This window comes from Pedomonas mirosovicensis, from assembly GCF_022569295.1.
GTDB classification, from domain to species: domain Bacteria; phylum Pseudomonadota; class Alphaproteobacteria; order Sphingomonadales; family Sphingomonadaceae; genus Pedomonas; species Pedomonas mirosovicensis.
The window spans coordinates 570,001-685,343 of the sequence record NZ_JAKFIA010000002.1 but is presented as its reverse complement, the minus strand read 5'-3'; the positions used below and the strand labels follow the sequence as shown (position 1 = coordinate 685,343).

General features: G+C 60.3%; 63 protein-coding genes, 7 pseudogenes and 2 CRISPR repeat arrays (2 of these 72 only partly in view). Of the genes and pseudogenes, 24 read left to right on the top strand and 46 right to left on the bottom strand.

Going from position 1 to position 115,343, the window contains the following annotated elements; genetic code table 11:
- A protein-coding gene (gene hemN, locus L0C21_RS15785; RefSeq protein ID WP_259279368.1) for an oxygen-independent coproporphyrinogen III oxidase crosses the window boundary here: on the top strand, positions 1 to 886 show its 3' portion. 470 nt of this gene lie to the left of the window's left edge; the window shows 886 of its 1,356 coding nt (coding positions 471-1,356); its start codon lies off the left edge, out of view; the stop codon is at positions 884 to 886.
- Between the two features lie 36 nt (positions 887 to 922).
- Here hemN and L0C21_RS17065 read toward each other — a convergent pair.
- Positions 923 to 1,090: pseudogene (locus L0C21_RS17065) on the bottom strand (PEP/pyruvate-binding domain-containing protein); the annotation flags it as partial.
- A 47-nt stretch (positions 1,091 to 1,137) separates the two neighbouring features.
- Here L0C21_RS17065 and L0C21_RS15775 point away from each other — a divergent pair.
- Positions 1,138 to 2,169, top strand: a complete 1,032-nt coding sequence (locus L0C21_RS15775) for a 2-hydroxyacid dehydrogenase (protein WP_259279367.1) — start codon at positions 1,138 to 1,140, stop codon at positions 2,167 to 2,169.
- On the opposite strand, the gene L0C21_RS15770 is transcribed toward L0C21_RS15775, so the two are convergent.
- On the bottom strand, positions 2,166 to 2,972 hold the full coding sequence (locus tag L0C21_RS15770; protein ID WP_259279366.1) for a universal stress protein: 807 nt from the start codon (positions 2,970 to 2,972) through the stop codon (positions 2,166 to 2,168). The two genes, L0C21_RS15775 and L0C21_RS15770, sit on opposite strands and share 4 nt — an antisense overlap.
- A 548-nt stretch (positions 2,973 to 3,520) precedes the next feature.
- On the opposite strand from L0C21_RS15770, the gene aqpZ reads away from it, so the two are divergent.
- Positions 3,521 to 4,264 carry an aquaporin Z gene (gene aqpZ, locus L0C21_RS15765; RefSeq protein ID WP_259279365.1) on the top strand — a complete coding sequence of 248 codons (744 nt, stop codon included), beginning with the start codon at positions 3,521 to 3,523 and terminating at the stop codon, positions 4,262 to 4,264.
- Positions 4,265 to 4,438: 174 nt separating this feature from the next.
- On the opposite strand, the gene L0C21_RS15760 is transcribed toward aqpZ, so the two are convergent.
- The 6 genes from L0C21_RS15760 to L0C21_RS15735 all read right to left on the bottom strand — a co-directional run bounded on the left by L0C21_RS15760 (position 4,439) and on the right by L0C21_RS15735 (position 13,806).
- On the bottom strand, positions 4,439 to 5,401 hold the full coding sequence (locus L0C21_RS15760) for a dihydrodipicolinate synthase family protein (RefSeq protein ID WP_259279364.1): 963 nt from the start codon (positions 5,399 to 5,401) through the stop codon (positions 4,439 to 4,441).
- A gap of 215 nt (positions 5,402 to 5,616) precedes the next feature.
- Positions 5,617 to 6,612, bottom strand: a complete 996-nt coding sequence (locus L0C21_RS15755) for a glycoside hydrolase (protein WP_259279363.1) — start codon at positions 6,610 to 6,612, stop codon at positions 5,617 to 5,619.
- A gap of 24 nt (positions 6,613 to 6,636) precedes the next feature.
- Positions 6,637 to 7,788, bottom strand: a complete 1,152-nt coding sequence (locus L0C21_RS15750; RefSeq protein ID WP_259279362.1) for a TonB-dependent receptor domain-containing protein — start codon at positions 7,786 to 7,788, stop codon at positions 6,637 to 6,639.
- Positions 7,730 to 9,577, bottom strand: a complete 1,848-nt coding sequence (locus L0C21_RS15745) for a TonB-dependent receptor plug domain-containing protein (protein WP_259279361.1) — start codon at positions 9,575 to 9,577, stop codon at positions 7,730 to 7,732. Before L0C21_RS15745 ends, L0C21_RS15750 begins: the two co-directional genes overlap by 59 nt.
- A 212-nt stretch (positions 9,578 to 9,789) precedes the next feature.
- A complete protein-coding gene (locus tag L0C21_RS15740; RefSeq protein ID WP_259279360.1) occupies positions 9,790 to 11,358 on the bottom strand; it encodes a family 43 glycosylhydrolase in 1,569 nt (522 codons plus the stop codon).
- Between the two features lie 69 nt (positions 11,359 to 11,427).
- Positions 11,428 to 13,806 (bottom strand): glycoside hydrolase family 127 protein, encoded by a 2,379-nt coding sequence (locus L0C21_RS15735; RefSeq protein WP_259279359.1) that lies wholly within the window; start codon positions 13,804 to 13,806, stop codon positions 11,428 to 11,430.
- Positions 13,807 to 14,099: 293 nt separating this feature from the next.
- Here L0C21_RS15735 and L0C21_RS15730 point away from each other — a divergent pair, with 293 nt between their 5' ends.
- Complete coding sequence (locus tag L0C21_RS15730) at positions 14,100 to 16,517, top strand: S9 family peptidase (RefSeq protein ID WP_259279358.1); 2,418 nt, start codon at positions 14,100 to 14,102, stop codon at positions 16,515 to 16,517.
- A gap of 119 nt (positions 16,518 to 16,636) precedes the next feature.
- On the opposite strand, the gene L0C21_RS15725 is transcribed toward L0C21_RS15730, so the two are convergent.
- Positions 16,637 to 28,177, bottom strand: coding sequence for an autotransporter-associated beta strand repeat-containing protein (locus tag L0C21_RS15725; protein WP_374940287.1), 11,541 nt, complete (start codon positions 28,175 to 28,177; stop codon positions 16,637 to 16,639).
- Between L0C21_RS15725 and L0C21_RS15720 the strand changes: the two genes are divergently transcribed.
- Entirely contained in the window at positions 28,143 to 28,313 is a 171-nt protein-coding gene (locus tag L0C21_RS15720; protein ID WP_259279356.1) for a hypothetical protein, read from the top strand. The two genes, L0C21_RS15725 and L0C21_RS15720, sit on opposite strands and share 35 nt — an antisense overlap.
- Positions 28,314 to 29,147: 834 nt before the next feature.
- Entirely contained in the window at positions 29,148 to 29,387 is a 240-nt protein-coding gene (locus L0C21_RS15715) for a hypothetical protein (RefSeq protein WP_259279355.1), read from the top strand.
- Here L0C21_RS15715 and L0C21_RS16980 read toward each other — a convergent pair.
- The 16 genes and pseudogenes from L0C21_RS16980 to cyoA form a co-directional block, all read right to left on the bottom strand.
- A complete protein-coding gene (locus L0C21_RS16980) occupies positions 29,356 to 29,454 on the bottom strand; it encodes a helix-turn-helix transcriptional regulator (protein WP_374940275.1) in 99 nt (32 codons plus the stop codon). The two genes, L0C21_RS15715 and L0C21_RS16980, sit on opposite strands and share 32 nt — an antisense overlap.
- Complete coding sequence (locus L0C21_RS15710) at positions 29,415 to 30,074, bottom strand: AraC family transcriptional regulator (protein ID WP_259279354.1); 660 nt, start codon at positions 30,072 to 30,074, stop codon at positions 29,415 to 29,417. Before L0C21_RS15710 ends, L0C21_RS16980 begins: the two co-directional genes overlap by 40 nt.
- A 412-nt stretch (positions 30,075 to 30,486) precedes the next feature.
- Positions 30,487 to 31,491, bottom strand: coding sequence for a phospholipase C/P1 nuclease family protein (locus tag L0C21_RS15705; protein WP_259279353.1), 1,005 nt, complete (start codon positions 31,489 to 31,491; stop codon positions 30,487 to 30,489).
- 92 nt (positions 31,492 to 31,583) lie between these two features.
- A pseudogene (locus L0C21_RS15700) lies at positions 31,584 to 34,080 on the bottom strand (TonB-dependent receptor).
- Between the two features lie 78 nt (positions 34,081 to 34,158).
- Complete coding sequence (cobA, locus tag L0C21_RS15695) at positions 34,159 to 34,980, bottom strand: uroporphyrinogen-III C-methyltransferase (RefSeq protein ID WP_259279352.1); 822 nt, start codon at positions 34,978 to 34,980, stop codon at positions 34,159 to 34,161.
- Positions 34,970 to 37,609, bottom strand: a complete 2,640-nt coding sequence (locus L0C21_RS15690; protein ID WP_259279351.1) for a nitrate reductase — start codon at positions 37,607 to 37,609, stop codon at positions 34,970 to 34,972. The genes cobA and L0C21_RS15690 overlap by 11 nt, the downstream gene beginning before the upstream one ends.
- A 3-nt stretch (positions 37,610 to 37,612) precedes the next feature.
- Positions 37,613 to 37,942, bottom strand: coding sequence for a nitrite reductase small subunit NirD (gene nirD, locus L0C21_RS15685; RefSeq protein WP_259279350.1), 330 nt, complete (start codon positions 37,940 to 37,942; stop codon positions 37,613 to 37,615).
- A gap of 15 nt (positions 37,943 to 37,957) precedes the next feature.
- Positions 37,958 to 40,423, bottom strand: coding sequence for a nitrite reductase large subunit NirB (nirB, locus tag L0C21_RS15680; protein WP_310593413.1), 2,466 nt, complete (start codon positions 40,421 to 40,423; stop codon positions 37,958 to 37,960).
- Between the two features lie 27 nt (positions 40,424 to 40,450).
- Positions 40,451 to 41,626: pseudogene (locus L0C21_RS15675) on the bottom strand (nitrate/nitrite transporter); the annotation flags it as partial.
- A 281-nt stretch (positions 41,627 to 41,907) separates the two neighbouring features.
- A complete protein-coding gene (locus L0C21_RS15670; protein WP_259279349.1) occupies positions 41,908 to 43,152 on the bottom strand; it encodes a CmpA/NrtA family ABC transporter substrate-binding protein in 1,245 nt (414 codons plus the stop codon).
- Positions 43,149 to 43,736 carry an ANTAR domain-containing response regulator gene (locus tag L0C21_RS15665; protein ID WP_259279537.1) on the bottom strand — a complete coding sequence of 196 codons (588 nt, stop codon included), beginning with the start codon at positions 43,734 to 43,736 and terminating at the stop codon, positions 43,149 to 43,151. Before L0C21_RS15665 ends, L0C21_RS15670 begins: the two co-directional genes overlap by 4 nt.
- 107 nt (positions 43,737 to 43,843) lie before the next feature.
- Positions 43,844 to 44,839 carry a bile acid:sodium symporter family protein gene (locus tag L0C21_RS15660; RefSeq protein WP_259279348.1) on the bottom strand — a complete coding sequence of 332 codons (996 nt, stop codon included), beginning with the start codon at positions 44,837 to 44,839 and terminating at the stop codon, positions 43,844 to 43,846.
- 200 nt (positions 44,840 to 45,039) lie between these two features.
- Positions 45,040 to 45,414, bottom strand: coding sequence for a cytochrome o ubiquinol oxidase subunit IV (gene cyoD, locus L0C21_RS15655; RefSeq protein ID WP_259279347.1), 375 nt, complete (start codon positions 45,412 to 45,414; stop codon positions 45,040 to 45,042).
- Positions 45,414 to 46,049: a cytochrome o ubiquinol oxidase subunit III gene (gene cyoC / locus L0C21_RS15650; RefSeq protein ID WP_374940274.1), complete on the bottom strand. Its 636-nt coding sequence runs from the start codon at positions 46,047 to 46,049 to the stop codon at positions 45,414 to 45,416. Before cyoC ends, cyoD begins: the two co-directional genes overlap by 1 nt.
- A complete protein-coding gene (gene cyoB, locus L0C21_RS15645; protein WP_259279346.1) occupies positions 46,046 to 48,028 on the bottom strand; it encodes a cytochrome o ubiquinol oxidase subunit I in 1,983 nt (660 codons plus the stop codon). Before cyoB ends, cyoC begins: the two co-directional genes overlap by 4 nt.
- Complete coding sequence (gene cyoA / locus L0C21_RS15640; protein ID WP_259279345.1) at positions 48,028 to 48,993, bottom strand: ubiquinol oxidase subunit II; 966 nt, start codon at positions 48,991 to 48,993, stop codon at positions 48,028 to 48,030. Before cyoA ends, cyoB begins: the two co-directional genes overlap by 1 nt.
- A 1,049-nt stretch (positions 48,994 to 50,042) precedes the next feature.
- Between cyoA and L0C21_RS15635 the strand changes: the two genes are divergently transcribed.
- The 3 genes from L0C21_RS15635 to L0C21_RS15625 all read left to right on the top strand — a co-directional run bounded on the left by L0C21_RS15635 (position 50,043) and on the right by L0C21_RS15625 (position 57,538).
- Positions 50,043 to 52,892, top strand: a complete 2,850-nt coding sequence (locus L0C21_RS15635) for a TonB-dependent receptor (RefSeq protein WP_259279344.1) — start codon at positions 50,043 to 50,045, stop codon at positions 52,890 to 52,892.
- 72 nt (positions 52,893 to 52,964) lie between these two features.
- Entirely contained in the window at positions 52,965 to 54,620 is a 1,656-nt protein-coding gene (locus L0C21_RS15630) for a DUF5597 domain-containing protein (protein ID WP_259279343.1), read from the top strand.
- A gap of 32 nt (positions 54,621 to 54,652) precedes the next feature.
- Positions 54,653 to 57,538 (top strand): TIM-barrel domain-containing protein, encoded by a 2,886-nt coding sequence (locus tag L0C21_RS15625; RefSeq protein WP_259279342.1) that lies wholly within the window; start codon positions 54,653 to 54,655, stop codon positions 57,536 to 57,538.
- Between the two features lie 60 nt (positions 57,539 to 57,598).
- Here L0C21_RS15625 and L0C21_RS15620 read toward each other — a convergent pair whose 3' ends face one another.
- From L0C21_RS15620 to L0C21_RS15610, 4 genes and pseudogenes are all read right to left on the bottom strand, one after another.
- Positions 57,599 to 59,185, bottom strand: coding sequence for an alpha-L-fucosidase (locus L0C21_RS15620; RefSeq protein WP_259279341.1), 1,587 nt, complete (start codon positions 59,183 to 59,185; stop codon positions 57,599 to 57,601).
- Positions 59,186 to 59,422: 237 nt separating this feature from the next.
- On the bottom strand, positions 59,423 to 61,183 hold the full coding sequence (locus tag L0C21_RS15615) for a hybrid sensor histidine kinase/response regulator (RefSeq protein WP_259279340.1): 1,761 nt from the start codon (positions 61,181 to 61,183) through the stop codon (positions 59,423 to 59,425).
- 200 nt (positions 61,184 to 61,383) lie between these two features.
- Positions 61,384 to 61,734 (bottom strand): annotated as a pseudogene (locus L0C21_RS16975) (PAS domain-containing protein); the annotation flags it as partial.
- A 719-nt stretch (positions 61,735 to 62,453) separates the two neighbouring features.
- Positions 62,454 to 63,164 (bottom strand): hypothetical protein, encoded by a 711-nt coding sequence (locus L0C21_RS15610; RefSeq protein WP_259279339.1) that lies wholly within the window; start codon positions 63,162 to 63,164, stop codon positions 62,454 to 62,456.
- A 487-nt stretch (positions 63,165 to 63,651) separates the two neighbouring features.
- On the opposite strand from L0C21_RS15610, the gene L0C21_RS15605 reads away from it, so the two are divergent.
- The 3 genes from L0C21_RS15605 (at position 63,652) to L0C21_RS15595 (ending at position 69,622) form a co-directional block, all read left to right on the top strand.
- On the top strand, positions 63,652 to 65,835 hold the full coding sequence (locus tag L0C21_RS15605; RefSeq protein ID WP_259279338.1) for a TonB-dependent receptor: 2,184 nt from the start codon (positions 63,652 to 63,654) through the stop codon (positions 65,833 to 65,835).
- Positions 65,836 to 65,850: 15 nt separating this feature from the next.
- Positions 65,851 to 68,364 carry a penicillin acylase family protein gene (locus tag L0C21_RS15600; protein WP_259279337.1) on the top strand — a complete coding sequence of 838 codons (2,514 nt, stop codon included), beginning with the start codon at positions 65,851 to 65,853 and terminating at the stop codon, positions 68,362 to 68,364.
- A 151-nt stretch (positions 68,365 to 68,515) separates the two neighbouring features.
- The gene (locus L0C21_RS15595) at positions 68,516 to 69,622 is read left to right on the top strand and encodes a helix-turn-helix transcriptional regulator (protein WP_259279336.1); all 1,107 of its coding nucleotides are present in this window, start codon (positions 68,516 to 68,518) and stop codon (positions 69,620 to 69,622) included.
- A gap of 698 nt (positions 69,623 to 70,320) precedes the next feature.
- On the opposite strand, the gene L0C21_RS15590 is transcribed toward L0C21_RS15595, so the two are convergent.
- Positions 70,321 to 70,731: a hypothetical protein gene (locus L0C21_RS15590; protein ID WP_259279335.1), complete on the bottom strand. Its 411-nt coding sequence runs from the start codon at positions 70,729 to 70,731 to the stop codon at positions 70,321 to 70,323.
- A 1,508-nt stretch (positions 70,732 to 72,239) separates the two neighbouring features.
- Between L0C21_RS15590 and L0C21_RS15585 the strand changes: the two genes are divergently transcribed.
- From L0C21_RS15585 to L0C21_RS15540, 10 genes and pseudogenes are all read left to right on the top strand, one after another.
- Positions 72,240 to 72,794, top strand: coding sequence for an RNA polymerase sigma factor (locus tag L0C21_RS15585; RefSeq protein WP_259279334.1), 555 nt, complete (start codon positions 72,240 to 72,242; stop codon positions 72,792 to 72,794).
- Between the two features lie 735 nt (positions 72,795 to 73,529).
- The gene (locus tag L0C21_RS15580; RefSeq protein ID WP_259279333.1) at positions 73,530 to 74,246 is read left to right on the top strand and encodes a lasso peptide biosynthesis B2 protein; all 717 of its coding nucleotides are present in this window, start codon (positions 73,530 to 73,532) and stop codon (positions 74,244 to 74,246) included.
- 13 nt (positions 74,247 to 74,259) lie between these two features.
- Positions 74,260 to 76,101, top strand: coding sequence for an asparagine synthase-related protein (locus tag L0C21_RS15575; RefSeq protein ID WP_259279332.1), 1,842 nt, complete (start codon positions 74,260 to 74,262; stop codon positions 76,099 to 76,101).
- 372 nt (positions 76,102 to 76,473) lie between these two features.
- The gene (locus tag L0C21_RS15570) at positions 76,474 to 77,133 is read left to right on the top strand and encodes a hydrolase (protein WP_259279331.1); all 660 of its coding nucleotides are present in this window, start codon (positions 76,474 to 76,476) and stop codon (positions 77,131 to 77,133) included.
- A 76-nt stretch (positions 77,134 to 77,209) separates the two neighbouring features.
- Entirely contained in the window at positions 77,210 to 77,446 is a 237-nt protein-coding gene (locus L0C21_RS15565) for an alpha/beta fold hydrolase (protein WP_259279330.1), read from the top strand.
- 23 nt (positions 77,447 to 77,469) lie between these two features.
- Positions 77,470 to 77,717: pseudogene (locus L0C21_RS15560) on the top strand (XapX domain-containing protein).
- Positions 77,714 to 79,642 carry an amidohydrolase gene (locus L0C21_RS15555; RefSeq protein WP_259279329.1) on the top strand — a complete coding sequence of 643 codons (1,929 nt, stop codon included), beginning with the start codon at positions 77,714 to 77,716 and terminating at the stop codon, positions 79,640 to 79,642. The pseudogene L0C21_RS15560 and the gene L0C21_RS15555 overlap by 4 nt, the downstream one beginning before the upstream one ends.
- Positions 79,643 to 79,645: 3 nt before the next feature.
- Entirely contained in the window at positions 79,646 to 80,053 is a 408-nt protein-coding gene (locus L0C21_RS15550; RefSeq protein ID WP_259279328.1) for a DoxX family protein, read from the top strand.
- Entirely contained in the window at positions 80,050 to 81,627 is a 1,578-nt protein-coding gene (locus L0C21_RS15545; protein WP_259279327.1) for an MFS transporter, read from the top strand. The genes L0C21_RS15550 and L0C21_RS15545 overlap by 4 nt, the downstream gene beginning before the upstream one ends.
- Positions 81,624 to 83,006 (top strand): alginate export family protein, encoded by a 1,383-nt coding sequence (locus L0C21_RS15540; protein WP_259279326.1) that lies wholly within the window; start codon positions 81,624 to 81,626, stop codon positions 83,004 to 83,006. Before L0C21_RS15545 ends, L0C21_RS15540 begins: the two co-directional genes overlap by 4 nt.
- On the opposite strand, the gene L0C21_RS15535 is transcribed toward L0C21_RS15540, so the two are convergent.
- Positions 83,003 to 83,932, bottom strand: a complete 930-nt coding sequence (locus L0C21_RS15535) for a LysR family transcriptional regulator (RefSeq protein WP_259279325.1) — start codon at positions 83,930 to 83,932, stop codon at positions 83,003 to 83,005. The genes L0C21_RS15540 and L0C21_RS15535 overlap by 4 nt on opposite strands.
- Positions 83,933 to 84,048: 116 nt before the next feature.
- Between L0C21_RS15535 and L0C21_RS15530 the strand changes: the two genes are divergently transcribed.
- Positions 84,049 to 84,747: a pirin family protein gene (locus tag L0C21_RS15530; protein WP_259279324.1), complete on the top strand. Its 699-nt coding sequence runs from the start codon at positions 84,049 to 84,051 to the stop codon at positions 84,745 to 84,747.
- Positions 84,748 to 85,107: 360 nt separating this feature from the next.
- On the opposite strand, the gene L0C21_RS15525 is transcribed toward L0C21_RS15530, so the two are convergent.
- The 6 genes from L0C21_RS15525 to L0C21_RS16755 form a co-directional block, all read right to left on the bottom strand.
- Entirely contained in the window at positions 85,108 to 85,677 is a 570-nt protein-coding gene (locus tag L0C21_RS15525; protein ID WP_259279323.1) for a toxin-activating lysine-acyltransferase, read from the bottom strand.
- Positions 85,678 to 85,690: 13 nt separating this feature from the next.
- Positions 85,691 to 98,446 (bottom strand): SPM autocatalytic domain-containing protein, encoded by a 12,756-nt coding sequence (locus L0C21_RS15520; RefSeq protein WP_259279322.1) that lies wholly within the window; start codon positions 98,444 to 98,446, stop codon positions 85,691 to 85,693.
- Positions 98,443 to 99,474 (bottom strand): hypothetical protein, encoded by a 1,032-nt coding sequence (locus L0C21_RS15515; RefSeq protein ID WP_259279321.1) that lies wholly within the window; start codon positions 99,472 to 99,474, stop codon positions 98,443 to 98,445. The genes L0C21_RS15520 and L0C21_RS15515 overlap by 4 nt, the downstream gene beginning before the upstream one ends.
- Before the next feature lie 260 nt (positions 99,475 to 99,734).
- Complete coding sequence (locus L0C21_RS15510) at positions 99,735 to 101,177, bottom strand: HlyD family type I secretion periplasmic adaptor subunit (protein WP_259279320.1); 1,443 nt, start codon at positions 101,175 to 101,177, stop codon at positions 99,735 to 99,737.
- The gene (locus tag L0C21_RS16760) at positions 101,174 to 102,235 is read right to left on the bottom strand and encodes an ATP-binding cassette domain-containing protein (protein WP_310593405.1); all 1,062 of its coding nucleotides are present in this window, start codon (positions 102,233 to 102,235) and stop codon (positions 101,174 to 101,176) included. The genes L0C21_RS15510 and L0C21_RS16760 overlap by 4 nt, the downstream gene beginning before the upstream one ends.
- Positions 102,236 to 102,300: 65 nt before the next feature.
- Complete coding sequence (locus L0C21_RS16755) at positions 102,301 to 103,395, bottom strand: ABC transporter transmembrane domain-containing protein (RefSeq protein ID WP_310593404.1); 1,095 nt, start codon at positions 103,393 to 103,395, stop codon at positions 102,301 to 102,303.
- Between the two features lie 438 nt (positions 103,396 to 103,833).
- On the opposite strand from L0C21_RS16755, the gene L0C21_RS15500 reads away from it, so the two are divergent.
- Positions 103,834 to 104,055 (top strand): transposase, encoded by a 222-nt coding sequence (locus L0C21_RS15500; protein ID WP_259279319.1) that lies wholly within the window; start codon positions 103,834 to 103,836, stop codon positions 104,053 to 104,055.
- Positions 104,056 to 104,669: 614 nt separating this feature from the next.
- Positions 104,670 to 105,031: a CRISPR direct-repeat array (repeat unit 32 nt; unit sequence GTTTCGATCCACGCCTCCGCGCGGGAGGCGAC).
- A gap of 80 nt (positions 105,032 to 105,111) precedes the next feature.
- Positions 105,112 to 106,474: a CRISPR direct-repeat array (repeat unit 32 nt; unit sequence GTTTCGATCCACGCCTCCGCGCGGGAGGCGAC).
- 198 nt (positions 106,475 to 106,672) lie between these two features.
- Here the strand turns inward: L0C21_RS15500 and cas2 are convergent.
- From cas2 to L0C21_RS15455, 9 genes and pseudogenes are all read right to left on the bottom strand, one after another.
- Positions 106,673 to 106,957 (bottom strand): CRISPR-associated endonuclease Cas2, encoded by a 285-nt coding sequence (gene cas2, locus L0C21_RS15495; RefSeq protein ID WP_445557831.1) that lies wholly within the window; start codon positions 106,955 to 106,957, stop codon positions 106,673 to 106,675.
- A gap of 9 nt (positions 106,958 to 106,966) precedes the next feature.
- Positions 106,967 to 108,007 (bottom strand): type I-C CRISPR-associated endonuclease Cas1c, encoded by a 1,041-nt coding sequence (gene cas1c / locus L0C21_RS15490; protein ID WP_259279317.1) that lies wholly within the window; start codon positions 108,005 to 108,007, stop codon positions 106,967 to 106,969.
- A gap of 25 nt (positions 108,008 to 108,032) precedes the next feature.
- A complete protein-coding gene (gene cas4, locus L0C21_RS15485; RefSeq protein WP_259279316.1) occupies positions 108,033 to 108,680 on the bottom strand; it encodes a CRISPR-associated protein Cas4 in 648 nt (215 codons plus the stop codon).
- Between the two features lie 3 nt (positions 108,681 to 108,683).
- Complete coding sequence (locus L0C21_RS17060) at positions 108,684 to 109,088, bottom strand: type I CRISPR-associated protein Cas7 (RefSeq protein ID WP_259279315.1); 405 nt, start codon at positions 109,086 to 109,088, stop codon at positions 108,684 to 108,686.
- A gap of 68 nt (positions 109,089 to 109,156) precedes the next feature.
- Positions 109,157 to 109,618: pseudogene (gene cas7c / locus L0C21_RS17055) on the bottom strand (type I-C CRISPR-associated protein Cas7/Csd2); the annotation flags it as partial.
- The gene (gene cas8c, locus L0C21_RS15470; protein ID WP_259279314.1) at positions 109,615 to 111,453 is read right to left on the bottom strand and encodes a type I-C CRISPR-associated protein Cas8c/Csd1; all 1,839 of its coding nucleotides are present in this window, start codon (positions 111,451 to 111,453) and stop codon (positions 109,615 to 109,617) included. The pseudogene cas7c and the gene cas8c, both read right to left, overlap by 4 nt.
- Positions 111,398 to 112,066, bottom strand: a complete 669-nt coding sequence (cas5c, locus tag L0C21_RS15465; RefSeq protein WP_259279313.1) for a type I-C CRISPR-associated protein Cas5c — start codon at positions 112,064 to 112,066, stop codon at positions 111,398 to 111,400. The genes cas8c and cas5c overlap by 56 nt, the downstream gene beginning before the upstream one ends.
- 213 nt (positions 112,067 to 112,279) lie before the next feature.
- Positions 112,280 to 114,622 carry a CRISPR-associated endonuclease Cas3'' gene (locus tag L0C21_RS15460; protein ID WP_259279312.1) on the bottom strand — a complete coding sequence of 781 codons (2,343 nt, stop codon included), beginning with the start codon at positions 114,620 to 114,622 and terminating at the stop codon, positions 112,280 to 112,282.
- Between the two features lie 158 nt (positions 114,623 to 114,780).
- Positions 114,781 to 115,343 (bottom strand): annotated as a pseudogene (locus tag L0C21_RS15455) (IS3 family transposase) (its annotated part continues 25 nt past the right edge of the window); the annotation flags it as partial.

The following is a 115,343-nucleotide window of genomic DNA, read 5'->3' as shown; positions in this document are numbered from 1 at the left end:
TGGCGGCGTGACCCGCGCCAGCCTCGGCGTGCAGAGTTTCGATGAAAAGGTTCAGCGCACCATCAATCGGGTGCAAACCTTTGGGCAGACAGCGTGGGCGGCCGAGAGCTTGCGTCTTGCCGGCATTCGCGTCCTTAACCTGGACCTACTCTATGGTCTGCCGGAGCAAACCGTCTCCTCCTGCCGACAGACAGCCGAACAGGCGCTGGCGCTTATGCCAGATCGGTTGGCAGTCTTCGGCTATGCCCATGTGCCCAGCTTCAAGCCGCACCAGCGCAAGTTCATGACCGCAATCCTGCCCGATGGCCCGGAACGTCATGCCCAGGCCGAGGAGATCGCCGCAACGCTTGAAGCAGCGGGCTACGAGCGCATTGGCCTAGACCACTATGCTCGCCCCCAGGACCCGCTGGCTGTGGCCGCAAAGGCTGGCACCCTGCGCCGCAATTTTCAGGGCTATACTACGGACAGCGCTGAGGTGCTGATTGGTTTTGGCGCCTCCTCCATCGGCCGTCTGCCCACGGGGTTTGTACAAAATGCAGTCACAACAAGCGACTATCTGCGTGCAATAAAGGCAGGCGCGCTGGCAACGGGGAAAGGTTACCGCTTTACGGCGGAAGACAGGCTGCGGGCTGCTGTGATCGAGCGGGTGATGTGCGACTATGCCGTAGATCTGGATGCGATGTGCCAGGCGTACGATGCCGATCCGGACGCGCTGCTCGCCACCGCCGCCCCGATGATCGATATGCTGGTTGCTGACGGCATTGCGGAGCGGCAGTTTCGCACGATCCGCGTGCGCCATGAAGCCCGGCCACTGGTGCGAGCCGTGGCAGCGGCATTCGACCAGTTTCTCGGACAGGGCTCGGCTCGCCATGCCCGTGCCGTGTAATCCGAAATTGGGAGTGGATAGCCGCGCTCCACGCGCATTGAGAAACGTTTGCTGCTGTCCCGCAAAGCTGGCGCCCGGCAGATCCTCGGCACTTGCGCTGCTACGCATCGCGAGGGCCAGTTCATGGTAGGAAGAGCAAATGACATCCGCCAGGAAGGTGTCCTCAAGGCTCAAGGAACCGGACGATCCAGCGGCTGGGAACATGGAATAAGGACCTTGCGTTCGGCCCTGCGGCAGGAACGGAGGACGCCATGGATGTCGCGATATTCAGCGCTAAGCAGTATGACAGGCGTTTCCTAACCGCGGCCAACCAGAGCAGTTTTCACAAGCTCGCCTTCCTCGAGCCCCGTCTTTCTCAGGAAACCGTCAATTTAGCTGCCGGCAGCAAGGCGGCCTGCGCCTTCGTCAATGACGATATAAGCGCCCCTGTGCTGCAGGTGCTTTCAGACCTTGGCGTGCGTCTGGTTGCCCTGCGCTGCGCCGGTTTTAACAATGTGGATCTGAACGCCGCAGCCCGGCTCGGCATCGTGATCGCCCGCGTTCCCGCCTATTCTCCCAACGCAGTGGCTGAGCATGCAGTTGCTCTGATGCTCACGCTCAATCGCAAAACTCACAGGGCCTTCAATCGCATACGGGAAGGAAACTTTGCCCTTGATGGCCTGCTCGGCTACAATATGGCTGGTAAAACCGTCGGGGTCATCGGCACAGGCCGGATCGGCCTTACTGCCGCCCGCATCCTCACCGGTTTCGGCTGTCGGGTCATTGCCAGCGACCCGGCACCAAATACGGACTGTGTCAAACTTGGCGTGCATTACCTGCCGCTCGATGAGGTGATTGGTCAGGCGGACATCATCACGCTTCACTGTCCGCTGACGCCTGAGACCCGTCATCTTATCAATGCCGGTACGATTGCGCGGATGAAACCGGGCATAATGCTGATTAATACGAGCCGGGGGGCTGTCATTGACACCCAGGCGATCATCCAGGGGCTGAAAACGGGGCAGATCGGCCAGCTGGGCCTGGACGTCTATGAGGAGGAAGCGGATCTGTTCTTTGAGGATCTGTCGGAACGGGCCATCCGCGATGATTTGTTCGCCCGCCTGATTACCTTTCCCAATGTATTGATCACCGGCCACCAGGGCTTCTTCACCGCTGAGGCCATGTCGGCCATCGCCGCGACTACGATCGGAAACATTACCGCTTTTGAAACAGACGGCCGCCCTCTGCATCCGGTCTCGGTGGAACGGTTAGCAAGCCACAGCGGAACTGCCAGCGCCACCTAGTGCGCTATCAAAATGGGAACAGGGCTGTTGGCCAGCATTTCGCGCGTTACGCCGCCGAGAAGGAGTTCCCGCGCCCGACTGTGTCCATATGCTCCCATGACGACGTAGCCTGCTTGAAAGGTACCAAGCGCCTCTAAGAGGGAGGCGCTGATCGGCTGGCCGATGTCGGGCAGATTGACCACCTGCGATTGCAACCGATGATGCGCCAAATACTCCTGGGCATGCTCTGCTTTCGCGTCCGTTTTCTCTTGGCCAACCGTTACGATGGCAATCATGGTTGCAGCTCTCAGCAGTTCCAAGGCGCCCCGGATGGCATGACTGCACTGAGCGCTGCCATCCCAAGCGATGAGCGCCGGCCCTGCGGCATTGAACGTGGCGTCGGTGGCGGGAATGGCAAGCACAGGCACCTGCATACGTGACACCACTTCTCCTGCCGAGGGCGTCGCGCCATTCAGCACCGATGGCTGACGGGTGGCACTCAGCAACACAAGATCGACAAGACGGGCCCGATCGACAAGCGTGCGAACCGGGTCGCCATCGAGGGCACGGTAGCGCCAGCTGACGCCTGTAGCCCCAAGCCGCGCCTCCACAGCGGCCCTTAGCGTGCCTTTGTGCCGCTGCGCTTCTGTCGCCTTGCTGGCCAGCAGATCCGCCGCTCCGAACGGCTCGTTCGACATCAACGGCAGATTTGCCGTCACCTGCAGACACTCAATATGGCCGCCACAAACGCGCGCCAATTCCAGCGCAACCCGGCAACGCAACTCCGTCGTCGCATCCGTGTCAACATACAGGAGAGTGTCCATGGATTTGGCTCCCGCTGGGCGCCTCCCACAGGCACCGTGGAGGCCACCATCTCAGACGAACAGACACCGCCACTCCTGCGAAGAGAAGTAACGTAATCCCTGCCGGTTCCCGCATCTTGGCTGAATATCTTGGCCCTCGCATCGCATTCCATGGCGTGGCGAAGATTCCATTAAGGTTGTACCAGCTACCATGTGCGAAAGCTGGATTTGTTAGAAAAAGACACACCTAGCAGTAGAACAGGCACTGAGCGAGGCGATCCGCTCTTCGACTGTATTCTTCTTGACCCCAAACCAATCTGGATCAGTATTTCGTACTGTATCGGTCGCGTCGCTTCCTTCTAACAGGAGGCTGCGATGATTTTTCAAATACTTCGTTCTGTCCCTGTCTTTCCGGAGCCGGTGCCACGCGAGGCAAGCTGGTCGCAGCGGTCTGCCTGGCCTTGTACACAGCAAATGTTCGGCTGGCCACTGTCGATGACCAGCCAGCGATACGGTCTTCTTTAGCCTGTGTGCCTGGATTCTTCTTCCAGAGAGAAAAGGAGAGAGCAATGCATATCGGCAGGCGCATGGCAGCAGAAGCGATTGGCACCTTCTGGCTGGTTTTGGGAGGGTGCGGCAGCGCGGTATTGGCCGCCGCCTTTCCGGAGGTCGGCATCGGCCTCCTCGGCGTCTCGCTGGCCTTCGGACTGACCGTGCTAACGATGGCCTATTCGATTGGCCACATCTCCGGCTGCCATCTCAATCCCGCGGTCACGCTCGGCCTGTGGGCAGGTGGCCGTTTTCCCGTGCGCGACGTCCTGCCCTATATGATTGCTCAGGTCATCGGAGCGATTGTAGCGGCAGCCTTTTTGCTCACCATCGCCACAGGCAACCCTACATTCGATCTCACTGTATCGGGCCTTGCTCAGAACGGCTATGGCGACGCTTCGCCCGGCAACTACGGGCTACTCTCGGCTCTGTTGATCGAGTTGGTGCTGACGGCTGGCTTTCTGATCGTAATTCTCGGCTCGACGGACGACCGCGCACCCCATGGATTCGCGCCAATCGCTATCGGCCTTGCCTTAACGCTCATCCACCTCATCAGCATTCCGGTGACCAATACTTCGGTCAATCCGGCGCGCAGCACCGGCCCGGCTCTGATGGTCGGCGGTGTTGCTCTGCAGCAGCTTTGGCTATTCTGGGCCGCACCACTGGTCGGCGGCAGCATCGGTGGGTTGCTCTACCGGACTTTATTCATCCAGGCGCCCATCAAACCCGACATCGTTGGCACAGCCGGGGATACGCCTCGCTAATCTCCGGCGTTGACCCTGCTCCCGTCATCGGCCAGTGCGGTTGCCCGCACAATCCGAGGAGCCCGCCTGTGACCCGAGATCAGCCGGCATGGTCCTCTGCCTTCTTTTTACTATGAATATAAAGAAAGGGCCCTCCCGATAGGAGGGCCCTTCTTGTCTCCGGTCAGCTTACGCTTAGGGCTTGCACTTCTGCACAGCACCCGGAAGCTTGCTCCACTCGGCGTACCAGGTGCCGAAGAGCTTGAGCTGCGCCTCGACATAACCGCGCTGGCTTTCCGTCAGCGCATCGGTTTCGTTGAAGTGGAGCGCGTACTCCTTGTCTCCCTTCAGCACCATCATGTGCTTGAAGTAGAGGACCAGGTCCGGACCTTCATCGAAGGAGGACAGCACGGCCAGGGCCTGCTCCAGTTCCAGTGCGCGCTGGCGGGCATCCACATCGCCGGCAGCAGCAGCCTGCGACAGGTTGCACAGGTGGATAACTTCCTTCGGCAGCACATTGCCGATACCGGTGATGGCACCGGTTGCACCACAGTTCACGAAACCATGGAACACTGTCGTGTCGACGCCGATCATCAGCGACACGTCGTCGTCGCGGCTGGTGATGTTCTCAGCGGCATAGCGCATGTCGGCGGCGCCACCGAACTCCTTGAAGCCGATCAGGTTCGGATGCTCGGCGCGCAGCGCGAAGAACAGGTCAGCGCGCGTGGCAAAACCATAATAGGGGCTGTTGTAGATGACCGCCGGCAGGTCAGGCGCCGCAGACAGGATCGCCTTGAAGTGGGCTTTCTGGGCGATGATCGACGGGCCCCGCGACAGAACCCGCGGGATGACCATCAGGCCCTGAGCGCCAACCTTCTGTGCATGCGCGGCGTGGGCAACGGCCGAAGCGGTGTTCACGGCGCCCGTACCGACGATCACCGGAATGCCGGCCTTCACCAGGCGCTCGACGCCTTCCATGCGCTGCGCGTCCGTCAGGAGCGGCCAGTCACCCATCGAACCGCAGTAGACGACGGCCGACATCCCCTGAGCGATCAGCTCCTTGCCCTTGCGGACAAGAGCATCGAAGTCGGGAGTGCGATCCTCCTTGCAAGGAGTCATGAGCGCTGGAATAACACCGGAGAAAATCTTGGCTTTCATTTCTGACCGTCCTGTTGGCCTGGCAAGTCGCAGGCTTCAAAACCATATCGTGAGCGCACCAATCGTGCTCTCGAAGCGGACAATAGTATTTCGTATACGATCTGTCGACAGGAATTTGACGGTGTTTTGCATAATGTGCGCGCTCCCATCAAACCGCCTGTCGGCCTCCGCCAGCCGACTGTTGTAATTCAACAACACTCTGTGCCCTTACGTGCTCAACCTGATACACGCATCCGAAGAGCGTCCACAGCACCAAACATGCTTCTGCACTCGCCATTCTTCGGGATGGAGGGCACATTGAACCGCGCCGGATGGAGATAAAAGACGTCCGCCTTTATGTGGTGGCGATCGCCGTAAACCTCTCCCAGCACCGCGTAGAGCGCCGGATCATAGCGCCTCAGATCTTCATCCGAGGCCACCGTCACCCCGTTAGACTTGAAAACCTTGTTGGAGTTGAACCAGTACTGCGTACCTTCGGCCCAGTATTCTTGGATAGTCACCGCCGAGTAGCTGTACTTCCACAGCCCCTTTTCCATGGCTGCATCATAAGCCTTCTGGACACGCTGGTAGAGTTCCGGGTCAGCCGTTTTGACTGCCGACAGGATATTATGCGAGAATTCATGCAGCAGGATGTTCTCGCCAAAATATTTGGTGCCCGGAGTGCCGAGAATGTTCTCTGCAGCGCCTGTTGTGAAGGTGCCGCCCATGCCCCGTGCGCGCCCGTTCCAGTATTCGCGGTCGGTCATCGCCGCTATCTGGCTGTAGAATTGCTTTTCGCAGCGCGTGAGCCGGGGATCGTCGGGCGCAGGCTTCTTCCAGTCACGCATCTCGGGCAGATCCATCGTCCCTTCGTCGATCGCCATAATACCGACGCGTGCGCCTTTGCGGACCAACTCGCGGCGGACATCAGGGCGCTCGATCAAGGCCGCATTGACGATATCACGCGCGATCAACAACGCGGCATCGGGCACCTTGGATGATGAAACAATAGGGATGCCCTCTGCATCGACGTACTTTTGATAAAACGGATCGAGGCCGAGCGTCGATGGCGGCGTTTGAATAAGGAAGCGCTCATAGGTCAACACCAGCGCCGGCCCTGTCGGCACATTGCGTGACCTCCAGGCTTCCACCTGGGCCTGTTCTGCAGCGGCGGCGCCCGCAGCGGTGCCAAGAAGCACCGCTGCGGCCAGCAACATAGGACACTTGGGCATGAACGCCTCCCCTTTATCCACAGATTATCGGATGACGCGCAGGCCGACGAAGAACGTCCGCCCGATGGAGTCATAGACACCCGCCTGGTATCCGAGCTCAAAGTTCGCGCCGCCAGCTTCTGCGCCTGGAATACGCGGCGGATCCCTGTCGAACAGGTTCCGCAGACCGCCGTAGAGCTCAACATTGTCCGTCAGATTCACCCGGCCCGACAGGTCATGGTAGAATACGTTGGGTGTTTTCAGCGGGTGGTAGAGCTCGGCGGTTGCCGTCGATGTCGGCTTCATCGGACCGAAGTGGCGCACCGCCCACGTGATCGAGAAATCATCGTGGCTGTAAGTGGTGCGGACAACGCCCTTCCACTTGGGCGAGCCGAACACACCAGCCGACTTGGTGACGTTGGTGGGATCCGCCGGATCAAGCGTGAAATCGCGCTTCAAGAGCCGGCCATAGGCGGCATCAATAGAGATGCTGCCGCTGTTGCCGCCAAGTCCCAGGTCCGAAAGCTCGACCTGATAATTCAGGGCAAAATCGATACCACGCGTCAGGAACCGCGACAGATTCATCTTCTGGGTGACAACCGATTCCAGATTGCCGTCCGCGTCCCGACTGATCAGCGGACAGAACGGATTGTCGAGCGTCGGCATGTCGACACACTTCTCGATCAAGGTCTGCGCCCCGAATTCGGCAATCGCCCCGCGCAGGTCGATGTTGTAATAGTCGACGGTCAGGGTGAGGCCCGGCACAAAGCGCGGCTGGATAACGGCGCCAATCGTCAGAGTCTTGGCCGTCTCGACGCCAAGATCGAGATTACCCTTGCTGATGATGTCGCGATACAACCAGTAGGTGTCTTTGTCGCTGGGGTTCAGCAGCGCGCAGTTGGCAGCGGTGTATTCGGTACGCGTCGCGCGATTTTCCAGATTCCAGGTGTTGCAGGGATCGGTAACCCACAACCCTGAAATACTGCTGGTCGTGAACAGCTCGCCGATGTTGGGCGCGCGCACCGCCTGGCCATAGGTGGTGCGGAAGCGAATGTCTCGCACGGGAGCCCATTCCGCGCCAAGCTTGTACGTCGTTGTCGTGCCTGCTGTGGTATAATCCGACAGACGCACCGCACCGTCAATCGAGAGCGTCTCGGCGAAAGGCACATCCGAGAGAGATCGGTATGTGGAGCTCACCGAAGACCTCCTTGACGCTATAGCCGCCGACCAGCGGGGTCGCCGTCGAGCCGATGGTCGGATCGAACGCCGGATTGGTCGGGTCAAGCTCCGGAGCAACGCCGATGTCATTGCGCTCCTTTCGGTATTCAGCGCCGAGCACGAGCTGGACCGCACCACCGGGCAGATCGAAAAGCCCGCCGCTGACATAGCCCGAGACCACGTGCTGCGTGAGGGTCGAAATCGCAGGACCAGCATCGTACTGGATGTAGTCGATCATCTCCTGCGTGAGCGGCTTGAACGGATTGAGGGCAACGCAGCCGTTGCTCGGGTCCGTCAGGGTGCTGCGGCAGATGGCGTTGCCCGCGGCATCGCTCGTAGAATCGATCGCGTCGTAGAAACGGTTCATGGCCGTACCGTTGACGCTCATCTCCTTCTGACGGCTCCTGCCGTAGGAGTAGTAGGACGAATAATTCCAGTCGTGATTAAAGAGGCTGAAATCGCCCTCCAGGCTCGTAACGAGCTGGTAGAGCTTCCGGTCATAACGATTTCGCGCAGTGCCAAGCTCATCGAAGCGGCGCGAGAAATTCACAGGAGCATCAATGGCGCCGCCATTGGCCGCGCGCATCTCGTCGGTGATAAAGGGACTGTCGGCCGGTATGGTATCGGTGCCAAAGGCCGTCAACGGCGCATAGGCGGCCTCAGCCTTGTTGTGCGAATATTCGCCGCTGATCGAGAGCTTCAGCGCCTTGTCGAATTCGTAGTTCACGGCAAGGCGAGTCGAGAGCCGGTCGGACGGCACCGTGAGATAGTAGGCGTCATAACGCCCACCGTATTCACCGCCATCCGTCAACAGTGTTCCGATGCTCGCGGGGTCGGAGAGATCCACTTCCCCACGGTTCACGAAGCCGCCCGGGCCCAACTGGGGGGCACGCAACACGCCTTCATCGGTGAAGGTGTAGAGCTTGCCGCCCAGGATCACATGCGCGTACCGCGAATTGTTAACGTTGCGAACGCCGTCCTGGATCGTATAGGGCTCCGATGTGCTCGAACGCGAATAGATGGGATATCCGCCTGCAGTCCAGGGGCGATCCTCGCCGGATACGGTGTTCGGTGACGTCTCGTAGAAGCCGTAAACAGTCACATTGCCGCGGCCATCCGCGAAGTTTTTACCAGCCAGAAAATCGAAGCTGTATTCGTCCAGGTCACCGCGGGTTGAATTGCTGTACTGCCCGCCGGCATCGATGCCTTCGAAATCCTTTTTCAAGATGAAGTTTGCAACGCCTGCGACTGCATCGGCACCGTAAAGCGCCGATGCGCCGCCGGTGACAATTTCGACCCGCTCGACCAGGCTCGAGGGGATTGTGCTGATATCAACAGCGGACGTGCCGGGAATGGCTGGCACGCGCCGACGGCTATCCACCAGGACCAGCGTGCGCTGTGTGCCAAGACCGCGGAGGTCCAAAGCATTGATGCCCGCGTTGCCAGCCAGATTACTGGTCTGGTCGGTCTGGGTGATGGCAAGGCCGGGCAGTTCATTGACAACGTTTGCGATTTCCGTTTGACCGGTCGCGCGAATGGCCTCGGCGCCGACAACGGCAATCGGCGCGGGGCTGTCCAGGCTGCTGCGGCGGATACGCGAGCCGGTCACAACAATCTGCTCGACCGATCCGCTGTCTTCTTCCATCCCTGTTTCGCTAGCAGCCACGTCGGTGTTCGCCTGCTGTGCCCAGGAGTGCGTTGTGACGAACAGTGACGTTCCGCACAGGAGCAACGCTGAGAGGCGCGTATGCCGAGAAAAAGTGCTCACTAAGATCCTCCCCCGTTAATCTACTCGTTTTATGTAGTTGTATACTATTTACTGTAGACGATTCGGGGGAGAGTCAAGCGATCCGCCTGTAAAAAACTGAATTTGGGCCTATTAACTTTCTGACAGCGTTAACAAAATTTTCCAGGGACTTGGCCCTGGCGCTCCTGTCATACGAACCTTAAGACCCGTGGAGATAGACTTGGCAGGAGCGGTTATTCGCAGGATGGTGCGGGCTGCCCGCCAGGTGGCCGAGGCGCTTGCACTTCGGGCGCAAGCACTTCCCATTCCTGAACCGCAAGGCCTGCACGGTTGCCATCATTGCCTGATGCTGTCAGCACCGCACGGAGGCAGCGCGTCGTGATGGGCGGGAAGCGCACGTCCTGAAACTTGCCTGGCTTGGTACCATAGCGCTCAGGGCTGAGAATGGGCTTCCAGCCGGCATTCCAATAAAATAGCTGCCATTGCTTTGGCGGCGCAATCCTTGTGTCCGATCCGGTCGGCTGGTCGGCCCAAAACCAGATGCGCGAGCCGTTGATGGTGACTGGTTGGTCCCAACGATACTCAATCCACTGGTGACTAGGGTTATCTGGTGTCCAGCTTCCCCACATATCGGGCGGGAGCGGGGCCGGCTTGGTGATGCCGTCGTTGAGGGACTTGATCCAGTACTTCACTGGGATCGGCTCGTTGGAGGCAGCGGCCGTTGCCCTTCCAGCGATGTTCCTTGTAGGCAAAGGTACTGGTTGCGGCCGCCGGGTCGGCGTTAATAGGCGGATCGCTGGCGGCGACTGACTGTCATCGAACTCCAGCCGATCGACCGCGACGCTGCGGCGAAAATGCCCACCGCCCTTGGCATCGGCAGTATGATAGGCGAGATACCACTGTCCATTGAACGGGACTGCGCCTGGATGCGACGTCGTGGAGGAAACCGGCTTTAACACGATGCCGCGATAGGTCCATGGCCCAAGCGGCGATGATGCCGTACCGTAGGCAATACAGGCATGGTAGATCGCCGGTGTGCAGTCTGAATTGGGCCCTGCCTGATTGCCAGCATACAGCATGTAATAAATGCCGCTGCGCTTCATCAGCCAGGGCGCTTCGAAGAAGCCGGTCAGGCTGTCGACCTTCACCACCCTGCCCTTGGGCGTGACCATGTCCCGCTCGAGTTCAACTCCACGCAGCTGGCCAAACGTCCCCCAGTAGAGGTAAACTCGCCCGTCATCATCAACGAGCACAGTCGGATCGATGTTCTGGATGTGATTCGGCTCGGGCACTTGTTGGGAGACGATGGGGCCAGAAGGGTGAGCATCGACCCAGGGACCGGTTGGACTGTCCGCGACGGCAACGCCGATGGCGAACTTGTCCTTGGCCGTGCTGCTTGCCTGATGCACCGGCGCATAGAAATAAAGGCGCCCATCTGGTCCCTTGACCACCTGCCCGGCATAGGCACGGCCGGGCGTCGCCCATTTGAACACGTCTTCTGGGCGGACGACCGCCGGATAGTGTACCCAATTCCCCGATTTCGGATTGTTGGTTACGAGGAGTTGCCACTCCTTCATGATGAAGTCATTGACATCGGCCGGGGCCTCGTCGCGCCCGGCAAGGATCCATAATTTACCATCAAAGACGAAGGGAGCCGGATCGGCCGAATAATATCGGCCATCCGCGAGGATCGGGTTGCCCGGTGCGTGGACAGGTACGCCCTCGATGCGCTGCGATTGCGCCCAGGCGGCAGTCGACAACAATAGGGCCAGCAGCATGCCGGCCGACAGACTGCGCTTCATCCTTATCCCCCCGAATTTGGATTGTAGGCCGCCGTCCACCGCTCCCCCGGCAGACGGCGGCTCCCAACGTTAGGCTTTCTTCCCTGGCTTGGCGGTGAAGAGCAGTACGCCGAAGACCGGTCCTGCCGTGCTGCGATCATGCGGCAGGAAGCGGACGCGGATCTCCGATTTGCCCTTCACCAGAGCGGCCGGAACCGGATATTCGACCGTGAAGAACTCGCCCGGATGATCCGCATTCAGCGTCTGGGTCGCAAGCTTGACGCCATCGATCAGGATATCAAAGCTGCGCTTGCGCTCGTCGCCCCAGTAGGTCGCCTGCAGGATGAGCGGCTCCTTGCGGGTCTTCATCGTGAACTCGAAGAAACCGCCGCTACGCGCGTCCCGCCCCTTGCGGCCGCGATACGTGACCGGCCAGGAAACATCGGAGGCGAGATTATGGTCGCGCTCCGCCTGCATCTCGCCCAGATGCATGACATCAACCGACCGCGCCGCGATGTCGCGCAGGCGTGCCTGCTCGGCCAAGAAGGCGGTCTGCTCAACCCTCCACTCTGCTTCGCTGAAACGCTTGAAGTAGACGGCGCTGCGGCGGTCATATTGGCTGTAGAACGGCACGAAACGCAAGTTCGCCGGCCGGACAACACCTTGGGTATCATAAACCGCCCATTCCGGCGCAACGGGCGAAAAGCCGCCAAGCAGATCCGCTCCCACCAATGCCGGATCAGTGCCGGTGAACTCGTCTTTTGCCGAGCCAAGATCAGCTGCCAGAACCAGGGGCCCGCGTAGAATCGCAACCGTGCGCGGATCATCAGGCGTCGGCTCGATGCGAAGATCCAGCGGAATGGCGATCGTGAGCGAGTCGCCTTCCGCCCATTCCCGCTCGACAAGCGCATAGCCGTCGTGCACCGGCGCATTGAAAGACTGGCCGTTGACCTTGATGTCGGCGACACCATTGGCAAATCCCGGCACGCGCAGAGCAACGGGGAAGCGACCGGGACGACGCAGCCTGTAAAGCGTAATCTTGCTTTCCGGCTCGAAGGGGTAGCGGGTATCGAGAACCAGGTCGGCCCCACGTTCGGCCCAATGCGCCTGGGAGGGAATATAAAGGTTCACGATCAGCATGCCGTCGCCTTCCCAGAAGATCGACTCGCCATGCTTGGCGTGGCTTTCCATGCCGCTGCCGACGCAGCACCAGAAGGCGTCCTCGCCCGGTTGCGAATAGCCGCGCGCCGCACCCGTCATCAGCGGCGTCATATAGGTGAAGCCGCCGTGCTCGGGGTGCTGCTGCGACAGAATATGATTGAGGTGCGTACGTTCGTAATAGTCGAACAGCTCAGCGGACGGCCGCCAGCTGTAAAGCTGCCGGGTCAGCTTCAGCATGTTGTAGCTGTTGCAATGCTCGCAGGTCTGCTCGGTAATATGGCGGGAAATCTGATCCGGCTCGAAGAAATATTCGCGGTCGGCGTTTCCGCCGATTACGTAGCTGTGATGCCCGGTGACGCGCTCCCAGAAGAAGCTGGCAGCAGTCCTATCTTCTTGTGCACCCGCCACTTCATAAAGGCGGGCAAGACCGATCAACTTCGGGATTTGGGTGTTAGCATGGAAATTCGCCAGCTTGTCCTCGCGGCGCTTGAGCGGATCGAGCACGCGATGGTCATAGATGCGCTTGGCCAGCTTCAGCCAGCGCGGGTTCTTGGTGCGCGCATAAAGCTCGGCAATACTTTCGTTGAGGCCGCCATATTCGCAGGACAGCATCTTCTCGACCTGTTCGTCGTTCAGCGCGGCGAACACGCGGTCGATATAACCAGCCAGCCCCACCGCAATCGGCAGAGCCTTGTCGATGCCGCAGTAGGTCTGGGCGTCAAACAGGCCGTTGAACAGCTTGTGCCAATTATAATAAGGCACCCAGCAGCCATTAAGATCGAAGCCGGCCGAGCGAATGTCTCCAGCCATGATCTCGGCGAAGATCTCCTTGCCGTCGACAACCGTGCCGTCTTTGCGCTTTCGCGTAAAGCCGGCCACATAACCGTCGCCCTCTGCTTCCTGCACAATCGCCAGTTCATCGACAATGTAGGCAACGCGACGGCGGCACTCCTCGTCGCCTGTTTGGGCATAGGTCAGCGAAAGCGCGCTGAGATAATGGCCGAGGGTATGTCCTGCAATCGTGTCGCCTTCCCAGCCGCCATAGGCTTCAGCCTTTGGCTCCAGCCCCGCATTGGCACGATAGTTATGCAGCAGCCGATCGGGGCTGAGGGAGAGGAGATATTTGCGATTCGTCTCGACGGCATGTGCAAAGGGAGACGGCCGGAGACGAACCTGATCCAAAGGCAACGGCTTTGCTCTTGCCGGCAGCATGCTGGAAGACTCTGCCGCAAAGGCGCGTCCCGCGCTCGCCATCAGTGCCGTTGCTGCCGCTCCGATCAACAGCTGTCTGCGGCTGGGTGAAAACATAATGCGTCTCCGTTAAGATAATATACGGTATACTGATGCACGGTTAGGCTTGCGGGTCAATGGCGAACGGTCACGCACACCAGGACCAAGTTTTACGGCTCAGTGCCATGCAAAGGCGTATTTCAGCCTGAAGCTTGCTTCGCCTCTCTTTGTCGCGCATCGCAACATGGCACGCGCTGTAGAGCCGGTCCCCCTTGGCTAGTCTCAGCACCTGAATATTATACTATATACCCTTGATTGTTATACTATATACTTTTTACGGCAGTGGACACGCATTGCTAAGGGGGAGAACAATGGCAAGCGCAGCTGAAACAAGGGAAAACCCACGCGAACACAGCCGACGAGGAAAGCCCTTGCGGGTAGCTCTCAGCACCGCCATGGCGCTTGCCCTCTTTGGGCAGCCCGTATTGGCGCTCGCGGCCAATACTGCCACGCACGCCGATAGCGCTCAGGGCTACCCTGGCGTCGCCGAGCGCTACGCGCTTGCCGACAAATACCTCCGCGACAATATGCGGACGTTTATCGCCGATGCTGACCTACAGGCTGCTTTCACTACTAGCGGCCAAGGCATCGTCTACCGCAAGGGGCCTTCTGGTGCGCGCCAGATCTTTTATTTTGATCTCGCATCGCGCTCGGCGCGCCCGATTATTGCCGAGGCGCGATTGGCTGCGCTTCTAGCCAAAGCCACTGGAGAAGATCTTGCGCCTCACAGCCTCGCGCTGGAGACGCCTGAATTCGATGCCGCGATCAATGAACTGCATTTCGGCAGCCTCGGCAAGCGCTGGTCGCTTTCTGCCGACCAGAAGCTGACAGAGGCAAACAGTGGCGACCCCGAAGGCGAAGGCGCCCTGTCGCCCGACGGACGGTTCCGCATCGTTGCCCGCAATTTCAACCTGTTTGCGATCGACACCCGAAGCGGACAGGAAATTGCGCTGACAACGGATGGGACGCGCGATCAGCCTTATGGTCGCAATATCCCCATGCTGCCGACCATTCTGAAGGAAGGCACTGAGGATCCTGAAATGCCGGTTTCGGTGCGCTGGTCACCAGACAGCAAGCGCATCCTGACCTGGCGGCTCGATACCCGCGGCGTCAAGCGCATGTCGGTTACCCAGCACAATCCGCCGGACAGTCTTTATCCGCGCAGCTTTCATTACATCTATCCGCTTGCCGGCGCCGAGAAGCTGCCTCAGGCCAAGCGGTACATCATTGATGTCGAGACAGCCCTGCGTCAGCGCAAGACCCAGCTGGTAAGCGTCGATGTCCCGAGTGAATCCCTGCTCTACCCGGCCGATCCGGACATGGGCTGGTACGACAATGGTCATGCCCGCATCCAGTGGACCGAGCGCGGCTATGGTAAGCTGGTCGTCTATCGGGTCGATGCGGGAACCGGCGCCGCAACGCCAGTTGCGATCGAGGCGGTAAAACCGCTCGTCACCGTCACCTCCAGTTTCATCCGGCCTGCGCCGGAACTCCAGGGCGAACTCAGCGTCTCGGAGCGCACCGGCTGGGCCCAGCTCTATCTGGTCCGCCCGCAAGAGCCATCCGGCGGCAAGCCCCTGACGCACGGCACATGGGAGGTTCTCTCCGTTGAGCATGTTGCAAAGGATGGCAGCGCCATTTTGCTGACCGGCATCGGCCGCGAGCCCGACCGCAACCCCTACTGGCGTCAGCTCTATCGCGTTGCACTGGACGGAAGCGAGCCCGCTTTGCTGACGCCTGAACCACTCAACCACGACGTCAGCATATCGCCCGACGGGCGCTGGATCATCGATGCCATGTCGAGCCCCACGGAGCCAACCCGCACAGTAGTGCGCGATGCGCGTAACGGCCGTATCGTCTCCGAGCTTGGCCGAGGCGATGCCAGCAAGTTGTTCGCGAGCGGCTATACAGCGCCTGAACCGTTCAAGGGTGTCGCGGCTGACGGGCATACGCCGCTTTACGGGATGATCTATCGCCCGGCCAATTTTGATCCCAAGCAGACCTATCCCATTATCGATCATGTCTATACCGGGCCGACGACGACCCAGGTTCCAACGACTTGGGGCGGCACCCTTGCCTCGCCATCATCCAGCGTCGCACAGCTAGGCGCGATCGTGGTGATGATTGACGGGCGCGGCACCTCGCGCCGCGGCCAGAAGTTCCGCCTGCCGGCCTATCAAAATCTGGGCGAGGTCGGCCTTGACGATCACATCGCCATGATCCGGCAGATGGCGGTGCGCTACCCTTATATGGATACAAGTCGCGTCGGTGTCTTTGGCGGATCGGCCGGCGGTTATGATGCAGCCCGCTTTATCCTGCGGCGTCCTAACTTCTTCAAGGTTGCGGTTGCCTCCTCAGGCAATCACGACCTGCGCCTTGACAAAGCCTGGTGGCCCGAAGTCTCGATGGGCTACGCCTCGCCGGAGGTCTGGGAAGCCAACTCCAACATGTCGGTAGCCGGCAATTTGAGCGGCAAACTGCTTTTGGTACACGGCGATATTGACGATAACGTGCCGGTTACGGAGAGCTACCGGCTGGCCCAGGCGCTAATTAAGGCGGGACGCGACGTTGACCTCGTCATTCTGCCCAACACGCGGCATGGGGTATTCCAACCCTTCTTCTGGCGAAAATTCCGCGATTATTTCACCCGCCACCTGATCGGAGACACACCGCCCAGTCAGCCTCTAAAGGCCCCGCCGGCGCAGGCCTCGGCCGTCTCGGCCCAATGAGACAGCACTCATTAGGGCGACTTCATTGGCGCTGCCGGGCGCCATGCTAAGATTATAAAACGGGCGGCGAAGGAAGCATTTTCCTCGCCGCCCAAATCAATTAGCTAGGGTCATTTCTCTCAGAACTGGATTCTGAGTCCGGCGCTGCCCTTGAGGTTGTAGCTGTCACCGAAGTTATCGAGGGCCGAGGAAGCGGAGACTTCGCCGTAGATCGTCAGCCGCTCGCTCAGCGTCAGGCTGCCGCCCAAACCCAGTTCACCCCACCAGCGGTCATCGGCGTGAGCCAGCCTCGTGCCCGAAACCTCCGTGAGCGTGCCGTCGAGCCACTCGAAGCTGACGTTGACCAAGCCATAGAGATGGCTGCGCCGCGCACTTCCCTGGTGTTCCCAGGTGGCTTGGTGGTCGAGCGAGACGCCCCAGCGAGTCTTCAGGCTCTCGGCATGACGGACCGAGACGGCAGCGCCAAACCTATCGGTGAACCGGTCGAAGTCGACGTGGGCATAGGTCATCTGAAGCTGCGGCGTGAGCGAGAGCGCCGCGCTCACTTCCGTGCGCTTGCCCAACTCAAGGCTGAAGGCCTCGCCATGACCGGTGTTATCATCCGCCAACTGGCCGAGCACGCTGGAGTCCAGGTCGCTCCTGAACCAGCTGATCTGGGCCTGGCCGTCGGCATAGAAGCCCTGCGGGCCGTACCAAGTCAGGGTTGCCCCTACGCCATAGCCATCCGTATCGAGGCTGCCGATGCCGAACACCGACTGCACGCCAGCGTTGGCGTTGCCGTAGTGGGCGTTAAGGCCACCCACAAGGAGGCCCTTTTCACCCTTATCGGCCAGGGTCCGGTCCAGGCCAAGCTGCATCTTCCAGGTGTTAACATCGTGGTCGGCCTGGCTGGTGGTAACCCGGGCGTTGCCCCGTTGCCGCGTACCCTCAATCCGGCCCCACACGCCGCCGTCCGCGTCCAGGGTGCCCGGCGCCCACTGGCGGTTGCCAACGCGCTGCTGCAGCGTCGGCAAGCCGTTCAGCGCCTGCAGGGTCTGGGCATAGACCTCGTAGACCGGCACGCCCGGCTGATAGATCGGGTTCGGTTCTTGGGGATCTTGCGGTACTTGCGGCTCCTGTGGGTCAGGGTTGAGCGCCTCCGAGCGCAGGTACCAGTCGCCATCCTCAGGCGTGCTGGTGCCTCCCTTGTGGAGCGTATAGGCATAGGCGCCAGCAACGACCGCCTGCTCGCCTTTAAACACATAGTCGCCGGCCAGGGTAAAGATGCCGTTCGACGCCCCGGCCACATCGATAATCTTGATGCCCTCTCTAGTCGGCGCGCCTTGGCCGCCCCGGTTAATCACCTGGACGCTTGCCGTGCCGGCCGTATCGCCGGTCACCACCAGCCGATCAGCGGCCGAGGCATCCCCGCCGAGTTCGGCCTCGATCTCGATCAGGCCGCCCTCGCTCACCAGGCTGCCGGCAAGGGTCAGCGTGCCGATGCCGTTGCCCGGGGCGATGATACCGCCGCTGTGCAAGGTGGTGGTGCCCACCCGGCCGATGCCGGCCAAGCGCCCACCCAAGAGCACGTCCATGCTGCCGCCCAGTCGGCCGTTGACGGCAAGCGTGCCCGCCTTGACGGCAGTCGTGCCAGCAAAGCCAGCGCTATTGCCAGTCAGGACCAGCGTGCCGGCCCCGTCCTTGGTAAGGCTACCCGTACCCGAGAAGACGCCCTCGGTCGTGAAGGTGGTGTCTGCTGCCGTGTGCAGGGTGCCCGTGCCCATCACATCAAAAGCGCGGGTTGAGACCATGTCGGCAGTGGTCGCCAGCGTACCGCCATTAAGGGTAACGTCGCCCGTGGCTGCGCCCAATGCGGCATCGATTGCTATCTGCAGCGTGCCGCCGTTAATGGCGGTGCCACCTGTGTAGCTATTGGTGCCCGCCAGGACCAAGGTGCCTCCGTCAGTCTTAACCAGGCGAGCGCTGCCGGTGAGTTCCGCTTCAATCGTGGCGGTGAAGGTTGCGCCGGCATCCGTACCGTCGCCGACGCGCAGGGTTGCCTCCGGCCCAACCAACGTCAGCGCTGCGCCTTTGATCTCATAGCCATCCGTTGCGAACTGCATGCCGGACGTCCTGACAGCCCCCAGGCTGTTGTCGACCGTCACCGTGCCCGCCGTGCCAGCGAAAATGGCGAAGCTCTCGTCGGTAAACGCGGCGTTGAGTTCGCCCTCTTCGCTGGTCCAGTTGTCGTTGCCCGCCCCTGACTGCCAGACGCCGGTGCCGCCGTTGACCATGCCGTCGAACTTCGGCCCGGTCGCGCCATCCCAGTAGTTCAGCGTCAGCCCGCCGGTGTTGACCAGGTTCACCTGACCCGCAACACTGGTCTGGACAAAGACCGTGCTGCCCGCTGGCAGGGTGCCGAGCGTCAGGCCATTGTTGGTCAGACTGCCGGCGTAGTTGATTACCCGGTAGATGCCGGCCCCGAAGCTGCCGCCAGCTGTTTCTGCAACGTTTATGGCACCATCGAGCACTAGGTCGCCCTTGACCTCGATCAGGTCGTTGAGCCCGCCCCCGGCTACTCCCGCCTCGCCGAACTCCATCTCGAGCGTGGAGCCTGCCGCCAGCGACAGGTCGCCGGCGATGGTCAGCGTGCCGACACCCGTGCTGCCTGGGGTCAGGGTCGCCCCATCGGCCAGCATCACATCGCCGCCGATCGTGCCGACGCCGCCGAGCCGCGCGCCATTGGCTACCGAGGTCAGGCCGGTCGCCGCCGACTGGTCGCCGTTGACGAGCACCGTGCCGGCCAACACGTCGGTCGTGCCTGCGTAGCTGTTCGCACCGGCGAGCACCAGCGTGCCGTCACCAGTCTTGCTCAGGCTGCCAGCGCCAACAACTGTACCGTCCAGGCTCAATGTGGTGCCTACGTCGCTGCGGAAAGCGCCCGGACCGTCCAGCGTGATGCCACGCATGGTGGTTAGATCCGCCGTCGTGTGCAGCGTGCCTCCATTGAGGGACAGGTCGCCATTGGCCGCGCCGAGCGCCGCGTCGCTCGCGATCTGCAGCGTGCCGCCCGCGATCGTGGTGCCCCCAAGGTAGCTGTTGGCGCCGTCCAGCACCAAGGTGCCCAGGTCGCTCTTGATAAGCCGGGCATCACCGGTCAGCTCAGCCTGAACCGTTGCCGTATAATCCACACCCAGGCTCGTGCCATCGCCAACGCGCACGATCGCTTCAGGGCCAGTGAGCGTCAGCGCCCCGCCATTGATCGCATAGCCGTCGCTCGCGAACTGCATCCCGGCGGCGGTCACGTCACCAAGGCTGTTGTCGACCGTGACCGTCCCCGCCGCGCCAGAGAAGATGGCGAAGGCATCCGGCGCGTACGCGGCATTGAGCTGACCAGTGTCGTTGGTCCAGTTATCATTGCCGCCGGACTGCCAGATGCCATCGCCGCCACTGACTTGGCCATCGAACCGGCCCGCCCCCGCGCCGTCCCAGAAGTTGAGCACGACGCCGGTGGCATTGACCAGGTTGACCTGATGGGCAACGGCTGTTTGCACCTGATAGTCGCCCGCCGGCATGGTGCCGAGTGCCAGGCCGTTGTCGGTGAGGGCGCCGTCATAGCTGAGGATCCGGTAAAGGCCGGGCTCGAAGCTGCCGCCAGCTGTCGTTGCGACATTGAGCGTGCCATCGAGCGTCAGGTCGCCCTTGACCACGGTCAGGTCATTGAGCGGACCACCGACGACGCCCGCCTGACCGAAGTTGTAGGCAAGCTGCGTGCCCGCACTCAGGCTCAAGGCCCCGCTTACCGTCAGCGTGCCGGGCGCTGCGCCGAGATCGCCTGGGTTGAGGACGGCGCCATCGGCCATCGCCACTGCGCCGCCGATCGTGCCCAGACCACCGAGCGTTGCGCCCGTCCCCACGCTGACCGTGCTCACCGCGTTGCCGAGCGTGCCGCTGACCAGCAGCGTGCCGCCCGAGACTGTCGTCGTCCCGACAAAGGCCGAGCTGTCGCCGGTCAGGCGGGTGACGCCCGCCACCTGGTTGACCGCGCCCGTGCCCGAGAGCGGCGTGGCGAAGGTGTAGTCCGACTCGGTGTGGTTGAAATTGAGCCGCGCCGCGCCCGGTCCGAGCGCGAGCGTTGCCGCCTCCAACACACCGGCGCCTGCCGCCGCCTGCCCCTCGGCCCCGCCGATGTTGAGGGTGCCGCTGCCGGTCGCGCTGGCGACATAGCCCAGCGTAAACGCGCCACCGACGCCGAGGCGCCCGCCATCGGCAAGGGTGATGACGGCAGTGCCGTTCGTGCCGCCGGCGGAGAGGTCGCCGAGGCTGGAGAAGCTCGAGCCCGAACCAGACACAAGCAATTCGGTGGCTGCCGCGATCTGGGCAATGAGCGCCGATCCGGTGCTCATCGTTGCGCCGTCCAGGATCGACAAGGTGCCATTCTCAAACCGCAGATCCTGCGCGTTGGTCCAGCGCGTGCCGGCACCCGACAGCGTCACGGTCTTGGTCATGGTGGGCGTAAATCCGGTGCCGATCCGAGTACTGTCGCTCTCGATCACGGCACCGTCGGCGAAGGTCGCATCCAGCACCTGGGACTGCCGTATGCCGAGTAGGAGCTGACCGCCGACGCTCAGCCGCGACCCTGCGCCGGTAACATTGAGAATTGCCTGGACGCCAGAGGCAGGGTTGTACCCGATGGACGCCGTGTCACCCACCGCCACAACGCCGCCGTTCTCGATGGTGACGGTTGAGACCGCATCTATCGTTGTGGCGACATTGAGGGTTCCGGTCGAGAGCATCGACCCCGGGCCGCGCACGGTCAGCGCGCTGTTCGGACCCGCGATACTCGTCACACCTGTTCCGATAATCGAACCGCCATCCGACAGGATGAGTGCGCTTTCGGAGACTGCCGTATCGCCGCTGTAGGTGCTGTCGCCAGTCATGGTCAACGCCAGGCCGCCCTGGACGTTGAGCCCGCCCGTGCCGGTGACGGCGCCGGCGAAGGTCAGCGCACCGGTGCGGTTGAAGGTCAGCGTGCCGTTGTTGACGACGTCGCCGAGGATGGCGCCCGTCGCCCCGCCGTTGCCAACCTGGAGCGTGCCCGTCGTGATGGTGGTGCCGCCCGCATAGCTGTTATCAGCCGTGAGGATCAGCGTGCCGGCGCCGTCCTTGGTGAGGTTGCCTGCCCCGCCGACGGTGCCCGTCAGAGTCAGCGTCGTGCCGGTCTGGGGCGTAAACCTGCCGCCACCGTCCTCGAGCGTGACCGCCCGGCCTGACGTGAAGGTGGTTGTCGTCGCCAGCGTGCCGCCATCGAAGGTAAGCGCGCCGGGTGCTGCGCCAAGGTTAGCATCGCTTGCGACCTGCAGCGTGCCGCCGTTGATCGCCGTACCGCCGGTGTAGCTGTTAGTGCCCGTCAGCACCAAGGTGCCGAGGTCCGCCTTGACCAGCTGGGCCGTGCCGGTCAGCGCCGAGTCGATGGTGGCCACATAGTCCGCGCCGATCGAGCCGACGCCGACGCGGATGATCGCCTCTGGGCCAACCAGTTCGATCGCATTGTCCTGAACGGTGTAGCCGTTGACCGCGAACTGCATGCCCGAAGCCTGTACGGGACCGTTGGTGGTATCAACCGTGACCGTGCCGCCCGTGCCCTGGAAGATGGCAAAGCCAGCATTGGTAAAGGCGCCGTTGGTCTGGCCGCTGTCGGTGGTCCAGTTGATGTCGCCGTCTGCCCGCCAAGTGCCGCTGCCGCCGTTGACCACGCCGTTATTGTGCGGCCCGGCATCGCCATCCCAATAGTTGAGAGTAAGGCCCGCCGTGTTGACCAGGTTGACCTGGTTGGCGACCGAGGTCTGGAGATAGGCATTACTACCGACCGGCAGGCTGCCAAGCGTCAGATCATTATCGACAAGGCTACCGCCGTACTCGAACACCCGGTAGATGCCAGGGCCAAAGCCGCCGCCGCTGGAGACCGTTACATCGAGCGTGCCATCGAGCGTCAGATCGCCGCCAACCCGGATCAGGTCGTTGAGCAGACCACCAGCCACATTGGCCTCGCCGAACTCGAAGGCGAGCTCCGACGCATTGTTCAGCGTCAGGTCGCCGTTAATGGTGAGCACGCCCGGGCTGTTGCCTGGCGCCAGGATGCCGCCATTCTCGACCAGCACATCGCCGCCGATGATGCCGTCGCCGCCCAGCGTCGCCCCGGTCCTCACGGTGGTAAGGCCGGTCGCCGCCGATTGGTTGCCGTTGATCCGCAGCGTGCCGGCCTCAACGGTAGTCGCGCCTAAATAGCTGTTGGCACCGGTGAGCACGGTCGTGCCCGAGCCGGTCTGGGTAACTGTACCACTGCCCGAGATCAGCCCGCCAAAGGTGTAGGCATCCGAGCGGTTGAAGGCGAGCGTGCCGCTGTTGACGACGTCACCAAGGAGCGTGCCCGTTGCCGTGCCGTCGCCCAATTGCAAGATACCTGCCGTAATGGTGGCGCCGGCCGTGTAGCTGTGGTCGCCGGTCAGGGTCAGCGTGGCTATGCCCTGCTTGTTGAGGCGCTCAAAGCCCCCCACAACCGTGCCGCTCAGGGTGCGTGCAACCGCATTATTGACCGCCAGCGTATCCGTGCCGGCGCCTGCGGCAACGCCCGCACCCAGGAGCGCCCCGCCGTCGTTCAACGTCAGCATGTCGTCGCCATCGCCCAAGCTGAGGGCGGCAGTGCTGGCATTGAGCGTGCCAGCAAGCGTGATCGCATCACTGCCGGCGCCCAGATCGCCGCTGGCGGTGAGTACGCCGCTGCCCGCCACTTCGATCGTGCTGGCGCCAGCGTCGCCGGTGACGGCCGTCATTGCGCCGCTGGCCGCACTCACCGTGCCAACCACAGCCAGACGCGAAGCGCCGTTCATGGCGAGCGTTGCGGTCGTCAGCGCGCCGTCAACCTGCAGGGTGCCGGCGTCGATCCGTGCTGCGCCGATCGCATTGCCAGTGGAGGTCAGCACGGTGGTGCCGGCGCCGATCTGGGCAAGCATGCCCGGGCCGCTCAACGTGCCGGTGAAGTCGAACTGGTCGCTGCGGTTGATCGACAGAGTGGAGGTCGCACGATTGACAATGACATTGCCAGCGCCGGCGTTGCCGGTAGTACCGCCGTTGCCGATCATCAGGTTGCCGTCGTTGACGACGGTGTTACCAGTGAAGCTGTTGTTGCCGGTCAGCACCCAGGTACCGGTGCCGTTCTTAGCCAGCGTCGTTGTACCGCCCGCGCCGTCGCCGATGGTACCGCCCAGGGTATTAAGGCCGGTGTTGGTGCCGCCCAGCGCAACGGTCCGGTCCCCCAAGCCGGAGTAGGTGACCGCCGCCGTGTTCTCAAAGACGATCGCGCCGGTGCCGGAGGACTCGATGGAGCTGATACCCTCGGCCAGCGTGAACAGGCGGTCGGTCACATCACCGTCGCCGGTGTAGCGCAGGGTCGCGGTATTTCCGATCACCAGGCTGGTTGCATCACCCGACGAGGCGCCGATCGAGCTGGCCTCGCCGCCGCTCCTCAGCGTGTCGACCGCCAACACGCCGCCAAGGATGGTGGTCGCGCCCGTATAGGTGCTGCCCGCATTGGTCAGCACCCAGGTGCCTTCACCTGTCTTGGTCAGCGCGGTTTGCTCCGCGCCATTGTCGGCAATCAGGACCGCCAGGCTGTTATCAAGCGTGTTCGAACCGGTAAGCGTCAAGGTGCGGTTGCCCGCGCCCGCAAAGCCCATCGTGCCGGTGCTGGTGAAGTGAATGGCGCCGGCGCCGGAGGCGTCGAGCGTACTGTCGGCGGCAGCACCCAGCGTGAATAGTCGGTCAGTACTGCCACCAGAGCCGGTATAGCGCAGAGTACCGCCGTTGAGGACAAGATTGCTCGCCACCGCCGTCGAGGCACCGATCGAGCTGGCCTCGCCGCCGTTGGCAAGACTGCTGACAGCGAGAATGCCGCCGTTGATCGTGGTGCTGCCTTCGTAGCTGCTGCTGACGCCAGAGAGCGTCTGCATCTGTGTGCCGGAGCCGTTCTTGATTAGCCCGCCCGTACCGCTGATAGCGCCGCTGAAGATCAGCTCGGCCCCAGTACTGAGGGTGAGCATTGCGGAGCCGAGCGTGACATTGCCGGCGCCGGTGAGGCCGCCAACCGAATTGCTGAAGTTGTCGAGGTCGAGCGTGGTACCGGCGTTCACGGTCATTCCGCCCGTGCCGAAGGCGCTGGTCGAACCGGCTCGCAACGTGCCGCCGCGGATCGTCGTGCCGCCGGTATAGTCATTGGTGCCGGACAGCACCAGGATGCCGGCAGCATCCTTCCTCAAGGTACCACCCCCAGTGACCTGGCCGCCGAAGGTCAGTATCGTATCGCTATTTTGCACACCGATCGCGCCGGTATTGGCAAGCAACCTGAAGCCGCGATCCGTGGTGACGGTGTCGCCCGTGTAAACCAACGCGCCATTGTTGAAGACCAGATTGGATGCAAGGTTGCTGGACGCGCCAATATCGCTCGCCTCGTCACCATTGCGAAGGCAACCGACGGTCAGCGTACTGCTACCGGTAATCGTGGTGATCCCGGTATAGCTGTTGGTGCAGCCGCTGAAGGTCTGGCCGCCGCTGGCAAGGGTGATGTTGCCGTTAATGCCGGTAAAATTGCCGGTAAAGCTGCGGCTACTACCGTCCAGCGTCAGCGTTTGGCCCCCCAGATCAACCGTCCCGCTGCCATCAAGCCCGCGGATCGTGCTGTTGTAGCCACCGAGGTCCAGCGTGCCGCCCGCGTTCACGGTGACGGTGCCGTTGCCGAACGCCTGGGGCGAGCCAGCGCGCAGCGTACCAGCATTGACGATTGTCCCGCCTGTATAGGTGTTGGCACCCGACAGCACCAGGGTGCCTGCGCCGTTTTTGGTCAGGAAATTGCCCGCTACCACGCCGCTCAGCGTCAGTTCCGTGCTGCCATTGGCGACGTCGATCGCGCCGCCACCGTAGCCAGTCGTGAAGCCGCGGTTGCTAATGATCGTGCCACCGGTATACTCCAGCTCGCCGCCATTCACGAGCATCAGGTTCGATGACGCCGCCGAAGATGCGCCGATCGAACTGTTGACCCCGCCGTCAGCCAGCGTGGATACGGCCAGTGTACCGCCACTGACAGTGGTCACTCCAGTATAACTGCTGTTGCCGTTGGCCAGGGTCAGCGTACCCGGGCCGGCCTTGACGAGGCTGGCGCCGTCGGGGCTCACCACTTCGCCTTCAAAGGTTAGGTTGGTGTCAGCCTCGGTCACCGCAATGGTGTTGTCGACGATAGCGCCGGAACGGGCAATGGTGAAACCGCGGTCGCTGGTGGTGTCACCCCCGGTGTATTGCAGCGTTGCGCCCTGGATTACCAGTTTGCCCGGATCCGCTGACGAAGCGCCGATCGCACTGTTAATGCCGCCATCCTTGATGCTGGCGACGGCCAGGGTGCCCGCGCTGATCACGGTCGCACCGGTGTAGCTGTTGTCCGCGTTGGCCAGCGTCACCAGCCCGTCGCCCGCCTTGGTAAAGCCGATGACGCCGGTATTGTCGACAATCTGCGAGCCGATGATGAAATTGCCCGTGCTGTTCTGCTGAATGCCGAGCTGCCCACCGCCCCGTGTGCCGGTGATCGAGCCGCCCGTAATGCTCGGCCCGTTGCTTTCGACCGTAGGCGCTACAATGATGGTGCCGTCAATCCCAAGGGTCTGGCCGGCAGCGATAGTCACGTCCCCGGCAGTTGCCTGCGTATAGCGTAGGCCGGCCAGCTGCACCGAGGCGCCTACCTCGCTGAAGAAGCCATCCACATCGGTGATGTACTGGCTTTCCTGCCACTGGGAGGCATCGTCCATATCCGTGTAGTCGGTATCCGTGAAAGCGACGATCTTCCCACCCTCATCCACCAGCACCTTGGCATAGTCCGAGCCGTTGACCGTCGCCCAGCCGCCGAGCGCCGCGCTGGTGGTGGTAATGGCGCCAGCCTCTGGCAGGACGAAATTCACAAGACCGCCGCTATGGGTGATGGCACCCAAATTAAGGGTCAGGCTGCCTGCTGCACCGGAGGTCGCACTGACCGTATTGTTACCGTCCGTGATCGTAAGGCCGCCCAGGGATTGGGTGTTGGCTATCCCTCCCTTGCCCGTAACGGCGAGGGTGCTGCCGCCCATGCTGACCACGGACGAAGCGGAGAGGATGTTGTCGGCCGGCGCATTGGCGCCCGCAAAATCCAGCGCCAGCGTGCCGCCGCCGATGGTGGTGGCGCCGCCATAAGTGTTGGCGCCGGTCAGGGTTAAGGTGCCGCCGCCCAGCTTGGTGAAGCTGCCAGTGCTGGTGCCGGTGATGGTGCCGTTGAAGGTGCGGTTGATGCCCGTGTCCAGTGTCAGGGTGAAGCCGGCGCTGCCCAGCGCCAGGGTGCCTCCTGAGCCGGCCAGGTTCGTCGTCGACAGGTCGTAACCATTTAGGTCCAGCATGCCGGCGTTGATCGTAATGCCGGTGGTCGTCCCAAAGGCCGACGCATGGCCAGCACGCAGCGTGCCGCCGTCAACGGTGATGGCGCCGGTGCGGGTATTGGCCCCGCTGAGCACCCAGGTGCTGCTGCCGGTGCTGGCGAGGTTGCCGGCGCCGGAGATGACGCCCGAGAAGCTGTTGTCCGCGCCGGTGTAGGTGCCACCGAACGTCAAGGTGGCCGCGTTAGCGAACACCGCGTCACCGCTCAGCGACAAGGCTCCGCTGCCGTCGTTGCTAATCGTGCCGCCGCCCCACGAGGCCGTCCAGGCCCGGTTGCTGGTGGCGCCGCTGCCCGTATAGCTCAGAACGCCGCTATAGTTCAGAGTAATCTTCGTCCCAACGCCGAGCGAGCTGACCGCCCCTCCATCGGCCAGGGTGCCTGCCTTGACGGTGGCGGTACTGATCCAAACCGGGACGTTGAAGCTGTTGGCATCCCCAAGCGTGATGGTGCGTCCAGCGCCGCCACTAAAGGAGACCGTACCCATACTTCCGCTGATTTCGCCCAGGAGTTCCATATCGGCCGATGTGGCCACGAAGTTAACACCCGTGCTGCCAGGACCCGTGAGCGCGATGCCTTCCCGCAGTGTCAGAGTCCCGGTGCCGCCGTTCGAAAATGCCAGATTGGCGCCGCTCGACGACATGGACCAGTTGCGGTTGGAATCGTCCCCGTCGCCGGTATAGGACACGGTCCTGGTGTAGCCGCCCCTTGGCGCGACGATGATGGTTCCCATCGAGGGGTCGGTTGGAGCGCCCAGAGCACTCGCCTCGCCGAGGTTTCCAACCGAGGAAAATAATACATTGTTGTCGAAGCTGAGGGTCGTCTGCCCGGTGTAATCATTGGCGTCGTTGGTAGGCCCGGTTCTGTAGAAGGTAATATCGCCGGAGCCCGTATAGCGGGCAGAGGCCGCACCCACGCCATCAACGACTGTCTGACCGCCGCTGCCAAGCGTGATTACCCGGTCGGCGCTCAGGGCCGTGTTGATGCTCAGCCAACTGCCCGCCTTGGTAAAGATGCGATTGCTGGCGACACCGAGCGCGGCGTCGCTGTTAATGGACAAACCGCTTCTGGCGGTGCTGTTAACGTAAATATCGCCAGTAAAACTGCTCGTGCCATTGAGTGTCAGCGTACCGGCGTCGATTATGAGATTGCCGGTAAAGCTGTTCGCCCCGCCCAGCGTCAGTCCGCCAGCCCCCGCTTTTGTCAGCCCTGCCGTGCCGGCGATTACGGAATTGATCGTCGCCGTGCCACTATTGACGGTGATGGTGGGCGTCGCACCGCCAAGCGTCAGCGTGCTCCCGGTGAGCGTATAGCCAGAAACGTCGAAGGTCAGGTTCCCGGCGTTGATCGCCTCAGCCAAGGTCACCGTCCCAGCGGTGCCCGCGAAGATGGCATTGTCAAACGCGCTGTTGTTCCAAAGCTCGAAGGGACCGGCAGCGCCGTTGGTCGTCGTGCTCCAGGAGCGAGCCGTCAGGTTCCAGGCGCCGGTGCCCCCCAGAGTCAGGCTGCCATCGCCCAAGGCGTCCCAATAGCGATCCGCCGCCGCAGCTGGATTGGCCGCAAGGGCCAGGGGAACGAGGCCGGCAGCGCCTACACGCGCAAAGCACAGGATCAGCTCGGCCACATGCGGGGCATAGCTGGCGACCCTGCCCTTCCACTTGGTCATGCGTCCGCCGCGCATGATACATGACCCCCACCCCGCATTTTGCTGGTCATCTGCCAATGCATCGGATTGTTTTGCGCGCAGGGTTAAGTCGGTCATGGAAATGTGGCGCATGTGCCCTCATATTTTCTTAGACTCTACTGCCGAATTTTCTCAGGCGTGCAGCATCGCTCCCCGATGCGCCGTATCGGAGTAGAGTTCATTGATTTTTGTTCGTGAAGGCGCTCGAGCGCCTAAGGGTGCCTCATCCAGCACTAAAGCTCAGTGGCACCGGATCGGAAAGATACCAGCCTGCAAGTAACAGCCTTCCGGAAACCCGTTTCGACATCCGAAATAGACAGCCACCTCATACTTGACCCCCTAAGATATGGCAGCCGTTAATCCACTGCTGCCATTCCTGCCTGGCCTAGCATTGCCTGCCTTTGGAGATTCAATACAGAACCCGCAAAGCTGCCCCAGGACAATGCCAGCTATAAAGAGAAACATGATTTCCCATGCCTTGTATTTCAAAAAATACCGTTTCTTTTTTAGAAAAAATGGGGATCATGGTTTAAAATTAGTAAATAATGCCAAGAGCAATAAATTTTTTCTATATTACAGAGGCCTAGATCAGCAACATGGCCAAACCACACACGCAAAATGCCAATCAATGCTAGCCGCAATCATAGCATCTTCAAGTATAAAAGAATCAATTACCCGCGAAGCCGCACTTGCATGGGGGTGATATTTCGGTGCATCCGCATCGTCGTTGTCAGATGACTCTGGCTTGAGAAGCCGCATAAGTGGGCCACGTTCGCAATGGCCAGGTCCCCCGAACCAGCAGCTTCTCGGCAAAATCAAGACGTAGATCGATAAGATATTGATGAGGAGATTTTCCAAACGTCTTGGCGAATGACTGGATGAAATAATGCCGGGAGAGCCCTGCCACCGAGGCCAGATCGGCAATCGATATTTTGCGGCTGACATGGGTCTCCATATACTGCCGTACCCTTTGGGCTTGGCGGGAAGAAAGCCCGCCACTGGTCCGCGTTAAGCTTGCTCCTATGCCTCCATAGCGCCGCAGTAGATGAACGCCCAGGATCGTCACAAGCGATTCAACAAAAAGCTCGTTCGCGCCTTCTTTCCTGGATAATTCAGCTTTCATCAATTCTGCGATATGCAATGCCCACGGATCGACAGTTCCGAATGGAACCAGCTGCAATTCACTCCTGCCCCCATTCCGCTCCTGTTCTGCTAACTCCTGCAATACGGATGCCGGCAGGACAATGGTCGCATTCTCCCTGGTGTGCTGCCATACTACGTGTGCATCCATGCCAGCTGGCGTAATGACGATCGTGCCAACTTCAGCGTCGTATTCGTGAAGCCTGTCGCCGCCAATAGCGCTTCTCAACCCCTGTGTCGGAGCCAGCATGATACTGATGAAATTATGCTCGGCCTCGGCGATACTCTGCGATCCGGGAGGCCGTACAACGTGCGCTACTCCTCCGCGGAGCGTCGCTAGACGGGGACCAACATTTTCAGGGATTTCGCTAAACAAGCTATGGTGAAAATCCGGTTTACTCTGCATTGTTTGCTGACCGAAACATAGTAGTCGGATTCCACTAGGCAACATCTAACATTAACAAATGCCGAACAAACCAGCCCCCTGTTGTATCGTCCCTTCCAGCATACTGGTCAGGCGCTTGCAGCTTTGGGATTGCCTTTCCTTTCCGCTCCTGATCAGCAGTGCATATTGCCTGGAACGCAAAAAGGCTGCCCGAGGGCAGCCTTTTCAATTCCCGAGAGCACAGACGGGGGTATAAGCTCACGCCCCGCCGTGCGGATCAGGACCGCGCAGCCGGGGCCGAACCGGTCGCCGGGTTGAAGGCCGGGCTGTTGAAATCGAGCGGATTGTCCTCAGCTTTCGGCTGCAGGTTCGCGCTTTCGGCCCAGGCGCGGGTCAGCATATCCCGCAGCATGGCCGCGCCGGTGGCAACGCGGGCATAGACCAGCTCGCGCGCGCCCTTGTTGCCGGGGTCTTCCAGCGCCCCCTCCTTTTCCAGCCGGTAGACGTCCTCCATGTGGGTGTAGGACTCATCGAGGAACGCCAGCACGTGGTCGAACACGTCGCCGGACTGGCGCGCAACCGCCGGAATACGCCCCTCAACATCAGCCGCAGTCAGGTTGATCATTTCCACAAAACGGCCCTCGAACCGACCGTGAATGGTGCGGTCGGTGGTGTAGCCCCTCGAATTGTCCCCACGCCAGCCGTCGCTGTTTTCGGAGACGTGCAGGGGCTGGGAGCCATCACCGATGTAATGCCCCAGCACCGCCACCTCATAGGCGCAGTTCTGCTCCCAGAGGGAGACATCCTCGCCGCGTGCCATTGCTCGGCGCAGCGAGCGCATGTTGGCGACCAGGCGGCCGTAGCTCTCCATCGCCGCGTAGGGCAGAGTTCCGGTCCAGCGCACGTTGGTGCGAGCGGCATGCGCCGGGTCGGTTTTCATCTGCTTAAGGTGAGCGTCGTGCAGCGCCAGCACGAACTCGTAGCGCGAGCGCGGCAGATTTTTCATGAAGGCGAACTGCTCGCGGAACCAGCCGTGGTTCGGGTCTTCCTGAATTTTGGAGAAGGGCTCGGTTGCCGAACGCCAAGTGTCGGGCATGGATGAACTCTTGCTCACATAGTCGGCATACTTCTGCAGGAATACCGGCCCATCGGCAGGCAGGGCGGCAATGGCGGCACGGTCCACCACCTTGTGGGCGAGCACGCCCCAGGCCATGGCAGGCGCGGCCGGAAGGCTACCGGCCACGCAGAGGGCCAGCGACAGTTTTAGCATGAGGTGACGCATCAGACGCTTCCTATTCATGAGGGGAAAGGCGCGGAGCCGGGGAGGAGACGGCACGTGGCTGCCTCCTCCCCGCTTCCTCTTTCGCGGCGCGCTTACCAGGACGTTCCGATCACCAGCCGGAAATTGCGGCCATAGATCGGGCGGCCGTAGATCGCCTCGACACTACCTTGGCCGGCCAGGTTGTCGGTTCGGCTGTTGCCCTCGGTCAGGCCGTGCGCGTTGGTAAGGTTGTCGCCCACCAACTGGACCTGCCAGCCCTCATACTTCACAGTCACGCCCGCACCGAAGGTGCTGTAGGCGGGAAGCGCTGTATTGTTGTAGAGATCCACATAGCGGCGGCCCATGTAGTTGTAGCGGCCGTAGACTTCCACATCAGCCTCGCCCGCAGCGAAGTTGAAGCTCGGGCGGATGTTGCCGTAGACCTTAGGCTGGCGCACGATCTGGTTGCCTTCGACCAGCGACGGGTCGGCGCCATCCGTATTCTGGAAGTTGTGGTACTTGGGATCACTGATGGTGAGCGCGCCGGTCAGCGAGAACCACGGCGTCACGCGCCACAGGCCGTCGAACTCCACGCCTTTGACCGTCGCCTCGCCCACGAACGGCACGCGCTCGTCGTTGCGGCCGGTCGCCGGGTTGTAGGCAGTGAAGCTCTGGTCCATCGGCTTGAATTTGGTGAAGAAGCCGGTGACGTAGAGGTAGCTGCCACCCTTGGCGAACTTGAAGCCGATCTCGTTCTGGTTCGCCTTGGTCACGACGGTGCTCGGGTCAACGCTCGAGACCTGCTGCACCGATGGCACCGATTCCAGATGCGACATGCGCCCATAGACGCCGAAGTACGGACTGATGTCGTAATTGACACCCGCCGTCCAGTTGGTTGCCTCGTACGATAGGTCATGGTGCACCAGTGTGCCGGTGTAACCACGACTGGTATCATCGGCCAAGGTGTCCGGATCGCCTTGGTTCTGCTGTGAGGTCAGCTCGCCCCAGCCCTTGAAGTCGTAGGATTCGTGGCGGACGCCGGCATCGACGCGCAAGTTCCGCGTCAACTGCCAAGTGTCATTGCCGTAGAATGCAACGACGGTTCCATCCGCATCGCCCTTCTTCAGGGTGCTGGCGTAGTAGAGCACGCCGTTGTCAGTCACGGAGCCCTTGATTGCGCCCGCGCTGTCATAGGCAATGAGGTCTAGCAGCTCCGGCTGGCCTTTCACCTGGATCAGATAGTCCTGATAGGCGGCGTCCATGGTCCCGCCATAGGCCGAGGCATAGAAGCCGACCCGAACATCATGGCTGCCGAGCCCGGTTTCGAACTTGCGGGTGATGCTAAGGTCGCCCTGCGCCGAGTAAAATTTCGTGGAGATGTCCCGATACTGACCGGGCATGACCAGACCGGAGTCATCGTAAGGGTCATAGAGCGTCGCGCCATTGGTGCCGGCAATGGCATAGCCGAGGCGGGTGACATCCGGCCCGAAGGCGGCCTGCGCCTTGCCCAGGAAGCCGTTGGCATAGGCGTCAGCGTCAGACGGGTTGGCGGTCGAATAGAGCGCGTTGAAGTGAACCCGCCCCTTGGTCAGGCCGGTCTTGGCCGATACCAGCCAGCCGCTGAAGTCGTTCTCATACTGGAGCCCGATGTTCCATGCCTTGGTGTGACGACCGTTGGCCAGATCGCTTTCCTTGGTTTGCATGGTGCCAGCGCCATCCAGATACTTGATGGTTACATGGCGCAGGGCCGGCGTGTTCATGGTGCCATCGAAGTAGTCGATATACTGGTCCAACGATACAGATGGGTCACGTGGGTCGGCGATCGGGATCGGCAGATAGAAGACGTTGTGGTCGTTGACGTAGTTCGCCGTGACCTTCACGAAGCCGTGGTCCAGATCGTGCTTGATATTAGCGCGGATCTGGCCGCCCTTGTCGGTCGGGAAGCCGTTATCGCGCAGGCCCTCGTTGTAACGGAGAAAACCGCCGATGGCGTAGTAGGTATCCCGTCCCAGCGGACCGGCCTGATAGGCGTCCAGACGATAGAGGCCGGAGTCGCCCAGGGTAATCTGCGCCTTACCGCGCGGGGGTGTCGCTGCCGGTCACGGTGATGTTGTTGACAATTGCGCCGGCATAGCTGGCATAGACCGACGCTGGGCCGCCGCGCAGAACTTCCATGCGGTCGACCATCAGATCGTAGCGGGCCAGAGAGTCACCGCGGAAGAAATAGCCGTCGTTTTCATGAAACAGCGGCAAGCCGTCTTGCTGAAAGTTCACGAAACCGCCGTCGCTGGGCAGGCCACGAATGCGGTAGATGTTCTGCACCTCGCCGCCGGTGGATTCGGTCTGGAAGCCTGGCAGCTGACCGATAAGATCAGCCATGTTAACCGGCGCGATCTTGTCGATCTCTTCGTTGGTCAAAAGGTTGATGGAATAGGATGCATCGAAGCGGCGCTGCGCGCGGGCAGTACCAGTGACAATAATGTCAGACCCCCCGCTTGCAGAATTATCAGCTGCAAAGTCTTCAGCCGATGCCGCATCTTCGGGCACCACCGCATTTTCAGCATAGGCCGACGACGCGAACAGACACATGGCAGGCAACGCGGCCGCCATAAAAGCACGCTTAAAAGTACGCACTTAACCCCCTGTCAGGTTACAATCGCAAACAACCAGCAGGGATGTATCAATGCCTCATTGCGTCCCGATTACATCTTCATTACCCGACGATGACGGCACAGCACCGGCCATCAAACCAGGCATACAGCCTGGTGTCGCGGCGCTCTTCAAAGCAGCACCAATCAGCAGCAGCGTCGGCCCGTCGCCCACCGCCGTTTTGACCGCCAGCGCCAGGAGGTCGAGCCGGGTGGAAAAGCGCCGCTCAGAAGCCAGGCTGGCGTTCTCTACGATCAATGCCGGCGTTGCGGGCGGCAGTCCTGCGGACAGCAGATTGCGGGCGACCTCCGGCGCGGCGGCCCGACCCATGTAGATGGCGAGCGTCGAGCGCGGGTCGGCCAGCGCCGCCCAGTCCAGATCGAGCGCCTCGCCCGCCTTCGCATGGGCGGTGATGAACTGGAGCCGCCGTGCCGCGCCGCGCAAGGTGAGCGATACCCCCGCCGAGGCGGCAGCGGCCGAGGCCGCCGTGATGCCGGGGACCACATGTACGGAAATGCCATGGGCCCTGAGGTGCGCCATTTCCTCTGCCGAACGGCCAAAGATGGAAGGGTCGCCCCCTTTCAACCGCACCACCCTGAGGCCCGCCCTGGCAGCGCTCAGCAGATCGTCGTTGATGTCGCCCTGCTCGCGGGAATGCCGCCCGCTGCGCTTGCCGACGGAGCGAACTCGCACATGCTTCGGCACCAACGCGAGAATTTCCGCACTCACCAGCGCGTCGTGAAACACCACGTCCGCCGCTTCGATCAGCCGGATGGCTTTCAGCGTCAGCAACTCCGGATCGCCCGGCCCTGCGCCCACCAGCCAGACATCCCCCGGTACGATATGCAAATCAGACGGCATGGCTTGCCTCCTTCTCCGGATTCAGCAGTTTGGCAATCGCGGGGCGGCAGGAGCCGCAGTTGGTGCCCGCCTTGAGGGCCGAACCCACCGCCTCCACGCTGGTCAGTCGTTGGTCCGCAATCGCCGCCACCAGCGTCTTGAGCCCCACATCGAAGCACACGCACACGATTGCCCCCCGGTCGGGCTCGGGCTTGGCCGGTCGGCCCGCCAACAGGGCGAGCGGGCTGGGCGCTGCATGTTCCTCCAGCTGGCGGATGAGCCAGTCTCGCGGTGGCAGGCTGGCGTCGCTGGCGATGAACAGGCAGGCTTCCAGTTTGCCGTCGCGCAGCACCGCCCAGCGGGCATTGCCGCGCGTGTGGTCGATCGCTTCCACCCGTTCTCCCCCTTGGGGGAGCAGCTGCGCCGCCAGCGCCGCCGCATCGCCATCGCCCGCCAGTTCATAAAGATGCCCGCCCGCCAGCGTCACGCGGGTCCAGTAGTTGGTGCTTGCCATATCTGCCACCGTCCGGGTGAGGAGGAACCCGCGCCACGCCGTCTCCACGGTGCGAATGCGTGCGGGCGTCGCCTTGAACCCCGGCTGGCCGGAGACCGGGTCGCACAATGGCTGCGCCAGCCGCCCGGTGCGCCCGCCGGAGGAGTGCTGGTCGGTCCAGTGGATCGGCGCGAACAGCTCACCCCGGCGTTGGGCCTCGCTCACCCGCACGCGGTAGAGGCTCGCACCATATCGGGTCTCCACCCGCGCCAGCGCTCTATCCTTCAGTCCGAAGCTCTCCGCATCCTTTGGGTGCACGTCCACCGTCGGCTCAGGGCTGTGGCGCGAGAGGCGCGGGGAAAGCCCGGTGCGCGTCATGGTGTGCCACTGGTCGCGCAAGCGCCCGCTGTTGAGGAGGAGCGGCCAAGAGGGGTCCGCCGGCCGCTCCTCCCCCGGCGCCACCTCGACCATTCGCGCCCGGCCATCGGATGTGGGGAAACGGCCATCGGCGAACAGGCGGGTGGGGTCCGATCTCTCACCCTTCCGCGCGGGCCACTGGAAAGGAGCCAGCGCTTCATATTCTTCGTCGGAAATTCCGGCATATGCGCCGATGTCGAACAGGCGCGCACCGTCGTTCTCGAACGCGGAAAGCCGTGCGTGCTCCCGAAAAATCTCTGCTGGTTTCGTGTACGCAAAAGCCGCGCCGTAGCCCATGCGGCGGGCGACCTCCGAGACGATCCACCAGTCCGGGCGCGCCTCCCCCGGCAGCGAGAAAAACCGCCGCTGGTGGCTGATGCGCCGCTCGGAGTTGGTGACCGTGCCGTCCTTCTCCCCCCACGCCGCCGCAGGCAGCGCGATGTGGGCGAGATCAAGTGTATCGGTACGGGTTATGCAGTCGGAGACCACCACCAGCGGGCATTTTTTCAGCGCGTCCCGCGCAGCATTCGCGTCTGGCAGGCTGACGAGAGGGTTGGTCGCCATGATCCACAGCGCCTTGATTTTTCCCTCGCTGACGGCGCGGAACAGGTCCACCGCCTTGAGGCCGGGCGTGCGGGCGATGTTGGGCGCGCCCCAGAAACGCCGCACCCGGTCGATGTCGCCTGTGTTCTCGAAATTCATGTGCGCGGCGAGCTGGTTGGCAAGGCCGCCCACTTCGCGCCCGCCCATGGCATTGGGCTGACCGGTGATGGAAAAGGGCGCAGCCCCCGGTTTGCCGATGCGGCCCGTCGCCAGATGGCAATTGATAATGGCGTTGACCTTGTCCGTGCCGTTGACCGACTGGTTCACCCCCTGGCTGAACAGGGTAACGGTGCGGGGCGTACCCGCGAACAGGCTGAAGAATTTCGCAAGGTCGCTGGCGGACACATCGCAATCGCGGGCCACATCGAACAGATCGTGGCCTTCCTCCAGCCGCGTCCAGAAGCCGGGTGGCACGGAGACATGCCGGGCGATGAACTTTTCATCGAGCGCGCCGCAGTCGGCCAGGTAAGCGATGAGGCCGTTGAACAAGCGCACGTCGCTGCCCGGCTTGACGGCGAGGTGCAGGTCCGCCGTCTCGCAGGTTTCGGTGCGGCGCGGGTCGATCACCACCAGCTTCGTGCCGCGCTTCTCCCGCGCCGCCATGATGCGCTGGTAAACGACCGGGTGGCACCAGGCGGTGTTGGAGCCAACCAGCACGATCAAATCCGCCTCATCCAGGTCTACGTAGGAAGCGGGCACCACATCCTCAGCAAAAGCGCGGCGATGCCCGGCAACGGCCGAGGCCATGCACAGGCGGGAGTTGGTGTCGATGTTGCCCGAGCCGAGGAACCCCTTCATCAGCTTGTTGGCCACGTAATAGTCTTCTGTCAGCAGCTGGCCGGAGACGTAGAACGCCACCGAGTCCGGCCCGTGCTCGGCAATGGTGCGGGCGAAGCCCTCCGCCACAAGGCCAAGCGCCTCGTCCCAGCCCGCCTGCCGCCCGGCAACCATGGGGTGCAGCAGCCGCCCTTCCAACCCTACCGTCTCGCCCAGATGCGTGCCTTTGGAGCACAGCCGCCCGGCGTTGGCCGGATGCGCCTCGTCTCCCCGGATCTCGGCGCGGCGCTCGCCCGTCACCTCGGCGCGAATGCCGCAGCCGACGCCGCAATAGGGGCAGGTGGTGTGCACCCCGGCCATGGATCAGGCTGCCACGGCGAGAGGCAGGGAGAGCAGGATGCGCCCCTCCTCCACCCGCACTGCCAGCTTGCGGGCGCAGCCCTTGTCGGGCGCGCGCGCCGCGCCGGTTTCAAGGTCAATCACCCAGTTGTGCAGCGGGCAGGCGACGCTCTCCCCATGCACGATGCCTTGGCTCAGCGGCCCGCCCTTGTGCGGGCAGCGGTCGAACAGCGCAAACACCCGGTCCGTCCCCGTGCGGAACACGGCAACGTCTCCCAGCGGCGTCGGTACGGTGCGCGCGCCGAGGCGGGGAATGTCGTGAATGGTGCCAATATCGATCCAGCGGTCGGTCATGTCTCGTCCCTCCTTTTATTCGGCTGCAAGACTCAGCGGCCGGTGCAGGTGCGCGTCCCTGCCCGCCACGCGGCTCGCCCACGGGTCATCCTGATGGAATTGCTGGGAGAAGCGGAAGCGTGCGGCAAGTTGCGCGCGCCCTTCGGCGTCCTCGACGATGCGTTGCTTGATGTAATCGAGCCCTACCCGCTCTACCCACGGCGCGGTGCGCTCCAGATAGCGCGCCTCCTCCCGGTAGAGCTGTATGAAGGCGGCGCAGTATTCCATCACCTCCTCTTCGGTTGCCACCTTGCAGAGGAGGTCCGTCGCCCGCACCTTGATGCCGCCGTTGCCGCCGATATGCAGTTCGTAACCCGAATCCACGCACACGATGCCGAAGTCCTTGATGGTGGCCTCGGCGCAGTTGCGCGGGCAACCCGACACCGCGATCTTGAACTTGTGCGGCATCCACGAACCCCAGGTCATGCGCTCGATCCTGACGCCGAGGCCGGTCGAGTCCTGCGTGCCGAACCGACACCATTCCGAGCCCACGCAGGTTTTGACCGTCCGCAGCGCCTTGCCATAGGCGTGGCCCGAGACCATGCCCGCTGCGTTCAGATCCGCCCACACGGCGGGCAGGTCTTCCTTTTTCACGCCGAACAGGTCGATGCGCTGGCCGCCCGTCACCTTGACCGTGGGGATGTTGAACTTGTCCACCACGTCGGCGATGGCGCGCAGCTCCTTTGCCGAGGTGAGCCCGCCCCACATGCGCGGCACCACCGAATAGGTGCCGTCCTTCTGGATGTTGGCGTGCAGCCGCTCGTTGACGAAACGGCTCTGCTGGTCGTCCGCATACTCGCCGGGCCAGGCGCACAGCAGATAATAGTTGAGCGCCGGGCGGCAGCTGGAGCAGCCGTCGGGCGTCTTCCAGTGCAGCGCCTGCATCACGGCGGGGATCGCCTTCAGCGCCTTTTCCAGAATGAGCCTGCGCACGTCGTCGTGGGTGAAGTCGGTGCACTTGCACATGGGGCTAACCACGCGCTCGCCGGAATAGTCGTCGCCCAGCGTCAGGCTCAGCAGCATCTCCACCTGCGGCGTGCAGGAGCCGCACGAGGCCGACGCCTTGGTCACGCTTCTCACCGCATCCAGCGTCGTCAGGCCCTGTTCGGAAATCGCCCGCGTGATCGCCCCCTTGCACACGCCGTTGCAGCCGCAGATCTCCGCGTTATCCGACAAGGCTGCAACGGCCTGGCGAGGGTCCGCGAAGGAGCCCCCTTCGGCAAACGCCTGCCCGAAGATCAGGCTGTCGCGCACGGCGGAAATATCCGCGCCCTCGCGCAGCAGCTGGAAATACCACGCGCCGTCGCCGGTATCGCCATAGAGCACCGCCCCGATAATTCTGCTGTCGCGGATCACGACGCGCTTGTAGACGCCCCGCGCCGCATCGCGCAGTACAATGTCCTCACAGTCTGCCCCGCCCGAAAAGTCCCCGGCGGAGAATACGTCCAGCCCCGCGACCTTCAGTTTGGTGGAGGTAACCGAGCCGCGATAGCCCTCCGATGGCCGCGCCGTGAGAGCATCGGCCAGCGCCGCGCACATCTCCCACAGGGGCGCAACAAGGCCGTAGCACACGTCCTGGTGCTCGACGCATTCGCCCACCGCCAGCACGGCGGGATCGCTGGTGAGCATGTGGTCATCGACCTTGATGCCCCGGCCCACCTCAAGCCCGGCAGCCTGCGCCAGCACCGTGTTGGGTCGGATGCCGACCGCCATCACCACGATATCGGCGGGGATGACGCGCCCGTCCGTCAAGCGAACGCCCTCCACATGGGTCTCGCCCAGAATGGCTTCTGTCTCCGCGCCGGTCAGGATGGTCTGGCCCCGCGCCTCCAACGCGGTCTTCAGAAGAAAACCCGCCGCCTCGTCCAGCTGCCGCTCCATCAGCGTCGGCATCAGGTGAATGACCGTCACCTCCATGCCGCGAAGGCTGAGCCCGTGCGCCGCCTCCAGCCCAAGGAGACCGCCGCCGATGACGACCGCCCGCCTGCCCGTCTCGCTCGCCCGCAGCATGGCATCTACGTCGTCCATATCGCGGAAGGTGACGACACCCGGCAGCTTCGCGCCCGGCACGGGCAGCACGAACGGATCGGAGCCCGTCGCCAGCACCAGCCGGTCATATTCCACCACGCGGCCCGAGGCGCTTTTGACGGTGCGCGCGGCTCGGTCGATCTCGACCACCGCATCGCCTGCGATGAGCGTGATGCCGTTGTCGGCGTACCAAGCCTCATCGTTGATGATGATGTCCTCGAACCGCTTCTCGCCCGCAAGCAAGGGGCTCAGCATGATGCGGTTGTAATTCACCCTCGGCTCGGCCCCGAAAATGGTGATGTGATAGCGGTGGGGATCGCGCTTCAGCACCTCCTCAACGGCCCGGCACCCGGCCATGCCGTTGCCCACCACCACCAGCTCTTCGCGGATCTTTTCCCGGTCTTCCCGTGCCATGGTGATATTCCTTTTCAGATAAATCAGATGCGCGCGCCAGCGGCGCTTGATGGTGGTGAGGCCCACCAGCGCCACGAGCGCGAGACAGGCGAAAATCAGAAAGCCATCCTGGTAGGTGCCGCTCAGCTGCCGGGCGAGGCCGAGGCTGGAGGCGAGCGTGAAGCCGCCGACGCCCCCCGCCATGCCCACAAGGCCGGTCATCGCGCCGATTTCCTCGCGGAAGCGCTGCGGCACCAACTGGAATACCGCCCCGTTGCCCATGCCCAGCGCCAGCATGGCGATGACGAACACCGACAAGGCCTGCCTGGCGGTCGGCAGGCCGGCACTGACGCCCGCCAGCGCGACGGCGGCTACCAGGTACATAGCGGTGAGCGAGCGGATGCCGCCCAGGCGGTCGGCCACATAGCCGCCGATGGGCCGCACCAGAGAGCCCGCAAACACGCAGGCGGCGGTGAAATAGCCCGCCGTCACCGGGTCCAGCCCGTACTGGTCGTTGAAGTAGATGGTGAGCGAGGAGGCAAGGCCGCTGAACCCGCCGAAGGTAACCGCATAGAAGAACATGAACCACCAGGCGTCCGCGCTTTTGAGCGGTGCGAAGGTGGCGACAAACGGCCTGGGCGCGGGGCGGTTCGGGCTGTCCTTCGCCAGAGCGACATAGACCACGAGCGCCAGCAGCAGCGGCAGCACGGCAAGGCCGAGCACGTTGCCCCAGCCGAAGGCGGCGGCAAGGCCGGGGGCGAACAGGGCGGCCAGCACCGTGCCCGAGTTGCCCGCGCCCGCAATGCCCAGCGCCGTGCCCTGATGCTGCGGCGGATACCAGCGGGAGGCGAGCGGCAGCGCAACCGCAAAGGCGGCGCCCGCCACACCCAGCACCAGCCCGAGCGCCAGCACCTGTGAAAAGCTGTGGATGCCGAGCGTCCAGGCGGCGAGCAATCCGGCAATCACGATCAGCTGGCCGATGAGGCCGGTGCGCTTGGGGCCGAGGCGATCGACCAGCGCGCCCATCACGATCCTGAGCAGCGCGCCCGCCAGCACGGGCAGCGCCACCATCAGGCCCTTCTCAGTCGCATTGAGCCCGAGGTCGCGGGCGATGTCGACGCCCAGCGGGCCCAGCAACACCCAGACCATGAAGCTGAGGTCGAAATAGAGAAACGCAGCGAACAGGGTTGGCTTGTGCCCGGACTTCCAGAATCCTGTGTTCATGGCATGCTCCATCAACAGCGCACGAGGGGATCGTCTTGTGACAAGCGCCCCCTCGTTGGGGCATGCCCGCCGCATCAGTGCAGCAAGGACAGTCTTGGCGTCAGGAAACATAGCAAGCGGCGTGCCAGTCGGCTGATGCGCGCGTCAGCCGAGGAATCTTCGGCACTTACGGAAGAGCCGCTCCGAGCGGCACATGCCGGATGTGACTAAATTTTAATCATTTAAATGAAGTGCACAAAAAGTTTGCACTTTTAACGGGCAGTGCCGGGCATCTGCCGCGTTTACCGGGAAGGGTGCGTCGCGAACGACCGGAGGTAACCGGCGATGTCCACCGGATCGAACACGCGGTTGTCGAAAAACCGGTCCGGGCCGATGGAGAGCCGCCCGCGCGGAGAGCCGACGGGCAGGGAAATATCAAGCGAGCCTTCCACCTTGGCGTTGGCACCCGGCAGGGGCGTCGCGCTGTCGCCCAGCGCCCGGCGGTAGAGGTCGGGCCGGAACACGCGGCGCACTTCGGCCTCCGCCGCGTCACTTGGCGCGACCTGCCCCCAGCGCACCATCTGGGAGTAGATCCACAGCGCCTGGCTCACCCAGGGGAAGTTGGCGGCGTCCTTGTAGAACAGCAGGAAGTCTTCCGCCGCGATCGGCGGCGCGGCGGGCGCGACGGTCAGGCGGCCATCGAGGGCGCGCCGGATGAGTTCGGCGGGCTTGTCCAGATACCGGGGCTGGGCCAGCATGGCGGCGAGGTCGGCGTGGTGGGCTGCATCGCCCGTCCAGCTTGCGGCCCGGTCGAGCGCGCGAATCAGCGCCGCCAGCGCGTCGGGGTTTGCTTCGGCCCAGTCGGCGCGGCAGCCCAGCACCTTCTCCACTCCGCGCTGCCAGATGCGGCAGCCCAGCGCCACGATCCGCGCGACACCTTCGGCAACCGCCACGCTGCTCCACGGCTCGCCGACGCAAAAGCCATCCACCTCGCCGCTGCGAAGGGCATCGACCATGTAGGGCGGCGGCACCACCACCAGCCCCACGTCTCTGTCCGGCATGAGACCCGCATAGGCCAGCCAATAGCGCAGCATGTAGTTGTGGGAGGAGAAGGGGTGGACGATGCCCAGCCGCAACGGCGACGCGCCGTCCGCCTGCCGCTGCCGCACGACCCGCGCCAGCGCCTCGGCGCTTGCCGCCGGGTCCGCCAGTCTTTCCGGCCCAAGCGCACCCGCGATGGCGAGCGACAGGGTGATGGCGTTGCCGTTCAGCCCCAGATTGAACGGGGCGATCAGCGGCGTTGCGGGCTGGCCGAGGCCAAGGCTCACGGCAATCGGCAGCCCGGCCAGCATGTGCGCCGCGTGCAGACGGCCGTGCACCACCCGGTCGCGGATGTTGGACCACGACACATCCCGCACCAGCTCAATCGCCACGCCCTCGGCAGCCGCGAAGCCGCACTCCTGCGCCGCGATCAGGATGGCACTGTCCACCAGCGGCAGGAAGCCGATCCGCACCGCTTCCCCTTTTTCGAGCCGCACTGCGCTCATGCGCCCTCTCCCCCGGTCAGCAGTTCGTCGGCGGTGATGACCGCCTGCGCGATCTCCGCGATCTTGCGGCCCTGTTTCATCGCGCTCGACCGCAGCAGGGCGTAGGCCGCCGGTTCGTCGATGCCGCGCTGGCGCATGAGGATGCCCTTGGCTCGGTCGAGCAACTTGCGCTCGGCGAGCGCGGTTTTGGCGGCCTCCAGCTCGGCGGCAAGGCGCGCGTGAAAATTGAACCGGCTGATGGCCAGATCAAGGATCGGCTTCACCCGCTCCTTGCGCAGCCCATCGACCACATAGGCCGACACGCCCGCGTCGATCGCCGCCTCGATCATCGACGCGTCCGACTGGTCGACGAACATGGCGATGGGCCGGGCGACGGCGCGGGAGACCTGGAACATTTCATCGAGCACGTCTCGGCTCGGGTTTTCGATGTCGATGAGCACGACGTCGGGCTCCAGCGCCACCAGCCGGGCGAGCAGGCGAGCACGCCCGCTGAGGATGTGGATATCCTCGAGCCCGGCCTCGCGCAGCCCCGCTTCCAGCACGGCCCCGCGCACCGGATTGTCGTCGATCACCGCAATCCGCAACCCTGCCATCCGTTCAACTCGACACCGCCTGACGCGGGCGTCAGTATGTCGGCGTAGGACGCCACATGCAACCGGCCTTGCCGTGCCGCCTGCCGGGGTGCGGCCGCCTATTGCGAGGTTGCGCCCTTATCCTCGCCGCCCGCTTCCACCAGCCGTGCGTAACGGCGGGCAAGAATGGCGCAGATGAACAGCTGCACCTGATGAAAGATCATCAACGGCAGCACGATCAGGCTGAGGGCGCTGGCGGGAAACAGGATCGCGGCCATCGGAATGCCGCTCGCCATGCTCTTCTTGGAGCCGCAGAAGACGATGGCGATTTCGTCCTGCCGGGAAAAGCCGAGCTTGCGACTGGCGATCGTTGTTGCGCCGAGCACCACGGCCAGCACCAGAAGCGTGAAAAACATCACCGCCAGCAGGTCGCGCAGCGAAACCTGGGTCCATATGCCCGCGACCATACCAGCGCTGAAGGCGGCGTAGACGACGAGAAGAATCGAGCCGCGATCGACCACCGTCGTCAGCAGCCGGTGCCTGGCGAGCCAGGTTCCGATCAAGGGCCGTGCCGCCTGACCGACGACGAAGGGGAGAAGAATCTGAAGGGCGATTTCCTCAAGGGCCTGAAGCGAGATCCCACCGCCGGACGTGGGAAGGAGCAGCGCCACGAGCAGCGGCGTGATGACGACGCCCAGCATGTTGGAAATCGACGCGCTGCACAGGGCAGCCGGAACGTTGCCGCCCGCGATGGACGTGAACGCAATCGAGGACTGCACCGTGGAGGGCAGGAGGCACAGAAACAGCATCCCGAACGCGATGTCGGGCTGCAACCAGGCATCGGCCCACGTGCCGATAGCAAGGCCGAGCAGGGGGAAGAACACATAGGTGGTGGCGAGCACCAGGGTCTGGAGCCGCCAGTGCGTGATACCGGCCCAGACCGCCGACGGCGCCAGCCGCGCGCCATAAAGGAAGAACAGCACGGCGACGGCAATGGTGACGCTCATATCCGCCACGGTCTGCCAGACCCCGCGGGCAGGAACGAGCGCGGCCAGAACGACGGTTCCCATCAGGAGCATCAGATAGGGATCGATAAAGCGGCGGATGGCAAGCATGGGGCACTCCTGCGGACGATCTTCCTGACGCGCACCTGGGCGCTCTCCTGTGCAACCGGGAGAGAGGCGCTGTCAATCGGAGCCGGGCGGAAGCGGCCGGGAACGGGCGAAACAGGCGAAAATAAAATATATGTGAAATGCTTAGAGAAAAAGATGCAACCGGCGGGCAGCAGGGCCACCCGCCGGTTGCATTGCCCGGGTTAGTCTTTCGCCAGTGCCCGCTCAACCGACATCTGGGTCGGCATCATGTTCACGTTGGCGTTGTGCATGACCCACAGCGAGCCGCCGACGATCGTGGCGATCAGCATCACGGTCAGGATGAAGATCACGGTGTTGTTGCGCTGCTCGGGTGCGGCACCGAGGTGAAGGAAGAAGACCAGCTGCACGAGCAGCTGAATCACGGCCAGGATCGTGATCGCTGGAACGATCATGTCCTTGGACACGGCCCCGGTCATGACCGCCCCGAAGGACAAGGCGGTCAGAACCAGCGAAAGGATGAAGCCGACGATATACGACTTCAGGCTGCCGTGGGCGTGGCCATGCGAGGCATGGCTTGCAACGTGGGCGCTCGACATCAGAGTGTTCCCCTCAGGTAGACAAGGGTGAAGACGCAGATCCACACCAGATCGAGGAAGTGCCAGAACAGGCTGAGGCAGGCGAGACGACGCCGGACGACGCCATCCAGACCGAAACGCATGATCTGGTGCATCATCACGGCCAGCCAGACGAGACCGGCAGTGACGTGCAGGCCGTGCGTGCCGACCAGCGTGAAGAATGCCGACAGGAACGCGCTGCGGCTGGGGCCCGCGCCTTCGCCGACGAGATGGGCGAACTCCTGGATTTCCATCCCGATGAACGCCGCACCCAGCAGGAAGGTGACAGCAAGCCAGCCGACGACCTTGTTGCGGCTGCCCGTCTGAACGTTGAGCCCCGCCAGGCCGAAGGTGAAGCTGCTGACCAGCAGCAGCAGCGTTTCGACCGCCACGTAGGGCAGATCGAAAAGCTCCTTGCCGGTCGGTCCGCCCGCGTAGGCGCTGGAGAGCACGCCGAAGGCGGCAAACAGGCTGGCGAAGATCAGGCAGTCGCCCATGAGATAGATCCAGAAACCGAGAACGGTCTTGGAGCCGTCGTCATGATGCTCATGCTCGTGATGGGCGGGCGCTGCGGCCTCGACCATCTCAAGGGAAGCGGAGGAGACGTGAATGTTCATGATTGCACCGCCTTGGCCAGCAGAGCCTGGCGCTCCTGTTCGATGCGCGCGACCTCGGCAGCCGGAACATAGTAGTCAGTGTCCCGGTTGTAGCTGCGCGCGATGAAAGTACCGATCATGCCGAGAAGGCCGACCGCCGCCACTGCCCACATGTGCCAGACGAGCGCAAAGCACAGGACGAAGCCGAAGGCGGAGATGAGGAAACCGGCACCCGTATTCCTGGGCATATGGATGTCCTCGTAGTGGGACGCCGGCTTCCAGGCCCGCCCGGTCTGCTTATCCTCCCAATGCTGCTCCAGAGACGTGATCTGGGGAACATGGGCGAAGTTGTAGAAGGGCGCGGGCGAGGAGGTCGACCATTCGAGGCTGCGGGCATCCCAGGGATCGCCCGTCAGGTCCCGGTTCTTCTCGCGGTCGCGGATGCTCACCGCGAACTGGACGAGGGTCGCCAGAATGCCGAGGCCGATGATGACCGCGCCGATCAGGGCGACGATCAGGTAGGGTTGCCAGTCGGGCACGTCGTAGTGGTTCATGCGCCGCGTCATCCCCTTGAAGCCGAGGATGTAGAGCGGGGTGAAGGCGAGCCAGTAGCCCACCAGCCAGCACCAGAAGGAGACCTTGCCCCAGAATTCGTCCAGCTTGAACCCGAACGCCTTGGGGAACCAGAAGGTCAGGCCCGCAAGGCAGCCGAAGACCACGCCGCCGATGATGACGTTGTGGAAGTGGGCGATGAGGAACAGGCTGTTGTGCAGCACGAAGTCCGCACCCGGCACGGCGAGCAGCACGCCCGTCATACCGCCGACGGCGAAGGTGACCATGAAGCCGATCGTCCACAGCGTCGCCGAGTGGAAGCGAATGCGGCCCCGGTACATGGTGAAGAGCCAGTTGAACAGCTTCACGCCGGTCGGGATCGAGATGATCGAGGTCATGATGCCGAAGAAGGCATTGACGTTCGCGCCCGAACCCATGGTGAAGAAGTGGTGGAGCCAGACGAAGAAGGACAGCACGCCGATCGAGGCCGTGGCGTAGACCATCGACTTGTAGCCGAACAGCGGCTTGCGCGAGAAGGTCGCAATGACCTCCGAGAAGACGCCGAAGGCAGGCAGGATCAGAACGTAGACTTCCGGGTGGCCCCAGATCCAGATGAGGTTGATGTACATCATCGCATTCCCACCAAGGTTATTGGTGAAGAAATGCATGTCGAAGTAGCGGTCCATGGCCAGCAGCGCGAGGGTTGCGGTCAGGACCGGGAAGATGGTGGCGATCAGGATGTTGGTGATGAGCGCGGTCCACACGAAGACCGGCATTTTCATCAGGCCCATGCCCGGCGCACGCATACGCATGATGGTGACGATGAAGTTGATGCCGGAGAGCGTGGTGCCCAACCCTGATATCTGGAGGGCCCAGATATAATAGTCGACACCCACCGTTGGGCTGTATTCGAGCCCGGAGAGCGGCGGATAGGCCACCCAGCCGGTGGCGGCGAAGTCGCCGATCCACATGGAGGCCATGATCAGTACCGCGCCGAAGGCCGACAGCCAGAAACCCAGCGAGTTGACGAAGGGATAGGCAACGTCGCGCGCGCCGATCTGGAGCGGCACCACGAGGTTCATCAACCCGATGATGAAGGGCGTGGCCACGAAGAAGATCATGATCACGCCGTGGGCGGTGAAGATCTGGTCGTAGTGGTGCGGCGGCAGGTAGCCGGCGGCATCACCGACGGCAATGGCCTGCTGGGCGCGCATCATGATGGCGTCGGCAAAACCGCGCAGCAGCATGACCAGCCCGAGGCCGAAATACATGACGCCGATTTTCTTGTGGTCGACGGTGGTGATCCACTCGGACCACAGGTAGCCCCATTTCCTGAAATAGGTGATGAGACCGAAAAGGACGAGGCCCCCCAGGGCGACGACCGCGCCGGTTCCCATGATGATCGGCTCATGCAAGGGAATGGCGTCAAGGGTAAGCTTTCCGAACATCAGTTATTCCTCTGCGACACCGAACCCGCGGGCATATGGCCTGCATCGTGCCGGGCCATCTCCGGCATATCGCCCGCGCCGTGGTGGGCCATTTCCGGCATGTGGGTCATGTCCGGCATGGAGCCGGTCATGGCGCTGTGCACGATGCTGTCGAACAGGCCGGGCGTGACGTGCGAATAGGTCGCCACCGGGGCCTTGGCGCTCGGCCGGGCAAGGGTCTGGTAGGTCGCCTTATCGAGAACCGCCGGCACGGTCTTCGCCTGCTTGATCCAGGCGTCGAACCGTTCGCGCGGCATGGCGACGGCCTTGAAGTGCATGTCCGAGAAGCCGGGGCCGCTGAAGGACGCGGAGCGCCCCGCATAGGTTCCTGCCTCATCGGCGATCAGGTGCAGCTTCGTCTGCATCCCGGCCATGGTATAGATCTGGCTGCCGAGCTGCGGGATGAAGAACGAGTTCATGTTCGACCCGGAGGTCAGCCGGAAATTGATCGGCGTGCCGACCGGAACCGGCAGCTGGTTGACGGTGGCCACACCGTAGTCCGGGTAGATGAACAGCCATTTCCAATCGAGGGAGACGACTTCAACCTTCACCGGTTCAACCTCCGACTCGAGCGGCCGGTAGGGGTCAAGCGAGTGGGTCGTCTTCCAGATCAGCACGCCGAGGGTGGCGACGATCACGACGGGGATCGACCAGACGACCACCTCGATCGCCGTCGAGTGAGACCACTTCGGCGCGTAGTTGGCCTTGGTGTTCTTCTCGCGGTAGCGCCACGCGAAAACCAGCGTCAGCACAATGACGGGAATGACGACAAGCAGCATCAGGCCGAGCGCGATCAGGATCAGGTCCTTTTCCTGCGCGCCGACGGCCCCCTTGGGGTTCATCAATTCCAGATTGCACGCCCCGAGGCTGAGCGACAGGAATGGCAGGACGATGCGGCCAAGCACGGCGGGAAGCTTACCGGTCATGGCTCGCCCCTTTCCGCGTCGCGGGCTTGAAGTGCAGGCCGCCGCGGCATTGACGCATTGGTAGAATGTCGCGGTCGAAACTGCTCGTGCAGCCTGGGTCCGGTGCACGCGGGCTCACCTCTCGCAGAGGCGAGGAAACTCGGTAACGCAAACACTTACTATCCTTCTGAACCGGTGGCTCATCTTTGGCCGCAGGTTAGACAGGCATTCAAATGGCAATGTCTGGCTTTGTATGGCTGCAGCCGCCCATGGGCACGACAGATTGGCGGCTTTCATATGCACCTTGAGCATATGTTCGGGCATAGGACATTTTGTCCGACCATCAGCGCCCAATCTCACAAGCCGCCCAACTTACCGACAGCAAGCATATTGGCTCGCCGATTTCCACCGGCTCAATAAAAAATTGCATTATTTTCAATGATTAAAAGGGGAATAAGCAGCTGCCAGCCTGCCGGGCCGTTACCGATCCATTCTAAAATCTTAAATGGCTATATGTCTAACCAAACAACCCCTACATACGATATATGCATAGAATGCATATTTAACTGCTACGCCATATGGCCGGCTCCAACCGCCCCAGCCTTGTGCGGGTAATAATGCCGTAACTGTCCGCCGCCTGGATCAGCCTGACAGTTGATAACGCCTCCACCTCAAACAGCCCCTTCCCCGTCCCAGGATTATATTTTCTTGCTGGCAACCCTTGCTGCCTTGCGCGCGCCAGCATCTATCGGTTCAAGCGACTTGATTGCGCTACCACATACGATTTCCGGCCTCAGATCTAGGAAGGGTCGAGGCTTACCTATGCTTAACCTCTGTCGCTCTGAGCATTCCAGCTTCTCCCCACCCACAGAAAATATAAAAATATAATAAATTTAATTTGACGAATGATAGAGCTACGATAACGTTACCACGTAGCGGCTCCAACGATCGCAAGAAAATTGCGGCAGCCGGAAGCTGGGGAGACTATGCCCGGTGCCCAAACACCGGCTCCTCCTTGCCTGCCGGAGAGCAGCTGCGGCCCACCAGAGGGCCAGTTTGGGGAGGAATCAATGAGCAACACGTACCCGGAGTTTGCCGGTTCACGTTGCACGTTGCGTAATTTGCTTGCAGGCGCATCCGCCCTGGTTTTCAGTACAATCACCACCACGCCCGTTCTTGCCCAGGCCCAACCGGAGGCAGAACAGCCAGCCGGGCAAACTGCAAATGCTTCGTCCGACGAAATCGTCGTGACCGGCCTGCGCGCCAGCCTCGCCACCGCCCAGGCGATCAAGATGAATGCTGACCAGTTCGTCGATTCAATCACAGCGGTTGATATCGGCAAGCTTCCTGACACCAACGTAGCGGAAGCGCTCCAGCGCATCTCAGGCATTCAAATCACCCGCAATCGCGGGGAAGGCTCAGGCATCGCCATTCGCGGCTTGACCGAGGTTCGCACGGAGATCAACGGCCGCGATGCCTTCGGCGGCTCTGGCGGCCGTGCGCTTGGGTTTGAGGACGTACCGTCGGAATTGCTGGCGGGGGTTGATGTCTACAAGAATCCGTCTGCCGAATTGGTCGAGGGCGGCATCGGCGGCCTTGTGAACTTGCGGACACGCATGCCATTCGATCAAAAGAACATGCTTTTGTCGGCCAGCGTCGGCCTCAACAACTATGATCTCATCGATAAGACAAAACCCAACTACTCGATTCTTGCCAGCAAACGATGGGATACATCCATCGGCGAGGTCGGCGTTCTGGTAAACTACTCTTACTTCGAAGGCGCTTACCGCTCCGACGAATCGACGATCGAGCCCTATTTTAATTTCGACAACGTGCCGGGCTCGACAGTACCGGCAACCGTTGGCAGCAATCGCCTCATTCCGGATGGCGCTGGCATCGGCGTATCGCGGGGCGAGCGCAAACGGCGAGGCCTCTATGCGGCCCTCCAGTGGGCTCCTGCTTCCAACGTGGAGTTCTATACTCAGTTCTTCCAGTCCCGCTATTATATGGACGATGATCGGGTCTCGTCCTTCATCACCTGCTATTCCGACAACGGCACCAACCCGAACGGTTACAGCAATGAGGCCTGCCTGCAGGGGCTTACACCCAGCGGATCGTTCGTCTTTGACGATGATGGCAATTTTGTCAGCGGCGGCTTCAGCGGCTTTACCGGCTTAGCCAACAACAGTCAGGTTATCACCAATCGCTCGAAGACAACCGATATCTCGGGCGGCGTTAAATGGAATGTCAACGATCGGCTGAAACTCTCTGCCGACGTTCAGTATGTGAAATCCACTTACGAGAACGGCAATTTCTCGGTCTTCGGTCAGCAGGACGGAAACCTTTCAGCCTACTATGATGTCTCGGGCCGTTATCCCAAAATCCGATTCGGACCAGATCCGGATGTTTATGACCCGAGCCGCTACTATCTTGTCGCGCTCATGGATCATATCGAGGATAGCGATGCCGACCAGATCGCGGCTCGCGCCGACCTGGAGTGGAGCTTTGATGAGGGCGGATTCCTCGAGTCCATCGCGGCCGGTGTTCGCCTCACTGACCGCTCAGCCAACAACCGCTCGACGCCTTATAACTGGACATTTCTGTCCGCACCACCGAATGCCATCTGGCTAACCGATGATCCCAGTTTTCTGATGACCAATCCGGCGGCGGACAATTTCTTCCATGGCAAAGCCGCCAACAGCATTGGCGCGGTGCCGTTCTTCAATACCCGCCTGCTATGGGATCCGGCGCGCACCTTCGCCGACCTGCAAGCCCGTGTGGGGGGCACACGTGATCTGGTCGATTTCCGGCCACAGGACATTAACCTGCAAAAGGAGAAGACCTACGCAGGTTATGCCATGCTGCGCTTTGGCTTTGATGTGAGCCATCTGCCGGTTGATGGCAACCTCGGCGTTCGTATCACCCACACCAAGAACGAGGCATCGGGCAGCTACGCACTGAACTATTTCAACGTCAATGCGCCAGATTACAACGAGACCCTTAACCTGAACCAGGAGATCAACGAAAAGAACAGCTATACGGACTGGCAGCCGAGCCTCAACGTGCGCGCGCTGTTACAGGACGATCTGTTCTTGCGCTTTGCTGCGGCGCGCGCCCTGTCCCGACCGGAATTTGCTGATCTGAAGGCGCTCGTCACCCTGTCGCAGGATTGCGATCGTGTCGGCCAAGTCTGCCTGCCCGGCACCATTCGCTATACTGGCAGCGGCACCAACCCGAATCTGAAACCGCAAATCTCGGACCAGCTCGACGCTGCTATCGAATGGTACCCCAGCGCCACTTCCATGCTCTACGGCACCATCTTCTACAAATGGCTGGACGATATCATCCAGACCAGTTTGTACGAGATGCCCTTCGATGTGCCGGGCTTCGACACGCAGACCTTCCTAGTCGAAGGGCCAGTCAACTACGGCACCGGCTATATCCGAGGCTTCGAGATAGGCGGGCGTGCCTTCCTTGATTTCCTGCCCTCGCCGTTTAGCGGGTTCGGAGTAGAGGCCAACTTCACCTATGTGGACAGCCGCGTTCCGAGCCCCTTCGCCCGCGATGAGAACAACCAGCCGATCCAGACGACGAAGGAGGGCCTGTCCAAATACAGCTACAACATGATTGGCTTTTATGAACGGAACCGCCTGTCGGTGCGCGTGGCCTATAATTGGCGCAGCTCCTACCTTATCACCGCGTCTGGCAACGGCACCGGATATCTGCCGATCTATCACCGCCCCTATGGTCAGCTTGATGCCTCGATCAACTACGACATCAATGAGCACATCGGCGTCTCCATTAACGCGGTCAATCTGCTGCGCGAGGTGAAGAGCCAATACCAGGTCGATTCCACCCGTGCTCGGATGAACCAGCTGGACGATCGGCGCATCGGCATCACCCTGCGCGCGCGGATGTAGTGCTGGCATTAGGGGAAAGTGTGGAGCACCCCGCGCTTCCCCTCCTCCCTTTTTCCTTGGAGAAGGACCACTATGCTGTCGGGCTTTCAGTCGTTTTTATGGCGCGCCATGGCTGGCATCATACTAACTAGCCTTATCGCGCTATCCTCACCAGCCTTCAGCGAGGCCTCGCCTGAGCTTCCCAGAATTGAAAGCAAAGACGGCAAGCACATCTTTTATGTAGACGGCAAGCCCTACCTCATGCTGACGGGCCAGGTGCACAATAGCAGCAACTATCCGGCCATGCTGCCCAAGGTATGGCCTGTGATCAAACAGTTAGGAGCCAACACCGTCCAGGTTCCCATCGCATGGGAACAGATTGAACCCAGCGAAGGGCATTACGATTTCTCATTTGTTGACGAGCTTCTGCAGCAAGCGCGCGCCAATAATGTACGGCTCATTCTCCTGTGGTTCGGCACCTGGAAGAACACCGGCCCTGGCTACGCACCCGAATGGGTGAAGACGAACCCCAAGCGCTTCCCCCGCATGAAACGGCCTGACGGACAAGATCATTACGTCCTCTCGCCCCACGGCCGCGCGACCCTGGAGGCCGACAAGCAGGCCTTCGTGCGCCTGATGCAGCACCTGAGGGCTACCGATCCGAAGCATACCGTCATCATGGTGCAGCCGGAGAACGAAGTCGGCAGTTATGGCCTTGCCCGCGACCATGCGCCTGAGATCGAAAAACTGTTCCGCGGCCCGGTGCCACAGGAATTGGCGCGCCTCAAGGGCAAGAGCGGCAGCTGGCAGGAGGTGTTCGGAGAGTTTGCCGAGCAAGCATTCTCCAGCTGGCATTTCGCCCGGTACATTGATGAGATCGCTGCCGCCGGCAAGGCGGCGAAAAACCTGCCCATGTACTGCAACGCCGCGCTGGGCGATGCCTTTAACGCCAAGGCAGCCTCAACCTCCCCCTCGGGCGGGCCACAATGGAATATGATCGACGTGTGGAAAGCCGCTGCACCCCATGTGGATCTCGTTGCGCCTGATATCTACACTCGCGACCACAAGGCCTATACAGCTTACCTCAACCACTACGCCCGACCAGACAATCCGCTGTTCATCGCTGAAACCGGCAATGACGCGGACTATGCGCGCTTTCTCTGGGCGGCTCTGGGCAAGGGTGCCATCGGCTTCTCGCCGTTCGGCATGGATGCCAGCGGCTATTCCAACTATCCGCTCGGCGCCAAAGAACTTGACGCGAAAACCATTGAGGCCTTCGCATCCAAATATCGGGTGCTCAGCCTTGCTGCGGGCTGGTGGGCGAAAATCATCGGCACTCGCCCGATGTGGGGCGCAGCTAAGGCCCCTGACGCTGCCGACCAAAGCCATGTGTTCGGCCGCTGGCGCGTCACAGCCCAGTTCGAGCTGTGGCAGTTCGGCGAGCGCGACATGCCGTGGCTGAAAACCGACCCTCACCCCACCAAGGGCCAACCGGTTGGCGGCGTGCTTGTGGCGCAGCTGGCAGACGACGAATTTCTTGTAACTGGTTCAGACGTGCGCGTGCGCTTCAACCCCAGCCAGCCGGACAAAGGGCCCGGTGGTGGCATCCTGCGCGTCGAGGAAGGTAATTTTGCTCCTGACGGCACTTGGCAGATGATCCGCGTCTGGAACGGGGACCAGACCGACTATGGCCTCAACATCACATCCGAGCCCGTGCTGCTGCGGGTAAAACTGGCCTGGGGCCACTAACGGTTCAAACTGGACAATAGGGGGACATAATCGTGACGGCCTATCGCCTCCCGCTTCACCTTACCGTTGCCGCCGCTCTCATCAGCGTCAGCAGCGTTGCCTTGGCCGCCGGAAGTTACCGCAAACTGGAGACCGGCGTGCTCGTCACACCCGCCGAGGGGCCGGAGAAGGCCGTGCGTCTTCAGGTGTTCGGCGACGGCATTATCCGCGTTACTTCAACGCCAACGCCCGAGATGGACTTGCCGCCGAGCCTCATGGTGACGGCGCAACCGCAGACGGGCAAGTTCACCCTCGCTGAGAACGACGGCCACGTGACGCTGAAGACGGCGAAGGTGACGGCCTCCATCGATCTCTCCAATGGCAATGTCCGCTTCACAGATGCCGAAGGCCAGCTGGACCTGGCAGAGAGCGCACCGGGGACTTTCAAGACTACCACCATCGAGGGCACGCCCTACCTGGCGGTTCGCCAGCAATTCAATCGCGGCACAGATGAAGGCCTTTATGGGCTCGGCCAGCACCAAAACGGCCAGATGAATTACAACGGCGAGGACGTGGAGTTGGCCCAGCACAATATGGACGTGGCCATCCCATTTCTTGTCTCCACCCGCAACTACGGCATCCTGTGGGACAACAATTCCATCACCCGGTTCGGCAACCCCAAGCCCTACGGCTATGCCGGGGACGGGAGCGACAGCCTGCACGTTTCCGGCAAAAACGGAAAACCCGGCTGGACGGCGGAATATTACCTGGGCGGCAGGCTCGCCGTGACCCGCACCGAATCCACTATCAATTACCAGTATATCCGCGATCAGGCCAAGTGGCCTACCGCTGCCAAGGCTCAAACGGTGGCAGCAAATTCCGGCCAGAACACAGCTGGCAATGCGGTCGAGACGCAGAAGGTCATCTGGACGGGCAAGTTAACCCCTGATAAATCCGGCCTTCACCGCTTCCGCCTTTATTCCTCCAGCTATGTGAAGGTATTCGTCGACGGCAAACAGGTGCTGGAGCGCTGGCGGCAGAACTGGAACCCCTGGTATCACAATTTTGATGTATCGATGACCGCAGGCAAGGCAGCCGACGTACGCATCGAGTGGGAGCCTAATGCGGGCTATATCGCCCTGTTACATAGCGACCCGCTGCCAGAGGCAGACCGCCACTCCATCTCCTTTGCCTCTGAAGCGGGGCATGGCATTGACTATTACTATATTGGCGGTCGCAGCATGGATGATGTGATTGCGGGTTACCGCACCCTCACCGGTAAGGCGCCGCTTATGCCCAAATGGGCCTACGGCTTCTGGCAGAGCCGCCAGCGCTATAACACGCAGGATGAAGTCATCGATGTGGTCAAGCAGTACCGCAAGCGCGGCCTGCCGCTCGACAATATCGTGCAGGACTGGTTCTACTGGCGGGAGGACGACTGGGGCAGTCATGAGTTTGATCCCACCCGCTTCCCCGACCCAAAGGGCATGATCGATAAGGTCCATGAGCTCGGCGCACGGTTCATGATCTCGGTGTGGCCGAAATTCTATCCTACCACCGCCAACTACAAGGAGTTAGATCAAGTTGGCGCAATCTACCGGCGCAATGTGAAAGCCAAAGAGCGAGATTGGGTCGGTCCCGGCTATTTCAGTACCTTCTATGATCCCTACAATGTCAAGGGCCGGAAAATCTACTGGCGGCAGATGAAGGAACGGCTCGCTGTGCTCGGCGTCGATGCCTGGTGGATGGACGCGACCGAGCCCGATATTCACTCCAACCTTTCGATCGAGGAGCGCGCCTACCGCATGGGCCCGACCGCGCTCGGGCCGGGCGGCGCATTCTTCAACAGCTATCCGCTGGTCCATGCGGAGGGCGTCTACAATGGCCTTATCGACTACAAACCCGATGTGCGGCCATTTATCCTCATGCGCTCCGGCTTCGGCGGTATCCAGCGTACGGGTTCGGCCATCTGGTCCGGCGACGTTGCATCCCGCTGGGACGACCTGCGTGAGCAGATCTCAGCTGGTGTTAATATTTCCATGTCGGGCGTACCCAACTGGACACATGACATTGGTGGCTTCGCATTGGAAGACCGCTATACTCGACAGGACCCGAAGCATCTGGAGGAGTGGCGCGAGCTCAACCTGCGCTGGTTCCAGTTCGGAGCCTTCTCGCCCCTGTTCCGCAGCCATGGGGAGGCTCCCAAGCGCGAGATATACGAACTCGCGCCGGAAGGTTCAGCCATGTACCGGTCGATGGAGTATTTCGACAAGCTGCGCTACCGCCTGATGTCTTACATTTATACGCTCGCTGCCGACGCGCACTTTAAGGACGGCACTATCATGCGCGGATTGGTGATGGATTTCCCGGAGGACCGCAAGACCTGGAACATCGCTGACCAGTATATGTTCGGCCCGGCGTTCCTCGTTGCGCCCATCACGGAGTTCAAGGCGCGGCAGCGGCCAGTCTACCTGCCTGCAGGCAGCAATTGGTATGATTTCTATTCCGGAAAAATGCAGGCCGGCGGCAAAACGATCGTGGCCGATGCGCCCTATGAACGGATGCCGCTGTTCATCCGCGCCGGGTCGATCGTGCCAGTGGGGCCAGATATGCAATATACGGCAGAGAAACCAGCCGACCCGATCACGCTCAACGTCTACACGGGCGCGGACGGCGCCTTCTCGCTCTATGAAGACGACGGCACCAGCCGCCAGTATCTGAAGGGCGCATTTGCGCGCATCCCAATGCATTACAACGAGGCCAGCGGCACGCTGACGATCGGCGCACGAGAAGGCCGCTTCCCTGGCATGCTGCAATCCCGCACCTTCCGTATCCGCTGGATCACGCCGGAACGGGCCCGCAGCTTTGAGGCCCACGACGCGCCTGACGCCATCATTGCCTACAGCGGCACCGCCATGACGGTGAAGCTACGCAAATAGCGCCGATCCACCGCAACCTTGTAGAAAGCCCATCCTATTGTTCGGATGGGCTTCCCCCGACTACACGAGGCCGCGCCCGTAAATCCGCACGCTGGGCACGAATGCAACCTTTTGTCCGGGCGGCATCGTGATCCGCAGCGCCTCATCTTCCCGCCGGAACGCCAGGGAACTACCGCCCGCCAATTCCACCTGCTCGATCACCGCATCAGGTAATGCTTGGCGGCCGAGCGATACGATAGAGGCCTCTTCTTGCGGCCCATCGAGGAAGAAGGCGTTGAGCACGCCCTTGCCAGCCGTGAAGCGTACGTCACCAGCAGTGAAGGGCTTGGCCGTGTGCTCGCTCTGCATGCCAACTGGCGGGCGTGTCGGCCCCTCGCCGAACACACGCCAGGGCTGCGTGCCGTAAATGCCATCGCCGTTGATGGCAAACCAGGCCGCCAGATCGTCAAGGATTTTCTCCTCATCCGTATCGATCGAGCCATCGCCCCGCTGCGGAATGCTGAGAAGCAGATTGCCGTTCTTGGAAACCACATCGCACAACCGCTGCGCCACATATTTGGCCGAGCGGTAACCGTGCCGCTCGTACAGGGCGCGGTCGTAGTGCCAGTTGCCGATACAGGTGCAGGTTTGCCATGGCACAGGGCGAATCTCGTCCAGAAAACCCCGTTCCACGTCCTCCACGATCGCGTGGCTTTGGTAGAGAGATAATCGCTTGGCAGTGAGAACCACATTGATCGCGCCGTGCCACTCAAGGCTCTTGTTATAGTAGTGAGCGACTGCATCAATGCCGGTCTGGCCGAATGGGAGACGGTAGTTGTCGAAGTAAACCAAATCCGGCCGGTATTTTTCGACAAGATCCATCTGCCGCAGCAACCACGTGCGGGCAAAGTCTGAGTTGTGCGGCGGCGTATGCTCGATCCACTGGCCATCGCGCTCTTCGTGCCATGCATTGATGGCGGCGGTGCTATCAAGCCCATCTGGCGGTACGAATGCAGGCCCGGTGTAGAGCTCCTGCGGGTCCAAGCCTTCCCACCATCGGCCCTTGCCGTGGCTTTTACGCAGCCAGTGGGCGTCGTAACGGCGCCCCTTTCGCTCCCCTTCCGCATCATAACCATAGGCCGTCTGCCACCAGTGCCAGGCGTGGCTGCTGTGATTGGAGACGCCGAATTTCAAACCCGCCTGCCGGACCAGCTTCTCCCACGTGCCGACGATATCCCGCTTCGGGCCGACACGGGTGGAATTCCACGGATGATGGGCGCTATTGAAATTATCGAAGTTGTCATGGTGGTTTGCCATGGAGACAATATAGCGTGCTCCCGCCCTCTGGAAGCGCGCCAGCAGATCCTCCGGGCACCAGTGCTCTGCCTTCCACTGGCCGATGATTTCAAGAAAGCCCCGCTCGCTAGGATGACCATAGGCGCGCACGTGATGCTCGTAGGCTGGGCTACCCTGCACATACATCAGGCGGCCGTACCAATCTCCCGCCTCAGGCACGCATTGTGGCCCCCAGTGCGACCAGATGCCGAACTTGGCGTCCCTAAACCATTGTGGCGCCTGGTAGACAGCAGCGAACGCCTGCCAGTTCGCCGCAACCGGCTGCGCTGCCCTACTCACTGCCGGACCAAGCATAACGGAAGCCGCCGCCATGGAGACGAGATCACGCCTTGAGTACATGACGTCCGGCTCTCCCCTGCCCAAGCCCCAAGGTAAACGCCAACGGCCGCCAATAATATGGTAACGCTACCAGATATGCAAGGCCAAGGTCTGCGCTACCAAACATGGGAGCATTCTGGCACTTATTTAACCAAGCATGCCGAACGGGGATCAAATCTCAATGGCGAGGTTCGACATCCTTGAGATTTATTTACCGATCAACGCCAGGCGTTAACCGTTTCCGTCGACCTCCCCCTGATCGAGCGCCCGGCGAATGGCACTGGCCAGTTCGTGTTTGTGGTATGGCTTATGGAGCAGGTCGATCCTGGAGAACTCCTCAGGAATCCGGTTCGTCGCTGGACTATCGTATCCGGTGGTGAATAGGATTCTAAGACCCGGCCTGTCCCGTCTGACCTTCTCTGCCAATTCATAGCCCGACATGCCTCCGGGCATCAGGATATCAGTGAACAAGAGATCTGCTGCGATGCCCCTATTAAGCAGAGCCAGCGCCTCAGCCGCATTGGCAGCTTCCAAGACATGGTAACCAAGTTTATTGAGCTGAAGCTTGGCCATTGCCCGAACACCGTCGTTATCTTCGACAAGCAATATAGTTTCATGCCCGCCTTTAACGGTCTGAACTGAAGCTCCGTCTTCGCTCGCGCCTGCCCGCTCGACTGCCCTTGGCAGGTAAAGTTGCACCGTCGTGCCGTGGCCTGGGCTGCTCTTGATGTCCACATGGCCACCGGATTGCTTGGCAAAACCATAGACCATAGGGAGCCCGAGACCGGTGCCCTGGCCTTGCTTTTTGGTCGTGAAAAACGGTTCAAATACCCGAGCCAGTACTTCAGGGGCCATGCCATGGCCGGTATCGCTGACCGCAAGCATGACATAATCTCCCGGACGGGCATCGTGCAGGTGGCCTTCAGATGATGAATCGAGCCGGATATTTGCGGTCTCAATCGTGATAAGTCCCCCTCCCTGCATGGCATCACGGGCATTGATCGCCAGATTGACCACGGCATCATCAACCTGGCTGGGGTCTACCAGCGCCTCCCAGAGGTGTGGATCCGCATTCACTTCGATACGGATGTTCTCGCCAAGCGTTCGCTGCAGTAACGCCACAACGCCTGGCAGTCGCTCATTCAAGTTAACGACACGCGGTTCAAGACGCTGCTTGCGCGCAAAGGCCAGCAGACGGCGTACCAATTCAGACCCTCGCTCCGTTGCTTCAATGATCTTGTCGACCGGCCCGATCAGATTGGCATCAACGATACTGTCGTGAAGCAGCTCGCCATAGCCCAGGATGATGGCAAGCAGATTGTTAAAATCATGTGCGACTCCGCCTGTTAGCTTACCGACCGCATCCATGCGCTGCATTTGCTGAACGTGGTCTTGCAAAGCGCGCTGCTCCGTCACGTCTCTGACAATGCCAAGCACACAGCAGAGCCTGGTCTCGTCATCGAGAATGGGGAATTTACGCACTTCAAAAAGACGTTGGCCATATGGCGTGTCGGTGGTCAGCTCCAAGGTAAGGCTTGGGAGACCATCCTCCACTATAAGGCGGTCCTCTTCCATATACTTTGCAGCCAATTCAGGCGGAAACAGTTCATTGTCGGTATACCCGACGATGCCAGCTGCATTGCGGCCCATCAGTCGCACCAGTGCGCTATTAATGACGACGTAGCGCCCCTCATTGTTATAATCCTTGAGGAAAACACCATCGGGAATGCCCTCGATGATGGCCTCGAGAAGATCCTTTGATTGCCGAAGCCTGGCCTCTGCGCGGACGAGCTCCGTGATGTCAGTGAGAAAACCCTCAAGGCACATAGGCTGGCCCTGCGTATCGTACACAGCCTCGCCGCGCCCATAGACCCAGCGGACTTCGCCTGACCGGTGCAGAATTCGATAGGAAAGCGAATAACCTTGGCGCTTGGATATTGCCTCCTCTGCCTGTCGCGCAACGGCAGACAGATCATCTGGGTGAACGACCATTCCCCACGTTCGCTCCCCCGCAAGAACTCTGCCGCATCATATCCAGTAATCTGGCTTACTCCATTGCTAATAAATAACAATCTCCAAGGTATGGTTACTTCGCTGCGATAAACCATGCCAGGCAGATTATTAATCAGCGCATTGAGTCTCCGGCGGCTCTCCTGCAACCGCAGATTGGCCTCCTTGCGGTCGGTTATATCCCGCACAATACCGCCCAGAGAAATGCCTGCACTGTCTTTATCTTCAAGGGCAGAGCCGGTGCACTGCAACCAACGAACTTCGCCATTCTGGCGCACAATGCGAAATTCGATTGCGGCCCGTTCCGTAAGTCGGCCAGATGGTTGGAAAAAAGCTTTTATCGCCTCCCGGTCCTCCGGAACGGCAGACAGCAGAACGGCATCAATGGTTCCAGGCGATGCCACACCCAGCAGCTCCTCGGCGAGGCTGTCACATGTGATGCGTTCTGTCCTGGTATCAAAGCGCCAAACCCCAACCTCTGCACTTCGCAGCGCAGCAATCAAGAAGTCTGCTGAGTAGATGCTCGATTCCATCATGCGGCATGTCTCTTCGCATCAGCAAAGGCAAGGCACCGGCACAGCTTGAGAAATTCCAATTGCGTACCATTTCACTTGGATGCACATGGCACGCCACGCCAATACCGCAATAACGCGCAGACGCGCAGGAAAGCCGCCTACTATTCAATCGATCGTCTCTGAGGCGCTTGGGCATACGCCAGCGCGAGGCGCTCAGCTGCATTCTCCAAAACGATCAAGATCGCCCAAACAAACGGTAGAGAACCAGGTAGCAAGCGGCTTCGGCGTAGAAACGAGCGGTGGCATCCTTAAGGATCACCCGGTAGCCATGTTGCTCTCGGCAGGAGAAAGCCAAGAAGGACTAGGTGGCCGTTTATTGTATCGACGCCTGCCGCAAATAGGATCCGGACTTAATCTTTCTAATAGATAACAATAAAAAAGCCCGTCAGGTTAGATGACGGGCTAAAACTCAGGAAACGCAACTTAATAAACGCAGTACGCAACATTTACGTAATGCTAGCCATTGCGGCACTTTTATCGTTATTCGCTATCTTGTGCGTGCCACGATTCTGCAGGTTAATACCTTGTCTCGTGCCGCAGGCTGCGAACTGCAATGCCCAGCTCTCACACGTTCCGCAGTTTTGGAAGACTGAAAATCAGGCTTTGTGTTTTCATCCCAAAAATGCAAAATCAGGTGGCATGAACATGACACTGGGCCACTCTTCCACGGCCGCGCCCTAATGCAGGGTTGAGCCGCCTTTCCATAAGGCATTGCGGTGAAACACCATGCGAACGCGCCATGCCAGAAGAGATGCATCCCATTGAATCCAGGCCATACTATGGTCAGGGCGCAAAAGCATCGTTCGTCCTTTGACAGTTGCCAGGCTTTCCGCCGAAAAATAAACCGGACATGGCGCCCGGTGGCACTCCGCCAAACTGTAAGGCTCCGCCACAGGATCAGGTGGCACGATTTCAAATTCGCGTCGCGCCCACAGGCGAATCTGCTCAAGCGTATCCGGCCGAGGCCCAGATCGCCTCCACAGCTTTGCAATTGTACCTTTGATAAATCCCATACGTCCGGGCACTGGCCTTGCAGGACTGAGATGAAGTCGGAAATTGGCAAGAGGCGGGTAGATCATTCGGCTCGCAAAGCAGAACAGGGCTTGAGGTTCGGCTGCAACATCTTCAACCAGAGCAAGGGCCCGTATTTGGCGGCCGACCTCAACAGCCTCTCCAAGGGCGATATAAGGCAGCAGCCCGGTCCAGCCGTACAATCTGGGGCTGAACAGAAAATGAGGATCATCGAAGGTATCATCGATGATGTCAGGGTTCTTGACTCGTATCCCGAGCTGAAAGCCAGGGTTCTCCCGCTGAGTCGACAGTGCGTCATCCAGGGTGCCCGCCAGCTCCGCCACTTCTATGCCCCTTGCCAGGTCAAACACGCCCATTCTTCCTCTCTCAGGCTCCCGAACCTCCTCCACCCGCAGACTCACAGCACTAACGCTTGAGCTTCAAAGAGTTTTTAAAAACGAGAAGACCACTGGGCACGACAGCACTGCCCTGGCCAATACCCCCCGCTGACAAAGAGGCAGCCCATCAGTCAAGAGATGCCTCAGCCATAAGGACGGCTCGCCCAGTTCAATAGCCCTACACCTCTTCTCGCTGTGATATTGGCCGAGTTGGGCCATTTGCAAAATCGCCGATAATGGCTGAGCATTTTTATCCTGGAAATGCACAGCCGCGATGCTGGACGATGTTCTTGCCGCAAATCATATGACGGGGCTCCTATTACGCCTGCGGTATAGACTGCGGCAAAGCCTCAAAATTCCCCTGGCGTAATTCTAATATCTATGCATTATATATTCTTGCGTACCTGGGTGTTGCGACAGTTGTGGCGGCGTTGTTTCCGTCTGGGGCGAACTCACAGGACAAAATATGACCAAACGTGCTTGGCGAAGAGCGCTGGCGTGCACTGTTGCCGTCTCCGCGCTCCACACTGGCGGCGCGCACGCTGCAAGCGAAAACGCGCAATTGGACGATATCATCGTTACGGCGCAACGTCGCGCCGAGAGGCTTCAGGATGTGCCCATTGCCCTGTCCGTGGTAAGCGGCGACGACCTGGAGCGAGGAGACATCCACACACAGGTAGAACTGTTCCGGCAGGTTCCCTCCCTATCCATCACTCCGTTCTCCAATGGGCAAGGCTATATCGGCTTGCGCGGCGCCGTCTCCTACGACGACGGCGCGGGCATGGATGGGCCGGTGGCGATTTACGTAGACGACGTCTATATGAGTCGCCTGTCCATGTCGATTTTCGAACTGTTTGACCTGGAGCGGGTTGAAGTCCTGCGCGGCCCACAAGGGACACTCTTCGGCCGCAACAGTATTGGCGGCGCCATCAACGTGATCAGCGCGCTGCCAACCGGCGAGACCGATGCAAAGATGCGGGTCACGCTCGGCAATTACGACCGTCTGGATATCGGCGGCATGGCAACCGGCGCCCTTGCCGATCCGCTCAGCTTTAAAATTTCTTTTACGAGCCGGGATCGCGACGGCTGGATCACCAACCTGCTCAATGGCGAAAAGCTACGCGATGAAAACAGCCAGGCCGCGCGGGCGCATCTGCGCTATGAGCAGGATGGCTGGGATGTGGTCCTAACTGGCGACTATGCGCGGGAATCGCTGGCTGATACGGGCCGCATGCCGGTACGCAATGGCGCAGGGCCGATCGTTGATTGGTGGAAAGAGCTAGGCGGCGACTGGAAACACTCAACCAACCCTACTTCCGGCTTTACCGACCGCCAATCCTATGGCCTGGCCCTGCGAGCCAATCGGGAGCTCGGCTTTGGCACCCTAACCTCGATCACCGCCTATCGCCATCACAAGGCCGACTGGGAACAGGACGCCTACGCCGTCCCGCAAGTGCCGGTCATCGACGAAATCCATGACAAGACAAACCAGATCTCCCAGGAACTGCGCCTCGCCGGTACGTTGGCGCCCTCCATCGAGTTCGTCGCTGGGCTGTTCTACCTGCGCGAGCATACCGACCGGACAGAATCATTCCACGACCTGCGTGGCGTTGATGACCGGGGTGCGCCGGCGGGTGATCCGGCTGATCTTATTGATACGACGCGCCAGGACAATGTTACCAACAGCTATGCTGCCTTTGGCCAGTTGAGTTGGCAATTCCAGCCCGGATGGGAGCTGATTACCGGCGCCCGGCTGACTCATGAGACCAAAAATATTTTCTCGATTGGCCGGGCCGGGGGCGTGGGGATTATCGCAACGACCTTTGATGCCAACGCCGACCACAGCTGGACCGATTTTTCGCCCAAGGTGGCGCTGGAGCGGCACTTTAATGACAATCTGACCGCCTATGTATCCGCCTCTAAAGGCTTCAAGAGTGGCGGCTACGGTGGCGCGCCGGGCCGTATCATTGATGCGGTCAAGCCGGTCAAGCCTGAAACCGCCTGGAATGTAGAGCTTGGCCTTAAGTCCAGCCTGTTCGACCAGACGCTGTACTTCAACGCCGCTCTGTTCCAGACGTGGTACAGAAACATCCAGAACAACCGCTTCGGCCCGCCGATCGAGGATACCACCTCGCCCATGGGCGTCTTCCAGACCGTCAACATCGACCACGCGGTTGTGCGCGGCATCGAGCTTGAAGGGACCTGGCGTCCGATCCCCCCGCTCACCATTGGAGCCAGCTACTCCTTCCTCGATGCCGAATACCGCGACAGCCTCTACGTGGACGGCGTGGGCACGGCGGTCTCCCTGGATGGGCAGCGCATGCCGGAGGCGCCGCGCCACAAGGTGCACGTCAATGCAACCTGGCTTCAGCCGATCAGCTACGGCACGGTACGAGTGTCCGCAGATTATAACTACAGCAGCACGGTCGGCCAGGACGTGCTCGACCTGAGCGCCGAAAAGCCCGCCTATTCGCTGGTCAATGCACAGCTGGCTTGGACAAGCCCCGATGAGCGTTGGGAAGCGATGCTCTGGGCGAAGAATCTATTCAATGAAAAATACTTCGTCCACATCGCACCGACAGGTCTCGGCATTCTCGGCAGCTATGGCGACCCAAGAATGTATGGCCTGTCCGTGACGTGGCGTTACTAAGGCATGGGGGTACGCGTGAAACACCTTATTGTTGCTTGCTGCCTTGGATTGCTCGTCCACGCCCGGCCGGCAATAGCAGAGGAAGCTGTCGCCCTCTCCAGCCGGGAAGGCACCGTTGAGATCGTGCGGGATGACTACGGCATCCCGCATGTTTATAGTGATACTGTCTATGGGCTATACTACGGCTTCGGTTATGCCGCGGCTGAGGACCGACTGTTTCAGCTAGAAATGCTGCGCCGGGCCGCGACTGGCACCGCAGCGGAGATTCTCGGCCCAGATCTGGTCAAGGTCGACGAGATGGCCCGGATCGAGACCGACAGAGAAAGTTTCGTCCGGCAGCTCAAAGTCATGCCAGCCCAACACCGGGCGGCGCTGGAAGGCTATGCCGCCGGCTTCTCGCGCCGCGTCGATGAGGTGAACGCAGCGCCGGATCGCCTGCTGCCCAGGGAGTTCACGGAACTCGGATTTCGTCCACAGCACTGGTCGGCCATCGACGTAGCGATGGCTGTCACAGGAAACCTGATCAACCGTTTCTCGGGGCAGTCCCAAGAACTGGAAAACCTTGATCTGTACCATCGTCTGCGCCGGCTCCACGGCGAGGAGCAAGGCTGGCGTCTCTTCCAGGCTCTACATTGGATCAATGATCCGACTGCCGAGACCACCGTCCCGGCCGACCGGTGGCACCCCGAGACGCCAGCCAAAGAGCCCAAGACCCTGTTTGCACCCCAGAAAACCTTGATTGAAGGAGCGGCGCGACCCATCCCGACATTCGGCTATCTGGAGATGCTGAAGGATCTGAAACCAGGCCAATCCCTCCAGGCGCGGGCGCATCAGATGCTGGCACTAAACGGCATTTCCGGCCGCGGTGGGTTCGAGTCCGAGAGCAACATCTGGCTCATCAATGGCCACAAGGCAAAGGATGCACAGGCGATCTTGGTGAACGGACCACAGGTTGGCTGGACATCCCCCGCCTCGTTTTACAACATCGGCCTGCATGGCGCCGGCTATAACGTCGCGGCCTATAGCTATATGGCCCTGCCCCTCCTCATCGTCGGCTACAATGATCGAATCGGCTGGGGAGGAACAGCAGCGCTTACTGACCCGGTCGATCTCTTCGAGGAAAGACTTAACCCGAAGGATCCGGAGCAATATTTCCATAAGGGTGTATGGAAGCGGTTCGCAATTCGCAAGGAGCGCATCCGGGTCAAGGGCCAGGGGGAGGTCATTATCATCCGCCGCGAGAGCGTCCATGGCCCAGTTATTGCCTATGATCCGGCCAAGGGCGTGGCCTATGCCAAAAGGCGCGCCTGGGATGGCCTTGAGATGGAAACGCTCGGCGGCTGGCTGGATATGGTTAAGGCGCGCGACCATGAGAGCTGGAAACAGGCAGTTTTCCGGATCTCCCAGAACCTAAACATTTACTATGTCGATGCCGAGGGCAACATTGGACACCAGATGGCTGGGCGCCACCCTATTCGGGTCCCGGGTCACGACCTGCGTCTGCCAGCTATTGGCACGGGCGAGATGGATTGGCTCGGCACTACAGGAGCCGACCATAACCCTTGGGTCTTCAATCCCTCCAGCGGGTTTATCGCCAACTGGAATAACAAGCCGGCTGTTGACTGGTCCAACGGTGATCAGTGGTGGTCGATGTGGGGCGGCGCCCACCACGTGCATCTGCTGACCAGCCGGCTGAAAGCAAAGGATCGGTTCAGCCTGGAGGAGGCCTGGGACATGATCCGCCAGGTCGCCCACGCCGACCACAACATCGCCTATTTTCTTCCGCTCCTACGCAGTGCCATGGCCAAGAACGCCTCTGCTAAGGCCAAGGCTGCGCTCGAGATACTGGAGCATTGGGATGGTCAATGGCGCGATGACAATGGCGATGGCATTTATGATGGCCCAGCACCAGCCCTCATGGAGGCCTTCCTCCCCCGGCTGTATCGCGCCGTCATTGCGGATGATGTTGGCGAGGAGGGCTTTACCCGGTTTGCGGCCACCGCCTATGCGGTGCGTGATATTCCAATCGGGACTGATGTGCCGCCGGGAACGCGCGTCATCATTCATAATCTTGCGGGGCTCGAAGGTCGAGTGCCGCTGACCTATGATCTTTTCAATGGCCAGCCCCCGCAAGACGTCATTCGCCAGGTCTTCGAAGAGACGGTTGCTTCGCTTGAGCGCGCACAGGGCCCCGACATGTCAGCTTGGCAGATTGCGGCCTTCAAACCCTACTATGCCACCACGACCTTCCTCGGCATCCGCCTCGGCAGCGAAATTCCACGCCCCATCACGGCCTTTCAGAATCGCGGCTCGGTCAATGTCATGTTCTGGGCGAATAATAACCAGCTGCATGGTGACGGCATCAACTCGCCCGGGCAGAGTGGCTTTGTCCACCCGGACGGCCGTCGCGCCGCGCATGCGGAGGACCAGCGAGCCATCTATGACAGCTATGGCCGCCTGCCCATGCCGATCGATCGCGCAGAGATTGAAAAGCATGCAGAGTCGCGAATAAAATTGAATTACAATTAATAATTAATTTCACCAAACAAAACACAGAAGATATATTCTTAAACCATGACGATACATACGCTATACTCCGTTGCAGTATCTAAACCAATTTTATTGCGTTGTGTTGTCCTTGAGCCGTCCGGCTCAGAGCAGCAAAACAACGGATATCTACATGGGAATGCAATCCGGCACAAACTACAAGGACTTAGGGCCGCTCCTGACTGTTACAGAAAACTGGTCAGCAATCCTGCGGATGATGGAAGCCCGTTTTCAGGCCCGGCTTGCCGTCGATCCTGCCACCAGCCTTGATGAGTATGGCATCCTCACCCATGTCGAGGACGGTAGCAATAAGGATCTACTCTTTGGCAAGAACGAATTTCTCAAGATAGACGACGAGTTTTTTGCGACCGTCAACACCATGTCCTTCGCCAAGGACCAGCCCTTTGCCTTTATCGGCGAGGACTGGCTGCGAATCTGTTGGATGATCCGCGGCGCCTGCGATCAGGAGTTGGTGCCCTACGGGACGAGCCGTGTCCCATCCTGGGTTACGCCAACTACTCTCAGAATGCGTCCCGCCCATGTGGACTTCGAGCTACAGCCCGATAATTTTATCAAGGTAGAACGACTGAAAGCCTGCGGGCCAATGATGTGGGTCTCCCTTGCTCTGAGCCGGCGCGCGCTTCAGCGCGCCCTCGGCGAGATGGACTCAGCCATTCCTCGCGATCTTGATCGCTATATCTACCGGGACGATTCCCTCCTCCTGTTCCGTAGATCGCCGATTTCCCTGGCGGGAATGAAAATCCTTCTTTCGCTGTTCGAAGTCCCACTGACAGGGAAGCTGCGTGTCCGGTTTCTGAGGAGTCAAATCCAGTCCCTTCTTTATCTTTCCCTTGGCAATGAATGGGACAATTCCCGGGATGCTCAGTCCAGTCTCGCCTATCGAAAGGTGGTTGAAGGGGCCGAGCTACTACGCATGTATGCCAGAAGCAGTGACTTCGATATCGAAGCGATCGCTCAACAGCTTGGCGTAAGCCGAAGCTTTTTCGACAAGAACTTTCGGATGGTCTACGGGGTTACGCCCGCCAAATATCTGCTCGATGAAAAAATGAAATATGCAGCAGAGCTCCTGCAGCGCGGCGACATGCCAATTAAGGAAATTGCCGTACACCTAGGTTATGGCACCAATTCCTCCCTCACCCGCTCTTTCCACAGGTGGCATGGCGTTAGTCCGATAGAATTTCGAACAGCCCACTTCCGGCGGTCCCATCTGCACCAATAGTGGGTAGGACTTAATTATACTTCCTTGCTTTGGTAGAGGGCTGCACAAGGCACAGCCTGTGCAGCGCCAAAAAGCATTATCAAGCAAAAGATAAGGCCTGATCGTCACTCCGACTGTAACAGACCTTCACAATTTTCTCAGCCTACCCGGACAAATAGAGAATGCGCTTGCTCGGGGAATCAGGGCGACTCAGTATGAGCGCCTAAGTAAACCACATGGCGTTAATTGCCCGCGAGCGCATATCCAGCCAACATCAGGCTGCCTTTGACTGTCAATGAACTCCGGCAATCAAAATGCCAGCCCGACCGGTGGAAAGCAGCCAACGGCCCAAAGGAAGATTTTCACGCCAAACCGGTCGGAGCTGGCAGCCCTCCTGGAGCAGGTGGGCCCGAGTCCATCGCACTCAATAAATACAATTCGAGGATACTTGGCGGCAGCATTGGCGCCTGATGCACCCACCCAAGCGATCTATTTATAGTAAATTAAAATAGTTATTCAAAGAATATATTTTGGACTTTTCGGGGGGATAGCCGCGTCTGTACCCAGGCGCACTCGCTCATTCGATGCGCCTGGTCAAGCTCATGGTGGAGAGCAATGGCACTCTATTCTCTAGAGAGGGCCTTTCCTCAAAAATGATCCGCGCAAGCCGCCTCTGCTGCGAGGGCACCTCGCTTGATACATCCTTAATGTTCTGCTTGTCACAGAAACGTTGCGGCAATGCTCTGGCTGCTCAGATTTCCAGTGCTCATAGCTTCCTTAAGCTCTGGCCCTGTGACGACACGGTACTGTCGGCAGGGGCTCCCTTCATAGAGCACGACAACAGGCTTCTGGATTTGGTCAAAAATGTGTTTGGCAACGCGACTGGCATATTCGTAGCTGGTCAGTCGCGCACGCTTAGACGATAAGTGTTGCGGCCAGAAGGCTCGCGCAGATGCAACTTCAGGAAACATGGCAATCTCCGTCCGGTAGGTTCCGTGCCAGATCCGCGCACGCCAGCCACCGTTTCCAAGCGTCATGCCTCCGGCACATCCCTGCAGTTTTTGCTTGGGAGAATCTGAAGGCATGTCGCGCCAGCAAGACATAGGTTTGCTGATTTTGGCGGCAAACACAGATCTGCGCCCCGGCCTTAAGCCCTATATCTCGGACCTTGCTTTCGGGTTGGGCCGGGCGAGGAAGAATGAACTGAGCCATGGAGGCAGATTGGCGGCAGGGTTTACGATCTTGCTGGCGCAGCTATGAGTTATGACCACGCGCAACAGAGCGCACCGCCCTAGCGTACGCCCTGATAATCTATGTTCGGGCCGCTAGATCTTGACCTATGAGAGAGTAGAATACCCCTCTAAGCCAGGTTTCCTGGCAGAATGTCCTTGCCTGCATGCTTGCCTCCCTTGAGGAAGCGTTCTCCCACTTGGACAAACAATCCAGTGTCAGGGCAATGGCATATCGTTAAACGCTAGAAACAACATGCTTCTATACTCTGAAAATTCCCAGAAAAATATTTATAGAGACCAGAATAGCACCTCCAGCCTTCAAGGTGCTTTAAACGCAACCGTCACAAGGCTTCTCTTGCATTGGCCTCACAATTTTAAAATAGCTTCCAGGCCTTGAGCATTTGATTCAAGTTGCAGGCAGACCTAGGGGTCTGCCATGTTGGACCTCTTCTCTCAGCTCCTCCTCCCTTTGAACTGCATCACCAGAATAGGTGGGACAAAACAAGGGAGCTAGTTGCAACCGTCTCTTTTGTCTGATATGAAAGACAATAAGATTAGAACCCGCCCCGTTCCAGGAGACGGGTTCCAAAGTTTGTTCGGTTGGGTCATCCATAAATCGCTCAGTAGCCGTTGACTTCGGCTTTATATTTTGTCCATTGCCAAGCACTTTTTCGTAACAGCCAGTTGCCTGCTGGGAGAACGCGGTCAACAAACCCTGGCTCGCTACGATTACCAGTTTTCATAAGTTTTGAAGGCTGTGAAGAGCGCACGAGCGACTGTGCATAAATAGCCCAAAAAGGCGAAATCCCTCACCAGACTGGTAAAACAAAAATTTGACAGGATTGGCCGCATTCCTGATTTTCCCTCAAAGGGCCACAGCCATCCAGCATTAGCCCAGCCGCTTATCTTCACCGCACGAGCACGTGCATTTCCCCTTCCACGATAGATACGAATCCGCCCCTGGCTGCAGAATGGCTGATATTGATATGCTACCGTGAGGCAGTTCACCGACCCCTCGCATTAATATTGGCACAGCCCACCTCCACCGTAGGCCTTGGGGCCAATAAAGCGCTCTTGGTTTCCCCAAATTAGCGAGGTGCGGTTGGGTCGCCCCGCCCCCTGTGGTTAATAAGACTTGAACAAATCCACGAGATGGCGATATAATCACAGCACTTACAATGCCATCCTTTGGGTCAGGGGTGGCACTGCGGTTGGGCGAAATTTGCTTAAGTGCCTTGATACACAGGTATTCAACCGTTTTTAATTCCATTCCTTTCCAGCTAAGGTTTTCTTGTATCCAACTTGAGTTTCTGAACAAAAAATAACGCCCTCCTAGCAGTTCATTCGCCAAGCACGACGTTAATAACCCATGCAACGGATAGCGCTGCGCTACCCGGGAGGTTGTTATGGTCGTTGCTAATCGCATCCGTTTGTCGGGCTTGTCGTCGCAAGACCGTTCCTTGCTGGAGCAATTGTATCGCGTCCATTCAAGAACCCTAGCCCGGTATATCGCAAGCCGCTGCCAGGGCGCTGGCATTGACCCTGAAGACATCGTTCAAATGGCTTTTATGCGCCTGGCCTCCATGGCCGACTTTAGCCATGTAGAGAACATGCTCGGCTATGTGGCTTGGGCTGTGAGGAATACGCTCAATGACCAGCTGCGCCATGTGCAGGCTCAGCGCCGCACCCTAGGCGAGCCAATCAGCGATCTGAGCAATGACTGCCAGGACCTGCCTTATCACTCGACGCCGGAGGATATCCTGTCGGCACAGGAAACTTTGAACAGAGTGGAAACTGTTCTCGCACGAATGCCGGCGAGACGACGCCAGCTGTTTCTCGCCTACCGGCTGGACGGTCAAACGGTCCGGAACCTGGCGCTGCAATATGGTATTCCCCGCTCAACGGTTGGGGATCATGTCGCAACAGCCACCCGGGCCTGCCAGAAGGCGCTACAAAGCTGAGCGCACTCGGCTTGTATCAAGCTCCAGTCGTTCGGCGGCCCTTGGGCACCTGTCTATCGGCATGACCTGTTACAATCAGCCTACGGCCGTTCGCAGCATAAAGCCCGAGTTGTAAACAGCGGGTGCCGGCATCCTCCCATGCGGATTGCGGCAGAGGCCCCGGCCGTTACCAGAAAGGCGCATGGTCCGAGGGCCTTAACAATGTGAGCGGCAGAAATCGCTCTTATCTCCGGCGCGTCATATCAGCTGCCGCGATGCACCATTTATAAAATTAGATATTCCAGGTCATTCGCCGCGCATGCCGCGAATATCTACTAAGAACATGCATAATGTTTTCATTTAATTCTCTTAAACGATCTGCCTCAAGAGTGCTAGCGTCCCAATGCTCAATCCCGGGCACCATAAGGGAGATAACTATGAAACTTGGTCAAATTAAATCACTGACACAGGCGAAGGGCTTTGATTATCCCGATCCGACCCTGCCGACCAGACTTCTCTATACCGAATAAGCCCGAGGATGCGTACTCCATACGGAGTACGCCTCCGGCCCCTTCCAGCCATGGCCATGACTGCGCGTAGGCCGCGCCTCCTGTTATCAACCCGACATATTCCTGAGCATAAACCACTGCAGACAAGGGGTAGGGCGCTAGGCATGGTTACGCCCGGCTTGCTGGGAAGGCTCGCCCGTGTGACCGAGGGCACCGCAGATCTCAAGTGCTGGATACAGGAGATGCCATGTCACGGGCCTATTATCAGCACGACTCGCTTTATTTTGTAACAACAGAGTCTTCCTACATCGTCGCCAACATCGCAGATGGCGCCTACCATATGTTCTCAGGCCCTCCGTCGGCTGTGTTTCAACACCTACAGGCCGCAGCCGATGCCTCTTTCGATGGCCTTGCACGAATACCATACGCGCAGGCAGCGGCGTTCATTGCCAATCTCCCTCAGGAGGATGCCAACAGCCTTTTCCCGCGCATTAGGGATACGCTGGAGGTCCGCCGGCATGATATCGGCCTGCTCCAGTCCTCGCTTCTGTCGGTCTGGCCAGACAGTCGCACACCTCATTTCCTGAAATGCGTGGCGGCCTTCTTACTCGCCTTTCTGCTCTCGGCCTTCTGCCGTGCAGCGCTGTCCACCAAGGCAACAGCAGCCGTTATTTCCTTCCTGCGTCGGCGCATTCGTGCCAGCCGCCCCGGCAAGGGAACGGATGAGACCTATCGGCATCATTTGAATTCCTTGCGCCGATTTTTCTATACGTCCCACAACGAGTGCTACTTCGACTCGATGGTCACCACCATTTATTTCACGGTACTCGGCCGACGCGCCCAATGGGTTTTTGGCGTCATGGTGCCCCCATTTCGGGCACACTGCTGGGTGGAAATCGAGGGAACGCTCGCCAACGATCTGGTCGTCCGCACGGCGCCCTACACCCCGATCTTTGCGATATAGAGAGGCACGCGAGGTGTTTGACTACATCGCGGTTATCGATCTGTCTCAAGGTCTATCAGCCACCACAGCCAAGGAAATAACCGACCGCGTCGGCGCTTCTCTGCCCGACTATAAGCAGGTGAGCCGAACGCGGGAATTTCATCTATTTGTACAGAATAGAACTGGCGCTCTGTTTGATGCAATTTCCCTGCAAAACGGCTCCCTCCTGGGGCGCGCCTTCAAGCGAGATTATTCCCGCTCGACTCCCATTACGCCAAGGGATCTTTCCGCCTTTGCATCCGCTGCCACCCGCCTTGCTGACCCGTCAGCGCTGGTCCGCGACCTTTGGGGGCAATATGTCCTCATCAGCGTCGATGCCTCCAGCCGGCAGGCGCTGGCGTTTCGCTCGCCGCTCTGCGGAATACCAGTCTATTACGTAACCAATGGCGATATCTGGCTGTTCTTCTCAAATCCGGCCCATATTGCAGAAATCAAAGCCGCTAGCTTCCAGATCGACTGGTCCTACCTGACGTTTCATCAGCGCTACCACTACATTGAAACCGATGATGCTCCGCTTCTGCCGATCAAGCAGCTCCGGCATGGGCACTCACTGCGGATTAGCGATCGCAACGCGACCCTTTGCAACGACTGGGATTTGCGACAAATTGCCAAGCCCTCTGAGACCCAAGATGCGCGGCTTCTGGCAATGCGCCTCAGGGAAACAGTTGTCGACTGCGTCTCGGCATGGTCCTCCCTGTTCCAAAAGATCTGCCTGCGCCTGTCCGGGGGTCTGGATTCATCGATTGTTGCCTCTGCCCTGCGCCTGGCTGAGAATGGGGTTCAGGTAAACTGCTTCACCTACTACGGATCAACGATCGAGGGCGATGAGCGGCAATTCGCGCGGCTGGCAGTCAGGCAAAACGACTACCCCTTGACGGAAATTCCGGACCGTCGCGGCAATCAGCGTTACGATCTCCTGTGGGAATTTCCCTTGAGCGGAACGCCGTTCGGCGAGCTGCTCTCCGCCTTTCGGGCTCCAATGGAATACCCGGTCATCCAATCCTGCGGAGCACAAGCGGTATTTGACGGGGAACCGGGCGATGCGATTTTCGTCCGCGGCAATTTCAATTTCGCGAGAGATTATCTGTTCGATAAGGGGGTGGATCTCCGCTTTCTGCAAGTTGCCGCCTGGGCTGCGCGACGGAATAAGCGATCCATCTATGCCATTATGAAAGACGCCATTGTCGGCCGCCGCGAGCCGCCGGGCAGTGCCCTGGTTGAGAACCTCCGTTTAACGGAGTCGCCTCTCATGTCCGAACAGAAGTTCGCCGAAACGCTCCGGGACCGGCGCATCACTGAGACGATTGCGGCGCTCGAAGGGCTTGCTCCGGCAAAACTCGTCCATGCCTTTCAACTCAACTCGGCTCCGGAAAACTTCGCCACATCCGTATCGGGCGAGCGCTATATCAGCTTCAGCCCGCTCTGCTCGCAGCCGATTTATGAACTCTGTCTCAGGATTCCCATCTACGATCTTATCTGGAAGGGCTGGGATCGCGGGCTGGCGCGCCTGGCATTTGCGGACGTTCTGCCAAACGAAATTCTCGTTCGAGAGCAAAAGGGCGGTGTCGTTCACACTCTCAACGAGGTATTCGCGGACAATCTTGACCTGTTCAGGGAATGCTTCTCAGATAGCCTGCTCGTCAAACACGGCGTTCTTGATCCCAAACGGGTCGCCTTGGGACTTGCAGGTGAAACCGGGCAAGGCTTCTTTGCGCGCCAGTCCCTGCTCATTACCATCGCAACGGAAATCTGGGCTCGGCGCTGGACGGATTTGATCGCAACCAACGCTCGCGGTTACACGCCCTTGCTTCGCTAAGGCGATGCTGGTTCCCTCAAGACAGACTTGGCTTCCAATCAGCGCAAGTGTTCGGGCTCGATCCTGAGACCCGTACCCAGCCTAGCACGTTGTTTATGATACGCACGTTCCTGGACGGTGCCCTCCAGGCCCAGCGCCGTTAGAGCAGCCTGGCGGGCTGGAGGGTGCCTGCGGTAGCGCCAACCGAAGCACTGTTTGCTGGCAGAGCCGTTGCGTTGCGGGACCTGAGCCATACTCTCGATCGCATCTTTTCGAAAGTTTCGAACAAACAGAGCAAGTTTATCCAACTGTTTCGTATCCACCGTCCGTCATAAATCTTTGCTCAGCCAGGGCGAGCCTGGCCCCCAACAACCTCTACCAAGGAGCTGAGCCATGACCATCACCGCGACCCCGACTCCCGGCAAGAGCCTGCTTTCGCCGACCGACCACACCCTCATCATGATCGATTTCCAGTCCCAAATGGCCTTCGCCACCAAGTCGATCGCGCCTGAGTTGCTGCGTAACAATGCCGCCCTGGTCGCCAATGGCGCTGCCGGCTTTGGTGTCTCGACCATCCTGACGACAGTTGCCGAAAAGAGCTTCTCCGGCCCGATGTTCAGCGAGATCACGGAGGCCTTCCCCAACCAGCAACTGCTCGACCGCACTTCCATGAACACCTGGGAGGATGCCGCGGTAATCGAGGAAATCAACCGCATCGGCAAGAACCGGCTGGTATTCGCCGGGCTGTGGACCTCGGTCTGTATCGTCGGCCCGGTTGCCTCGGCCATCGATCAGGGCTTTGACGTCTATGTCATCACCGACGCCTGCGGCGACATTTCGGAAGAGGCGCATGAACGCGCCGTCCAGCGCATGATCCAGCTGGGCGCCAAGCCGATGACCTCGCTGCAATACCTCCTTGAGCTGCAGCGCGATTGGGCGCGAGGCGAAACCTATGACCTGACGACCGGCATCGCCCGCAAGTGGGGCGGCGCTTATGGCCTCGGCATCACCTACGCCAAGACCATGTTCGGCGCCTCCGAGGGCGGCCATTAATCCTTTCCCCCGAGGCGGCTGGCCTCCCCGCCCGGCCGCCCTTTTCCCTTCTCTTTTTAGACCAAGGATTTCCCCCATGAGCTTCGTGACGACCAAGGATGGCACCCGCATCCTCTACGAGGCGATCGACGTGCCGACGCTCATCATTCACGGCGATGATGACCGGATTGTACCCATCGGCGCTTCGGCTGAACACTCGGCCAGGATCGTACCAAACGCCAAGCTCAAGATCTACGAGGGCGCAGACCATGGCCTGATAGCGACCCATCAGGATCGCTTCAACGCCGACCTTCTCGCCTTCATCCACGGCTGATCGGCAACAGGGGGAACGGAACCATGAAGCCTTATCTCATCACCCTTGGGGCCGGACTGCTCGTCGGCATGGTCTACAGCCTTCTTGGCGTTCGCTCCCCGCCCCACCCGTCATCGCGCTGGTCGGCCTTCTCGGCATCCTGATCGGCGAGCAGGCGCTGCCGGTTGCAAAGCGCCTCACTGAGGGAAGCGACCTTGCCCGCTTCATCCGCCATGATTGCGCCCGCCATGTTCTGGGCGACCTTCCTGCCAACAAGGACCGGGACGCATGATCGATATAACCCGCCGCCAAGCGCTCATGGGCGCCGCCGCCACCGCACTGCTTGCCACGGAGAGCTTCGCCATGAACTCCAAAGACATCATTATCACGAATGCCAAGGTCACGACGTTAGATCCGGAAAATCCGACAGCCGATGCCGTTGCGATCCGGGACGGCAAATTCCTGGCGGTCGGCTCTGAGCAGGAGGTCCGCGCGGCGACCGCGCCGGATGCGATAACCATCGATGCCAAGGGCCGCCGATTGATCCCCGGCCTCATCGACAGTCACATCCACGTGATCCGCGGCGGGCTCAACTACAACATGGAGCTGCGCTGGGAAGGTGTGCCGACGCTGGCCGATGCCATGGCCATGCTGAAGCGCCAGGCCGAGAACACCCCGCCTCCACAGTGGGTGCGCGTGGTCGGCGGCTTCACCGAGCACCAGTTCGCAGAGAAACGCCTGCCGACGCTGGAGGAGATCAACGCCGCCGCGCCGGAGACGCCGGTCTTCATTCTCCACCTCTACGACCGTGCGCTCCTTAACGCCGCCGCCCTGCGCGCAGTGGGTTATACCAAGGACACGCCCAATCCACCGGGCGGCGAGATCGTGCGTGACGCGGCAGGCAATCCAACCGGCCTCTTGCTCGCCCAGCCCAATGCGACGATCCTTTATGCGACCCTCGCCAAAGGTCCCAAGCTGCTGCCCGAATATCAGCTGAACTCGACGAAGCACTTTATGAGGGAGTTGAATGGTCTGGGCGTCACCAGTGTCATCGATGCCGGCGGCGGCTACCAGAATTATCCGGATGATTATGAGATCATCGAGAAGCTGCATCAGGACGGTGAGCTGACGCTGAGAATCGCCTACAACCTCTTCACCCAGAAGCCGAAGGAAGAGTTGCAGGACTTCGCCAACTGGTCGACGCAAATCAAGCCGGGCGATGGCGACGACACCTACCGTCACAACGGCGCGGGCGAGATGCTGGTCTATTCAGCCGCCGACTTTGAGGACTTCCGCGTCGCCCGACCGGACATGCCGCCGAGCATGGAAGCGGACCTGGAGCCGGTTATCCGCCTGCTCGCCGAGCGGCGCTGGCCGTGGCGGCTGCACGCCACCTACGACGAGACCATCAGCCGGGCGCTCGATGTGTTCGAGAAGGTAAATCGCGATATTCCCTTGACCGGCCTCAACTGGTTCTTCGACCATGCCGAGACGATCAGCGAGCGCAACATTGATCGGATCGCGGCGCTGGGCGGCGGTATTGCCGTGCAGCACCGCATGGCCTTCCAGGGCGAGTATTTCGTCGAGCGCTATGGTGCAAAAGCGGCCGAGGCGACGCCGCCGATCACGCGGATGTTGGAGGCAGGCCTGCCCGTCGGCGCAGGCACCGATGCAACGCGCGTTGCCAGCTACAACCCGTGGGTATCCCTCTCCTGGCTGGTCACGGGCAAGACGCTCGGCGGCCTGACTCTCTACCCGGCGCGCAACCGTCTTGACCGCGAGACTGCGCTGCGCCTGTGGACCCACGCCAACACCTGGTTCTCGAACGAGGTCGGCAAGAAGGGCCAGATCAAAGCCGGACAGCTGGCGGACCTAGCGCTCCTCTCCGATGATTTCTTCAGCGTGCCCGAAAGCGAGATCGTGCACTTACGCTCGGTGCTCACCCTTCTCGGCGGCAAGGTGGTTCATGGCGAGGGCGACTATGGTCCGCTCGCCCCAGCCCTGCCCCGGCCGATGCCGGACTGGTCTCCAGTTGCGACCTTCGGCGGCTATTACCGTGCGCCGGAGACCGCGCAGAAAATGGCGTCGGCCTGCGGCTGCCATTCGGCCTGCGTGGTCCATGGCCATAATCACGCCGCAGCGCTCGGCGCTTCCGTGCCTGCCGCTGATATCCAGAGCTTCTGGGGCGCGCTGGGCTGCGGCTGCTGGGCGGTGTGAACCATGACACCGCGCCCCATTATTCGGCTGCTGTCTGATGATCGGCTGGTCTTCCTTGCCGTGATACTCCTGACTTTGCCCTATTGGGCCAGCGGCCTGGCCAAGATGGCAAACCTGCCCGGCGCACTGGCGGAAGCCCGGCAATTCGGGCTCGAGCCTGCGCTGGCAACGGTCCTCCTCACAATCCTCGTTCAGATCGGTGGATCGCTTATGCTTATCGCCGGGCGTTGGTCATGGCTGGGCGCGGGTGCGCTTGGCGTGTTCACGGCCCTTGCCACGCTGATCGCCCATCCCTTCTGGCAGGCTATCGATCCCATGGCGCGATTCCACGAACGCAACACCTTTTTTGAGCATGTGGCATTGATTGGTGGCCTCATGCTCGCAGCGGTTCTGCGGGAGCGAACACAATGAGCGAGACAGAAAGCCAGCATCCGCTCGCCAGTCCCGTGTTCCGGGCCTTGTGGATTGCAACTGTCGTATCAAACATTGGCACATGGATGCACGATGTAGGAGCGGGCTGGCTGATGACCTCGCTCTCAGCCGATCCGCTAATGGTCGCTCTGGTCCAGGCAGCGACCACCCTGCCGATGTTCCTGCTGGCTTTGCCCGCTGGGGCGCTCGCTGACATCGTGGACCGCCGCCAGCTGCTGCTGGGCGCCCAGCTGTTCGGTCTGGCCGCGGCTGCCTTACTTGCAACAGCCACGCTGCTCGGCCTGACAACGCCATGGCTGCTCCTGGGCTTTACCGGCGCGCTTGCAATCGGCGCTGCCTTGTCTGCCCCCGTCTTCCAGGCGATCGTCTCCGAATTGGTCCCGCCACCCGCCTTACGGCAGGCGGTTGCCCTGAACAGCCTCGGCATCAATATCGCGCGCGCCATCGGCCCAGCCCTGGGCGGCGGTGTCATTGCGCTGTCAGGGCCAGGCGCGGTGTTTGCCCTCAATGCCCTGTCGGTCATAGGCGTGGTGGTAGTGCTTGCCCGCTGGCGCCGGCAAGCACCCACGCAACAGTTGCCCGCCGAGCATTTTATCGGCGCACTGCGGGCAGGCCTGCGTTATGCATTGCGCGCTCCAGCGCTGCAGACAGTACTGGTTCGCGCGATCGGCTTCTTTCTCTTTGCCAGCGCGCTCTGGGCGCTACTGCCGATCATCGCGCGGCGCGACCTTGGCCTGGGACCGGCAGGCTATGGCGGCCTTCTGACATTCATGGGGCTCGGCGCCATTGTTGGGGCACTGCTTCTGCCGCGGTTGCAGGGCCGCCTTGGCGCGAACGGCATCACCATCGGCGCCTCGCTCTTGCTGGCTGCCACGATGATCGCCCTTGCCCACTCGCACGGGTTTGGGCTCGCTGCCGTAGCCTTGGCGTTCTGTGGCCTTGCCTGGATCGCCATGATGGCATCGCTCAATGGCGGGGCACAGGCAAGCGCGCCCAGCTGGGTCAAGGCACGATCACTGGCCATCTACCTGCTTGCCTTTCAGGGCGCGATGACCGCCGGTTCGACGCTGTGGGGCATTCTAGCCAGCCGGATCGGCATCGCGCCGACTCTCATGGTTGCAGCCATGGCGCTGATCGTCGCAACGCTTCTGCTCGCCTGGCGCTTCCCGCTCGGCAAGGACGTGGCGCTCGATCTTCATCCCTCCATGCACTGGCCGGCTCCTGTCGTTGGGAGAGAGGTTCAACATGACAGTGGACCGGTGCTCGTAACGATCGAATACCGCATCGATCCCGTCGCCATGTCGGACTTCGCCCACGCCATGCAGACGATGCGCCGCATTCGCAAGCGCGACGGCGCAATCAACTGGGGCCTCTATGAAGATGCAGCAGAACCGGGCGTGATGCTTGAAGCCTTCGTCGTTGAAAGCTGGCTTGAGCATCTGCGCCAGCATGACCGGGTGACGGAAACCGATCGTGTGTATCAGGAGGCTGTTCGCGCCTTTCATCTTGGCGATGAGCCTCCCCGCGTTCGTCATCTGATTGCCCCGAGATGATCCCAAGACTGCTTATTCTGGGCGGGCTATTGGCTGCCGACATGGCCTACGGGCAGGCACTACCGACCGTTGAGCAGACCAACCTGCGCTATGATGAAGATTGGTCAGTGCTACGTGGGTCGCCGCCGCGCGATGTCGATTGGCGGAGGGCAGCGAAGTATCAACCTCTCAGTCAGGACGGCAAGGCATACCTCACCACAGGCCTGGAAGCGCGCGCCCGCCATGAGGGCTTTGACAACAATAACTGGGGGCAGCCACCCGCCCCTGACGACAGCTACCTCTGGCTGCGGTTTATACCCCATGCGGACCTGCATGCAAGCCCCGCACGCGCCTTCGTGCAACTGATTGCCAGCTATGCGCGCGGCGTCGAACCGGAGAAAGGCGGCGTGGATGAAACGGGCCTTGACGTTCAGCAGGCTTTTGCCGATCTGCGCCTGCCGCTTGGCCGTAAGGTCAGCCTGACGCTGCGCGGCGGACGTGAATTGATCGCCCTGGGTTCGGAACGACTGGTCGGTCTGCGCTATGGGCCCAATACCCCCCAGCCATTCGATGGCGGACGGGCTACGCTGCAATGGGGTGGGACGCGTATCGAAATGATGGACCTCAAACCTGTCGATGTGAGTACAGGTGACTTCGATGATAGAACCTCCCGAACAGAGCGGCTCCGGGGCGCTTACCTGACATCCGTCCTACCCAGGCTCAGCAGCTTTGATGCCTATGTGCTGGATTATCGTCATGACGATGTACACAGCGCTCTTCGCGCAGGCCATGAGCACCGGCAGACCTATGGCGTGCGCGTGTTCGGAAGCGCGAATGGCTGGTCGTGGAACTGGGAGGCGATGGTGCAACGTGGGCACTTGGGCAATAGCCGCATCCATGCCTGGTCCCTGGCGACAGAAACGTCCTACAGGTTCGCCGATGCGCCCCTAGCCCCCGACCTTCGCCTGCGTGCGAATATCGCCAGCGGCGACAAGGGCCGCACCCCTGACCGGGTGGAAAGCTTCAATCCGATGTTTCCGAAGGGCAAGTACTTCGGTGAGCTTTCGCCAATTGGCCCTATCAACATCATCAACGTCCACCCGAGCGTGAGCCTGGATCTTGGCCATGGCGTAGCGCTTGATCTGGCTGCCGTCGTTTATTGGCGTGCGAGCCGCAACGATGGCATTTATGATGTGCCCGGCCAGCTGATCCGGGCGCCGGGTGGCAGCACTGCCCGTTCCATCGGTACGCAGATGGAGGCCGTGATCGGCTGGCAGGCAAGCCAGATCCTGTCCTTTACCTTCTCCCTCTCCACCTTCGAGCCCGGCCGGTTTATCCGCCAGACCGGCCCCGCCCGCTCGATCCGTATGATCGGATCAGAAGCGATGCTGCGCTTTTAAATATCCGTCAGGCCTGCCTCCTCGGCATCATTCTGACCCAGCGCGACAAACTGGTCGAGCAACCAGGAAGCGGCAGGACCGGGCGGCGTATCGCGGCGCCACACGCCCGCAAAACGATACATGCCGCCTAGATGATCGGGCATGGCAAGGCGAACCAGTGTTCCTGCGGCCAGATCCGGCTCTATGAGCGGAAGCGGCATGTTGCCCCAGCCGATCCCTTCCCGCAGCAAAGCGTGCTTTGCGCCAAGGTCGGCCAGCCGCCAGGTCTTGGGGCTGAGCACGGAAAAATCCTGCCCCTCGGTGAAACGCGAACGATCGGTGAGCACAAGCTGGGTATAATCACGTCCCGCCCCCGGTGGGATGCGCTCCATGCGGCCCAGCGGATGATCCGGCGCAGCGACAGGCACCATTGGCACCGAGCCGGCAGAAACGCACTCCACCCCCTCGACCCCGGCGGCAAGGGGCCCGGAAATACCAAGCACCGCTGTCCGGTCGAGAACCATGGCGGTAATCGCGCCAAGCGCCTCGACATGAAGCCGCAGTGAGACGGTTGGAAACTCCCTTGCAAAAGCGCGCAGCACGCAGCCAAGCCGATCGGCCGGCAGCATTACGTCAACCGCGAGATCGACTTCTGCCTCCATACCGTCGAGCAGACCCTTCACCTTGGCGCGCAAGCCATCTATCCCCTGCGCTACCGCCCGCGCCTCGGCCAATACGGCCCGGCCGGCGATGGTCAGCTTGGGGCGCCGCGTGCCCTCCCGCTCAAACAGCGTCAGGCCAAGCTGCGCCTCAAGGTTGGCGATGCCATAGCTGATCACCGAAACGGCGCGATTGAGCTTTCGAGCTGCCCCCGCGAAACTGCCCGTATCTACGACCGCGAGGAAGATCCGTAGCTGGTCGAGCGTGGGCGTGCCCGGATTGCTCACTTTTCAAATCCTTCGAACGTTTTCAATGGATTTATCCATCTGAGTGGGAAAGCGCGCAACGCTTAAATGGGAAGGAAACAGGACAGAGGCTATGCCTTCCGATAGGAGATGCTCCCATGATTGAACTTCGACCCTTTGAAAGCCTTGGTGGCGCAAACCACGGCTGGCTCGATGCCAAGCATCATTTCTCTTTTGCCAATTATCATGATCCCGCCCGGATGCGCTGGGGCAACCTGCGCGTCTGGAACGATGATACCATCGCCCCCAAGACCGGTTTTGCCGCTCATCCCCATCGCGACATGGAGATCATCACCTATGTTCGAGAAGGCGCGATCACGCACGAGGACAGCCTTGGCAACAAGGGCCGGACGAAAGCTGGCGACGTGCAGGTCATGTCGGCGGGCACGGGTATCCGCCATTCGGAGTATAACCTTGAGGATGTGACGACCCGGATTTTCCAGATCTGGATTGTCCCCACCCAAACCGGTGAGGAGCCATCCTGGGGCACCAAGCCCTTTCCAAAGGGCGACCGTTCGGGCCGCTTCATCACGCTCGCCTCAGGCTACGCGAGCGATCATGACGCCTTGCCGATCCACACCGACGCGCGGGTGGTCGGCGCAACGCTCAAGGCCGGGGAAAGTGCTGACTATCCGCTCGGCAAGAACCGTAAGGCCTATCTCGTTCCCGCGACTGGCGCGGTCCAGATTGAAGACGTCCGTGTCAATGCTCGCGACGGCGCTGCGATCAGCAACGTCGAGGTACTGAAGATAACGGCGATAGAAGACAGCGAAATTGTTCTGGTTGATGCGGCCTGATGCAGCAGCGCATATCAGCATGATCCTGCTGTTTGATGGACTCCCCTGCGCCAGCCAAGCCATCAAAAAGTCCCGCTTGTCGCGGGACCTTGGTGTGTATGGTTTCGGGGCCGGATTTACCTATGTCGGCTGTGCATCAGGTTGTCATAGTCAAGTGACGTGTCTGGCCCACAAACTGATTATGCCGAGTTGATCCATGGGTACAATAAACTGAAAAGACATTACCGAATTACACAATTGAATGCGGATTCCGGCCTTTCTATAGAGCTTCGTTACTCTGGCTTAGCCGACGTCATACGTCTGACTGCATCCTTGGCCTCCGACAGGCCCGCGAGGACAAGGACCAAGACTGGCCAGCGGTTAGCCAAGCTGGTCGCCTCCTTCGGTCTCATCAACCGCTTTTTTAATCGCAGCCTTGAGCTTTTCGCCGGCATCTGCCTCGACCAAGACGACCCGCCGTTCGCCGGTTTGCGGGTCAGTGCGATGCAGCTTGAACGCCTGGCCCCTGAGGGGACCGGCAATCAGGTCGGCCATCATGATCTCGCGGTGGCGGTTCTCGGCCGTTGCAAAGGGGGCCACCAGGTCGATGAGCCAGACCTGATCGCCAGACACCCACTCCAGTGGTGTAAGCCGGTTCTCGGGCTCCGTGATCCCTTTTTCCAGTTTGCGTTCAGCCTGCGGCGTGCACTTGGCCCACAGCGCCAGGCCGACCGGCTGGCCCCTGTCCCGGAAGATGTAGAATTGCTGATGCATAAGTGCCGGCATGACCAGCCACTCAAGGTCCGCAAGGGAGAAGCCCCGGTGCAGAGGAGAGCGGGTCAGCAGCCAGACCATTTCGCCAAGGGCATGGCTGACCGTGATCGCGTCTCTCGACGGGGCCGCAACTGCGGCCCCGTCCGTGCTGTTGCCATTGAGGGCAGATGTCGTCATGTCTCGGATCCTCTTAGAACTGATGCGCCGTGGCGAGCCGGATGGGCTCAACGGATGGCGCGAGCGACCGATACCGCTCTAGGTCGCTGCTATTATCGCCACCAAACTGAGCCATGGCCTGGATCATACGGGAGACCTGTGCATCCGCAACCAGGGTCTCGACAGATGCCAGTCCGGCTGCCGACGGCGCGGCCCCGGTATCAAAGACATCGTCAGCGTTGGCCGCCGCGCCGATACCCGTGGCAACGGCCCGCAGAAGCTCAAGGCTTCCCTCCTCCGGCTCGACGAGCGCTGCCAGCAGGCTGGCGGCATTGCCCTCGTCCGGCGCAGCCGCACCCGGTTGGTAGCCGAGGGCAACATCGCCGAGCGAGCTGATGTGCCCGTTCGTCCGAGTGAAAGTGCCGAGGCTGGCAACGACGTTATAGTCCAGCTTCCAGCGCGCCTCATAGGCCTGCGACTGCAAACCGATGCTCTCGATACCGGCGTCTGCGAGCCTGACAAGCTCGCCGTTCTCGCTCACCCCGTTGCCGTTGGCATCGCTCCACACCATGAACTCGGCAAACCGCGCGTCCTTTTGATCCAGAAGGCCGTCGCGGTTGCTGTCGTAGGCGCTAAGGCCATCAAGGCTGGACCGGGCACCGGCCTTGTCCCCGACAAAGGAGATCTCGGACAGATCATCAATCCGGCCGTTGCCGTTGCGATCCAGAGCGAGGAAGGCATCGCCCGTGCCGACCCAGCCAGCATCGTCTGCGGCCCCGTCGCCGTTCATGTCGAATGCAGCCCTGGCCTTCTTGCGACGCTTCATCTCAAGGCCGTCGCTGTCCATGTCGAGCACCACCGTGCTGCCATAGCCCAGCACCGTGTCCTTGAAGCCAAGCTCGACATAGCCGCCGACCGACCCCGCCAGAGGTGAGACGATGCCGTCGGTCTTGCGCAGGCGCACCGAGATCTGGCCGCTGGTGGTCTCGAGCAGGTAGCTCTTCGCCTTCTGGTCGAAGGTAAGCGACTTTGGTGCCCGGATCTGGCCATCGTCTTCGCCCGCATTGACAACTTCCGTCCGGCCTGTCCCTGCTTGCGTATAGGCAAGTCCCACGTCACCGACCGAGCCGATCGAGCCATTCTCCCGGGTGAACGTCGTGGTGTTGTAGAGAATGTTCTGGCCCGGCTGCTGGGCCGCGCCGGTCGCCTTGCCGGCAAGGTCGATCGAGGCGATCTTCACATCCGAGAGCAGCTTCAGCTCGCCTTCGTCCGTCAGACCGTTCTGGTTGGCGTCGGTCCACACCTTGAAGACATGGAACAGGTCATCCTGAGACGAGAAGACACCATCGCCATTGCTGTCGTAGGCTCTGAGTCCTTCTAGGTCAGTCTTGGCTCCCGCCAAGTCCTGAACGAAGGAGATCTCGGAGATGTCATCAACAATGCCGTTGGCGTTGCGATCCATCACCAGGAAGGCATCGCCCGGCCCCGTCCAGCCGGTGCGGTCCTTCTGTCCGTCACCGTCCATGTCGAACAGTACAGGGCTTGCCGCCAGCGAGACGAGGTTCAGACCATTGCCGTCCAGATCGAGAACGATCGGAGGCGCGACTTGGGTTTCGGCAGGCTGATAGGAGAGGAGCACGTCCCCGACCGTGCCGATGGAACCATCAGCCCGGAAGTAGCTGGAGTAGGCGTAGATCTGGTTACCAAGATGATCGTTCGCATAGTCCTCGCCTGGGCTGAGCATCAGGTTGATGGCGGTAATGCCGTAGTCCGACAGACTTCTGAGCTCTTCAGCCTGGCTCACACCATCCTGATTTTCATCGCGCCAGATCCGGAACACGCCGAAGGTTGCATCTTCCTGATCGAACAGACCATTGCCGTTGGTATCAAAGGCACGCAGGCCTTCTAGATCCGATTGCGCCCCCTCGAGGTCAGTCGCGAAGGAAATCTCCGAGCCATCGTCAATGTTCCCGTTGCCGTTGCGATCCAGGACGAGCAGGCCATCGTCCGCGGAGGCCCATCCCGTGCGATCCCGTACGCCATCGCCGTTCATATCAAAATCAATGCCGGAGACGTCCCATTCGGCCAGCTCGACACCATCGCCATCCAAGTCAAGAACGATTGGATGCAAATCTTCGCCAGGTCTCAGATCGCGGCCGCTAATCGTGAAATGATGAGTATACGTCGTGCTCGCCCCGCCCGGATCCGTAACAACGAAGGTTGCTACATAAGGCATGGACATACCGGGGTCGACACTACCGCGGAAGGTCAGTTTGAGAGTTGTCGAACTCAGCCACTCGTGGTCCTGTGACATAAGGTGGCTCGAGGATCGACTCTGGTCGAAGTAATACGCAAACCCAGATGCATTATCCTGGTCATGAATCGTTACAACGAATTCCGAAACATTCGGGGCATATCGATACACCGACATTGTGAGATCCGGCGGATCATTCTGGTTTAAGACGTTGATCCGGACCGTACCTGTGCCGGTTTCCCCCTGCGGATCACGCACCTGGACCCCAAGATCGAAGTACTTGATGGTTCCCATGGCCTCGTAGTCGAGAGCCTTGTGTAAGAAAAAGCTGCCGTCACTGCGGATTCCCCAGAAACCATTGGGATCGCCGGAAATAATCGAGAATTGGTGGCTCTTCGTCGTAGAGCCCTCGGGGTCGCGCCAGGCAAGCGCAGTAGTAACCGGGGCACCTGAATTACTTGCCCCTTCATTCACCGAGAAGGCTTGGTTTGCATCGATGGTCGGAGCCTCATTCACATTTGTAATACTAATGGTAACTTGGCTCTGCGCTTGGCGGAACGCACCGGCACCTGCATTGTCCCGAGCGACAACCGTATAGGATCTCGATGATTCAACGGCTTCGTAATCCAGGTGATCATTAACACGGATCTGGCCCGTTACGGCATCAATTACGTAGCGGTTATCAAAAGATTTACTGCTAATCTGGTTGTTGTAGAGGAAATAGTAGCGCTGGGTATCGTAGGGTGCCGTCTTATCCGCATCCGTTGCCTGAACCTGGCCGACCACCGTCTGGACGGGTTTGTTCTCGGCAACAGAGAAGGGATACGAACCCGGCATGCTATTCGCTTCATTCACGTCAACAACCGGGATTGTGAGGATAACGTCCTTATAGGTATTGAATTCATCCTTCACGCGAACTTTAACTGTGTGGGAGGTAGCATTCTCGTAGTTGAGCAGGCTACCGCCGTTCAGGACCGTGACGACACCTGTGGTATAGTTAATTTGGAACCGCTCGCCGGCATTGTCCAAGAGCGTGTAGGTCAGGCCCTGGCTGCCGTCCGGATCGACGCCAGTAACGGTACCGACCACCGTCCCATTGCCTGAACCTTCGGCCACGCTCCCATTCCACTGAGCGCCGGTCGGCGGCGCATTGATGACCACGCTGATATTCTGGCGCGCCGTATCGATGGACTGACCCGTCGATGTCTCAGTTGACCGGGCAAACACCGATAAGGTCAGGTCTTGAGACCAGCCGGCCGGAGCGTTCAGTTTCAGGCCAGAGAGTTGTGCCGGCGTCAGGCGCCACAGATTGCTGGCGCTCTCGAAAACACCGGCGCTAAGAGTAACCCCTTGCGGCACGCCGCCGACATAAACCGTATGGATTTCGGAGCCGTCCATATCCGGAAAAGCCGCTTCAATGTAGAGCGGTATGCCCGCACCCGAAGTGCCCGACGCGTTCTGCAGCCACGGGAAGGTCCCCGCGTCCGGCACAGCGCTCACCTGCAGGTGAAATACCCGGCTTTCACTGGTGACGCCCCCTGCGTCAGTCGCGGTCACGCGGACCGCAGCCAGACCATGAAGGTTGCCTCTCGGGCGCACGGTCAGGATACGGTACCCATTCGAGTCCGCCGGTCCGACCGAGATGACCTCTATCAGGCTGCTGTCTGGCGTAACGCCGTCGGATGGATTGACTGCGACGGCAGTGACCTGAAGGCCGGCATGGGGCGTGATGTCGTCTGTTGCTCGGATGGTCAGGGTCAGTGTCCCATCCTCATTGATGGCCTGATCAGGAATCGCATCAACAACGGGTGGCAGATTGTATCCCCAGAAGCTGTTCCAGTCCGCAAGGAAAGCCTGGTTAGCGAACAGGGTATCTCGGGCAGCAGCATTTGCCGGCCTGGTATACTGGGCCATCAGATTGACAAGGCCCTCAACGTCGATCGTTTTGCTGTACCGCTCGCCCGCGATGATGAAATCGATCTTATAGTTGGCTCGGCTGTCCGGATCGGCGATCTGGTACCAATTGGCGATCCGGGTAGTCGTCGACGTGCCGATGATGGAAATCAGCATATCGTCGCCATCGCGGGAGAACCACAGGTCCCGGTCGTTGATCGCGCCCTCGGCATCCTGATAACCGATGACATCGATGTCCGTGCCGGAGGGGTCATAATTGTAGATGGTATCGGCACCGGACGAACGACGGATCAGATAAGTATCATTGTCGAGGCCGCCATACAGAACATCGCCTCCGACACCGCCGTCCAGCAGATCATCACCGCTCTCTGCATAGAGAGTATCGTTGCCCTCTCCGCCCAGCAGAGTGTCGTTACCTTCACCGCCATAGATGATGTCATCTCCGGCTTCGCCTTCGAGCCGGTCTGCCCCCAGGCCGCCAGTCAGCATGTCGTGCCCTGCGCCCCCTAGAAGCGTATCGTCGCCGGCACGTCCGTCGAGCTCATCATCACCCTCATGACCCCGAAGCTGGTTGGCCGCTGCATCGCCGCGCAGCATGTCAACATAAGTGGTGCCGCTAATGTTCTCGATGCCCGCATGGGTCTCGCCCGCAGCACCGCCAGTGTTCAGGCCATTATCCTGCAGGTCGACGCCAATGCCCTGGGCAGCCTGGATGGTCTCGTCGGCCCAATAATAGTCGACCTCGTCAACGCCGTCGCCGCCATCAAACTGATCGACGCCTGCACCGCCCACGAGTCGATCGTTGCCGACGCCACCCTGGAGGATATCGTTGCCGTCGCCACCGAACAACTGGTCGTTGCCCGCGTCGCCAGACAGGATATCAGCCCCGGCCTCTCCATAGAGATGATCGGCCCCGTCGCCGCCGTTGAGTTGATCGGTACCAATCCCGCCGTTGAGCCTGTCATCTCCAACATCGCCATCAAGAAGATCGTCACCTTCCTCGCCGTAAGCGAAATCATTGCCGTTGCCGCCATCGATTACGTCATTGCCGGCGCGGCCATTGATTGTGTCGTTACCGCCATGGCCGTAAATGTAATCAGCGCCCTGCGCCCCGGTCAGGATCTCCGGGTTTTCGGTGCCGTGAATAACGTCAATCAGATCCCGAACATTGATCGTAAGGGTTTTAGTAAAGGTGAGGCCAGCGCCGTTCTGGTCGATAGCAGTCACCGTCACCTGGACAACAGGTTCGGCTTCATAATCGAGGCTAACGTCATCCCGCAGTTTCAGGGTGCGGTTGCCCACAACTTCGAAGCGCGCGTCGGTTGTGGTGAAGATATGCTGGCCAAAGTCAGTGGCTGGGTCATCTACATCCGCTGCCGTCAAATCACCAATCACCATGCCTGGGGTGTTTTCATCCACCTCGGATGCGGACAAGGAAATGTCGTGCGGATGATCATTGACCGATTGGATGGTCACGCTGACCGGGACGTCCACAGCGTTTCCGTCAGCATCAACTACGCGGATTGTGAACCTATCCTCGCCATAGTAGTTCAGCGTCGGACTATACACGACCTGCCCCGTGGCAGAGTCCAGCGTGACCATGCCGTGCAGGGGCTCGGCAACGACCGAATAATCTACAATATTCTCGTCGTGATCGACGACACTGATTGGTAGGGCTGCTGTCGGAGTGTCCTCATTCGTCACGAGCGCCATAGGTTCTGCCGTCGGCTTTGCCTTACCCTGTGGATGCCAGTAACCGTCGAGCATATCACTGATCTGCTGTGGAAAAGCAGCAGGAAGCCCATTGTACGCCTCGCGCATTGCTGCAATCAACGGTTCGGCATAAGCAAGGTAAAGAACATGGGACGCGGTCGCGATCGACCGGACCCGTGTCGCCTGGCTGGCCGCATAGTAATCTTGAAGTGTGATGGCGGTCTCAGTGCCAATGACACAAATCTGCAGATCGTCGCCGGATCTAGTAAGCCAGATCTGATTGATTCCGACATTGCCGCTGAAAGCAATGGTATTGACGCCTGTATTGTCGAGAACCACATCCTGCCCGGACAATGCATCGAACAGGTAGGTATCGTTACCCAACCCGCCCTCAAGCTGATCGTTTCCGATATCGCCGGTCAGTTGATCATCACCGTCGCCACCCCACAGCGTATCGTTACCGGCGCCGCCAACAAGCACATCGTTGCCGACACCGCCATCGAGCAGGTCCACATCGCCGCCGCCGATAAGCTGGTCATCGCTGGCATCGCCGTAGAGTTGATCCGCCCCAAGACCACCGTCGATCAGGTCCTTACCGTCGCCCCCGCGCGCAATATCATTGCCATCCTCGCCGGCGATGTTGTCATCACCAAGGCCGCCAGTCAGGGTGTCATCGCCGGCGCCGCCGACGAGGACGTCATTGCCCTCCCGACCGTCGATGATATCGTTTCCGCCAAGCCCCAGAAGCGTATTGTTGTTCATACTACCATAGAGAGTGTCGCCATGGGCCGAGGATCCGGTAATGTTCTCGATACTGATGAGGGTGTCGCCGTCCGCTTCTCCGCCTGAAGCAGTGGCTGCGCTCAGATCGATGGCTACGGCCACCGTTGAGGCCACGTAGCGAATAGTGTCGGACCCGCTGCCGCCATCGAGTATATCGGCTCCCGCGCCCCCCTCGAAGGTGTCGTTTCCGCTCCCGCCATACAGTCGGTCGTTACCAGTATAGCCTGCCAGGGCGTCATCTCCGTCGTGGCCGGAGTAGACCTCATTGCCACTGCCTCCCAAGAAGGTGTCATCTCCCGCCGTACCGGCAAGTGTCACGTTCCATCCGAAGAGAAGGTTGGTCAGGCCGATGCTGAAGCCATCCGCGAACTGAATTTCCTCTACACGTTGATTGATATCTCTTTGATTAGTGATCTTGATGGCCCGACTAACGCCACGGAAGCTCAGGGTCAGTTCATCTCCGGCCCATGCGCCGTTCAGATCCGAGAAGCTGATATCAGTGTCGAGTTCAATAACATCGTGCCCGCCGTCTGCGGATAAATCGAATTTCTCGCGAGTTACCTGCTGGCCACTGGTGCGCAAAAAGCCACCACACCAGCCGACCACGTTACTACCTTCATTAACAATAAAGCCTGACGGTGAAGGTGGCTGTGTGCCGTTCTCCTCGACCACGGTATATTTGTCGTAGTCATATACGATCTCGCCATCTGGCCCGGTAACCTGAAGACGCCAGTAGGACCGGCCGTCGGCGTAATTGATACCAGTTGGAGCCCAGTGCGTGATTGAATAGCCATCCTTGAGTTTGCCATCCCGTCCGACGGCTTCCTCGACAACGAATTTACCTTCGGTAATCCTAAGCGTGCCCGTAGTGCCTTCAGTAATGAAGTAGGTGTCATCGCCAGCGTTGCCAAGCATGACATCCCAACCACCGCCGCCTGTGATGATGTTATCTCCATCATTGCCACCCAAGCGGTCTCCATTTTTACTTCCCGTAATGTTGTCTATCGATTCATAGGTGTCGTTGTATGCGTCGTAGGTGTTGGTGTGAGAGTAGCCTAGGTATACCCTTATTGAAGATGTATTGGTAACATAGCTGGCGGTATCTTCACCGTCACCGCCGACCAGAACATCGGCACCTTCACCTCCCTCGAGGATGTCATTGCCAGCCCCGCCATAAAGGATGTCCTGGCCGTCGCCGCCATCCAGAACATCGCTTCCAGCGTTGCCGGCCAGAATGTCCGCGCCAGAGCCGCCGCTGATGATATCATTACTGCCGTTGCCGGTAATCCAGTCGCTGCCTACACCGCCTGTCAGCGTATCCTCGCCATCCGTTCCACCAATCAGATTGGTTTCCTCCGCATCGAGCGTGCCGGTTGCGGTAAACACAAAGGTCTCGATAGGCCGGTTGTCCGTACGGTACCAGTCCTTAAGCGTGATACGGTCAGTCAGACTATCAAAGCTATGGCTCTCGCTGTTTTCCGTTGAAATACCCAGAACGAGATCGTGACCATCCTGGTGCAGCATTACGTCCTGGATGTTAATACCAAGACCAAACTCCAGGGCATCGGGATCGATATAACCATTTCCGTCCCGTCCGATGGCACCGCCAGGATCCGGAATCAAGCGCTCCAGAGTATCCGAGGTATAGTCGAAATTCAGACGATACAGCCACTCGAGCCCGTCGAAGATGACCTCATCGTCTTTAGTAATTTTGTTTGTTTCATAATCGACAGCGTAACCGTTAACGTAACTTCCGTCCTGGTAAATCACCTCCCATATTCCGGCAAATGCATCGATCACGGTATCCTGGCCATCGCCGCGGCTATATCGGAAGATATCAGCGCCAACACCCCCGGCGATAAAATCGTTGCCACGCCCGCCGGATAGAATATCCTGCCCCGCGCCGCCGTAGATATCGTCGTTACCGCTGTCACCGGAGACGACGTCGTCTCCGGTGCCGCCGGTCAGATGATCATCGTCGTCTCCGCCCACGATGAGATCGTTATGAGCATCGCCGGAGATAAAGTCCCGGCCTTTACCGCCGGTGCCCACATCAAAACCCGGGAGCAGTTCGATGATATCGTTGCCATCTCCTCCCACAACAAAATCGTTGCCGTAGCTTCCGATAATCACGTCGTCGCCCGCCGTGCCTACGATAAACGACGTGAAGTCACCGATGCGGATCGCCTGCCCGTCGCTCAGCACCAACCATTCGACTCGCTTCAAGCTATTGAACCAGTCGCGCATGACCATCTGGTTGCCCGAGAAAACGCGGGCGCCACTGGCATCGGTCGTCATCACCTGGAGGATCAGATCCTTGTCGGTCGTGCCGGCAACCGCGCCGCCGCGCATCAGCCGGATATCGCCGAGCCCGATACCAGCGCCCAGCACCAGACTATCATCCCCTCCCATCGGCGCGCCGGAGCGAAAGACGTTATGATCCGCGAGCCAGTCGCGGCCAACAGTCCCGTTCTCGATCTGCTCAAGGCGCTCGGTGATCGGGTCGTCCGCCGCCGACCAGCCCTCACCTGGATCATCGGAGATCCAATCGGCACCATCGCCCATGCGGTAGATATATTGATCGCCACCCGCGCCACCGTAGAGCCAGTCATTGTCTCCAGCCCCGCCGGCAAGAATGTCGCCGCCCGCACCGCCAGTCAGGGTATCCGCGCCCTCTCCGCCCTCCAGCCAATCCGAGCCTTCCCGGCCGCGCAGAGTATCATTGCCTGCGCCGCCGTTGAGGTAGTTGCCGTCGCCGCCAAGCGATACGCCGCTGCTCGAACCGGCATTGAGGACATCGTCCCCGTCGCCGCCGAACAGCCAGTCAGCCAACTTACCACCAAGAATGGTATCATTGCCGGCTCCGCCTAGCACCGTATCGCCACGATCAGAAGATTCAATGTAATCGTCACCGTCGCCAGACTGGATAATGCTGGCAACATCGACAGCCGTCATCTGGCCACCAAATACCTTGCCATTAACTTTTATAGAATTATTTATATTGCCTTGGGTCTCTAGGATGTTTTCACCTGAAAGTTTGATTACATCCGAGCCAGAAGAACCCTCGATAATATCTTGACCAGCCGTGTCAATGTTGTCCTGGTAGACGTAGCCTCCGATTATGTTCTGCCGTGCCAATCGCCCCGAAAATTGATCATAAACCAGCTGAAATTCAACATCGCTGGCAAGCGCCCCTGCCTCCTTCAATATAAATGCAAACCCTCCATACCAGTCTGATATGTGACGACGCTGCAAGCCGAGCTCTACCGCACGGGAAAGAACAAGTGCCCACTCTGCCGCAAAAACCGAATCTGGCTCAGCCGTGATCAAGGCTCCAATCGATACAGAATTCTGTAAATATATATCAAACTGCTGTGCCGTCTTGAGGTCCCCCATAAGGGCGGCAATCTCAAACCGCTCCGCATTGCCATGTGCCAACTCCAAACTATTGTAAAGCGCACGCTTAAGATACAGATCGCCGCCTGCTATCTTAAAATCCGTATCGCTAAGCCCAAGGTATGCGCCGTAATTAATAAGTTTGTCAGCTGCATCTTCGCCCTTGAACGATGCCGTAATGTTTACCTTATCCCGACTAGAAACCGGCCTATAGACAAATTTTTTGCCCCGCATGCCATAATTTCCAGCCTGGACAGCCTGCGGATTAAGTATGACCCCACCAACAAGTCCCATTATGCCATTGTAGGTGCCAGCAACTGAAAGAGCCACGTTCTGGGCTGCTTCCTTTGAGCCGCCCTTCTTTGACCACAAGTTGCCAACTGTGAAAGCCCCACTGCGCTCATCCCAAATAACATCGGCCCCAGATCGCGGCGTGCCTCCAAATAGGGAGCCAATAAGCCCTCCCGCAATAAATCCGACAAAGGCGCCAATGGCAGCTCCAACCGGACCCGCGAATCCGCTGAAAACAACTGCCAGACCCTTGGCCAACATTGGCCCTAGCGCGGCACTGCCAAGCATACTGCCAATTGCTGCCCCGAGTTGACCTCCAACTGTGTCGAAGGACACAAGCTCTCCGGCCAGCTTCGCACCGAGGAACGAGCCGACGGCCTGACCCATAGCAGCAAGGGATTTTACGCCTTCTAGGCCAGTAAAAATATCCGCCCCATTGGCAAGGTTGGCAGCCATTTGCCCAATGACTCCCCCCCCGGCTGAGTTTGCGAGCTCCGCCGCGAATCCATCCAGACCTATAGCGTTAATGAGTTCTGCTGTTAAATAAGAACTGATTGCGCCGGTAGCGGCACCCTTCAAATTTTGATAAAATTCTTCTCCAAATCCGTCAAATGCCTTCTCAATATTTTTACTAGTAGCATTACTCTGAGAGAAGAATGACGAATTTAAAATATCACCAAGATTGGATCCAATCGTCCTTAATGCCGCCGAAGCAACGATGCCGGTAATTTTATCACCCTTGGCTAAATAGCTCCCAAGAACGCTACCAATGGCTTCCCCCGCATCAACAAAATCAATGTTCACCGGACTATCGCGAAATCTAATTTGCGTTGGTCCGTCCGCGTTTTCGATGATAATCAGATCATTCTCAAATGTATGCCGAACCTTCTCGGTCAGCTTTCCGTTGATAGAGTCGAGGGTAATCACGACTTTCCGGCTTAGGCTATCAGTGGTTAAATTGACCCCACTCTCGTAATTAGGAAATGATATTGCAACGGTGTGCTTGCCCTCCTCTTGTGTTGTGGCAAGGGAAATCTCTTCGCCAGTCGGAAGAATGATGTTTCCGTCACCGGCAGCTTGAGTCGGATTTTCAATCGCACCTTTCAAACCGCTTGCAACAGCTACAATCAGGCTTGCCGTGCCAGCGTCAAGACCATCGAGAAAGTCAACACCGTCGATGACAAAGGAAAGCGGACGACCCGTTTCCGGATCGTAGTAAGCAGAGAAGCCTTGGGACCGCACGATACCGCCAAGGCCGATTTGGACAAAGTTTCCTTTTAGAGTTTGACGTTCCGTTGTAGTCTCAACCGTATCAATTAAACTGAAGGCGTTGCCTAAAGGCGCTTGCTTTGTCTTGATCCAAAGAGCTGCAAGGGCATTCTGCCCGGTTTGGAACTCTGTATCAAAATCAAGAGGCCTGAAAACAATCTGCTCCTGACCGTTAACAGTCTTTTTTACAACAGCGCCATTCTTGTCTCTTACGGCCGCGATTATACCCTGCTCAGCTAAAGCCAGCTGTTTTTCATAAGACAGGCTGTTGACCTCAGCAATCGTATCAATTCTATCGACCAATAGCCCTTTGCGGAACATTTCATACTGTCTTTGGATTACCTGCAAGCGCTTCTGGTCGTGCTTTAGAAGATCCTGCTCGATGGTGGCTTTGCTTATACCATCAGGCGGCTGTATTTTGCCGGCCTGTACTAAACGAGCCATAACTTCGCGCGTCTTCGTGTAAGTTTCGTCGTTAATAATTTCATCAAGATTAAGTGGTTTCATCAGCGCATCAAGGGATGCGCCATAGCCAATTCGAGTGTAAGGATGATTCTTTGTCAACCTGTGTATCAACTCATGGACGGCAGTCCGGACTGCCTCATACTGTAGCGAGGCTAGGTCTTTATCGCTCGAATCTATTTTAATTGCAAAACTATCGACATAGGTGGGCGCCCAATTCAAAAATTTATATTCGTCGCGATAGAAGTTTTTATTGTCTCCATCAACGTAGAGGCCGGCCGCGTCTATCGATTTCGGCGCACTTCTATCTCCCGCTCGAATTTGAGACGCCGTTAGGTGAAAAACCAGTGTATCATCGGAGTCACCATGACCTGTTCCTAGAATTGCTTCCGTTAATCCTAGATCTTTGTGATTTAACAAGATATACTCGATAGATCCGGTGACAAAACCTGTAACAGGATTGTTGGATAGTTCCCCGTCGTAGGTCACCATGACTGTGGGCATTCTGCCGCCGTCGGCGGTATCAAAACGGAGAACGGTTCCCATTGCCTCTTTAGTTTTAGAAAATGCTAAAAACCGTGGATGGAGGCTGATCTTATCGGGAACCTCTTCTGCCGAAGACCATTCGTAGGGGTTGTCCCACGGCAGGAGATGCCACTTCTGGTCTGGGCTGATTTTCACATTTTCTTTTTTCCAGAGAACGGTCATTTCTTGCCTCCTTGCCCGCAGCGCATGTAATCAAGGTTGCACAACGCGTACCAGATGACAGAATTATTCTGGGCAATCCCCGTAGCCCAAAGCTGATCGAGCAGTTGCTTTTGCTCACTTCGTAAGATTGACTTTTGCGCCAGGCGCAGACGAAGTTGCCAGTACAATGCGGCGGCATGCTGCCTCCAGAATGCCGCACTGTTTCCTGTTGCGTCAGCGAGGATGTTAGTGGCTGCAAGTGCAGCAGATATGTCGGACACGCCATTCAACGCCAGGGCGCGTTTAGCCGTAAATGCCGTTTCATATTCGACTTGGATTATTTCCGCTTCGCAGTTCTGGACAGCGGAATCCAACTTTGCGCGCGCTCGCGGTTTTAAAACGAAATTGTGATTTACGTCTAAGCTCTTGCGTGCGGAACCAGCAAAGTTGCCAAACAGTGCGTCAACAAACAGACGATCGATCTCCGGCGCTCGCTTGCCATTAACCAGTTCGAGTTCGAGCCGCAGGATTGAAAACGAAGAAGCATCCGCTGCCTTCTTGTATCTCCGCTTCAGAGCGTGCCGCCCCCTGGGATAAGGAGGCATATTGTCAAGCGTATATGCAACTGGGCGGCCGCGCTCATCCCGCACTCCGGGGCGTACGTGAGGTGGCAAGTTAATCAGTTCTGCACCATCACTAAATAGCAGCCGATCTGTATCTTCCAGTATAGACTCTTGGCTGGTTATATCGAATGTGACGACTGCATAATCAGCGATGTTACTTTTCGCAGCTTGATATAGATCAAGAAACCAGCTTTCTAAGAAGACAAAATCAGTCACGCTGATGCTGGGATTATCCAATGTAGCGACGACGTCAGCCTGCAGTTTGGCAAAGCTATTCAGGAGCGATCGATACTTGTCCGCGACGCCTGATGGCGGAACGCGGTTCGCAACTGCGGATTCGAACTGCCTGCCTGCGCTTACTACGGCCTGGTACTGGTCTACAATTCGGCTGGCTGTCGATGAAGCGCGGATGCTGCGCGCTTGCATGAGCAAAACCTCTCTTTCACTGGTTGGTAGCTCACTTTTATTCCGAGGCGCGGGCAGTGTTGGAGCGGACAATAAAGTGGGAACATCAGGCCACCGCAGCGGGAGGCGCTGCCGGTTCAGAGAAAAGTTTGTGCCAGCCTCCCTCGCCCATATCTTGCATCTTTGAGCTGCTAGCTCGCTGACTGCCAGAACGGGAGATGTGGCACTAACAAACAGGAAAACGGCAAGCAGAATTCGCGAATAACGTAATTTTCTACGCATTATCGTTCCCTCCCCGCTTCCTCAATCGTCTTCATGATCGGGCTCAGCAAGTACTGGATAATACGGCGCTCTCCGGTCTTGATGTCCGCCTGAACCGCCATGCCGGGCGTGAGCGGGATGGTGCGGCCGTTGGCGGTGATGGTCTTCTGCTTGAGCCGCACGCGTGCAGTATAGACGAGGCCCTTCTTTTCATCCTGCAGGGCATCGGGGCTGATGTGCTCGAGCACGCCTTCGATGTAGCCGTATTCCGTGAAGGAGAACGCCTCGAGCTTGACCGCAACCGGCTGGCCCTCCCGCACAAAGCCCATATCCTTGTTAAGGATCTGCGCCTCAACGATGAGGTTGCCGCCGTCCGGCACGATCATCATGAGCGGCTGGGCCTGCTGGACGACGCCGCCGATAGTGTGGACGGCCAGCTGCTGCACCGTTCCGGCAACCGGCGCACGCAGCTCCTGCAGCACCCGGCGCTGGTCCGCCTTTTTGATTTCCTCGGCACTGAGGCTCGCCTGATCCTGCGCCTCGACCAGCCCACCCAAGGTCTGCCGCGCGAACTCCTGGCGCAGCTGCGCCAGTTGCTCGTTAATGCTGGCAATCGCCGCGCGGGCCTTGGCGGCCGCCTTTTCCTGCACCTCGACGCTGCGCTTGCGGTCGATGAACTGCTCCTCCAGCTCCCAAAGGAGGAGCTTGGAGGACAGCCCCTTCTCCGCCAGCTGTCGGCGGGCCAGCACCTGCTTTTCCAGAAACGGCAGGGTCTCTTCAAGCTTGGTGCGCTCCAGCTCCGCGCCGGCCAGTTCCGACTGATGTTCCTCCCGTGTTTGCAGGAGGCTTGCGCGCTTGGCCTCATATTCGGCAATCAGCGCCGAGATGAGGGTGCGCTGGGTGGCAATCGTCTCAACAGGCGCGCCTTCGGGCGGGTTAAAGACCGGCGGCTTGCCGTTGAGGTAAGCGACGATGGCAGCCGCCCGGGCCTTCTCAACCTCGGCCGAGAGGAGGCTGCGCTCGGCCTGGGCAGCATCCGCTCCGGCGACAGTCGGGTCAAGCTCAATGAGAAGCTGGCCCTTCTCGACCCTTTGTCCTTCCCTCACGTGGATGGCACGCACGATGCCGGTCGAACCCATCTCACTGCCAACACCGCCCCAGGAGATCACCTTCACATAGCCCTCAGGGATGGTCCGGCCTGCCGCAACGGCAACGGTGTCCAGCTTGCCGATGATCGACCAGAGCAGCGCCAGCACAACGAGACCGCACAGCGCCAGCAGCAGCGCGCGCAGCATCGGGCTCGGCGGGGTTTCGATAATCTCAAGAGCCGCCGGCAGGAACTGGGTCTCCTCTTGGGGCTTCTCATGCGCGCTGCGCTCATTTTCCTGCGCCCAGGCGGCCCTCAGTACCCGCCAGTGATGGGCAAAGCCGGGAAGCTTCTCGGAGAGCGTCGCGAACGTCATTCGGCGGGCACTCCCATCTGCCGCCGGTAAAGCTCGGCATAGCGGCCGCCGGCCCGCAGCAGGCTGTCGTGGTTGCCCATCTCGGTGATGCGGCCCTTCTCGATCGTGATGATGCGGTCGCACGGCCGCACGGCACTGAGCCGGTGGGCGATGATAATGACGGTGCGTCCCTGCGCGATCATGCGCAGGTTCTTCTGGACGATCTCCTCGGATTCCGCGTCGAGCGCCGAGGTCGCCTCGTCAAAAATCAGAATGCGCGGATTGGTGATAAGCGCCCGGGCTATGGCGATGCGCTGGCGCTGCCCGCCAGAGAGGTTCGCGCCGCGCTCGTCTATGATCGTATCATAGCCGTGGGGCAACTGCAGGATGAACTCATGGGCCCCGGACAGCTTGGCCGCCGCCATCACCGCCTGCATGGGACGCGTCGGATCGGACAGGGCAATGTTGTCGCGGACCGTGCGGTTGAAGAGGATGTTTTCCTGTAGGACGACGCCGACCTGACGGCGCAGCCAGGCCGGATCGACCAGCGCCAGATCGACACCGTCAACCAGCACGCGGCCCGATTCAGGCACGTAGAGACGCTGGATCAGCTTGGTCAGGGTCGACTTGCCTGAGCCAGACGGTCCGACGATGCCGAGCATTTCGCCGGGCTCGATAGTGAGGCTGACCTCACTCAGCACCTCGGGCGTATCCGGGCGGTAGCGGAATCGCACCCGCTCGAACTCGATCTTGCCCTTGATCGGCGGCAGGCTGGCTCGGTTCGGGTTGTGCTCCGGTTCAGCCGGGGCATTCAGCACGTCGCCCAAACGCTCGACTGAAATTCGGACCTGCTGGAAATCCTGCCAGAGCTGCGACAAGCGCAGGATTGGCGCCGATACGCGCCCGGCAAACATGTTGAAGGCGACGAGCGCCCCGACGGTGAGTGCGCCTTCGATCACCTGGCTCGCGCCGAAGTAGAGGATGGCAACGGTTGTCAGCTTCGAGACCAGCTGCACCAGCTGGCTGCCCCAGTTGGCAAGGCGGGTGACGGCAAAGCCGGTCTGGGTATAGCCCGCCAACTGGCGCTCTCACTTGTCACGCATGTGCGGCTCGACGGCCATGGCCTTGAGCGTGCCGACGGCCGTCACCGTCTCGACCAGAAAGGCCTGGTTCTCAGCCCCCGTTTAAACTTCTCGTCAAGCCGGGCTCTCAGCGGCGGCGTGATCAGCACCGAGATCACAATGTAAAGCGGAATGGAGAAGACCACGACGAGCGTCAGCAGCGGCGAGTAGGCGTACATCACCGCGAAGAAGACGATGGTGAAGACAAGGTCGATCACCAGCGTCAGGGTATTCGAGGTCAGGAACTCGCGGATGGTCTCCAGCTCCCGCACGCGGGCTACGCTGTCACCGACCCGGCGCGCCTCGAAATAGCTGAGCGGCAGGTTGAGCAAATGACGGAACAGTTGGGCTCCCAGTTCCGCATCGATCCGGTTCGTCGTATGGGCGAACAGCCAGGTTCGCAGGCCTGAGAGCAGAATTTCCCAAATGCTGACGACCGCCAGCCCAACCGCCAGCACGTGCAAGGTGGTCAGGGCATGGTGCACCAGTACCTTATCGATCACCAGCTGGAAGAAGATTGGTGAAACCAGGGCGATGATTTGAATGAAGAAAGAAGCGAGCAGCACATCGCGCAGCGGCTTGCGGTACTTGACCAGCGCCGGGATAAACCATGACACGTCGAATGTGCGGGTCTGACCAGCAAGACGCTCCCGCGTGGTCAGCAGCAGAATATCGCCAGTGAACAGCGCCTTCGCCTGCCGGGCGTCAAGAACCTCGGGACCATCGGCATAGGGACGCTGAATGAGCAGTCTAACGCTGTCATTTTCGCGCTCCGCGCGCAACAGGAGGACGGCCTCGCCATCCGCCTCACCTGCCCCTCTGAGCTTGGCGATGGCCGGCAGCGGCAGCCGCTCCAAGCGGTCAATTGCTGCACGCTTATGCTTCGCCTCAACGCTAAGGCGCTTGGCAGCGCGCAGGAGATCCTGAAAGGTGAAAGGCTCTGTGCCGCGTCCGCGTTCGTGCTGGAGCTGCTCCGGATCGGCGGGAACACGCAGGAACTTGAGCATCAGAATGAAGCAAGCCAGTGCCGCATCGCCAGCCTTTGGGGCGTCAGCGGCCATTTCACGGGCTGCAACTTCATTCTCGTCCGTTAAATTTCCTTTCATGCCGCCGAGCAACCTCGGCTGCCATAAAATACCGTAATCACTGTCCCCTCACTAAGCGATACGGACTGGGCCTAACCTCTGTTAATAACACCCGTGCAACAACTTTTATAAGCCTTTGGCATTAATAAGTGCCGCGTACAAGCTAGTTTGTTTCTTACTTATACATATCTGGACCTATCTCAGGCTCCGACCCACTCGTTCAGGTAGCCTGATAGATAATTAGCTGGCCAGAACACTGCTGAAGACGTGGAAAAGTGAGTAATAGGATTTCTGTTGGCAGACCACACAGCGGACGCCATGCACATCATTCTCTCTTCAATAGACGGCGTCCGTCGTCCAGCCATTGGCCAGATTATTTCCTGACACTTAGAGTCTGTTTGCGAATATCTTGCGCGTGAAATTCTGCTGTGATTTACACTTTGAATGTGAACAGCAGAGAGCCGCGGCCGGATGGCCAAGATCACCAACGAGACGAAGCGTTATCCAACGGATCTGACGGACGAGGAATGGACGCTGATCCAGCCCTTTCTGCCGAAGGTGGCCCGGCGTGGCTGCAGGCCACAGGCAGATCTGCGGGAAGTGCTGAATGCGCTGCGCTATCTAGCCCGCTCGGGCGGGGGCTGGCGGATGTTGCCGCATGATTTCCCGCCCTGGCAAACGGTGTACTGGTGATTTCATTGTTTCGTTTGGCTGTTTCTATTCTGCACGATCCATGACGTTGTCCTTATGCTCGATCAGGAACGAGAAGGTCGGGAGCACAGTCCATTCGCAGCGATCGTGAACAGCCGGTCGGTCAAGGTTCCCGCGGCCGAAGGCGATGCATTTGCTCCGCCTCGATTCCGCGCAGCCGGATATAGAGATTGGCAACCGCCGCCTGAAGACTGAGGCGGGCTGACTATAAATTGGCGGCTTCCGCATCGGCGTCCGCTTGCGCGGCATGCACAGCGCTACGGATACGGCCCCAAAGATCGATCTCATAGGACAGCGCGCCGCCTAATACGAACTGGTTGACCGTTACCGGTTCACCAGGGCCAACCGGACGCCCGGCCGACAGCCTCTCACGCGAGGCGGACGCAGAGCTCGCTCGGTTGCAGCAACTGGCCTCCAACTCGTGCCCGGCACCGCAGCTCTCCATCCCGGACAGCGGCGCGCTTGCGCGCCTCTATCGGGAGAAGGTTGTCAACCTTACCCGGTCCCTCGAGGACGAAGCAATCCGTCCGCAAGCCTCCAGCATCATCCGCCAGATCATCTACAGCGTGACAATCTATGCCAATGACCAGCCGGAAGTTTCGATCCACGCCTCCGCGCGGGAGGCGACTTGGCGGTGTGGTGGTGTTCCGCGGGATGCCAGGGTTTCGATCCACGCCTCCGTGCGGGAGGCGACCAGCACGGAGCAGGCCCGCGCCGCTGCCGTGGCTGTTTCGATCCACGCCTCCGTGCGGGAGGCGACGATGTACCGTGGTCGACATACTTGCCCGCGACCCGTTTCGATCCACGCCTCCGTGCGGGAGGCGACGAGCCGGAGATGACGAAGAAGACATCGACGCCAAGTTTCGATCCACGCCTCCGCGCGGGAGGCGACGCGCGCCCTGCACATTCACCGGCACCTGGCCCGAGTTTCGATCCACGCCTCCGCGCGGGAGGCGACCCGGACGGTCAGCAACTGGCCTCGATTCTTAAGCTGTTTCGATCCACGCCTCCACCAGCGGCGCGACGTGGCGGGTGTGGTGTTTCGATCCACGCCTCCGCGCGGGAGGCGACTGCCGATGTGGACAAGTCAATTCCCATAGACGTGTTTCGATCCACGCCTCCGCGCGGGAGGCGACCCCTCACCGAACAGCGCCACGTTCGAAATGCCCTGTTTCGATCCACGCCTCCGCGCGGGAGGCGACCACCATTCTGGCCGTCACGGTCGGGCGGCTGCGGGTTTCGATCCACGCCTCCGCGCGGGAGGCGACATGAGAGCTTCCGGTCGTTAGCCGTCGCCAGCCGAGTTTCGATCCACGCCTCCGCGCGGGAGGCGACTCCGATGACCCCGCCGACGGCGGCCAATGCCGGGAGTTTCGATCCACGCCTCCGCGCGGGAGGCGACGGTTTTCTTGACGGTTTTGCCGATCATCTTTGGTGTTTCGATCCACGCCTCCGCGCGGGAGGCGACCGCCCGTCCGTCGCCCAAACACCACCACGTCGGTGTTTCGATCCACGCCTCCGCGCGGGAGGCGACTTGCGGCAGACCCGGCGAGCCTCGCCAACAACGTGTTTCGATCCACGCCTCCGCGCGGGAGGCGACGGGGGTCCGCCGCCCCGGGCTACGCGCGCGCTACGTTTCGATCCACGCCTCCGCGCGGGAGGCGACGGTAAAAGCGTTGCAGTCTGTGCAAGCCGCAAAGTTTCGATCCACGCCTCCGCGCGGGAGGCGACCCGTGCTTCTGCGCTGTCACCCATGCCCCGATCGCGAGTTTCGATCCACGCCTCCGCGCGGGAGGCGACGCAAGCCTGGTCACGGCCGTGCCGCGGATGTCATGGTTTCGATCCACGCCTCCGCGCGGGAGGCGACAGTTGTAGCGCGTGGTGCCCTGCGACCCTGCCGTGTTTCGATCCACGCCTCCGCGCGGGAGGCGACCGACATGCTGCGCCGCCACGACGCAGGCGAGCAGGTGTTTCGATCCACGCCTCCGCGCGGGAGGCGACAGGCCAGCAAGCGCGATCCGAAATGACCGAATCCGAGTTTCGATCCACGCCTCCGCGCGGGAGGCGACGGCGCGCGCGCCGCAATGGATCGCATCCGCGCCGTGTTTCGATCCACGCCTCCGCGCGGGAGGCGACCCTCCGGCGCGCGCCGGCCCTTGCTGTGGTGCGTGTTTCGATCCACGCCTCCGCGCGGGAGGCGACTTCTCGATCCGGGCGCGCAGCAGGCAGGCTACGTGTTTCGATCCACGCCTCCGCGCGGGAGGCGACCCCCGCGCCTGGTCGCGGGGCAGGCCTCGATCAAGTTTCGATCCACGCCTCCGCGCGGGAGGCGACGCGGTGATTGCCTCGTTGGTGTTGGCCCCAGGTTGGTTTCGATCCACGCCTCCGCGCGGGAGGCGACGGTATGATGATTAATACGATGAGAAAGAACAGTAAATGGCCCTCGCTCCGCGAACCTCTCGACCTCAAAGGAGCCATACCCAAAGAATAAATGCCTACGATGAGATAACCAATTAACTTTTAATGACTTTTCCTGATCGCGAATCTCCCGGGAGGAGGTCTACCGCTTCCGGTTCGCGCGGCAACGGTCTTACCAGCTTCAGAACACCAGGGGGCCATCAAGGTCTATCGCTGGTTTCGCGCCTACATGCTCTACCCGGCGCTTGCCGTCTGCACCCAGGCGATAGAAGCGTAGCGAGTCCTTTTCTGCGTCGATCTCTTCAAGAAGACGCGCGCGCAGTTTCGCCCATTGCGCCGGATCGACCTCGCATTCGAACACCGAGTTCTGCACACGCTGTCCGAGATCCTGGCAAGCCTTGGCGACGCGACGTAGGCGACGCCTGCCGGCAGGGTCCTGTGTATTCACGTCATAGGTCACCAGCATGAGCATCTCTCATCTCCACAGAAAGGGAGGATAGCCGTCGAGATCACCGCGCAGATGACGGGACAGCAGCAGTGCCTGAACATGAGGGACGAGGCCCATCGGCATCGTCTCGCCCAGGAAGGGATGGCGTAGCTCACGCTTCTTACGCTCCTGCCAGGCCACCAGAATTGCCTTGCGCCCGTCATCGGTCAGCGATACTGCGCCTCCCTCGTCGATGTGGAAATCGCGCGCTTTCACCTGCCCCCGGTTGACAAGCGTGAGCGCCAGGCGATCGGCAAGCACCGGGCGCAATTCCTCCATCAGATCAAGCGCCAGGCTGGCGCGGCCCGGTCGGTCGGCATGCAGCAGCCCCACCTGAGGGTCGAGTCCGACACTTTCCAGCGCCGAGCGACAGTCATGGCCGAGCATCGCGTAGAGGAACGAGAGCAGACAGTTGATCCGGTCGAGCGGAGGGCGGCGGGAGCGGCAGCGAAAGGTGAAAGCCTCGCGATCACCCTGCACCATGGCGTCAAAAGCCCCGAAATAGACTTGGGCTGCTTCCCCCTCGTAACCGCGCAGCGTGGCTACGTCCGCGGCGGTGGCGGCCAGTCGGGCAACGTGCGAGAGACGCTGCTCGGCGCGCTCGATCGCGGCGCGGGCGTCCGGCACCATGGCAGCCCCATGATCGCGCAAGGCGCGGCGAAGCACAGTGCGCTGGTTTGCCGCCTTGGCGGTGACGATGCCGCGCACGATCGGCACCGCCCGGCCCGGATCGTCAGCAACGCGGTACTGCGTGCGACGCAGCAGGACGTTTCCCGTCCGCGGACCCTCCACGCGTGCGAGGAACTTGCCCTGGGGTGTCAGGAACGACAGCGCGATCCCTTCCTCGGCGCAGGCCGCCATCAGCGCGGGCGAAGCGCCCGGGCGCGCGAAGCTGACCACGCCGTCGACCAGGTGCATCGGCACGCGGCCGCGCTCGACCCCGTCGACATCGACAACAATGTTGGCGCCATCCTTGCGCAGCCAGCTGTTTTCGGTGGTGACGTAGATCGTGTTGAGGTGACGACGCATCCTGAATGTTCCCTGCGGCTGGCGCTCAATCGTCCTCCAGAGCCATAAGCTGGCGTTGCAGCCAGCGCCCAACTTCCGGCGGCCTTTCAAGTTTTTGCGGGCGGCACATACCGGCGAGTGAGCAGCGTCGGCAAGCGGGTGTCGCCCGAGGCGGCGGCGTGTGTCCCGCTGTGATCATGCCGCGCGTTTCCGTGGCGATCCGCGCGGTCAAAGCGCGCAGCTCCTCGTCAAAGGCGACGACCTGCCGCCTGTGCGTCTGGCCGTAGAACAGCGCGCCTTCGGACACCGTCACGCCGAACATCTCCTCCAGGCACAGCGCCTGCGCGCAAAGCTGGACCTCATCGGCGCGGTGCGACTTTGGGCGGCCGCGCTTGTATTCGACCGGATAAGGCATCGTCCCGTGGAACTCGACCGCGTCAGCCTTGCCCGAGAGGCCCAGCGCGAATGAGCGAAGGGTCAGCCCACGCACCGTTCGGATGCCGGCTCGACGGTCAGGCCGGCCGCTGTCCACCCGGGCATGCAACAATTGTCCCTCCGCCGTGGCACCGTCCTCCGCCCAGATGCGCTCGACATGGATGAGTGCGCACTGGCGCGGACAGAAGAGGTAGTGCTGCAGCGCAGACACAGGCACCAGTGCCTCTTCGGCTTCCGGGTCCGGCGGTGGCTGCAGCATCACTCAAATCCGCTCGATCACCTCAACACCAGCGGGCAGCCCTTCGCGGTCGATGGTCACGGCATAATCGGACCAGTGACGCGCTGGCGGCCAGTTATCGGTGGCACGGCTGCCGACGTGCTGACGCGCGCCTTCGTGGACACGCCAGGTCTTCACCCGGTCGAACAGCGATTGCGCCTGGGCATTGCCCAGCGCGCTATCGTGGCGAAACAGGATGAGCTTGCGCGTCGCCATCTCGCCGCGAGCGGCTGACCGGTCATGATCGAACATGTTGCCGAGCGCCTCCCAGAGCAGCTCGAGGTCGTCCTCGGAAAAGCCTGTTCCCTTGGTCGAATGGCTGGCCAGCGGGGCAGAGACGAACCCGTGCGCGCGGTAAAGGCCATAGGGTACGATATGCTTGCGCCCCATGGTGCGCCCCCTTTGTCTTCGGCGTCCTTCTCGGTGGTCGCGGCCATGCGGGTGATCGACACTTCCAGCGGCAGGATTGGCTCGACCGAGCGGGCGAAGGTGAACTGCACTGGCCCGCGTACCTGTCCAGCGTTCACGCCGGTCGACATTACAGCCCCGAAAGCACGGATGTCCCAAAAGTTGGCGCACATCCACTTCGTTAGTTCTCGCGCCTTCTGCTGGTCCTTAGGCAGCTTCTTGAGCTCCTCATCCTTGGTGACTTCCGGCATCACCGCCGCCCAGGCCTTCCTGTGCTGATTGTTGAGGGTCGCGCCCTCGGACATGTAGATATCACAACCGGGGCCATCTCCCTTCGCCAGCGCAACGTAGTTGCGCACCTTCCGCTTCAGCGCGACGTCGGAGACGAGGCCCTGGTTCGTTTCCGGGTCGAGCCGGGGCATGTTGCCGGCGTCTGGATCGCCATTGGGATTTCCGTTCGTCACGTCGAAATAGAGGACGAACTCGTAGCGGTTGGTAACGGGATTGCTCATTTTTCGTCCCCTTCGCCTTGCAGGTCTTCCAGCTCTTTCGGATCGATGTTTTCATTCTTGCCGTTGGACAGGCTCGCCGCGCGCTGGTGGTAGTAGCCGATAGCGAACTCCCCCTGGTCCTGCAGGGACAGCGAGCGCGGCAGCGAGCGGGGTGCTGCCGGTTCGATATGGCTGTGGATTTCCTCCAGCTCGCGCTCGATCAGGCTGGCCCAGCCGGGCTTTTCCTTGCGCACCTTGGCAAGGTGATTTTGCCCGCCCCGCACGATCAATGGAAAGACGCTGGCCGGCGTTGCAGAAGCTGCGCCGAAGTACTTGTCTCGGATCGTGGCATTGACGCGGCCCAGTGCCGCTCGCTGCGCCAATTCATAAACGGCAAACAGCCGGCCGAGTTGGTAGCCCACGTTGTCGTGGTCCCTCTTCAGGCTCATTGGAGTCTCTCCTTCCTCAGGAAATTCAGAATGGCGGCGCTTGAGGCGCACGAGCACCGCGCGAATGACGGCAGCGTGCCAGCCCGTTGCCGGGCTGTCGCCTGCGCGCAGGCGTATCAAGGCGGCGGACAGGAGGCTCAGCGGATAGCGTGTGCCGCCAAGCACCGCGCGCATCACCTCCCCGGCGAGTAGCGGCGGAATATTCTTGAAATCGCGCTGCAACGCTGTTGTGTTGACGAGGAGGCAATTGACGGAAGGTGCCGCGCCCCAGTTCAACGGCGTCGGCTCGATGCGCAGATCCTCGTGGTGCCGGGCAAGCCGGTGCGCGAAGGCGTCGATCGTGTCGCTGAGCCAGAAACGCACGGAAAGCCGCGCAGCGTTGGGCGACAGGCCGAGGACGTGAAAGCGGGTGTCGGGATCGATCTGCGGCAGAACATCGGAAATTCGCTTGCCGCTGGCGACCGCCTGCATCTGCTCGCGCAGCTTGCGCGTTTCGCTGGCGTCGTCATCGGCCGTATCCCCGCCAAGCCAGTTGGCAAACAACGCATCGGCCTGGTCATCGCCAGCCTCGGCCCAGAACACAACGGTGGCGTCGCCGATCGGATGTGGCAGTCGATTCGGCCCGCCGCGCGTCAGCAGGTGGTTGAGCGTCGTTCCGTAGCGGAATGCCGCTCCCTTCGAAGTTGGCGCATTGGCGCCCTGCGTCTTGCACAGTGACGTAAAGGCGTCGAGATTGAACGAGACTAATGAATGACCGCCGCCAGGAGGAGGATTGTTGGCTGCCACGCCCTTGATCGCCGGATGCAACTTTTCGATAGGAGCTTGCTCTCCGGTGATTAAGCACCAGCCGACCTGCTGGTCTTGGTCCGTCTCGTTGTCGTTTCCAGCCTCAACCAATCTCCGTGCGGCCGCGCGTTCATGCAGGTATTCCCTGTCACCATCCAGGCGGAACATGATATTGGCGTCGGGGACAATCTCCTTGAGACAGCTTTCCCGGAATGCGGATGGCTCCCAGGTCTGCAGGAACCTGACCAGTGCAAGCAGCCCAGGGTCTTCCTCCCTTGATAGCCGATTCAAGTGGTATTCCTTGAACAAGCCATGCTGGAAAGGCGTTTCCTTCCACCCCTTTCCTTCAGCGCCAACACCCAGCGAATAGGAAGTCTTGTCCCACAGAAAGAAGGGAGGCGGCCGCTTTCCTGACCGCTTGAAGGATGCAGGAACGGTAAATTCCCGATTGACCGGCTTCTTGCCCAGAAGGTCTCGTAAATCTTCCATTGCCACCGGTTCGCCATCGCGGCTCAAGACGACGCAAAAGCCGAACTTCTCCCGGCTCCACCCCGGTGAGGAGATCTCACCGCGCTCGGCCAGGCGATGATAGTGGCGTTCCAGCGCTTGCAGAATGGTCACTGCACCACCTCCTTCGCATGGAAGGGGGGACCTCAATTACGCCGTCCATCATTTGCGCGCGAAAAAAGCGCGATTCATTACCGCGAGCGAAGTCGATATCGTGCAGCATCCAGCCAAAATCACGATCGCGCTCGGTCAGCGGCGGGTCGTAGACCGGAAGCGGATCGTCCGGCCCCAGCAGTTCGAACTCGGCAGCGAATTCACGCGTGCCGAGGCAGGGACGGTGGAAGCACTGGCCCTGCTGGGCGCGGCGGTTGAACATGGAAATGTGCTTGGCAGGCGTGTCCTCCGGTCCAGCCTTGTCAGTCATTGAGAAGTGCGCCTCGATCACATATGCGACATCGACCAGCACCAGCGCCGCGCGCTGCTGGCGGTTCTCGTCGACGAGAATGCCCAGACCCTCGGTCGTGCCGCGCTTCATGGCGCTGCGGGCATTGGCCTCGCTCGCCTTGGCCCCTACCTCGTTGCGCCGCAACGACTGGAAGCAGATCGGGCGCAGCACGTGGATGCGATCAACATGCCAGCGGATCGCCGGCTTCCAGTGAATGGCCTCAAGAATGCCGCGCGCCGCCGATGGCGTCATGACGTCGTAGCTGACGCGCTCGACCTTCATCTCCGGGCGCGTGAAGCAGGCACGCTCCCCCAGACGTGCAGCCTGACAGTCATTACTCCCCCGATATCAACGCCTCACCATCCAAAGGCGACTCAATAGTATGATAGTGTTATGATTTTTGGCAATGCCTCGCGTTGCATGCGCGACATCATTGTGCAGGGAACCACATTGAACAGGCGCTCGATCAGTCCCTGAACCATAAGAACATTGACCCTAGAAAATGTTGTTTTCCGCTGACCTGATCGCAGGATCACCATCGATCTGCAGACCGGCATTGAGGTCATACAGTGGCGGAAGCTCACCCGGCCGCTCCTCGGCCAAAACGATGAAGCGATCGCCGTAATCGTCAGGCCTGATCGCCTCCACCACGCCCTTCGCCAGCCAGTCCGCCCGCAGCTTCGCCGGCACAGGCACGACATATTGTTGCAGCCTGCGCTGCACGCCTGCTGGCGGGAGTTCGGCAAATCGCAGCTCATTGATGGCCTTGTGAGCATCGTCATCGAAAGGCACGATGATCGGGTCCATAACCTCGTCGATGAGGCGGAAGGCACGGGCAATCTTGGCGAAGGGGAAGTCCAAGCTCTCTGTCGTCTCCTTGATCGCGCGCATGATCTCCAGCGTTTCTCCGGGTGCCAGATGTGCGCGGTCGAGCGCTTTATAGCCCTGCGCCCAGTAGAGCCAGCGATAGTATTCCCGCACCGCCTCCAGAGCAAGTGGGTCATCGTTGCGCTTCAAGACTTCTCGCGCAGCCTGGTAGAATGGTTTGATCGCATCGGGCATCCTGTGTCCCGCGGGTTCGAACACGACGGTTCTGCCCAGCGCCTCGCCCAGCGGTCCCAGTTCGCCATTGCGGTTGCAGCGACCCGCCGCCTGCGCGATGCTTGAAAGCCCGCTTACGGCGCGCCAGACTTCTGGGAAGGAGATGTCCACGCCGGCCTCGATCAGGCTGGTGGCGACGAGCCGGACCGGCCGGCCCTTCTTCAGATCATCACACAATCGCGCCAGCACTTGCCGTCGATGCCGCGCGCACATCAATGTCGTCAGGTGCGCTGCGCCTTCCTGGCCTTGCTCACGCAACAGCCCAAACAGCTCGCGCGCATGGGCGCGGCTGTTGACGATGCACAGCATCTGCGGCTGGTTGGCGAAGCGTGCACTCACGGCCTCATCGCACACCGGTTCGCGCAGCCATTCCACCCGCACGCGCCTGAGCTTCGAATAAAGCGCTGCCGGATGCGGCGCGAGTTCCCGGTGATCGGGAATGTCCAGCCCCTCACACTTCCCATTCGACGCCTGCGGCAGCGCCTCATCCAGCACACGCAGCGCGGGCTGTGTCGCTGTGCAGAGAACCACGCTTGCGCCGTAATTGCGCGCGAGTTCGTCGATTGCGGCCATGCAGGGGCGCAGCAGGTGAACAGGGATCGACTGCGCCTCGTCGAGCACGATCACGCTGCGGGCAAGGTTGTGCAGTTTGCGCGCCTTGCTTGTGCGCGCCGCGAACAGGCTTTCGAAGAACTGCACTGCGGTGGTGACCACGATCGGCGCGTCCCAGTTCTCGGTGTCCCGGCGCATTTTAGCGAGTCCTGCTGCACCCTCCCTTTCGGTGTCATTGCCGCTGGCTGGCTCACGTCCCTCGGGATCAAAGCTTGAATGATGCTCAAGCACGGCGTCCACGAGCCCCACGTCGTCGCGAAACACCGCTGCCGTCTGCTCGATGATTGACGTGAAGGGGATCACATAGACGATGCGGCGGAGCCCATGCGCCAGCGCGTGTTCGGCAGCGAAGCTCAGCGATGTCAGCGTCTTGCCCCCTCCCGTCGGCACAGTGAGCGTGAACAGGCCAGGCGACTGCGCGGCCTGCACATTGGCATGGTCCAGGATTTGCGAACGCAAGACATTGACCGGCGTGTCTTCGCGCCGATGGCTGGCCAGAAAATTTCGGATCGTATCGAGATGCTCTTGTCTTAGTACACCGCCGCGCGCCCGTGGAGCCTTGCCGTGCGCACGATCATAGAAGCGCTCTGTCGCGATGAAATCTGCGTCGACCAGGCAAGAAAAGAGCATGCGCACGAAGAAGGCGCCAGAAAAGGTCGGGTGAATGCCATTACCCCTGATCCGGCGCTGCTCATTGGCTAACGCGGCAAGATCTGGAAGGGATCCTGCTTCTGCAGGCCAGCCCGAATAATCCTCCACCGTCTTGACCAGTCGCTCATTGAGCTTGATGCCATCTATCAGCCCTGAATGATGTCCAGCAATCCCGAACGCCAGCAACCGGCCCAACTTGCCATAGGCCGCACAGGCCTCCTGTGCGCCGGCGGTGCTGTGATCCGGACCTTTCAATGCCCCATCTTGGGGGTGGCGGATGTAGCGTTGGTAGGCTTGAGAACATTTCCCGATGTCGTGCAGGAGTCCCATTGCTCGTGCGAACTGCCCTGCGCCGAAATGGGAGGCAAATTCAGCGGCCATCGTTCCAACAGCTTTGAGGTGTTCACCGAGGGGCTCCCAGCAGCACTCGGGTTGATCACTCACGGAATGAGCAAAAAATATGGAGAATGACATACTCAAACCTCCGCCTAAATGTCCAAGAGGCATGGGGGTTCTCTTAGATGAGCAGGCGACACCATATCGAAACGGCCCAATCAAAAAAACAAAATAACAATAACCAACAAAATAAAACACCTAATATTACATATTTTTCATGACCTGCTCCCCAGATTTCAGCCGACCTGAAGTAGAGCCTTTTTCTGTTGATGCCCTGATTGGGCTATGATGGCAACTGCCTCCGGGGCGCGCCCCGGAGGCAGTTGCCGGAAGTTATTTCCAGCGATGTCGGCTGGCGTTGCACCTCCCAAACTCGAGTGAGGCCTGACATGGTTGTAGTCATGCTGCCAATCGGCAAGGATCCGGCGGGCATGGCTCAGAGATGCGAACAGCGTCTCGTTGAGGCACTCATCGCGAAGGCGGCCATTGAAGCTTTCGACAAAAGCGTTCTGGGTGGGTTTGCCGGGGGCGATGTAATGCCAGTCGATCATGCGATCCTGAGTCCATTTGAGGAGGGCGGCACTGGTGAACTCAGTGCCGTTGTCGCTGACACACAGCCGTGGCTTGCCTCGCCGGGCAATGATCGCGTCCAATTCTCTGCAGACCCTGGCGCCGGACAGGGACGTATCGGCGATCAGGGCAAGACATTCGCGCGTGAAGTTATCCACGACCGTCAGGATCCGGAACCGGCGGCCATCACTGAGAGCATCGCTGACAAAATCCATTGACCAGCATTGAT

Excerpts from the sequence above, each read along its gene's own strand:
- L0C21_RS15550 (WP_259279328.1), top strand. The coding sequence starts at position 79,646 with ATGACACCGCGCCCCATTATTCGGCTGCTGTCTGATGATCGGCTGGTC.
- L0C21_RS15670 (WP_259279349.1), bottom strand. The coding sequence starts at position 43,152 with ATGAGCGCAGTGCGGCTCGAAAAAGGGGAAGCGGTGCGGATCGGCTTC.
- L0C21_RS15530 (WP_259279324.1), top strand. The coding sequence starts at position 84,049 with ATGATTGAACTTCGACCCTTTGAAAGCCTTGGTGGCGCAAACCACGGC.
- L0C21_RS15660 (WP_259279348.1), bottom strand. The coding sequence starts at position 44,839 with ATGCTTGCCATCCGCCGCTTTATCGATCCCTATCTGATGCTCCTGATG.
- L0C21_RS15630 (WP_259279343.1), top strand. The coding sequence starts at position 52,965 with ATGCTGTCGGGCTTTCAGTCGTTTTTATGGCGCGCCATGGCTGGCATC.
- L0C21_RS15500 (WP_259279319.1), top strand. The coding sequence starts at position 103,834 with ATGGCCAAGATCACCAACGAGACGAAGCGTTATCCAACGGATCTGACG.
- L0C21_RS15735 (WP_259279359.1), bottom strand. The coding sequence starts at position 13,806 with ATGTTTTCACCCAGCCGCAGACAGCTGTTGATCGGAGCGGCAGCAACG.
- L0C21_RS15525 (WP_259279323.1), bottom strand. The coding sequence starts at position 85,677 with ATGACGACATCTGCCCTCAATGGCAACAGCACGGACGGGGCCGCAGTT.
- L0C21_RS15585 (WP_259279334.1), top strand. The coding sequence starts at position 72,240 with ATGGTCGTTGCTAATCGCATCCGTTTGTCGGGCTTGTCGTCGCAAGAC.
- L0C21_RS15580 (WP_259279333.1), top strand. The coding sequence starts at position 73,530 with ATGTCACGGGCCTATTATCAGCACGACTCGCTTTATTTTGTAACAACA.
- L0C21_RS15730 (WP_259279358.1), top strand. The coding sequence starts at position 14,100 with ATGGCAAGCGCAGCTGAAACAAGGGAAAACCCACGCGAACACAGCCGA.
- L0C21_RS15605 (WP_259279338.1), top strand. The coding sequence starts at position 63,652 with ATGACCAAACGTGCTTGGCGAAGAGCGCTGGCGTGCACTGTTGCCGTC.
- L0C21_RS15755 (WP_259279363.1), bottom strand. The coding sequence starts at position 6,612 with ATGCCCAAGTGTCCTATGTTGCTGGCCGCAGCGGTGCTTCTTGGCACC.
- L0C21_RS15570 (WP_259279331.1), top strand. The coding sequence starts at position 76,474 with ATGACCATCACCGCGACCCCGACTCCCGGCAAGAGCCTGCTTTCGCCG.
- L0C21_RS15565 (WP_259279330.1), top strand. The coding sequence starts at position 77,210 with ATGAGCTTCGTGACGACCAAGGATGGCACCCGCATCCTCTACGAGGCG.
- L0C21_RS15720 (WP_259279356.1), top strand. The coding sequence starts at position 28,143 with ATGAGATTGCCGGTAAAGCTGTTCGCCCCGCCCAGCGTCAGTCCGCCA.
- cyoC (WP_374940274.1), bottom strand. The coding sequence starts at position 46,049 with ATGAACATTCACGTCTCCTCCGCTTCCCTTGAGATGGTCGAGGCCGCA.
- L0C21_RS15705 (WP_259279353.1), bottom strand. The coding sequence starts at position 31,491 with ATGCGTCACCTCATGCTAAAACTGTCGCTGGCCCTCTGCGTGGCCGGT.
- L0C21_RS15545 (WP_259279327.1), top strand. The coding sequence starts at position 80,050 with ATGAGCGAGACAGAAAGCCAGCATCCGCTCGCCAGTCCCGTGTTCCGG.
- L0C21_RS15540 (WP_259279326.1), top strand. The coding sequence starts at position 81,624 with ATGATCCCAAGACTGCTTATTCTGGGCGGGCTATTGGCTGCCGACATG.
- L0C21_RS15510 (WP_259279320.1), bottom strand. The coding sequence starts at position 101,177 with ATGACGTTCGCGACGCTCTCCGAGAAGCTTCCCGGCTTTGCCCATCAC.
- L0C21_RS15635 (WP_259279344.1), top strand. The coding sequence starts at position 50,043 with ATGAGCAACACGTACCCGGAGTTTGCCGGTTCACGTTGCACGTTGCGT.
- L0C21_RS17060 (WP_259279315.1), bottom strand. The coding sequence starts at position 109,088 with ATGGGGCGCAAGCATATCGTACCCTATGGCCTTTACCGCGCGCACGGG.
- L0C21_RS15595 (WP_259279336.1), top strand. The coding sequence starts at position 68,516 with ATGGGAATGCAATCCGGCACAAACTACAAGGACTTAGGGCCGCTCCTG.
- cyoB (WP_259279346.1), bottom strand. The coding sequence starts at position 48,028 with ATGTTCGGAAAGCTTACCCTTGACGCCATTCCCTTGCATGAGCCGATC.
- L0C21_RS15620 (WP_259279341.1), bottom strand. The coding sequence starts at position 59,185 with ATGGCGGCGGCTTCCGTTATGCTTGGTCCGGCAGTGAGTAGGGCAGCG.
- L0C21_RS15710 (WP_259279354.1), bottom strand. The coding sequence starts at position 30,074 with ATGCTGGCTCCGACACAGGGGTTGAGAAGCGCTATTGGCGGCGACAGG.
- L0C21_RS15770 (WP_259279366.1), bottom strand. The coding sequence starts at position 2,972 with ATGGACACTCTCCTGTATGTTGACACGGATGCGACGACGGAGTTGCGT.
- L0C21_RS15615 (WP_259279340.1), bottom strand. The coding sequence starts at position 61,183 with ATGGTCGTTCACCCAGATGATCTGTCTGCCGTTGCGCGACAGGCAGAG.
- cobA (WP_259279352.1), bottom strand. The coding sequence starts at position 34,980 with ATGCCGTCTGATTTGCATATCGTACCGGGGGATGTCTGGCTGGTGGGC.
- nirD (WP_259279350.1), bottom strand. The coding sequence starts at position 37,942 with ATGACCGACCGCTGGATCGATATTGGCACCATTCACGACATTCCCCGC.
- L0C21_RS15760 (WP_259279364.1), bottom strand. The coding sequence starts at position 5,401 with ATGAAAGCCAAGATTTTCTCCGGTGTTATTCCAGCGCTCATGACTCCT.
- aqpZ (WP_259279365.1), top strand. The coding sequence starts at position 3,521 with ATGCATATCGGCAGGCGCATGGCAGCAGAAGCGATTGGCACCTTCTGG.
- L0C21_RS15690 (WP_259279351.1), bottom strand. The coding sequence starts at position 37,609 with ATGGCCGGGGTGCACACCACCTGCCCCTATTGCGGCGTCGGCTGCGGC.
- L0C21_RS15715 (WP_259279355.1), top strand. The coding sequence starts at position 29,148 with ATGATTTCCCATGCCTTGTATTTCAAAAAATACCGTTTCTTTTTTAGA.
- L0C21_RS15515 (WP_259279321.1), bottom strand. The coding sequence starts at position 99,474 with ATGCAAGCGCGCAGCATCCGCGCTTCATCGACAGCCAGCCGAATTGTA.
- L0C21_RS15740 (WP_259279360.1), bottom strand. The coding sequence starts at position 11,358 with ATGAAGCGCAGTCTGTCGGCCGGCATGCTGCTGGCCCTATTGTTGTCG.
- nirB (WP_310593413.1), bottom strand. The coding sequence starts at position 40,423 with ATGGCACGGGAAGACCGGGAAAAGATCCGCGAAGAGCTGGTGGTGGTG.
- cas2 (WP_445557831.1), bottom strand. The coding sequence starts at position 106,957 with ATGCTGGTGACCTATGACGTGAATACACAGGACCCTGCCGGCAGGCGT.
- L0C21_RS15610 (WP_259279339.1), bottom strand. The coding sequence starts at position 63,164 with ATGGGCGTGTTTGACCTGGCAAGGGGCATAGAAGTGGCGGAGCTGGCG.
- cas5c (WP_259279313.1), bottom strand. The coding sequence starts at position 112,066 with ATGAAGGTCGAGCGCGTCAGCTACGACGTCATGACGCCATCGGCGGCG.
- L0C21_RS15520 (WP_259279322.1), bottom strand. The coding sequence starts at position 98,446 with ATGACCGTTCTCTGGAAAAAAGAAAATGTGAAAATCAGCCCAGACCAG.
- L0C21_RS15775 (WP_259279367.1), top strand. The coding sequence starts at position 1,138 with ATGGATGTCGCGATATTCAGCGCTAAGCAGTATGACAGGCGTTTCCTA.
- cas1c (WP_259279317.1), bottom strand. The coding sequence starts at position 108,007 with ATGCGTCGTCACCTCAACACGATCTACGTCACCACCGAAAACAGCTGG.
- L0C21_RS15555 (WP_259279329.1), top strand. The coding sequence starts at position 77,714 with ATGATCGATATAACCCGCCGCCAAGCGCTCATGGGCGCCGCCGCCACC.
- cyoA (WP_259279345.1), bottom strand. The coding sequence starts at position 48,993 with ATGACCGGTAAGCTTCCCGCCGTGCTTGGCCGCATCGTCCTGCCATTC.
- cas4 (WP_259279316.1), bottom strand. The coding sequence starts at position 108,680 with ATGCTGCAGCCACCGCCGGACCCGGAAGCCGAAGAGGCACTGGTGCCT.
- L0C21_RS15460 (WP_259279312.1), bottom strand. The coding sequence starts at position 114,622 with ATGTCATTCTCCATATTTTTTGCTCATTCCGTGAGTGATCAACCCGAG.
- cyoD (WP_259279347.1), bottom strand. The coding sequence starts at position 45,414 with ATGTCGAGCGCCCACGTTGCAAGCCATGCCTCGCATGGCCACGCCCAC.